81 protein-coding genes and 7 pseudogenes (2 of these 88 running past the window's edge) are annotated in these 115343 nt (G+C 64.3%); 35 read left to right on the top strand and 53 right to left on the bottom strand.

Going from position 1 to position 115343, the window contains the following annotated elements:
• The 6 genes from ATY02_RS13555 to ATY02_RS13580 all read right to left on the bottom strand — a co-directional run.
• On the bottom strand, positions 1-1059 hold the 5' portion of the coding sequence (locus ATY02_RS13555) for an MFS transporter (protein ID WP_068588178.1). Its footprint begins 249 nt before the window's first position; the window shows 1059 of its 1308 coding nt (coding positions 1-1059); its start codon is at positions 1057-1059; the stop codon falls past the left edge of the window.
• A 54-nt stretch (positions 1060-1113) separates the two neighbouring features.
• A complete protein-coding gene (locus ATY02_RS13560) occupies positions 1114-1500 on the bottom strand; it encodes a 5-carboxymethyl-2-hydroxymuconate Delta-isomerase (protein ID WP_068588180.1) in 387 nt (128 codons plus the stop codon).
• 134 nt (positions 1501-1634) lie between these two features.
• Positions 1635-2492, bottom strand: a complete 858-nt coding sequence (gene hpaD, locus ATY02_RS13565; protein ID WP_053130720.1) for a 3,4-dihydroxyphenylacetate 2,3-dioxygenase — start codon at positions 2490-2492, stop codon at positions 1635-1637.
• A gap of 54 nt (positions 2493-2546) precedes the next feature.
• Positions 2547-4007, bottom strand: coding sequence for a 5-carboxymethyl-2-hydroxymuconate semialdehyde dehydrogenase (hpaE, locus tag ATY02_RS13570; protein WP_053130717.1), 1461 nt, complete (start codon positions 4005-4007; stop codon positions 2547-2549).
• Positions 4004-4783 carry a fumarylacetoacetate hydrolase family protein gene (locus tag ATY02_RS13575; protein ID WP_068588183.1) on the bottom strand — a complete coding sequence of 260 codons (780 nt, stop codon included), beginning with the start codon at positions 4781-4783 and terminating at the stop codon, positions 4004-4006. The genes hpaE and ATY02_RS13575 overlap by 4 nt, the downstream gene beginning before the upstream one ends.
• Positions 4780-5451: a fumarylacetoacetate hydrolase family protein gene (locus ATY02_RS13580; RefSeq protein WP_068588186.1), complete on the bottom strand. Its 672-nt coding sequence runs from the start codon at positions 5449-5451 to the stop codon at positions 4780-4782. Before ATY02_RS13580 ends, ATY02_RS13575 begins: the two co-directional genes overlap by 4 nt.
• Before the next feature lie 205 nt (positions 5452-5656).
• On the opposite strand from ATY02_RS13580, the gene hpaA reads away from it, so the two are divergent.
• The gene (hpaA, locus tag ATY02_RS13585; RefSeq protein WP_068588190.1) at positions 5657-6577 is read left to right on the top strand and encodes a 4-hydroxyphenylacetate catabolism regulatory protein HpaA; all 921 of its coding nucleotides are present in this window, start codon (positions 5657-5659) and stop codon (positions 6575-6577) included.
• Positions 6578-6687: 110 nt separating this feature from the next.
• Positions 6688-7779, top strand: coding sequence for a DUF1176 domain-containing protein (locus ATY02_RS13590; protein WP_068588193.1), 1092 nt, complete (start codon positions 6688-6690; stop codon positions 7777-7779).
• Between the two features lie 8 nt (positions 7780-7787).
• Here the strand turns inward: ATY02_RS13590 and ATY02_RS13595 are convergent, their stop codons facing one another.
• From ATY02_RS13595 to ATY02_RS13615, 5 genes are read right to left on the bottom strand one after another with little or no spacing between them, the layout of a single operon-like run.
• Positions 7788-9449, bottom strand: a complete 1662-nt coding sequence (locus tag ATY02_RS13595) for a GMC family oxidoreductase (protein ID WP_068588196.1) — start codon at positions 9447-9449, stop codon at positions 7788-7790.
• A 35-nt stretch (positions 9450-9484) separates the two neighbouring features.
• Positions 9485-10786 carry a carbohydrate porin gene (locus ATY02_RS13600; RefSeq protein WP_068588199.1) on the bottom strand — a complete coding sequence of 434 codons (1302 nt, stop codon included), beginning with the start codon at positions 10784-10786 and terminating at the stop codon, positions 9485-9487.
• A 50-nt stretch (positions 10787-10836) separates the two neighbouring features.
• Positions 10837-11901, bottom strand: coding sequence for a 2,3-butanediol dehydrogenase (locus ATY02_RS13605; RefSeq protein WP_068588202.1), 1065 nt, complete (start codon positions 11899-11901; stop codon positions 10837-10839).
• On the bottom strand, positions 11898-13163 hold the full coding sequence (locus ATY02_RS13610) for an MFS transporter (RefSeq protein WP_068595965.1): 1266 nt from the start codon (positions 13161-13163) through the stop codon (positions 11898-11900). Before ATY02_RS13610 ends, ATY02_RS13605 begins: the two co-directional genes overlap by 4 nt.
• A gap of 32 nt (positions 13164-13195) precedes the next feature.
• Positions 13196-13729, bottom strand: coding sequence for a 2,4'-dihydroxyacetophenone dioxygenase family protein (locus tag ATY02_RS13615; RefSeq protein ID WP_068588209.1), 534 nt, complete (start codon positions 13727-13729; stop codon positions 13196-13198).
• Positions 13730-14010: 281 nt separating this feature from the next.
• On the opposite strand from ATY02_RS13615, the gene ATY02_RS13620 reads away from it, so the two are divergent.
• Positions 14011-14985, top strand: coding sequence for an AraC family transcriptional regulator (locus ATY02_RS13620; RefSeq protein ID WP_068588212.1), 975 nt, complete (start codon positions 14011-14013; stop codon positions 14983-14985).
• 179 nt (positions 14986-15164) lie between these two features.
• Here the strand turns inward: ATY02_RS13620 and ATY02_RS13625 are convergent, their stop codons facing one another.
• The 6 genes and pseudogenes from ATY02_RS13625 to hpaB all read right to left on the bottom strand — a co-directional run bounded on the left by ATY02_RS13625 (position 15165) and on the right by hpaB (position 21823).
• A complete protein-coding gene (locus ATY02_RS13625) occupies positions 15165-16286 on the bottom strand; it encodes a class II histone deacetylase (protein WP_164823659.1) in 1122 nt (373 codons plus the stop codon).
• 27 nt (positions 16287-16313) lie between these two features.
• The gene (locus ATY02_RS13630; protein WP_068588257.1) at positions 16314-17480 is read right to left on the bottom strand and encodes an MFS transporter; all 1167 of its coding nucleotides are present in this window, start codon (positions 17478-17480) and stop codon (positions 16314-16316) included.
• Positions 17481-17503: 23 nt separating this feature from the next.
• Positions 17504-18407, bottom strand: a pseudogene (locus tag ATY02_RS13635) (transporter).
• 137 nt (positions 18408-18544) lie between these two features.
• Positions 18545-19522, bottom strand: coding sequence for a helix-turn-helix transcriptional regulator (locus ATY02_RS13640; protein ID WP_068588218.1), 978 nt, complete (start codon positions 19520-19522; stop codon positions 18545-18547).
• A gap of 171 nt (positions 19523-19693) precedes the next feature.
• Positions 19694-20206 (bottom strand): 4-hydroxyphenylacetate 3-monooxygenase, reductase component, encoded by a 513-nt coding sequence (gene hpaC / locus ATY02_RS13645; RefSeq protein WP_053130693.1) that lies wholly within the window; start codon positions 20204-20206, stop codon positions 19694-19696.
• 54 nt (positions 20207-20260) lie between these two features.
• Positions 20261-21823, bottom strand: coding sequence for a 4-hydroxyphenylacetate 3-monooxygenase, oxygenase component (gene hpaB / locus ATY02_RS13650; protein ID WP_068588221.1), 1563 nt, complete (start codon positions 21821-21823; stop codon positions 20261-20263).
• Between the two features lie 402 nt (positions 21824-22225).
• On the opposite strand from hpaB, the pseudogene ATY02_RS36605 reads away from it, so the two are divergent.
• The 3 genes and pseudogenes from ATY02_RS36605 to ATY02_RS13660 all read left to right on the top strand — a co-directional run.
• Positions 22226-22945, top strand: a pseudogene (locus ATY02_RS36605) (MCP four helix bundle domain-containing protein); the annotation flags it as partial.
• Between the two features lie 306 nt (positions 22946-23251).
• Positions 23252-23851: pseudogene (locus ATY02_RS36610) on the top strand (methyl-accepting chemotaxis protein); the annotation flags it as partial.
• A 75-nt stretch (positions 23852-23926) separates the two neighbouring features.
• A complete protein-coding gene (locus tag ATY02_RS13660; RefSeq protein ID WP_068588227.1) occupies positions 23927-25099 on the top strand; it encodes a pyridoxal phosphate-dependent aminotransferase in 1173 nt (390 codons plus the stop codon).
• A gap of 129 nt (positions 25100-25228) precedes the next feature.
• On the opposite strand, the gene ATY02_RS13665 is transcribed toward ATY02_RS13660, so the two are convergent.
• The 21 genes from ATY02_RS13665 to ATY02_RS13765 form a co-directional block, all read right to left on the bottom strand.
• Entirely contained in the window at positions 25229-26209 is a 981-nt protein-coding gene (locus tag ATY02_RS13665) for a 2-hydroxyacid dehydrogenase (protein WP_068588229.1), read from the bottom strand.
• A gap of 18 nt (positions 26210-26227) precedes the next feature.
• The gene (locus tag ATY02_RS13670) at positions 26228-27523 is read right to left on the bottom strand and encodes an MFS transporter (protein WP_068588231.1); all 1296 of its coding nucleotides are present in this window, start codon (positions 27521-27523) and stop codon (positions 26228-26230) included.
• A 64-nt stretch (positions 27524-27587) separates the two neighbouring features.
• A complete protein-coding gene (locus ATY02_RS13675; RefSeq protein WP_068588235.1) occupies positions 27588-28544 on the bottom strand; it encodes a sugar kinase in 957 nt (318 codons plus the stop codon).
• On the bottom strand, positions 28537-29319 hold the full coding sequence (locus ATY02_RS13680) for a sugar phosphate isomerase/epimerase family protein (RefSeq protein WP_068588237.1): 783 nt from the start codon (positions 29317-29319) through the stop codon (positions 28537-28539). The genes ATY02_RS13675 and ATY02_RS13680 overlap by 8 nt, the downstream gene beginning before the upstream one ends.
• Positions 29320-29478: 159 nt before the next feature.
• Positions 29479-30504, bottom strand: coding sequence for a LacI family DNA-binding transcriptional regulator (locus ATY02_RS13685; RefSeq protein WP_068588240.1), 1026 nt, complete (start codon positions 30502-30504; stop codon positions 29479-29481).
• 206 nt (positions 30505-30710) lie between these two features.
• A complete protein-coding gene (locus tag ATY02_RS13690; protein ID WP_068588243.1) occupies positions 30711-31316 on the bottom strand; it encodes a LysE family translocator in 606 nt (201 codons plus the stop codon).
• Positions 31317-31366: 50 nt separating this feature from the next.
• Positions 31367-32206 (bottom strand): AraC family transcriptional regulator, encoded by an 840-nt coding sequence (locus ATY02_RS13695; RefSeq protein ID WP_068588246.1) that lies wholly within the window; start codon positions 32204-32206, stop codon positions 31367-31369.
• A 73-nt stretch (positions 32207-32279) separates the two neighbouring features.
• Complete coding sequence (locus ATY02_RS13700; RefSeq protein ID WP_053129007.1) at positions 32280-32921, bottom strand: DUF1345 domain-containing protein; 642 nt, start codon at positions 32919-32921, stop codon at positions 32280-32282.
• Between the two features lie 115 nt (positions 32922-33036).
• Positions 33037-33651, bottom strand: coding sequence for a glutathione S-transferase (locus ATY02_RS13705; protein ID WP_068588250.1), 615 nt, complete (start codon positions 33649-33651; stop codon positions 33037-33039).
• Entirely contained in the window at positions 33648-37292 is a 3645-nt protein-coding gene (locus ATY02_RS13710; RefSeq protein WP_068588254.1) for an AAA family ATPase, read from the bottom strand. Before ATY02_RS13710 ends, ATY02_RS13705 begins: the two co-directional genes overlap by 4 nt.
• A complete protein-coding gene (locus ATY02_RS13715) occupies positions 37289-38533 on the bottom strand; it encodes an exonuclease SbcCD subunit D C-terminal domain-containing protein (RefSeq protein ID WP_068595962.1) in 1245 nt (414 codons plus the stop codon). The genes ATY02_RS13710 and ATY02_RS13715 overlap by 4 nt, the downstream gene beginning before the upstream one ends.
• 135 nt (positions 38534-38668) lie before the next feature.
• On the bottom strand, positions 38669-39640 hold the full coding sequence (locus ATY02_RS13720; RefSeq protein ID WP_068588260.1) for a helix-turn-helix domain-containing protein: 972 nt from the start codon (positions 39638-39640) through the stop codon (positions 38669-38671).
• 90 nt (positions 39641-39730) lie between these two features.
• A complete protein-coding gene (locus ATY02_RS13725) occupies positions 39731-41821 on the bottom strand; it encodes a hydantoinase/oxoprolinase family protein (protein ID WP_068588263.1) in 2091 nt (696 codons plus the stop codon).
• An 18-nt stretch (positions 41822-41839) separates the two neighbouring features.
• On the bottom strand, positions 41840-43585 hold the full coding sequence (locus ATY02_RS13730) for a hydantoinase B/oxoprolinase family protein (protein ID WP_068588266.1): 1746 nt from the start codon (positions 43583-43585) through the stop codon (positions 41840-41842).
• A gap of 216 nt (positions 43586-43801) precedes the next feature.
• Positions 43802-45436, bottom strand: coding sequence for a BatD family protein (locus tag ATY02_RS13735; protein WP_068588269.1), 1635 nt, complete (start codon positions 45434-45436; stop codon positions 43802-43804).
• Complete coding sequence (locus tag ATY02_RS13740; RefSeq protein ID WP_068588272.1) at positions 45433-47169, bottom strand: VWA domain-containing protein; 1737 nt, start codon at positions 47167-47169, stop codon at positions 45433-45435. The genes ATY02_RS13735 and ATY02_RS13740 overlap by 4 nt, the downstream gene beginning before the upstream one ends.
• A complete protein-coding gene (locus ATY02_RS13745) occupies positions 47166-48242 on the bottom strand; it encodes a vWA domain-containing protein (protein WP_068588274.1) in 1077 nt (358 codons plus the stop codon). The genes ATY02_RS13740 and ATY02_RS13745 overlap by 4 nt, the downstream gene beginning before the upstream one ends.
• Positions 48235-48729 carry a DUF4381 domain-containing protein gene (locus tag ATY02_RS13750; protein ID WP_068588277.1) on the bottom strand — a complete coding sequence of 165 codons (495 nt, stop codon included), beginning with the start codon at positions 48727-48729 and terminating at the stop codon, positions 48235-48237. The genes ATY02_RS13745 and ATY02_RS13750 overlap by 8 nt, the downstream gene beginning before the upstream one ends.
• Positions 48726-49667, bottom strand: a complete 942-nt coding sequence (locus ATY02_RS13755; RefSeq protein ID WP_068588279.1) for a DUF58 domain-containing protein — start codon at positions 49665-49667, stop codon at positions 48726-48728. Before ATY02_RS13755 ends, ATY02_RS13750 begins: the two co-directional genes overlap by 4 nt.
• Before the next feature lie 5 nt (positions 49668-49672).
• A complete protein-coding gene (locus ATY02_RS13760; protein WP_068588282.1) occupies positions 49673-50632 on the bottom strand; it encodes an AAA family ATPase in 960 nt (319 codons plus the stop codon).
• Between the two features lie 246 nt (positions 50633-50878).
• Positions 50879-51235, bottom strand: coding sequence for a hypothetical protein (locus tag ATY02_RS13765; protein WP_068588284.1), 357 nt, complete (start codon positions 51233-51235; stop codon positions 50879-50881).
• Positions 51236-51754: 519 nt separating this feature from the next.
• Between ATY02_RS13765 and ATY02_RS13770 the strand changes: the two genes are divergently transcribed.
• Entirely contained in the window at positions 51755-56614 is a 4860-nt protein-coding gene (locus ATY02_RS13770) for an NAD-glutamate dehydrogenase (RefSeq protein WP_068588288.1), read from the top strand.
• A gap of 135 nt (positions 56615-56749) precedes the next feature.
• A pseudogene (locus tag ATY02_RS36615) lies at positions 56750-56928 on the top strand (DUF3363 domain-containing protein); the annotation flags it as partial.
• Here the strand turns inward: ATY02_RS36615 and ATY02_RS13780 are convergent.
• On the bottom strand, positions 56921-57820 hold the full coding sequence (locus tag ATY02_RS13780; protein WP_068588290.1) for a LysR family transcriptional regulator: 900 nt from the start codon (positions 57818-57820) through the stop codon (positions 56921-56923). The pseudogene ATY02_RS36615 and the gene ATY02_RS13780 overlap by 8 nt on opposite strands.
• A gap of 174 nt (positions 57821-57994) precedes the next feature.
• Between ATY02_RS13780 and ATY02_RS13785 the strand changes: the two genes are divergently transcribed.
• Positions 57995-59527, top strand: coding sequence for an MFS transporter (locus ATY02_RS13785; RefSeq protein ID WP_068588293.1), 1533 nt, complete (start codon positions 57995-57997; stop codon positions 59525-59527).
• 5 nt (positions 59528-59532) lie between these two features.
• A pseudogene (locus ATY02_RS36055) lies at positions 59533-59695 on the top strand (helix-turn-helix domain-containing protein); the annotation flags it as partial.
• Positions 59696-59962: 267 nt separating this feature from the next.
• Here ATY02_RS36055 and ATY02_RS13795 read toward each other — a convergent pair.
• The 4 genes from ATY02_RS13795 to ATY02_RS13810 all read right to left on the bottom strand — a co-directional run bounded on the left by ATY02_RS13795 (position 59963) and on the right by ATY02_RS13810 (position 64587).
• Positions 59963-60778, bottom strand: coding sequence for an META and DUF4377 domain-containing protein (locus tag ATY02_RS13795; RefSeq protein WP_068588297.1), 816 nt, complete (start codon positions 60776-60778; stop codon positions 59963-59965).
• A 388-nt stretch (positions 60779-61166) separates the two neighbouring features.
• Positions 61167-61577: a cupin domain-containing protein gene (locus ATY02_RS13800; protein WP_068588301.1), complete on the bottom strand. Its 411-nt coding sequence runs from the start codon at positions 61575-61577 to the stop codon at positions 61167-61169.
• A 106-nt stretch (positions 61578-61683) separates the two neighbouring features.
• A complete protein-coding gene (locus ATY02_RS13805; protein ID WP_068588304.1) occupies positions 61684-63117 on the bottom strand; it encodes a PLP-dependent aminotransferase family protein in 1434 nt (477 codons plus the stop codon).
• Between the two features lie 105 nt (positions 63118-63222).
• Entirely contained in the window at positions 63223-64587 is a 1365-nt protein-coding gene (locus tag ATY02_RS13810) for an ArnT family glycosyltransferase (RefSeq protein ID WP_083235902.1), read from the bottom strand.
• Positions 64588-64967: 380 nt separating this feature from the next.
• Between ATY02_RS13810 and ATY02_RS13815 the strand changes: the two genes are divergently transcribed.
• Positions 64968-65594, top strand: coding sequence for an FMN-dependent NADH-azoreductase (locus tag ATY02_RS13815; RefSeq protein WP_068588306.1), 627 nt, complete (start codon positions 64968-64970; stop codon positions 65592-65594).
• Between the two features lie 14 nt (positions 65595-65608).
• Here ATY02_RS13815 and ATY02_RS13820 read toward each other — a convergent pair whose 3' ends face one another.
• Positions 65609-65926 (bottom strand): hypothetical protein, encoded by a 318-nt coding sequence (locus ATY02_RS13820; RefSeq protein WP_068588309.1) that lies wholly within the window; start codon positions 65924-65926, stop codon positions 65609-65611.
• 289 nt (positions 65927-66215) lie between these two features.
• Here ATY02_RS13820 and ATY02_RS13825 point away from each other — a divergent pair, with 289 nt between their 5' ends.
• The 3 genes from ATY02_RS13825 to ATY02_RS13835 are packed head-to-tail and all read left to right on the top strand — an operon-like array spanning position 66216 to position 68358.
• Positions 66216-66827, top strand: a complete 612-nt coding sequence (locus ATY02_RS13825) for an STN domain-containing protein (RefSeq protein ID WP_068588313.1) — start codon at positions 66216-66218, stop codon at positions 66825-66827.
• The gene (locus tag ATY02_RS13830; RefSeq protein WP_068588316.1) at positions 66824-67369 is read left to right on the top strand and encodes a sigma-70 family RNA polymerase sigma factor; all 546 of its coding nucleotides are present in this window, start codon (positions 66824-66826) and stop codon (positions 67367-67369) included. The genes ATY02_RS13825 and ATY02_RS13830 overlap by 4 nt, the downstream gene beginning before the upstream one ends.
• A 38-nt stretch (positions 67370-67407) precedes the next feature.
• Positions 67408-68358 carry a FecR family protein gene (locus tag ATY02_RS13835; RefSeq protein ID WP_068595960.1) on the top strand — a complete coding sequence of 317 codons (951 nt, stop codon included), beginning with the start codon at positions 67408-67410 and terminating at the stop codon, positions 68356-68358.
• A 155-nt stretch (positions 68359-68513) separates the two neighbouring features.
• Here ATY02_RS13835 and ATY02_RS13840 read toward each other — a convergent pair whose 3' ends face one another.
• Together ATY02_RS13840 and gspH are read right to left on the bottom strand one after the other, a co-directional pair.
• Positions 68514-69125, bottom strand: coding sequence for a PulJ/GspJ family protein (locus ATY02_RS13840; RefSeq protein ID WP_068588945.1), 612 nt, complete (start codon positions 69123-69125; stop codon positions 68514-68516).
• Complete coding sequence (gene gspH, locus ATY02_RS13845) at positions 69122-69583, bottom strand: type II secretion system minor pseudopilin GspH (protein ID WP_068588942.1); 462 nt, start codon at positions 69581-69583, stop codon at positions 69122-69124. Before gspH ends, ATY02_RS13840 begins: the two co-directional genes overlap by 4 nt.
• 118 nt (positions 69584-69701) lie before the next feature.
• On the opposite strand from gspH, the gene ATY02_RS13850 reads away from it, so the two are divergent.
• The gene (locus ATY02_RS13850) at positions 69702-70130 is read left to right on the top strand and encodes a type II secretion system protein N (RefSeq protein ID WP_068588939.1); all 429 of its coding nucleotides are present in this window, start codon (positions 69702-69704) and stop codon (positions 70128-70130) included.
• A 3-nt stretch (positions 70131-70133) separates the two neighbouring features.
• Here the strand turns inward: ATY02_RS13850 and gspI are convergent, their stop codons facing one another.
• Entirely contained in the window at positions 70134-70520 is a 387-nt protein-coding gene (gene gspI, locus ATY02_RS13855; RefSeq protein ID WP_068588936.1) for a type II secretion system minor pseudopilin GspI, read from the bottom strand.
• A gap of 232 nt (positions 70521-70752) precedes the next feature.
• On the opposite strand from gspI, the gene gspG reads away from it, so the two are divergent.
• The 13 genes from gspG to radC all read left to right on the top strand — a co-directional run bounded on the left by gspG (position 70753) and on the right by radC (position 98072).
• Positions 70753-71214: a type II secretion system major pseudopilin GspG gene (gene gspG / locus ATY02_RS13860; RefSeq protein WP_068588952.1), complete on the top strand. Its 462-nt coding sequence runs from the start codon at positions 70753-70755 to the stop codon at positions 71212-71214.
• An 8-nt stretch (positions 71215-71222) separates the two neighbouring features.
• Positions 71223-72206 (top strand): type II secretion system minor pseudopilin GspK, encoded by a 984-nt coding sequence (gspK, locus tag ATY02_RS13865; RefSeq protein WP_068588933.1) that lies wholly within the window; start codon positions 71223-71225, stop codon positions 72204-72206.
• Positions 72203-73450: a type II secretion system protein GspL gene (gene gspL, locus ATY02_RS13870; RefSeq protein WP_068588931.1), complete on the top strand. Its 1248-nt coding sequence runs from the start codon at positions 72203-72205 to the stop codon at positions 73448-73450. Before gspK ends, gspL begins: the two co-directional genes overlap by 4 nt.
• Positions 73443-74009 carry a type II secretion system protein GspM gene (gene gspM, locus ATY02_RS13875; protein WP_068588928.1) on the top strand — a complete coding sequence of 189 codons (567 nt, stop codon included), beginning with the start codon at positions 73443-73445 and terminating at the stop codon, positions 74007-74009. The genes gspL and gspM overlap by 8 nt, the downstream gene beginning before the upstream one ends.
• The gene (gene gspD / locus ATY02_RS13880) at positions 74006-76396 is read left to right on the top strand and encodes a type II secretion system secretin GspD (RefSeq protein WP_068588925.1); all 2391 of its coding nucleotides are present in this window, start codon (positions 74006-74008) and stop codon (positions 76394-76396) included. The genes gspM and gspD overlap by 4 nt, the downstream gene beginning before the upstream one ends.
• A gap of 67 nt (positions 76397-76463) precedes the next feature.
• A complete protein-coding gene (gene gspE, locus ATY02_RS13885) occupies positions 76464-77885 on the top strand; it encodes a type II secretion system ATPase GspE (RefSeq protein WP_068588921.1) in 1422 nt (473 codons plus the stop codon).
• Positions 77885-79096 carry a type II secretion system inner membrane protein GspF gene (gene gspF / locus ATY02_RS13890; protein ID WP_068588917.1) on the top strand — a complete coding sequence of 404 codons (1212 nt, stop codon included), beginning with the start codon at positions 77885-77887 and terminating at the stop codon, positions 79094-79096. Before gspE ends, gspF begins: the two co-directional genes overlap by 1 nt.
• Before the next feature lie 380 nt (positions 79097-79476).
• Entirely contained in the window at positions 79477-80661 is a 1185-nt protein-coding gene (locus tag ATY02_RS13895) for a substrate-binding domain-containing protein (protein ID WP_068588914.1), read from the top strand.
• Between the two features lie 150 nt (positions 80662-80811).
• The gene (locus ATY02_RS13900) at positions 80812-81987 is read left to right on the top strand and encodes a substrate-binding domain-containing protein (RefSeq protein ID WP_068588909.1); all 1176 of its coding nucleotides are present in this window, start codon (positions 80812-80814) and stop codon (positions 81985-81987) included.
• Positions 81988-82188: 201 nt separating this feature from the next.
• A complete protein-coding gene (locus ATY02_RS13905) occupies positions 82189-94722 on the top strand; it encodes a filamentous haemagglutinin family protein (protein ID WP_068588906.1) in 12534 nt (4177 codons plus the stop codon).
• A 228-nt stretch (positions 94723-94950) separates the two neighbouring features.
• Positions 94951-96150, top strand: a complete 1200-nt coding sequence (locus ATY02_RS13910; protein ID WP_014603550.1) for a tyrosine-type recombinase/integrase — start codon at positions 94951-94953, stop codon at positions 96148-96150.
• Positions 96147-97211 carry a PDDEXK nuclease domain-containing protein gene (locus ATY02_RS13915; RefSeq protein ID WP_016487843.1) on the top strand — a complete coding sequence of 355 codons (1065 nt, stop codon included), beginning with the start codon at positions 96147-96149 and terminating at the stop codon, positions 97209-97211. The genes ATY02_RS13910 and ATY02_RS13915 overlap by 4 nt, the downstream gene beginning before the upstream one ends.
• 351 nt (positions 97212-97562) lie before the next feature.
• Positions 97563-98072, top strand: coding sequence for a RadC family protein (gene radC, locus ATY02_RS13920; protein WP_016487841.1), 510 nt, complete (start codon positions 97563-97565; stop codon positions 98070-98072).
• Between the two features lie 66 nt (positions 98073-98138).
• Here radC and ATY02_RS13925 read toward each other — a convergent pair whose 3' ends face one another.
• Positions 98139-100595, bottom strand: coding sequence for an ATP-binding protein (locus tag ATY02_RS13925; RefSeq protein ID WP_016487840.1), 2457 nt, complete (start codon positions 100593-100595; stop codon positions 98139-98141).
• A 392-nt stretch (positions 100596-100987) separates the two neighbouring features.
• On the opposite strand from ATY02_RS13925, the gene ATY02_RS13930 reads away from it, so the two are divergent.
• The 3 genes from ATY02_RS13930 to ATY02_RS13940 all read left to right on the top strand — a co-directional run bounded on the left by ATY02_RS13930 (position 100988) and on the right by ATY02_RS13940 (position 104236).
• Positions 100988-101815 (top strand): DUF932 domain-containing protein, encoded by an 828-nt coding sequence (locus ATY02_RS13930; RefSeq protein ID WP_003092327.1) that lies wholly within the window; start codon positions 100988-100990, stop codon positions 101813-101815.
• An 80-nt stretch (positions 101816-101895) separates the two neighbouring features.
• On the top strand, positions 101896-103965 hold the full coding sequence (locus ATY02_RS13935; RefSeq protein ID WP_006379606.1) for a ParB/RepB/Spo0J family partition protein: 2070 nt from the start codon (positions 101896-101898) through the stop codon (positions 103963-103965).
• A gap of 61 nt (positions 103966-104026) precedes the next feature.
• Positions 104027-104236, top strand: coding sequence for a hypothetical protein (locus tag ATY02_RS13940; RefSeq protein WP_016487839.1), 210 nt, complete (start codon positions 104027-104029; stop codon positions 104234-104236).
• A gap of 814 nt (positions 104237-105050) precedes the next feature.
• On the opposite strand, the gene ATY02_RS13945 is transcribed toward ATY02_RS13940, so the two are convergent.
• The 3 genes and pseudogenes from ATY02_RS13945 to ATY02_RS13955 all read right to left on the bottom strand — a co-directional run.
• Positions 105051-108017, bottom strand: a complete 2967-nt coding sequence (locus ATY02_RS13945; protein ID WP_065990646.1) for a Tn3 family transposase — start codon at positions 108015-108017, stop codon at positions 105051-105053.
• Positions 108018-108020: 3 nt separating this feature from the next.
• Positions 108021-108287, bottom strand: a pseudogene (locus ATY02_RS13950) (helix-turn-helix domain-containing protein); the annotation flags it as partial.
• 282 nt (positions 108288-108569) lie between these two features.
• A pseudogene (locus ATY02_RS13955) lies at positions 108570-108837 on the bottom strand (recombinase family protein); the annotation flags it as partial.
• Here ATY02_RS13955 and ATY02_RS13960 point away from each other — a divergent pair.
• Positions 108814-109038: a type II toxin-antitoxin system RelE/ParE family toxin gene (locus tag ATY02_RS13960; RefSeq protein WP_228022317.1), complete on the top strand. Its 225-nt coding sequence runs from the start codon at positions 108814-108816 to the stop codon at positions 109036-109038. The pseudogene ATY02_RS13955 and the gene ATY02_RS13960 sit on opposite strands and share 24 nt — an antisense overlap.
• Positions 109039-109156: 118 nt before the next feature.
• The gene (locus ATY02_RS13965) at positions 109157-109594 is read left to right on the top strand and encodes a hypothetical protein (protein WP_068589214.1); all 438 of its coding nucleotides are present in this window, start codon (positions 109157-109159) and stop codon (positions 109592-109594) included.
• Positions 109595-109985: 391 nt separating this feature from the next.
• Here ATY02_RS13965 and ATY02_RS13970 read toward each other — a convergent pair whose 3' ends face one another.
• Positions 109986-111014: an IS30-like element ISShes10 family transposase gene (locus tag ATY02_RS13970; protein ID WP_011711660.1), complete on the bottom strand. Its 1029-nt coding sequence runs from the start codon at positions 111012-111014 to the stop codon at positions 109986-109988.
• Positions 111015-111051: 37 nt separating this feature from the next.
• Complete coding sequence (locus ATY02_RS13975; RefSeq protein ID WP_141698161.1) at positions 111052-111738, bottom strand: site-specific integrase; 687 nt, start codon at positions 111736-111738, stop codon at positions 111052-111054.
• Between the two features lie 1476 nt (positions 111739-113214).
• On the opposite strand from ATY02_RS13975, the gene ATY02_RS13980 reads away from it, so the two are divergent.
• Complete coding sequence (locus ATY02_RS13980) at positions 113215-115101, top strand: hypothetical protein (RefSeq protein ID WP_141698162.1); 1887 nt, start codon at positions 113215-113217, stop codon at positions 115099-115101.
• A 92-nt stretch (positions 115102-115193) separates the two neighbouring features.
• Positions 115194-115343, top strand: the 5' end (the start) of a protein-coding gene (locus ATY02_RS13985) for a hypothetical protein (protein WP_068588503.1). 222 nt of this gene lie beyond the right edge of the window; the window shows 150 of its 372 coding nt (coding positions 1-150); the start codon lies at positions 115194-115196; its stop codon lies off the right edge, out of view.

The raw sequence follows: 115343 nt of genomic DNA on the forward strand, positions 1-115343 counted from the left end.
GCTGGCGCCCATGCCCGCCACCACCAGGCCGAACATCACCAGCCAGGGGTTCTGTGGCGCCAGGGCGGTCAGCGCCAAACCCAGGCAGGCCATCAGCAGTGGCACGGCCAGGTGCCAGCGGCGTTCGCGCAGGTGGTCCGAGGAGCGGCCGACCGCCAGCATGAACAGGCAGCCAGCCAGGTAGGGCAGGGCGCTGAGCAGGCCGACGTCGCTGTCCCCGGCCACACCGGAGTGGTGGATCAGGGTCGGCATCCAGAAGGCGATGGTGTTGACCGCCAGCATCACCGCGAAATAGATGCCCACCAGCAGCCAGGCGTGGCGGTCCTTGAGAATGTCGCTGAAGCGGTTGATGGATTTGCGCTGCTCCTCTTGCTGCTGGGCCGTGTGCAACCAGGCCTTTTGCGCGGCGCTGAGCCATGTGGCCTGGTCGATGCTGTCCGGCAATGCCTTGAGCACCAGCAGCCCGAGCAGCACCACCGGCAGGCCCTCGATCAAAAACATCCATTGCCAGCCGCGCAAGCCGCCCCGGTCATGGAAGTTCTCCAGGATCCAGCCCGACAGCGGGCCGCCCAGGACCCCGGCCATGGGCACGGCGATGGCGAATAGCGCGGTGGCCTGGCCACGGCGGTCGGCCGGGAACCAGCGGTTGAGCAGCACCAGGATGCCGGGAAAGAAGCCGGCCTCGGCCACCCCCAGCAAGAAGCGCAGTACATAGAAGCCCCAGGCGTCCTGAACCAGCATCAGCGCGCTGGACAACAGGCCCCAGACCAGCATCAGCAGGGCGATCCAGCGCCGTGGCCCGACCCGCTCCAGGGCCAGGTTGCTGGGCACGCCGAACAGCGCGTAGGCGATGAAGAACAACCCGGCGCCCAGGCCGTAGACGCTGTCGCTGAAGCCCAGGTCCTGGGTCATCTGCAACTTGGCAAAGCCGATGTTGATCCGGTCCAGGTGGGCGAAGATGTAGCAGACGAACAGCAATGGCATCAGGCGCCAGGTGATCTTGCGATAGCAATCGTTGGCCTCGGCCAGCGGGGCCTGGGCAATGGCAGGGCGGGACATGGGCGTGGCCTCGTTGTTGTTCTTGTAGGTTGCGCAAGCCGTGGGTTACGGCGGCTACAGCGACTTGAGGAAGGCGTGGACGTTGTTGTGCTTGAAGTTGAGCTCGGCCTCCAGCTCGCTCATCTCGAACGACAGGGCCAGCAAGCGCTGGGCCTGCAATTGGGCGAAGTGCGCCTTGATGATCTCGAACAGGCCCTCGGCCACCTGGCGCCGGGTTTCAAGGTCGCGCCCGGCCCCCACTTGCAGGCGCATATGGACGAAGGCGTAGTCATGCTTGCCGTCGGCCATGCGCCAGGTGTCCAGGCGCACCCCGCGGCTGCGGATGCCACCCAGGGGGAACACGCCACTGGCGCCCAGGTAGTCGTGGACCTTTTCGAACAGCCCCGGCAGATCGGCCTGGGCTTCGATGTTGTCGGTGTATTCAGCGATGAAATGCGGCACGGGAACCTCCTTTGTGGGCAGCGGCAAGTGGCAAGCCGCAAGCTGCAAGAGGGATCTCCTGTGGCTGGGGCTCGCGGCTCACCGCTGCTCTTGGCGTTTTCTTGCAGCTCGTAGCTAGAAGCTTGTCGCTGCCTTCACAACGGAAAAATGGCGTTGATCTGGCCGGTGCCGGAGCTGCCGAACAGCGGCGTGACGATCTCGGCCGGGCGGTTGTACTCGGGGCCGCCCAGCAGCCCGAGGAGCATCGCCGTGTCGTGCATCTTGCCTTCGCCATAGCAGTGCTCGGCGTAGTCGGGGAGCATCGCGCAGAACTCGCGGAAGCGGCCCTGCTGCCACAACTCCACCACGCGCTGGTCGACCTGTTTGTCGAATTCCCGGGTCCAGTTGTGGATGTTGGCCTCGGCCTCGCGGTCATCGGAAAACCGGTGGGACAGGGAGCCGGAGGCCAGCACCAGGACCTTGCGGTCGCTCTTCTCGATGGCCCGGCGCACGGCGGCGCCGAAGGTGAAGCTGTCGGCCAGCTTGTGCCAGGCGCACCAGGCGGCGATGGACACCACCTGGAAATGCTCGGCGGCGGGCACGTCCATGTGCATGTAGCGCATGGGCACCAGGGTCCCGTACTCCAGCTCCAGGCTGGGGATGTTATGGGCCAGGGTGCGCACGTCGGCGGCGTTGGCCTCGGCGGCGATCAACTCCCCCAGCGCCGGGCAGCCCGGGTAGTCGTAGGTCATGTTCTTGATGAAGTGCGGCAGTTCGTTGCTGGTGTAGGTGCCGTTGAACACCTCGCCGCAATTGATGTGGTAGCCGCTGTTGACCAGCCAGTGCACATCGAACACCACCGCGGTGTCGGCGCCCAGGGCCCGGGCCCGGCGAGCGATTTCCTTGTGCCCGGCGATGGCCGCCTCGCGGCAGCCGTGGTGCTTGCCCGGCAACTCGGACAGGTACATCGATGGAACGTGGCAGACCTTGGCGGCCATGACGACTTCGCCCATGGTGCTTCTCCTGAAACATCTTATTGTTGGGGGGATCCGGGACGGTCCTGAACCTTACACGCCCCAGCGCGGGATGTGGTGGCTGCCCATGGAGAGGCAGACGTTCTTGATCTCGGCGAACACCTCGAAGCTGTATTCACCCCCTTCGCGCCCGGTGCCCGAGCCTTTGACGCCGCCGAATGGCTGGCGCAGGTCGCGCACGTTCTGGCTGTTGATGAACACCATGCCGGCCTCGATGCCCCGGGCCAGGCGGTGGGCCTTGCCGATGTCCTGGGTCCAGATGTAGGACGCCAGGCCGTACTCGGTGTCGTTGGCCAGGGCCAGGGCCTCGGCTTCGTCCTTGAACGGGATCAGGCACACCACCGGGCCGAAGATCTCTTCCTGGGCGATGCGCATCTTGTTGTCCACGTCGGCAAACACCGTGGGCTGGATGAACTGCCCGCGCGACAGGTGCGCCGGCAGGCCGGCCGGCCGCTCCAGGCCACCGGCCAGCAGGGTCGCGCCTTCCTCGATGCCGATGCGGATGTAGCCGGTGACCTTGTCGTAGTGCTGCTGGGTGATCATCGAGCCGACCTGGGTCTTGGGGTCCGTCGGGTCACCGACGATCAGGCGCTTGGCCCGGGCCGCGAACTCCTTGACGAACTGCGGGTACACGCTTTGCTGGATGAAGATCCGGCTGCCGGCGGTGCAGCGCTCGCCATTGAGCGAGAAGATGGTGAACAGCGCGGCGTCCAGGGCCCGTTCCAGGTCGGCATCCTCGAAGATCAGCACCGGCGATTTGCCCCCCAGTTCCATGGAGTACTTCTTCAGGCCCGCGGTCTGCATGATCTTCTTGCCGGTGGCAGTGCCGCCAGTGAAGGAAATGGCGCGCACATCCGGGTGGCGCACCAGGGCATCGCCGGCGGTGGCGCCATAGCCCTGGATCACGTTGAGCACGCCATTGGGGATTCCGGCCTCGACTGCCAGGCGTCCCAGTTCATTGGCGGTCAGCGGCGACAGTTCGCTCATCTTCAGCACCGCAGTGTTGCCCAGGGCCAGGCAGGGCGCGGTCTTCCAGGTGGCGGTCATGAACGGCACGTTCCACGGCGACACCAGGGCGCAGACCCCCACCGGCTGGTACAGGGTGTAGTTGAGCATCTGGTCGTCCACCGGGTAGCTGTGGCCATCCATGCGGGTGCAGACCTCGGCGAAGAAGTCGAAGTTGTGCGAGGCCCGGGGAATCAGCACGTTGCGCGTCTGGTGGATCGGCAGGCCGGTGTCCAGGGTCTCCAGCTCCGCCAGTTGCGGCACGTTCTGGTCGATCAGCTCTCCCAGGCGGCGCATCAGGCGTGCGCGCTCCTTGGCCGGGGTGTTGGCCCATTTCGGGAACGCTTCCTTGGCCGCGGCCACTGCACGGGCCACTTCCTCGGCGCCACCGCTGGCGACTTCGCCGATGGCCTCGCCGGTGGCCGGGTTGTAGTTGACGAAGGTGTCGCGGCTTGCGACTTCGCGGCCGTCGATCCAATGCTTGATCATGCTGTTGCCCCTTGTGCTGGATGGGCGAAGAACTCGGCTTCGCTGACGATTCGGTTGACCAGGCGCCCCACGCCTTGCACTTCCACCACCACTTCATCGCCGGGCACCACGTCGGCCAGGCCCTCGGGGGTGCCGGTGGCGATCATGTCGCCCGGTTGCAGGGTCATGAAGCTGGAGAAGTATTCGATCAGGTAGGGAATGTCGAAGATCATGTCCGCAGTGGTGCCTTCCTGCTTCAGCTCGCCGTTGATCCAGGTGCGCAGCTTCAGGTTGCCGGGGTCGGGTACGTCGCTGACGTCGACGATCCAGGGGCCCACCGGGGTGGTGGCATCGCGGTTCTTCACCCGCAGGTTGGGGCGGTAGTAGTTTTCCAGGTAGTCGCGGATGGCGTAGTCGTTGCACACCGTGTAGCCGGCCAGGTAGTCGAGGGCATCCTCGCGCTTGACGTTCTTCGCCGGCTTGCCGATGACCGCCACCAGCTCGCACTCGTAGTGCATGTAGGCCACGCCATCCGGGCGCCAGGTCCGCTGGTTGTGGCCGGTGTAGGTGCCCGGCGACTTGATGAACGCCAGGGGCTCGGTGGGCGGGGTGAAGGCCAGTTCGCGGGCGTGGTCGGCATAGTTCAGGCCCAGGGCGAACATGTTGCCGGTGGCGGGCGGCAGCCAGGTGACCTGTTGCTCACCCAGCACGCGGCCATCGGCCAGGCGCACGTTGTGCTGGTCGTCGACCTGGACCTTGTGAGCCTTTCCTTCGAACAGGATGCGGGCGTGTTTCATGGGCGGGCCTCCTGTGGCGCGACGATGTGGTTGGTGAGGCGGCCCAGGCCGCTGATCTCGATATCGACCCGATCACCGGGCTGCACGTCGACCCGGCCTTCGGGGGTACCGGTGAGCAGCACATCGCCGACGTCCAGGGTCATGAATTCGCTGAGCTCGGCGATCAGCCGGGCTACGCTGCGGACCTGGTTGGCGGTGGTGTTTTCCTGCACCACCTGGCCATTGACCAGCAGCTTGATGGTCAGCGCCTGCGGGTCGGCGACCTCGGCGACCGGCACCAGGACCGGGCCCAGGGCGCAGAAGCCATCGCGGCACTTGGCCTTGACCGCCGGGCGGTAGTAGCTGTCCTCCGGCAGGCTGAATTCGTTGGCGATGGTGTAACCGGCCACGTGCTCCAGAGCCTGGGCCTCGCTGACCCGGCTGGCGCGCTTGCCGATTACCACGGCCAGGGCCGGGCCCGGTTGCAGGCGTTCGCCGGCCGGATGCTCGACAGCACCGTCGTGCTGGTTGCGGGTGTTAGGGGTCTTGATGAACAGCACCGGCTTCACCGGTGGCTTCTGGTAGGGCGGCTGGCTGAAGCGCTCTAGGTGCTCGTGCAGCAACCCCTGGTAGTTCAGCGCCACGCCGAACAGGGTGCCGCCAGCGTGGTCGTTCAAGGCTCGGCTCATCGAGCGTCTCCTGGTTGCGGGTCTCGGGGCCCGTGCGGCACTTGCCGGTCGCGGGGTGAATTCGTTAATGTGTTAACGTTATATTTAATATGTTAACGATCGTCAAGCAGCTGTCTTGCCTGTTGTGCCGCACCCTGGCGGGCAAGTGGCGAATCACCCAGGATGGCCCAGGCCCGCGTGCTGAAAACAACAAGAGAGGGGCACCATGCACCCACGCCAACCGATCCCCAACATCAACATCGGCCAGGTCCACGACCAGCGTTACGCCGATGCCCAGGTGCACTACGACAAGCTGAGCAACCTGGCCGGTTTTTTCGGCCGCAACATGCCGGTGCACCGCCATGACCGATTCTTCCAGGTGCACTACGTGCAAAGTGGCGCGGTGCGGGTCTACCTGGACGACCGGCAATACCTGGAGTCCGGGCCGATGTTCTTCCTCACGCCGCCGACCATCGCCCACGCCTTCGTTACCGAGGCCGATGCCGAGGGCCATGTACTCACGGTGCGCCAACAACTGGTATGGGAGTTGATCGGCGCGGACCCGGCTCTGGCCCCGGCTCCCCAGGTGCCGCCGGCGTGCGTGGCCCTGGGCCGGCTCGGTGCCGGGTTCGCTGGCGAGGTGCGGCGCCTGGAGTGCCTGTTCCATGAGTTGCAGCAGGAGATCGACGGGCAGGGGGCCGGGCGCGAGCCGGCGCTGCAAGCCTTGACCCGGTTGCTGCTGATCAGCCTGCTGCGGCTCTCGGCCAACTCCCTGGAAGCCCGCCCGGCGCGCCACGAAGACCTGCAGATCTTCCATCGCTTCAACGAACTGATCGAGGCGCACTACCTGGAACACTGGCCCCTGGGGCGCTATGCCGGGCAGATCGGGGTGACCGAGGCGCGGCTCAACGATGTCTGCCGGCGCATCGCCGACTTGCCGTCCAAGCACTTGGTGTACGAACGCCTGATGCAGGAAGCCAAGCGCCTGTTGTTGTTCACCGGCAATTCGGCCAACGAAATCTGCTACCAACTGGGGTTCAAGGATCCGGCCTATTTCAGCCGGTTCTTCCAGCGTTATGCCAAGGCCGCTCCGGGCGAGTATCGGGCGCGCCAGGGGCTGGTCACGTCGCCTGTGCCGGGTCACTGAGTACAGCCGCCGGGCTGGGTGGGCAGGCGCCGCCCGCAGGCCTTGCCAGTGGTATTCGAAACCTGGCGAGCGTGGCAGAATCCGCGCCTTTTCCGACAAGGAGCGTCGTCATGCTGCGTCCCGTTGCGTTGTCCCTGCTGATGCTTGGCGCCATGGCCTGCCAGGCCCGGGAGCTGCCCGAGCTGACGCCGTTGTGGCAGCAGCAGAAGGGCTGGATCAGCGCGTGCGACAACCGCCGCGATTGCCAACTGCTCTATGTGCCGAACATCGAGTTTGCCGAGCAGGTCAACCACCTGACGCTGATCATCCGCAGCCAGGCCGGCCCCGAGGGGCGGGTGCAACTGCAACTGGAACACCAGGGGGCGCCATTCGATCTGCAGACGCTGCGCCTGGATGGCCAGCCGCTGGAGCCCGGCTTGTTGGCAGCCCTGGTCCTGGAGCCGGAAGCCCCCGACAGCACCCGCGAGCAGCAGTACTACCGGGTTGACGATCAGGCCCTGGCCCGTCAGTGGCTGGCGCGGCTGCAGGCCGGCCACGTGCTGGAGCTGCCGGGCGAGGAACCGGCCCAGGTGCTCCTGACGGCTCTGCCGCACTTGCTGCACCGGGTGGACCAGGTCCAGCACCGCCAGGACACGGTCAGTGCCCTGGCGGTGCCCGGCGAGCAGCCAGCGAGCTCGGTGCCCAGGGTCCAGCCGCCCCGGGCATTGCGTCCCTATCCGGGGGTGACGCCCCTTGGCGCTCAGGAACGGGCCGGGCTGCTGGCGGCGGTGCAGGCGGCATTGCCGGCGCCGAAGGCCGCGCAAGACGATGACTACGTCATGCCGCCGAGGATCGAGGTCTATCCCCTGACCGAGCAGCAGGCGCTGGTGTTCGAGTTCTCCGACTGTGGCGCCTACATCTGCCAGTTCGATATCAGCAGTCGTTCGCGGACCGCGCCCCATGGGCTTCAAACCCTGCAGATGCAGGCGCTCCCAGCCGGCAGCGTCGATCATGTGGGCGGCATCAATTATTACCCCGAGACCGGCGAGCTCAGCAGCTTCCTGATGGGGCGCGGGATAGGTGATTGCGGTGAGATGGCCAGCTGGCACTTCGACGGCCAGGCTTTCCAGCTCACCGACTACCGCCGCATGCCCAACTGCAGCGGCCTGGGCTACGACAACTGGCCGGTGCTGTGGAGCGCCGAGGCGCCCAAGCGCCCTTGAACCCTGCATCAGGCACAGGCCTCGTGCTGGGTAGGAGCGCAAGGTAGCGCCTGCGCCGCTCCCAGCAAAAGGTCCGCGGCTTTTTCCCCGATCATGATTGCCGCGGCGTTGGTGTTGCCAGTGATCAGCAGCGGCATGATCGAGGCATCCGCCACCCGCAGCCCTTGCAGGCCATGGACCCGCAACTGGTCGTCCACCACCGCCCACTCGTCATGGCCCATCTTGCAGCTGCCCACCGGGTGGAACACCGTGCCCAGGTTGTGGCGGATCCATTGTTCGACCTGTTCCTGGCTCTGCACCTGCGGGCCGGGCACCAGCTCGTCCTGCAGGTGTTGGGCGAAGGCCCGGGTCGCCGCCAGCCGGCGCACCAGGCGCAGGCCCTCCACCAGCTTGTGCATGTCCTCCGGGTGGCTGAGGAAGTTGGCCTCGATCAGCGGCTTGGCCTGCGGGTCGGCCGAGTTGAGGCGCACCCGGCCACGGCTCTGTGGGTGCATTACCGCCACGTGCAGGCTGATGCCATGGCCGACCGGCACCAGGCGTTGGGGCTGGTTCTTCAATGCCGGGGCGACGATCAGGCCCAGCTCCGGCACCGGCGAGTCCGGGTCCAGGCGCAAGAAGGCCCCGGACTCCACGGTGTTGGACGTCAACGGCCCCCGGCGCCGGGTCAGGTACTGCCAGGGCGAGCGGGCCAGGGGCAGCAAGCCCCGGGGCGACAGGCCGTAGCTCAGCTCGGGACGGCAGCGGTACATCAACACGATGTCCTGGTGGTCCTGCAGGTTATGACCGACCCCGGGCAGGGCATGGCGCTGGGCGATGCCATGGCGCTGCAGTTCCTCGGCAGGCCCGATCCCCGAGAGCAACAACAGTTGCGGCGAGTTGATCGCGCCGGCGCAGAGAATCACCTCGCGCCGCGCCAATAGCTGGCGTGCCTGGCCATCCTGGCTGACTTCCACGCCGTTGGCGCGTTTACCCTCCAGTACTACACGGTGGGTCAGGGTGGAACTGAGCACGGTCAGGTTCGGCCGCTGCAGAATCGGGTGCAGGAATGCGCGGGCCGAGCTGCAGCGTTCGCCGTTGACCTGGGTAACGTGAAAAGGACCGAAACCCTCCTGTTCCGGTCCGTTGAAGTCCGGGTTATAGCTCCAGCCCAATTCCGTGGCGGCTTCGAAGAACACCCGGTTCACCGGACTGGGGCTGCGTTGCTCGGCGACGTTGAGTTCGCCGCCGCGGCCATGCCAGGGCGCATCCCCTGGCTCGAAGTGTTCCGAGCGCTTGAAGTAGGGCAGCAGCTCGTCATGACTCCAGCCCTGGTTGCCGGCGGCGGCCCACTGGTCGTAGTCGTGGCGATGGCCACGGATGTAGATCATGCCGTTGATGGCGCTGGACCCGCCCCAGACCCGGCCCCGGGGGCAGGGGATCGGGCGCCCGCCGCTGGTGGCCTGGGCGCTGAAGGCATGCATCCAGTTCCAGCGCGGGTTGGCGATCAGGCGGATGATGCCCGCCGGCGTGCGTATGTAGGCGCCCGGCAGCAGGCTGCGGTCGCTGGGGCCGGCTTCGATCAGGCACACCTTGAGGCTGGGGTCGGCGGACAGTCGGTTGGCCAGCACGCAACCGGCGGAGCCGGCGCCGACCACGATGTAGTCGTAGCTGTGGGGTGGAGTTTCAGGCATGGCGGTAACCTCGTGGGCAGTCGGGGAAATCCATTTCACAACCCCAGCAGCGAGCCGACGTCCAGGCTCACTTGCAGGCCGACGACAAAGCCGTTGCCGCTCAGCTCGCGGGCTTCGGGGTTGTAGAAATTGTCCGGGTTGATCAAGTACTGGACGCTCGGCTCCAGGGTCAGCTGCCGGGTCAGGGCGATGTTCGCGTTGGCTTCCAGGGCATAGACATTGCGCCGGCCCAGGCGCGGGTCGCCGTCGTTGGCGATCCGTGCCTGCTGTTGGAAGCGCAGCTGGTGATCGTTCAGGCGCAGGTAGCTGGCCTTGAAGTTGAGCTTGTCTTGCGGGCGGTCGAAGGGCGCGAGATAGGTCAGGCCGGCCTCGGCGAAGTGGCTGAAAGGTTGCTTGGCATCGGCCGCCGCCGACAGCGAGCCGAACAGCAGCAAGGCCTGTGGCGCACTGCCTGATCCGCCGTCGGCGCGCCACACAGTCTGCTGGAACTTGAAGAAGGCACCAGCGCTGCCGAAGGCGGTGGCGCCGGTCAGCGGATCTTCCTGCTTGGAGGTGTTGTAGTAGCCGTTGAGCTCGTAGTGAAAGCCATAGCCGTCCTGCCGCTGGCTGCCCACGCCCAGCAGCAGGCTGGTGCCGCTGGCATCGTCGGTACTGAAGTCCAGGCCCTGGCGATGCTTGAGGTAGTCCACCGGGTTGGATTCGAAGGCGCCGCCATGCAGGTACCACTGCGGCGTCACCTGGTACTTCAAGTAGCCGCCCCAGGCCCCGTAGGGTGGCGGCAGGATACCGGTGGAGGCCTCGATGATCGGGTCGTTGCAGGTCACCGTGCTCTCGCAGTTGTAGATGTAGAAGTAGCGCCGGGCGTTGGTCCGCCCCAGGCTCAGGTCGACCTGGCCGTCGAGCCAGGTCTGCTGGTAGGTCAACAGGCTCAACTGGTTGCTGGTCAGGTCGTTGTGGATCGGCGCGCCGCCGAAGTAGCTGCCGGCGGCCCCTTGCCAGTTGCGCGAGGTGGGCACGCCGGTCCCCTGGTCGAGGATGAACAGCGTCTGCTCGACATGCAGGGCCGCCCCGTCCAGGCCGGCGAAGGTTGCAAGGTCGATATCGGCCCCGACGAACAGGTCGCCGCTGTTGCCGAAACTGTGGGGCCGGGGGCCGGTGTCGAGGTTTTTCATCGACAGGCTGAGGAACTGGATATGCGGGGTGATGCCCTGTCCGGCCAGGTAGTCGCCCAGGCCGGCCAGCGGTCCGCTGCGCGGCTCGCTGGCGGTAGCGGCAAGGCCGGGCAGGGGCAACAGCAGGGCGGCCAGCAGCGGGCCGAGTGCATGGGTGGCATTCATGTCGGGTACTCGTTTGTTGTTTTTGTGGTGAGTGATGAACAGCGCCTCGATCAGGCTTCGGCCAGGGCCGGGCTGGGGTTGACCAGCACCTTGATCTGGCGCTTGTCCTGCAGCAGGACCTCGAAACCCTCCGTTACCGCCTGCTCCAGGGACAGGCAGCGGCTGAACAGTCGCGACAGGTCCAGGTCCTTGCTGGCCAGCAGCTCCAGCAACTGCGGATAGACGTCGCGGTAGCCGACGCTGCCCAGCAGGCGCAGCTCGTTGTTGACCAGGTGGAAGGCATCGAATTGCACCTGGCCCATCAGCCCCACCAGCACCGCTTCGCCGCCTTTGCGCAGGCTGTGCAGGGCATGGTCCAGGGTCTGCTGGCTACCGGCCGCCTCGAAGGCGCTGTCCAGCCCGCCATCGCTCAACTGCCGCAGGCGCTGGCGCAAGTCGGGCGCCGCGCCATCCAGGGCCTGGGTGGCGCCCAGTTCCAGGGCCAATTGCCGGCGCCCGGGGTCCAGGTCTACGGCATAGATGCGCTCCACCCCCCGGAGCCGGGCCAGCAGTACCAGTAGCAGGCCGATGGGCCCCAGGCCGAACACCGCGCAACTGGCGCCGGGTTGCAGGCTGCTCTGGTTCAAGGCATGGCAGGCCACGGCCGCCGGTTCCAGCAACGCCGCCTGGCGGAAACTGACGCTATCGGGCAGCCGGTGCAGCATGTAGGCCGGCACCAGCGCCTGTTCGGCAAAACCGCCGTCGCCCATCAGGCCGATGAAACCCATGGACTCACAGAGGTTGTACTGGCCCGCCTGGCAATACTGGCATTGGCCGCAACGGTATTCCGGCTCCACCGCCACCCGCTGGCCGAGCAGCCCGGGATCGACTCCGGGGCCCAGGGCCAGCACCTGGCCGCAGAACTCGTGGCCCAGGGTCAAGGGGGCCCGGCAACCGGACAGCGGATGCGCCTGCTGCTGGGGGATGGAATGCGGGCCATTGGCGTATTCGTGCAGGTCGCTGCCGCAGATGCCGCAATAGGCGACTTGCAGCAGCACCTGGCCAAGGCCGGGCTGGCGCAGTTGTACCTGGCTCAGGCGCAGGTCGCGGGCAGCATGCCAACGCAGTGCTTTCATGGGCGGTCTCCTTGCAGGGTCGGTGAGTGGAGGTTCGCGGCCTGGCGCCGGGCCAGCACCGCCGGCGCGGTCTCCTTGAGCAGCAGGGCCAGGGCCGCGGCCAGCAGCGCGCCGGCGCAGGACATCCACATGACGATCGACAAACCGAAGCGGTCGGCGGCGAAACCGGCGAGGGTCGGGGCGACGAAACCGCCCACCAGCTCACCGATGCCCATGATCAGCCCCAGGGCCGTGGCCATGACTTCCCGGGGCACGGTCTCCGCCGGAATGGTGGCCATGAACAGGGTGAAGCAGCCCAGCCCGGTGTAGGTCAGCAGCATCAGCACGCCCAGCAGCCACGGCGTGGGCGCAAAGAGCAGGGCCAAGGGACAGCAGGCCGCCACCAGCGAGAACAGCACCAGGGTCGGGCGCCGGCCGATGCGGTCGGAAATCGCCGGTACGCCAAACCCCCAGAGCACCCAGGCACCGCCCAGGCAGCTCATCACCGTGCCCATGCTGGCCGGGCTGTAGTCGCGGACCTTGACCAGAAAGGTCGGGGTGAAGGAGATCAACACGATGAACCAGGTCAGGAAGAAGCAGCTGATCAGGGTGCACAGCAGGATGTTGCGGCTCTTGAGCAGCGCCAGCCGGCTGACGCCGTTGCCGCTCGGGCCCTGCATGGGCGCTGCGCGGCTGGGCGCATCCGGCTGGACGTAGCGCCAGATCAGCAGGGCGATCAGCAAGCCGGGCACCAGCGAGATGATGAACGCATGGCGCCAGCCGTAGGCCTCGGCCAGGGCCACCAGGACCGGCGGGCCGATCACCGCCCCCAGCAAACCGGCGGCCGAGCCTTGCAGCAGGCCCATGTTCAGGCCCCGGCGGTGGGGTGAGGAAGCTTCCACCATCAGCGATTGCGACAGTGGCAGGATCGGCCCTTCGGCCAGGCCCATGATGGCGCGAAACAGCAGCAGGCTGAGGAAGCCGGTGACCAGCCCCGACAGCGCCGAACACAGCGAGAACAGCAACACCGCGACGATCAAGAGCGGCTTGCGCCGGCCCCGGCGGTCCGACCAGGCCCCTACCAGCGCCCCGGATACTGCCCAGGCCAGGGCCAGCACCGAGGACAGCAAGCCCAGGTGGCGGTTGCCCAGTTGCAACTCGTCGGCCATGAAGGGGAACAGGAAGGACAGCGCCAGGCGGTCGAAAAATACGAAGCCGAAGGTCAGGAACAGCACCCCCAGCAAGGTGTTCTCGTAGCTGGCCTTGTTGTTTTTATAAGCCATGGTGATTCTCCGCACGCAGGTTGAGGCCGTGATCAGCGAAACAGGGTGTCGATATGGGCCGCGCCCAGGCCGTTCTTTTCGTAGTGCGCACGGCACAGGGCGATGTAGGAGTGCACGTCGAAGTAGCCGTCGGGCTCGCCCTGTTCGTCGAGCCAGATCAGCGGGCCCTTGACGATGAAGAACACCCGCATCGGCTGCTCGTGTTCGTAGGCCACCAGGGTGTGGCCTTCGCCTGGGGTCTCGTAGACGAAGTCGCCGGCGGTGGCGGTCCAATCGTGCTCCAGGTAGCCCCACTTGCCGGACAGGGTGTAGGCGAAGACCTCGTGGGGGTGGTAGTGACGGTTGACCAGCCCGGCGCTGCGGGCCATCAGGATGTCGCACCAGCGGTTCTCGCTGGGGGAGATCCACAGCGGGCGCGAAGACACGGTCTCGGTGAAGGGCACGTACAGGCTCAGGTCGTCGCTGGCGGCGTCGGGCAGGTAGACCTCGGGCTTGGCGTCGGGCTTGAAGCAGTTGGCGATGGGCTGCAGGTCTTTCCAGAACTCTCGGGTGGCGGCTTCAGGCATGGTCGGTCTCTCTTGTTGTCGTGGAGTCGTCGGTGCAATGCCAGCGGGGCTGACGGCACGACTCTAGGCCGGCCGGGGGCGGGTGGTTTGTCCGGATCGGACCGCTTTGTTGTCGGTTTCGGACGGTTGCGCCCTGGCTGCTGCCAGTGGGCGGGGGAAGTTGACAGGGCAAATCATTCAGATATTAATGAATGGCCGCAGGCCACGGGTTCCGTGGCTTCAGGTACCTGGACGGAGCCTTGCCGTCCGGGAAACATCCCGCTGCCATGAGAAGAACAACAATGTCTCCATGCGCCTTGCTCGAAACCCGCCACGCCAGCACCCAGGCCATCGACCGGGACCTGCGCCTGGCATTCTGGGAGGACTACAACGCCAGCACCCTGGTGGGGCTCAAATGCAACTCCTACGCCGAGAGCGGTTTCGCCGCCCGCCAGGACAACCTGCACTTGAGCGCCATGCGCCTGGCGCGGATCGTCGGCAATGAACATGTCGTGGAGCGTGACCGTTCGATGATCCGTGGCGCGCCCAAGGAATCGATCTTCGTCTCCCTGGTCACCGACAGCGGTTCGTTCTTCTACCAGGGTGGCACCTGCCAGTTGCTGCAGCCGGGCGAGCTGGTGGTGTATCGCACCGACAAGCCCTACCTGTTCGGTTTTTCCGCCGCCATGCGCCAGTTCATCTTCGATATTCCCCAGGAGCAGTTCGCCCGCCGTTGCCTGCGGCGCTTCGACCAGCCGTTGAAGATCGGCGGGCAGGGCGGTGGCCAGCGCCTGTTGTTGCGTACCCTGGCCGAGCGCACCCGGGTTTTTTTCCAGCAGCCCTTGTGCGGTGCGGCCGAGGACTACCAGGAGCAGGCCTTCGAACTGCTGGCCAGCCTGATCGCCGGGCAAGTGGGGCAACGGCCGATCAACGCCCTGAGCGCCTCCTACCTGCTGGCGGCCAAGCAGTACATCCAGGAGCACCTGGCGGACCCGGAGTTGAGTTGCGAGCGGGTGGCGGCGCAGGTCGGCGTGTCGCCGCGCCACCTGGCCCGGTTGTTCGCCCTGGAGGAGTGGGTGCCCAGCCGCTTCATCCTGGAGAAGCGCCTGCAACAGGCTCACCAACTGCTGTGCAGCCCCCAGGGGGCTGCGCTGGATATCAGTGAGATCGCCTATCGCCATGGCTTTGCCAGCCAGGCGCACTTCGCCCGGGCCTTCAAGGCCCGCTACCAACGCACGCCCAGTGAGGCGCGGCGCCACGGCCCCACGCCAGCTTGAGGGCGCCTATAAAAACGTAGGCGAGGCAGCCAGCGCAAGGCAAAAACCGGTGAAAAAGCGCAGTTTACAAGGGGTCAATGAGCATTTTGACCGGGCTGGCGCACCAGTCGGTTTTAACGCAGCGATGACAACGCAGGTAGTTTTTAGAGGTGCCCTTGAGCGACCGGGCGCCGCAGGGCTCAGGGCGCGAAGGCCTCCAGCGCCTGGGCCTGGCGCTCCAGCAGCTGGCGTTGCAGGGCCAGCACCGGTTCCTTGGGCTGCTGCAGGCGCACGAACTCCAGCATCGGGTCGGTGACCGCAGTGCGGATGCCTGACAGTGCCTCCAGGGTCGCCAGGCCACAGAACGGCACATAGGCCTCGGAGTAGCCGCCTTCATGCACCAGCACCAGGCGCCCGCCACACAGGCGCGCGGCGGTGTCGCGCAGGCACTGGGTCATCTCGCGGAACGAGTCGCTGTGCAACAGCATCCGCGCCAGCGGGTCCACAGCGTTGGCGTCGTAGCCGCAGGCGACGATGATCAGTTGCGGCTCGAAGCGCTCCAGCGCCGGCACCACGATGCGCTGCATGGCTTGCAGGTAGGCGTCGTGCCCGCCGCCGGGCAGCAGCGGAACGTTGATGTTGTAGCCCAGGCCCGGGCCGCGCCCACGGTCTTGCTCGCCGCCGTAGCCGGCCGGGAAGCAGCCGTCCTGGTGCAGGGACAGGGTCAGTACGTCGGCGCGCTCCTCGAAGATCGCCTGGGTGCCGTTGCCGTGGTGCACGTCCCAGTCGATCACCGCTACTTTGCCCAGGCCGTGGCGGGCCTTGGCCGCCTCGATGGCGATGGCGATGTTGGCCAGGAAGCAGAACCCCATGGCCTGGTCGGCCAGGCAGTGGTGCCCCGGTGGCCGGGACAGGGCGTAGGCGTTGTCAGCCTCGCCGCTGAGCACCGCATCCACCGCGGCGATGGCCAGCCCGGCAGACAATTTGGCGATTTCATAGCTGCCGGGCCCTACTGGCGCCTGGTCGCCCAGGTCACCGCCGCCGGCATCGCTCAGGGCCTTGAAGCGCTGCAGGTAGGCGGCGCCATGGACCCGCAGCAGGTCCTGGTCGCTGGCCGGTTCGGCGCTGCGCAGTTGCAGTTGCCGAGTCAGCCCGCTGACATCCATCAGGCTCTTCAGCCGGCGCTTGGTTTCCGGCGACTCGGCATGTCCGGCGGCTGCCGGTGGCTGCACCCAACCGCCTACCGGCAGGGTCAGGCTGTGGGGGCTGGCGCTGTGCCACAGGCACAGCTCATCGAAGAAAAACGCGGTTTTGCAGGTCATGGTGACATCCATCGTTCAAGAAAACGGTTACGAGCGGGTGGGGCGGCAGCCCAGGACCAGGGCCAGGGACAGCAGGGTGAGGGCGGCGCCGGCCAGCAACAGGCTGTGGAAGCCGCCGCTGCTTTCGATCAGGCGTCCGGCCAGGGCCGGGCCGATGGCCAGGCCGACGCTGATCACCAGGTTGGAGGCGTTCATCAACCGTCCGCTGCGATCCATCTGCGCCATGCGCGCCAACACCAGGGGCAGGATGAAGGTCCAGGTGAACTTGAACACCAGGGCCGCCAGGGCGAAGCGCGCCAGTTGCGGTTGGCCGTACAGCACCAGCACCGAGCCGGCCATCAGGCCGTAGCCCAGCCACAGCAGGCCGCTGCCGGGCAGGCGGTCGCCGAACAAGGTGGCGCACAGGGCACCGACGATGCCCATCAGGGTGGCGATGGCCAGGATGTCGCCGCTGGCCTGGGCCGAGAGCCCCGCCTGGCTGCCAATGGCGCCGATGAAGGTCCAGACCCCGCTCAGGCTGATGTAGAAGGTGAGGATGCCGAGGATGCCCAGGCCGGCCTTGAACCAGGAGATCGGTGGGGCGGGCGTGGCGGCGTCCAGTGACTGTTCGGCGCCGACGGGAAAGCACCGGGCCAGGGGCAGGCAGAGCACCATCAGCAGCGCCAGGATCAGGTAGCAGGCGCCGAGGCCGAAGTGCTCGAACAGCAGCGGTAGCAGGCTCAGGCCAATGGCCCCCAGCACCAGCTGGCCCATCACCCAGAAGCCGTAGGCGCGACTGGGGTTGGGGCTGGCAGCGGCGCTGACCAGGCAGATGATCATCAGCGAGCCGCCGGCCAGGGCGCTGCAAAAACGCGCCACCAGCAACAGCCAATAGTCATGGACCAGCATCGACAGCAGGTTGGCGGCGATGAACAGCACGGCGCTGCACAAGGCTGCGCGGCGCCAGTCCAGGTGCTTGAGCCACCAGATGGCAGGCAGGGTGGCCAGGCTCATGGCTCCCAGCTCGGCGCTGAACAGGTCGCCGATCTGGGTTGGGCTCAGTTGCCACTGGCTGGCCAGTTGCGCGGCGATGGCCGGGGCCATCAGCAGCACCGCGGGGGTGATGGCGGCGAACAGCACGATCGCCGCCAGGAGCCCCAGGGGTTGGCGGGCCGATGGCGCGGTGTCGCTCAGGGCAGGGGTGTGACTATGCATGGACGGGCTTCCTCGGACGGGGGTCAGAACACGTGGACCAGGCGCAACAGGGCGTCGGTGCCGGCGAAACCGTTGTCGGTGGCGACATTGCGCGACAGGCTGAACATCAGTTGGTTGCGCGAATCCAGCCAGTGGCCCAGCTCGAATCCGACCTGGGTGTAGCGCCGGTGGGTGTCGTCGATGCGTCGGTCGTCGATGCGCAGTTCGCCGCCATCGGCCTGGATCAGCCGCAGGGCGCCGTAGGTGCTGGGGGTGAAGTCGTAGGACGCCGTAGGTGCTGGGGGTGAAGTCGTAGGACGCGAAGGCTTGCAGGCGGTACAGCGGGTCCTGCTTGAGGTCGCTGCCCAGGTAGTCATCGTTGGTGGCGTAGAACTGGGCTTCGAGGTTGGCCTCCAGGACCCACTTCTCGCCCAGGCCCTGGGTGTAGTTGTAGACGAAGGTCGCGCCCCAGCGGTTGGCCCCTGGCGAGACCCCGGGCTCGCGGCTGTGGTACTCGCCCACCGGCAGCGTGATCAGGGTCAGCAAGCCGCTGTAGGTGCGGCTTTGCGGCTGGTTGATGAAGAACAGTGTGCCGCCCACCTGGGGATCGCCAAAACCGCTCTGGCGACTACGGCCCGCGGCGCCCGGCAGGCGCGCATCGGTGTCGACGAAGGGCACGATGAACTGCGGCGTGCACAGGGTGCCGCACAGGTCGCTGAAGAATACCTGGCGATAGGCCATGGCATTGACCCGCAGGTCGGCCTTGCCGGTGGTGTCGGCCGGGCCATGGAAGCTGTCGGCGCGGGTGGCGGGCAGGTACAGCACGCCCAGGTTGGTGCCCACCGGGGCGGCGAAGAAGTCCCGGGCGTTGAGATCGGCGGCCTGGGGCGACAGGCTGGCCAGGGTGCTGGCCACGGCAAGCGCGGTACGGATAAGGTTCCTGGTCATGGGCGATGCGTCTCTTGTTGGCGTTGTTGTTCGGCGCAGGGCTTGCCGGCAGGCGGCAGGGACTGGAAACAGGGCAAAGGCTGCCCGTGGCCGTCACAGGCGACGGCGCGAATCAGCGTGGGAAGGCGCGACGAGGGTCAGTCGGGCGGGGCGTGCAGCAGTTGGGCGATGCGCGCCTTGTCCTTGACCCCGAGCTTGCTGTAGATGGCGCGGATGTGATGTCGCACGGTGTTGGGCGACATGCCCAGGTCGCGCGCCACTTCCTTGTAGGTCTTGCCGTCGCCGAAGCTCTGCGCGACCTCGTTTTCCCGGGGGCTGAGCTGGGGCAGCAAGGTGCGGCTGCGGGCCGCCAGCAGGAACAGGTCGCCCACCGCCTGGGACTCCACTTGCAGGCACTTGCCTTCGTAGTTGCCCAGCTCCAAGGGTTGCGGCAGCTGCGGGCCGCTCCAGTGCGGCCATTCGTTGAGCAGCAGTTCGACGAAACCACTCTCGGCGCAGTGCAACACGCCGCGCTGGTCGCAGACCGCCAGGGCCAGGTTGCGCGGCCGGGTGAGTTGCTCGCGGGTGGCCACCAGGGTGCGGATCTGGTTGGCCGAGACCGCCGCCACCAGGTGCAGCATCAGGTTGTCCAGCAGCTCGCAATCCTCCGTGGTGAAACGCGCTGCGCCGGGTTGGCGGTACAGGGCCAGGTGGCTGCTCAGCTGGGTATGGGGATCGATGTGCACCACGCACAGCAGCTCGCCGATGTTGTACAGGCGCCCCAGCCAGTTCAGGCCGGCGCCGTTGTCCGGGTCGGCCATGTCGACGATCACCGACCGGCCCGGTACCTGGTGAACCCGGCTCACGGTGACATCGACATGGCGGATCGATTGCCAGTCCGGCAGGTAGCTGGGGGGCAGGCGGTACAGGTAGCAGCTGTGTTCGTCCGGCACGCCGTCCACCAGGGCCGAGCGGCCCCACCAGGCGCTGTCGAAGGGCAGCAACCTGGCGATGCGGGCCAGGGCGTGCTGGTGCAGGTGTTCGATGTCCTTGTTATGGGCCAGTTGCTGCAAGGCCAGGACCAGTTCGCTGAAGGCCTGCAAGCGGCCGGGCGAAGGAGGCTGGGATCGACTCATGGCGCGGTACCTCGGGGCGACGTTGTTATTGTTTTCGTCACTGAAGGATCGACGGCCGGTACGCCAGGGCAGGCGTGGGCAGGGCCTGGGTCGAGTATCGGCGCCTGGACCGCTGGCCGCCATCCTACAAATGCAGGAGGTGGCACGGGGCCCGGGCCGAGAGGGCGGGGTTCAGGCGGCCTGGCAGGGCCGGGGTAGGCGGTGGAAGCTGCGGCTGAAGTACACCAGCGAATCACCGCGCTCCTGCACGCTGATCTCGTCCAGCTCCACCAGCATCAGCGAGTGGGTGCCGATTTCCTGGACCTCGGTGATCCGTCCCTGCAGGCTGGCCAGGGCATCCTCCAGCACCGGCAGGGCCTGCAGGCCGTCGCGCCAGGGGTGCAGGCCGAAGCGCTGGTCCATGGCTACGCCGGTCATGCCGGCGAAGTGCCGGGCCAGGTCTTCATGGGCGCCGCTGAGGATGTTCACGCACAGCCGGCCATTGCCCTTGAACACCGGGTTCAGGGCGCTGTTGCGGTTGACGCAGACCATCAGCGTCGGTGGGCTGTCGGTGATCGAGCACACCGCCGTGGCGGTGATGCCGCAACGGCCGGCCGGGCCATTGCTGGTGATGACGTTGACCGCTGCGGTCATGTGCGCCATGGCGTTGCGAAAGGCGAGTTGCTTGGGGTCGAGTACGGACATGAGGGTTCTCCGAAGGCCTGGGTGGCGAGGGCTCGTGGCCCTCGCTGCACACGACTACTGGCGGATGCGGTCGAGCATGTTGATGTCGTCGGGGTTGCTCAGGTGCGGCACGGTCCAGCCATCGAGGTCGTAGTCGCTCAGGCACTTGTCCACCAGGGCGGTCATGGCTTGCATCGAGCCGCTGGCCTGGGCGTGGCGCAGGCACTGCATGCGGATCTCGTCCTGGCTGCCGGCGTAGTTGATCTCGTACAGCTCGTGGCGGCCGCCGAACTCGGTGCCGATGGCATCCCACAACAGCTTGAGGATCTTGATCCGCTCCTCGTGACCCATGCCTCCCGAACCGCGGCAATAGGTGCCCAGGTACTGGTTGAGCACGGGGTCCTTGAGGTCCCGGGAACCGGAGGGCAGGTAGATCAGGCCGCTGGCCACCACCTGCTCGATGATCTTCTTGATCTCGGTATAGGCCTGGGGCGCCAGCACCCGGTAGGCCTGCAGGGCCTGGGCGCTGGGCAGGTAGACGCCGTTTTGCCACTCGCTGGCATTGCCGTGCATGGCGTCGGTCAGGGACCAGAACAGGTTGCGCCAGGCCACCACCTCGCCGACCTGGGCCTGGACCCCGCGAAACTCCAGGGCACCGGTGCATTGCAGGGCCTTGACCAGCAGGCCACTGATGAAGTCCAGCTTGACCGCCAGCCGGGTACAGCCCTGCATCGGGAACAACCGGCCGAAGCCGCCCTGGGGGAACCACTGTCGGCAACGCTCGAAGTCGCGGTAGATCAGCACGTTCTCCCAGGGGATGAACACCTTGTCCATGATCAGGATCGCGTCGTTCTCGTCGAAGCGGCTGGACAGCGGGTAGTCGAAGGGCGAACCGCTCATGCCGGCCTGGAGTTCGTAGGAGGGGCGGCAGATCAGCTTCATGCCCCGGGTGTTCATCGGCGCGATGAACATCAGGGCGAAATCGGTGTTGTCCCCCAGCAACTGGGCCGAGCCCTGGCCGACGAAGTTGTAGTGGGTCAGCGCCGAGTTGGTGGCCACCACCTTGGCGCCGCTGACGATGATCCCGCCTTCGACTTCCTCGTCCACCGAGATGAACACATCCTTGACCTGGTCCACCGGTTTGTCGCGGTCGATGGGCGGGTTGACGATGGCGTGGTTGAGGTAGAGGCAGGCCTCCTGGATGCGCTTGTACCAGGTCCGCGCGTTGTCGGCGAAGGGCCCGTAGAACTCGGCGTTGGCCCCCAGCACGCTGCCGAAGGCCGCCTTGTAGTCGGGGCTGCGGCCCATCCAGCCGTAGGTCAGGCGCGACCAGTCGGCGATGGCGTCGCGCTGCTGGCGCAACTCGTCGGAGCTCCTGGCCGAGCGGAAGAACTTGTGGGTGTAGCCAGCATTGCCGGTGTCGGTGGGCCAGCACAGTTGCTCGTGGGTGGCCGGGTCGTGCAGGGCATCGTACAGGCGGGCCATGGACGCGGCCGAGTTGCGAAAGGCCGGGTGGGTGGTGACGTCCTTGACCCGGTCGCCATAGATATAGATTTCACGGTCGTCACGCAGGCTGGCCAGGTATTCGGCACCGGTCAGCGGGCGATCGGGGGAGGCACGAAAGTCTTCGGGTTTCATATCCAGTCTCGGCGTTGTTTTTATTGACCGGGACCATGATGGGCAGCGGCGGGTAGGGGCGAAATGGCTTTTTCGGTGAACGGCTTGCACTTTCCATGGGGTTGCCGGGAACTGCCGCGAACCGGGGCAAAAACGCTTGAGCAGCGTTTTTTGGCCTGCACCTGGACGGGTCGTCGGTGCTTTATCGATTCACTTCACGTTATGTCGTTGTTGTCCTGAATCATGGGTCATTTTCAGGATTTTTTTTGCAAATCAGCCAGATGAAAGCGCAACTCCGGCCGATATCCACAATAGGCCCACGGACGTTGGCGCCGCAGTGTTCCTCGCCGGTACAGCCCCTGATGCACCGGTGGTCCAATGGCATGGATGCACATCACCCCGTTCTCCTTCGAGAGTCGCCCTATGACCCTGCGTAACCTGAATATCGCCCCTCGAGCTTTCCTCGGTTTTGCCTTTATCGCCCTGCTGGTCGTCGTGCTGGGGGTGTTTGCGGTCAATCGCATGTCGATCATCCGCGAAGCGTCGGTCGACATGGAGAGCAACCAGCTACCCAGCGTCGGTTTCCTCGGCAACCTGACGGAGAACGTCCTGCGCCTGCGGATCCTCTCGTTCCGGGTACTGGTCAACCGTGAGCCGGCAGGCCTGGCCGAGGCCCAGACGCGCATCGGCGTGCTGGTGGACAAGGTGCGCCAGGCCCAGGCCAGCTACGCTGCGCTGCCGGCAGGGCCCCAGGAGGCGGCGTTGTACAAGACCTTCTCCACCACCCTGGAGAACTACCTGCAGGCACAGAAGGAGATGCTCGAGCTGTCGCGCCAGGACAAGCTCGATGAGATGCGCCAGTTGATCAACACCCGGATCAAGGACGGCACCGACCAGATGGGCGAGCAACTGAACCAGCTGATCGCCATCAACGCTGCCGATGCCACTGCCGCCTCCAAGGCCGCCGGCGAGCATTACAGCAGTGCGATCGCCGGGATCGTCGTGGTGGCGCTGATCGCCGCGGCATTGACCATTGTCCTGGCGCTGCTGCTGACCCGCAGCATCGTCACCCCGTTGAACAAGGCCTTGAACGTCGCCGAAGTGATCGCCGGTGGCAACCTGCGCCAGAGCATCGAGATCGATGGCCGGGACGAACCGGCGCGGCTGCTGCGGGCATTGGCCGAAATGCAGGCCAGCCTGCGCCGCACCATCGAGCAGATCGCCGGTTCGGCGACCCAGCTGGCTTCGGCCTCGGAACAACTCAGTGCGGTCACCGAGGAAGCCTCCCGCGGAGTGCAGCAGCAAAACTCCGAGATCGAGCAGGCCGCCACGGCGGTCAATGAGATGACGGCCGCGGTGGAGGAGGTGGCGCGCAACGCGGTGTCCACTTCCGAGGCTTCGCAACAATCGACCCAGGCCGCCCGTGACGGTCGCGATCGGGTGGTGCAGACCGTCGATGCGATCCAGACCATGGCCCATGACGTACAGAGCACTTCGGTGATGATCGAGGGCCTGGCGACCCAGGGGCGGGACATCGGCAAGGTGCTGGATGTGATCCGCGCGATTGCCGAGCAGACCAACCTGCTGGCATTGAACGCTGCAATCGAAGCCGCCCGGGCCGGTGAGGCCGGGCGTGGTTTTGCCGTGGTGGCCGATGAGGTACGGGCCCTGGCCCATCGCACGGCCCAGTCGACCCAGGAAATCGAGAAAATGGTGGCCGGGATCCAGAACGGTACGGGCCAGGCCGTGGAGTCCATGCAGCAGAGCAACCAGCGCAGCCAGAGCACCCTGGAGCTGGCCCGCGCCGCCGGTGAGGCCTTGGAACAGATTGCCGAGTCCATCAATCAGATCAACGAACGCAACCTGGTGATCGCCAGCGCCTCGGAGGAGCAGGCCCAGGTATCACGGGAAGTCGATCGCAACCTGGTGAACATCCGTGACCTGGCCACCCAGTCGACGGCCGGGGCCCAGCAGACCAGCGCTGCCAGCCATGAGCTGTCGCGCCTGGCGGTGGACCTCAACGCCATGGTCGCGCGTTTCGTGGTTTGACCTGCACCGGGCCGCTCGACGAGTCCGGTTACAGCACCTAGGGTTTGGGCTGAGGCGTCTTTCAAGGAGAAAGCCATGCGCTACTCAGCCCTGACCCAACGGATCGCCGGCGAAGGCTCTGCGGCCTGGAATATCCACTACCGGGCCCTGGTCCTGCGCGATCAAGGGCGTGACGTACTGCTGCTGACCATTGGCGACCCGGATTTCGATACCCCGGGACCGGTGGTCCAGGCGGCCATCGACAGCCTGTTGGCCGGTGATACGCACTACTCGGAGGTACGCGGCAACCTGGCGCTGCGCAGCTGCATCGCCCGCTGCCATCACCAACGCAGCGGCCAGGTGGTCGATGCCGAACATGTGGTGGTGCTGCCAGGAGCGCAATGCGCGGTGTTCTCGGTCGCCCAGTGCCTGCTGGGGCCGGGGGACGAAGTGCTGGTGGCCGAACCCATGTACGTCACCTACGAAGGGGTGATTGGTGCATGCGGGGCCACGGTGGTGCCGGTACCGGTGCGGGCCGAGCGGGGCTTTTGCGTCGACCCACAGGACGTTGCGGCGCGGATCGGCCCGAACACCCGCGCGATGCTGCTCAACAGCCCGAACAATCCCTCGGGTGCCAGCCTGTCCCTGGATGATTGGCAGGCCCTGGCGCGCTTGTGCCTTAAGCACGACCTGTGGCTGATTTCCGATGAGGTCTACAGCGACCTGTTGTACGAGGGGCAGCACCTGAGCCCGGCCAGCCTGCCACGGATGGGCGAGCGCACGGCGACCATCAACAGCCTGTCCAAGTCCCATGCCATGAGCGGCTGGCGGATCGGCTGGGTCATAGCCCCCACGGTGCTGGCCGGGCACCTGGGTAACCTGGCCCTGTGCATGCTCTATGGCTTGCCGGATTTCATCCAGAATGCCGCGGTGGTGGCGTTGTCCAGCGACTTGCCGGAACTGGTGAGCATGCGTGAGGAGTATCGCCGACGCCGGGACCTGGTGTGCGCCATGCTGGAGCAGTGCCCCGGGTTGCATCCGGTGCGGCCCGACGGCGGCATGTTCGTCATGGTCGATATCCGCAAGACGGGCCTGGGGGCCCAGGCCTATGCCGAAGGCCTGCTGGAGGGCCAGGGTGTTTCAGTGCTGGCCGGCGATGCCTTTGGCCCCAGTGTGGTCGGGCATATCCGTATCGCGCTGGTGGTGGATTGTGAACGCCTGGCCGAGGCCTGTCGGCGCATTACCCGTTTCACCGCCTCGCTGCTGTGACGTGGCCAATGTGCCCTGAGGGCCTTGTCACAGCCTCGCCTTAAAGATGGCGCACTGGTGTAGCCGCTGCCGCACGGGCGCATAGCGGCCGCCACTTGGCAGGTTCGACTGCGGCTACCAGGCACCGGGTCATGGGCGGTTCCAGGCCGCCGGGTTGACCAGGTTCGGCGGACGCTGGCCTGCGAGCGCCGCGAGGATGTTGTCCACCGCGCAGCGGGCCATGGCCTCGCGGGTTTCGAAGGTGGCCGAGCCGATGTGCGGGGTGGCGACCACGTTGGACAGTTGCAGCAGCGGCGAATGGTGGTCCAGCGGCTCGCGCTCGAACACGTCCAGGCCTGCGCCACGGATGCGCCGCTCCTGCAGCGCGTGGATCAGCGCCGCCTCGTCCACTACCTTGCCCCGGGAAATATTGATGAAGATGCTTTCGGGGCGCATCAGGGCGAACTCCCGGGCGCCGATCAGGCCTTGGGTTTGCGGGGTCAGGGGCAGGGTCAGGCAGATGAAGTCGGCTTCTTGCAGCAGTTGCTCGAGGCTGCGATAGCGGGCCCCGAAGCGTTGCTCCACCGCAGGCTTGGGGTGGTTGCTGTGGTAGATCACCGGCATGCCGAAGCCGAAGTGCCCACGCTGGGCCAGGGCCTCGCCGATACGGCCCATGCCGATGATGCCCAGGGTCTTGCCGTGTACGTCGCTGCCAAAATGCGCCGGGCCGATATTACGGTTCCACTGCCCGGCGCGAACCATGCCGGCCAGCTCCACCACGCGCCGGGCACTGGCCAGGATCAACGCAAAGCCGGTGTCGGCGGTGGTCTCGGTGAGCACGTCGGGGGTGTTGCTCAGGAGGATGCCGCGCCGGGTCAGGTAGTCGATATCGTAGTTGTCGACCCCCACCGAGACGCTGGCCACCGCCTCCAGCCGTGGCGCCCGATCCAGCAATGCCGCATCCAGGCGCAGGCTTGCACCCAGTAGGCCATGGGCCTCGGGCAGGGCCTGGCGCAAGCGCTCCAGGCCGGTATCGTCGAGGTTTTCGATCAGGGTGACCGCCACCTGTTCCTGCAGGCGTGCCATCAGCGACGGCGAGAGTTTTTTGTACAGCAGCAGATGTTTTTTCATGAAAGTCTCTGTGGCGATTCAGGAATGGGCCAGGCGCCGGCGCAGCGCCAGGGGTTTGGCCTGCGGCGTGCTGGCGCCGGGCTTGAGCAACAGGGTGAGCAGCACCGAGAGCAGCAGCGCGCCGCTCATCAGCAGGTAGGAGGCGGCCGGCGAACCGGTGGCGCTGTTCAGGTAGCCCACCAGGTAGGAGCCGCCGAAGGAGCCCAGGGCGCCCATGCTGTTGATCAGCGCCATGGCGCCACCGGCGACGTTGGCCGGCAGGATTTCCGGGACGATGGCGAAGAACGGCCCGTAGGGCGCGTACATGCAGGCCCCGGCGAGCACCAGCAGGGCGTAGGACCACCAGAAGTGCTCCGCCCCCAGCAGGTACGAGCCGTAGAAGGCGAAGGCGGCCACCAGCAGCGGTGGCCAGACGAAGCGCTTGCGCTTCTGGGTCCGGTCCGAGCCCCAGGACACCGCGAGCATGGCGATCACCGCCGCCAGGTAGGGCAGGGCCGAGAGCCAACCGGCCTCGACCATGTCCATCTGCGCGCCTTGCTTGAGGATCGATGGCAACCAGAGGACGAATCCGTAGACGCCGATGCTCCAGCAGAAGAACTGCAGGGCCAGGAGGATCACCTTGGGCGAGCGGAACGCCTCGGCGTAGTTTTTCACCGCCTTGATGCCTTGCTGCTCGGCGGCCAGGGCGTTTTCCAGGTCTTGTTTTTCCTGCTCGCCCAGCCATTTGGCCTGGCTCGGCCGGTCATCGGCCAGGCGCCACCAGATAAAGGCCCAGAGCACTGCCGGCAGGCCTTCGATGATGAACATCCAGCGCCAGCTGAAGTGCTCCACCAGATAACCCGAGACCACCGACATCCACAGCATGGTCACCGGGTTGCCGAGGATCAGGAAGGTATTGGCCCGCGAGCGTTCGGCCCGGGTGAACCAATGGCACAAATACACCAGCATCGCTGGCATCACCGCGGCTTCCACCACGCCGAGCATGAAGCGGATGGCGATCAGCGTATAGGCGTTGGCGACAATGCCGGTGAGCGTGGCCAGGCCGCCCCAGAGGATCAGGCTGACGAAGATCAGCTTCTTCACGCTGCGCTTTTGCGCATAGATCGCTCCGGGCACCTGGAAGAAGAAGTAACCGAGGAAAAACAGGGCGCCCAACAGCGACGACAGGCCCGGGGTGATGTTCAGGTCGGCGGCCATGCCCGAGGCAGCGGCGAAACCGTAGTTGGCGCGGTCCAGGTAGGCCAGGCTGTAGGTGATGAAGACGATGGGCATGATGTACCACCAGCGGCGGGCGGCGAGTTTGAGCGTATCCATGGGCGTTCTCCTGAGCTTGTTGTTTTTGTCGCAACAGGTGGTTCTTGGGGCGTTTGGCCAGCCGCTACAGCGCCGCCTTGAGGCACGGCGGCTCCGTGGGCAACTCATGGCGATAAGGCAGGCCCTCCATGTCGCCCCGGCTCTGTACCGCGCGGCTGCCGGTCCAGTTGGCCCGCTGCACGGCCTCGGCCATGCCGCAGCTTTCCAGCAGGGCGCTGACCAGGCCGACGGCGAAGGCGTCGCCGGCACCCACGGTGTCCACCACCTGGGGCACCGGTACGCCCTCGACGAAGCCGGCATCCTGGTGGGTGCGGTAGTAGGCGCCATGGGCACCGAGCTTGATCACCACCGCCTCGGCACCCTGGTCCAGGTAGAAGGCGGCGATGTCCGCCGGGTCCTCGTGGCCGGTCAGCAGCCGGCCTTCGCCGAGCCCCGGCAGCACCCAATGGGCCAGGGCCGCCAGGCGGTTGATCTCACGGATCATCACGCTCTCGCTGGGCCATAGTGCGGGGCGCAGGTTGGGATCGAAGGACACGCTGCGCCCGGTGGTGCGCTGGGTCCGCATCAGGTATGTGGTGAGTTCCCGGGCCGACTCCGACAACGCTGCGGGAATGCCCGTGGCATGCAGGTGCCGGGCCTGCAGCAGCGGCGGCGCGACGTCACTGATGCCCAAGTGGCTGGCCGCTGAGCCACGGCGGAAATACTCCACCTTGGGGTCATCGCCGTTGTCTTCCCGGGACTTGAGCTGGAAGCCGGTGGGGTGCAGCGGGTCGCAACGCACGAAGCGGCAGTCCAGGCCCTCGGCCTTGAGGGTGTCGAGCACGAAGCGCCCCAGGGAGTCGTTGCCGACCCGGCTCAGCCAGGCGACCTTGAAGCCCAGGCGCGACAGGCCGATGGCCACGTTGCTGTCGGCTCCGGCGATACGTTTGTGGAAGTGCTCGACCTGGGCCAGGTCGCCGCTGTGTTCGGCGACGAACATGGCCATGGTCTCGCCGAAAGACAGGATATCGATCTCAGGCATTGGCGTTCTCCAGTCGCGACTGGCCCAGGCGGGCCAACAACTCGACCTGCCCGGCAGTCACCTGCACCAGGTCGTTGCCTTGCAGCGGGTATTCCACGGCCCGGGTAATACCTTGGGTCATGTGCCGCAGCAGTTGTTCCCACTGATGCAGTTCCGGGCTGCCGGGCGGTATCGCCACCAACTTGCCGTCCACCCGCTGGCGTACCGCCTTGCAGTGCACGTAGCCGACATGCCGGCCCAGCACTCGCGCGGCGTTGACCGCCGATTGCTCCTGCCACTGCCAGTTACCGATGTCGAAGGTCATGCGCAGCGGCAGGTTGAGGGCTTCCACGGCGCTGAAGAAACGCTGGAACGGCTCGATGCGCCCGCCATGGGTGGTCTGGTCGTTCTCTACCAATAGCTGCAGCGGCTGGCGGAACAGCAGGCTGGCCAGGCAGCGCAGGTCGTGGTGTTCGTTGAAGTGACCAAGGGACACCTTGAGCTGCCGGGCGCCGAACTCCCGGGCCCGCTGCAAAGTGGCGGACAGTTCCGGGGCCGGTTCGCAGCGCCCGGGTTGCCACAGTTCCAGGGGCGAGGAATACACGCTGTCCAGCCCGTGTTCACGGGCGCTCCGGGCCAGCTCGGCGGGGTGCTCGCCGGTCAGCAGTTCTTCGCGCCATTCGATGCACGACGCCCCGGCGGCGGCCACCAAGGGGATGAAATACCCCTGGCCATGCTGGCGCACCAGGTCCGCGCCGTAGCTGGACAGGCTGATGGAAACGGGTGATCTGTTCATGTTACCTACCTCTGAAACCGGTTTCATTTTTGTTCGAATAAATGCCGTATTGCTGTCTATCCCTGTGCTCGCCGCACCTTGTGGCTGCTGCGCGTCCATGCGCAGCCTGCGGCAGCGGCTACCCGCGATGCGCCCAGGCTCGCACGGCCTTCCATAGCCTTACTCTCGGGCCTGGCGGGTCGAGCCGCGGACGATCAGTTGTGCGGGAAAGTCCAGCACCCGGGCCGGGCCGCTATCGCCGCGCAGGCGCTTGAGCAGGCATTCGAAGGCGCTGGCGCCGATGGCCGCCGTGGGTTGGGCCAGGGCGGTGATACCGTTGCCCACCAGCGGGTACCAGTCCAGGTCGTCCAGGGCGATCAGGCCCAGCTCGCCGAACAGCGGCCGGTCGAGCTGGCGCAGGGCATTGGTGGCTGCCAGGGCAGCCACGCCGTTGGCGCAGAACAGCGCCTTGGGGCCTGGGCCCGGGCTGTCGAGGAAGGTTTGCAGGCCGGCGTTGAGCCCGCTGCCGGTTACCAGCACCTGGCCACGCAGGGCCGGGTGCCGGACGATCTCGGCGTGGAAGCTGGTGCTGCGCTCCAGGCGCGAGCTGGTGCCGTCATGGGGTTCGCTGACCAGCAGCAGGTCGCGGTAGCCCTGTTGTTCCAGGTGCTCGATGGCCAGGTGCACTGCCGCCGGGTTGTCCAGGCCCACCAGGTCAGCCTGCAACTGCGCCAGCTTGCGATCCACCAGCACCATGGGCATTTCCTCCTGCAATTGCTGCAATTGGTCCAGGTGGTGGCCCAGGGTATTCACGATCAGGCCTTCGATGTTGTAGGCCCGCAGGTTGGCCAGGTGCCGGGCTTCCTGCTGGTCGTCGCGGTCGGTGTTGCACACCACCAGGCTGTAGCCGTGCAGGCGGCAGGCGGTTTCCACGCCGTGCATCACGGCAATCGAATACGGGTTGCGGATATCGGCCACCAGCATGCCGATCAGGCGCGTGCGCCCGCGCTTCAGGCCGCGGGCCATCTGGTTCGGGCGATAGCCCAGTTCGCTGATGGCTTGCTCGATGCGCAGGGCGATGGCGTCGGAAAGCAGGGCGCGGTCTTCGCCGATGAAGCGCGACACACTGGCCTTGGAGACTCCGGCACGGTGGGCGACATCGAGCATGGTGACGCGGCTGCGCTGGGCGGCGGAAAACTGATTCACGGGCGATGACCTTGTTCTTGGAATTATCGGTTCGCAGGATCTGTGAGGTTGGCCTGAAACCGGTTTCAGGAAACCGCAGAATCGGTTGCGCCGTCAAGAGCGGTTTGGGGGTAAATCAACGCACATCCAGCTACTGGCTGACCAATGGTGCATTCCGGCCCAGGCCCCGGGTGATTGGCCTGGGGCCTGTGGCGACCGGTGGTCTCTCAGGCCCACAGGCTCAGCCAGGTGGCGGCCAGCAACAGCAGCGCCATGCCCCGGTTGAACCGCTGCATCGCCCGGGGCGAGCCCAGCCAGCGGGCCGAGCCAGCCCCCAGCAGGGCCCAGGCGCCCAGGCAGGGCAGGGCGACGAGCAGGAACACCAGCGACAGGCACAGCACCCGACCCTGGCGATCATCCGCAGGCCCGGCGAACACGCTGACCACCGCCAACGCCATCAGCCAGGTCTTGGGGTTCACCAGTTGCAGGGCCGCCGCGCCGAGGAACCCCAAGCGTCGTTGCGCGGCGGTGTGTGCGGTGTGGGTCGGGGCGCGCCAGATCTGCCAGGCCAGGCCGCTGAGCCACAGCAGGCCGACCACTTGCATGGCCAGTTGCACCTCGGGCAGGTGGGCCAGCTTGTCCCCCAGCCCGCCGCCCACCAGCCAGACCATGCCAGCCGCGGCGCCGCCAGCGCCGAAAATGATCGGCAGTGCGGCCCGCAGGCCATAACGGGCACTGTTGCTCAGCACCAGGAGATTGGTCGGCCCCGGGGTGATGGAGGCGACGATGGCGAACATGACGAAGGGCAGCAGGCTGGGCAGGGCGGGCAACATGATGGGGCGCTCCAGTGAAGATCGAAGAGCTGATCTTCGCGGCCCGCGCCTCAGGCGTCTGGAAGCTTTGTGCAGCGCTTGCGGTACAGCGCCGGGCTCAGGCCGTAAGCCCGCATGAACCAGCGCCCGAGATGGCTCTGGTCGGCAAAGCCCAGGGCGCTGGCCACCTCGGCCGGTGCCGCACCGCCGGCCAGCAAGCGTCGGGCGTGGCTCAGGCGCAATTGCACCGGATAGGCGTGGGGCGGCAGGCCGAAGGCGGCCTTGAAGGCCCGGCTCAGGCGGAAACGGTCGACGCCGCAGGCGCTGCTCAGGGCTTCCAGGCTCAGGTCCTGGTAGAGGTGGGCGTGCAGGTAGTCGCGAGCCCGTTGCGCCACCCGGGGCAGGCGCGGGTCGTGGCCATAGCGCTGGCGCCACTGCAGGTGCCCGGTCAATTGCTCGAGCAGGCGATCCATGGCGCTCTGGCGCACGATGCGCAATTCGCCGTGGTGCAGGCTGTGAAATGCCGCGCTGGTGGCCTGGGCCAGCCGTGGATCGCAGGCCAGGGTGCTGTCGAACCCCAGTTGGCTATCGATCGGCGCTTCGGCGAACAGCGCCCCCAGTTCGCGCGTCAGCCATTGCGGGTCCAGGTACAGCATGCGGTAGGTGAAGCCACCGGCGGTGGGCGCCTCGCCGTCGTGGATTTCCCCGGGTTCGAGCAGAAACACCTTGCCGGGTGTGCTCTGGTGCCGGGTGCGACGGCAGTTGAACTGCTGTACACCTTGCTCGGTGACCCCCACCAGGTAGCTGTCGTGCCAGTGCGGGTCGTAGGCGTGGCCAGTGAAATGGGCGCGCAGGGTCTCGATGCCGGTGTCGGCGTCCTGGGCCAGGTCGATCCAGTTGTGCGTACTCATGCTGGGCTGCCGGTGGATTTCACCTGGGCATTCAACGACCGGGCTGGACGGGCGTCTAGAAGTTTCGTGCAGTTCAGCTGAACAGTCCGGCGGCGATATTGATGGAAAAGCCCAGGATCGCGGTGTTGAACAAAAAGCCGATCAGCGACTGGGCGAGGACGATCCTGCGCAGTTCGCGGGTGGCCACGCCGACGTCCGAGGTCTGCACGGCCACGCCAATGGTGAAGGAGAAGTACAGGAAGTCCCAGTAGTCGGGGTCCTTCAGGTTCTCGGCGAAGCGCAGGGCCGGCTCCGGGCCGTCCCAGGTGTAGTAGAGGCGGGCGTAGTGGACGCTGAAGATCACCCCCACCAGCAGCCAGGAGCCGATCACCGTCAGGCCGGTGAAACCGTAGTGCAGCAGGCGTCGGGTGGTGTCCAGGTCCTTGCTGCCCACCAGTTCCAGGGTGATGGCCACCAGGCTGGCGATGGCGGCGACGCAGACGATCAGCAGAACCAGCCCGGCGTTTTCGTCCTCGGCCTCGGCGATGCGCTTGACCTGGTCGGCCCGGGCCCGGACCGTGAGCCAGAACATCAACGCCAGGTAGGTCCAGACCGCCACGTTCCAGCCGATGAGGATCTTGCCGGTGAGGGTCTGGGCCGGCACCAGCAAGCCGGCGATGCAGCCGGCCAGGACACCGAAGGTCAGGCGGGGATGGGTACGGATCACGATGGACATGGCGGCTCGCCGTTGCAGGACAGGTGCTGAACCTTAGCACGGCAGTTTTGCCGATTTCGCCTGGCGGCAGCCGCGCAGGACCCTCGGCGTTCGGCCAGGCAAGCGCAATTTGGTGTCAGGCGGGCTTGGCCATGATCGCGCTGAACAGCTCGGACTCCAGCCAGCCCTGCAACCAGGCTTGCAGCGCCGGGTAGGACGCCTGGGCGAACCAGTCGCGATCCACGTGGGCGAACTGGCGGACGAAGGGCAGCAGGGCCGCGTCCGCCAGGCTTGGATGGCCGCCCAGCAGATAGCGCTGCTGGCTCAGTAGCCGCTCCAGGCGCGCCAGGAACAGCTCGCCCTGGGCCCGGTAATGCTCCATCGGTGCCTCGGGGTAACGCTCGGCGTACTTGTAGCGATTGAGGTGGACCTTGAACACCTGGTCGTTCTCCTCGATCAGCCCCGCCATCTGCACCCGGGCCTGGGGCTCGCCCAGCAGGCGCCAGTCCCCGGGGTCATTCTGCTCCAGGGCCCAGAGCATGATCTGCAGGCTTTCATCGATCACCCGCTCGCCGACGCTGAGCACCGGCACCGTGCCCTTGGGCGACAGCGCCAGCATTTCGGGTGGCTTGGCCTTGAGGCTGACCTCGACCATTCGTGGTCTCACCCCGGCATAGAGCAGGGCCAGCCGGGCACGCATGGCATAGGGGCAGCGGCGGAACGAGTAGAGGGTGGCCTGGGCGTCGTTCATTTCACCTCCAGGGTGCTCAGGCCGTTGCCCTGGCGGCTGACCTGGATCTGTACCGGGATCCGCTCGTGCATTTCCTGTACATGGGAAATCACCGCCACCTTGCGGCCCTGGGCCTGGAGACCGTCGAGGGCGTCCATGGCCAGCTGCAGCGACTCGGGGTCGAGGCTGCCGAAGCCTTCGTCGATGAACAGCGACTCGATCTTCAAGGTACTCGAGGCCATGGACGCCAACCCCAGGGCTAGCGCCAGGGACACCAGGAAGGTCTCGCCACCGGACAGCGAATGCACCGAACGCAGTTCGTCGCCCATCTCGGTGTCCAGCACCAGCAGGCCGAGCATGCTGCCGCCGCGCTTGAGGCGATAACGCCGCACCAACTGGCGCAGTTGCGCGTTGGCGTGGTGCACCAGCAGGTCGAGGTTGTAGGCCTGGGCGATCTTGCGGAACTTGTCGCCTTCGGCCGAGCCGATCAGGGCGCTGAGCCGGGCCCAGCGCTGCCATTGCTCGTATGCCTGGGCGATGCCCTGGGCCAGGGCCTGGTTGGCCTCCTGGCGACGTTGGTCTTCGCTCTGCCGGGCACGCAGTTCGGCCACTTGCTGTTCGTCGGCCAATGCCTGTTGCTGGGTGGTTTCCAGGGCCTGGGCCAGTTCCTCGGCTTCCAGGTTGCCGTTGTGCTGGGCCTGGTGCTGTTCCAGGCGCTGCTGGCGTTCCTCGAGCAGTACCCGGGCCTGTTCGATGGCCTTGTCGTTGGCCTGCAGGCGCTCGCGCAGTTGGCGGACCTGGCTGTCGTCCAGTTCCAGCAGCGCTTGCAAACCGGCATCGTCGAGTTGCGGGTGCTGGGCGCGCCACTGCTCGATGCTGGCGGCCAGTTGCTGTTGCTCGGCTTCCAGGGCCTGGCAGCGCTCTTGGCCGGCCTTGAGCTCGGCGGCCAGCTGGATCAGTTGCTGCTGCAGTTCCTGCGCCTGCTGCTGGGCCGTGGCCTGGGCCGAGCGGGCCTGCTCGACACTTTGTTCCAGTTGTTGTTGCCAGTGCTCGGCACTGTCGTGGGCTCCCAGCAATTCGGCCAACCGCTGCTGGCGCGCCTGTTGCTGCTGGTGCAGGGCCTCGGCCTGCTGCCGGGCGTCGTGCAGTTGCTGCTGGCGGGTCTGCTGGCGGTCCTGCTCCTTGTCCAGGGCCAGCTGGCGCTGCTGTTGTTCTTGGGTTTCATCCTGCTGTTCGCGCAGTTGCTCGATGCGTTGCAGCACTTGCTGGTCCAGTTGCATGAAGCTCGCCGCCGGGTCGCGGCGCAGGCCGTCGAGCTGCTCGCTGGGCAGCCATTGGCTGAAGCCGCCAAGCTCTTCGTCCAGGCGCTGGCGATCGGCGTCCAGCTGCTCGCGCTGCTTCTCCAGTTGCTGGGCGGCCTGCTGGCTGGCATCGACGGCGGCCTGCAACTGGCCTTGCAGGCGCGCGGCATCCTTTTGCAGGGTCAGCAGGGCGTCCTGGCGCTGCTCGTCCTGGGTGATGCTCTGTTGCAACTGCTCCAACTGCCGTTGCAACCAGGCATCGCGCTGGGGCGGGTCCTGGTCCAGCAACTGGGCGCCCAAGGGGTGGGCTTGCAGGCTCGGAGCCAGGGCCTCTTGTTGGGTGGCCAGTTGTTCCTGTTGCTGTAGCAAGTCTTTCTGCTGGGCGATCAGGCCCTGGACCTGGGCGCGCAGTTCGGCCAGTTGCTCCTTGAGCCCATCCACGACTTTCCGGGCGGCGGCTTCTTCGTTTTCGTCATGGCGCCCAAGGCTTTGCAACAGGGCCTCGGGTTGGTGATACGGATGCTCGACGCTGCCGCACACCGGGCACGGCTGATCGTCCTGCAATTGCGCGCGCAACTCTTCCACGCTGGCGCTGCGGGCCAGGCGCTGGCGCTCCAGCAGGGCCTGGGTCACGCTCAGGGTCTGCTCGGCTACCGCCAGGTCGGCCTTGGCCTGGATACCGGCCTTGGTCAACGCATCGCGCTCGATGGCCGCCGTTTGTTGCTTGTCCTGCAGGGCCTGGGTGCGCTGCTCCAGCTCTTGCTGCTGGGCCCAGAGCCGGGCCAGGTCCTCGAACGAACGTTGCTGCTTGCGGTTGTCCTGGAGCAGGGTGCCCAGCAATTGGATCTGCTCCGCCACGGCCTGGGGCTCGGCGCCGGCCTCGCGGTACAGCAGCTCCAGCTGTGAGCGTTGCTCGCTCAACTGGCGAGCGGCGGTTTCGGCACGCTGCTCAAGGCCCGGCAGTTCCGCCTGGCCCTGGTTCAGGCGATTGCCGATCTGCACCAGTTGCTGCAGGCGCCCGCGATGGGCATCCCAGGCCTCGCTCAGAGGCGCAAGGGCGGCGCTGTGCTGCAGTTGCCCGGCGATCCGTTCCAGGCGCTCGGCCACCAGGCGTTGCTGCTCCTGCAAGTGCTGGATGTCCTGCTGGCCCTGGGTGTTGGCCTGCTCGGCGCGCTCCTGGGCCTGGGTGGCCTGGGCCAGCTCTTGCTCCAGGCGTTGCAGGTTGCCTTGTTCGGCAAAGGCTTCGCGCAGCAATGGGGCCTTGTCGTTGGACTGTTCCTGGGCCTGGGCCAGGCTGGCGGTACTGTCCTGGACCTGTTGCTGGTGCGTTGCCTGCTGTTGTTGCAACTGCGTGTGTCGTGCCTGCTGTTGCTCGATCTGTTGCCGCAGGGGCTCGAGGGTTGCGCTCAGTTCGACCTGGCGCAGGAACTGATGGCGTTGGGGCGCCAGTTGTTCCAGGCGCTCCAGGCGCAGGCGCTCGGGGGCCAGGACCTTTGCCTCTGCCTCGGCTTCCTGCAACTGTTCGGCGGCGCTGTGCCGGGCCTCCTGCCACTGGCGCAATTCCTTGAGCCAGCCGTGCTGGGCCTCCAGCTGCTTGAGTTGCAGTTGCCGGCCCTTGAGCTGGTCACGGGCGGCGCCCAGCTGCTGGTCCAGTTCGGCACGTTCTTCGTCTGGCAGCGGGGCAACGCCGCTGGCCTGGGTGGTGAGGGCCTTGTGCGCTTCGTCGGCTTCCTTGGCCTTGCTGAAGGCGCGCTTGCCCAACTGGCTGTAGATCGCCGTATTGGTGAGCTTTTCCAACAGCTCGCTGCGCTCTTTGTCGTCGGCCTTGAGGAAGGCGCTGAACTCGCTCTGGGCCAGCATCACCGCGCGGGTGAACTGTTCGAAGTTGAGCCCCAGGCGTGCTTCGATCAACTGCTTGTATTCGGCCTTGCTCTGGTTGCTCAGCAGTTGCGCATCGTCCAGGTCGGTGAGGCTCTGGCGGCTGCCCTGCAGCTTGCCGTTGGCCTTGTCTCGGGCGCGGTTGGTTTCCCAGCGGGCGCGGTAGCGGCGGCCGTCGATGCCGACGAAGTCCACCTCGGCAAAACCGCTGCCGGTGCCCCGGCGCAACAAGGTGCGGGGATCGCTGGTGAGAATTTCGCTGTCGACTTCCGGGACCTTGGTTTCCCGGCCGATATTGTTCAGCCGTGGCACGGCGCCGAACAACGCCAGGCACAGGGCATCGAGTAGGGTGCTCTTGCCGGCACCGGTGGGGCCGGTGATGGCGAACAAGCCGGCGCTGGCCAGGGGTTCGGCGGTGAAGTCGATCTCGAACGGGCCGGCCAGGGAGGCCAGGTTCTTCAGGCGGATGGCCAGGATCTTCATGGCTGCTCACCTTCGTGCTGGACGTCCTGCAACAGCAGGGCGAAATCCTTGAGGGTCTGTTCATCCGCTTCATTGGCGTAGGCGTCGCGCCAGGCCCGGCGGAACAGTTCTTCGGGGCTCAGTTGATCCAGTTCGATCAGCTGGCCGCCACTGTCTTGGGTGTCGTGCGCACCCTGGCCGGCGTATTCGGCCGCGATCCTCACCAGGCGCACGGCCTTGCCTTGCAGGGCGCTTTCCAGTTGCTGGCGCAAGTCCGGTTGCGGTTCGTCCAGGCGTACCCGCACTTCCAGCCAGGGCTGGCGTTGTTCTTCGGCCAGCAGGTCGATGTCCGGCAGCGTGCCGAGTTGGCTCAGGACTTCGCCCAGGGGAGCGGGACCGACACGTTGCAGGTTGACCGCCCGCGGGATCAGCCGCGGCTCGACGCTGAGCAACCGCTCGCCGTCCAGGCGGATGTCCAGGACCTGGTGCTTGTAGTCGATCTCGGAGAACGACAGCGGGATCGGCGAGCCGCTGTAGCGGATGCGTTCCTCGCCGTTGACCTTCTGTGGCTTGTGCAGGTGCCCCAGGGCCACGTAGCTGATCTGCGGGCCGAACAGGCTGGCGGGCAGGGCCTCGGCGTTGCCGATCACCAGGCTGCGTTCGGAGTCCTCGGAGACTGAGCCGCCGGCCATGTGCGCGTGGCTTACGGCAATCAGGGCCTGGCCCGGTTGGCGGCGTTCCTCGGCGGCGGCAATCAACCACTCATGGACCTGGGCGATGCCCTGGAGGTAGTCCTCGCCCAGGTGTCGGCCGGTGACTTCCGCCGGTCGCAGGAAGGGCAAGGCCAGGCACCAGGCCGCGACCTTGCCGCTGGCATCGGGCAGGGGCAGCAGCAGGCGCTCGGTATCCAGTTGGCCGTCATCGAGCCACAGCACCCGACCCAGGGCATGGGCGTGCAGGCGCCGCATCAATGGCGCAGGCAGTTCGATACGCGAACCGGAATCGTGGTTGCCGGCGATCATCACGATGCTCAGGCCCGGTTGCTGCTCGTGGGCGCTGACGATGAAGTCGTAGAGCCGTTCCTGGGCTTTGACCGGTGGGTTGACGGTGTCGAAGATATCGCCGGCGATCAGCAGCGCGTCGGGCTGCTCGTGCTTGAGCTGGCGCAGCAGCCACTCGAGGAAGCAGGCGTGTTCGAAGTCGCGCTCCTGGCCATGGAGGTTCTGGCCCAGGTGCCAGTCGGAGGTGTGAAACAGACGCAAGGCAGGCTCCGCATGCAAAAGGCTTGGCCGCACGGCAAATGATCGCGGCGAAAGGGCAGGGAGTTTACTGGCAAATGCGTGTTCATGCCCGGCGCCGTGGCAAATTCCCCGGCGCCTCTGTGTGTGGGGCGGCGTTCAGTGGCGGGGTGCGGCGGTGCTCTGGGCGGCGCGCGCTTCGCTGGCGGTGCACCCGAACTGCTGGCGAAAGTGCCGGGCGAACTGGGCCTGGTCGGCAAACCCCCAGCGCGCGGCCAGCTCGCCGATCGACAGGCGGCAATGGGCGTCGCGCAGTTGGCGGTGCACCGCGTAAAGGCGCTGCTGGCGGATCCATTCGCCCAGGCTGAAGGGGCTGTCGGCAAACAGCTTGTGCAGGTAGCGCAGGGAAATGCCGCAGGCGCTGGCGATCTGCCTGGGGTTGAGCTCTGCCGAGCCCAGGTGCTGGTCCACGTAGCTTTCGATGCGTTGCAGGTGCAGGGCAGCCAGGCTGGAGCTTTCGCTGCTGAGCACCCGTTCGTCCTGGCGCAGGGTCAGCAACAGGGTCGCCAGGGCCTGTTCCAGCAGCATATGCCGCGCCGCCGGGGCGCATTCGTCGAAGCGCGCGGCGCACATGGCCAACTGGTCGGCGAAGATCCGCCCCAGGCCGCGCCGGGCATCGAAACAGAAACGGGTGTAGCGCTCGGCGCCGCGCAACTGGCCGTGCAGGGCCTGTTCCGGCAGCTTGAACACCCACAGGTCGTTGTCGCTGGCGTAGCCGAAGCGGTAGGGCGCATCGCCCCGTTCGAAGATGAAGCTGCCGGGGCGGCAGTGCAGTTCGCGGCCGTCCTGTTCGAACAGCACTTCGTGGCGCCGGGGAATGGTCACCAGGTAGCAGGCCTGGGTGTCGTTGCTGACCTGCGCCTTGCTTCGGGAATAGCCCAGGCGGCTGGAGCGCAGGCGCGACAGGGCGACGGCGCTGCTGGGGGTTTCCCAGATCTGCAGGTTGCCCTGGAAGGGGCCGTCGCTGCTGAATTCAAGGGACAGGGGAAAGTAGGCGTTGCCAATGGCTTCGGCCCAGCGGGGCTGGCATTGGTGTTCGGGCCAGTAACGGGTGGAAAGTTGCTGAACCATCATCACTCCTGCTTTTTTGTGTTTTTAGTCAGGACAGCACCGGGTGGTCAGCCACGGTGCCGGTGATATTTGGGTAAAAGCGCGGGTCGGTCAATCGGCAGGCGTCAGTCGGTAGCAGGCCGAGGGCGCGAGCGTCGCCTGCCAGCCCGGCGGCACCACGATGTTGGTGGTGGCTTCCTCGATCACGCAGGGACCCTTGAGGGTCTGTCCGGCCTGCAACTGCTCGCCCTGGTAGACCGGTGTCGGTTGCCAGCCGCCAGCCTCGTCGAACAGCATCGAGCGCTGTTCTCGGGGCGTTGCCGGCACCTGTCGCTCGGGGATCGGCAGTTCTGGCATCGGTGGGTGTTGCAGCCGGGCGATCACCGAGCATTCAAGGTTGACCAGTTCGATCGGGCTCTGCGGCTCGCTGTAGGAGAACAGCGCCTCGTGCCGCCTGTGGAAGGCCTCGCGCAGGGCCGCGAGGCCGGCCGGGTCCAGCTCGCTGCTGGCCAGCTCAACGCTGCATTCGTGGATCTGCCCCAGGTAGCGGATTTCCAGGTGGTACTGGGTGTCGATCCGGTTGCCGGTGCTGAAGCCGTCCTGGCGCAGGTTCTCCAGGCCCTGTTCGCGCAGCCGGGCCAGGGTCCGGTTGAGTAGCGCCAGGTCCACGTGCTGGTCGTCCAGGCGCATGGGCAGGGTGGTCAACTGGTCGTAGCGGATGTCCGAGAGGATCTGTCCGAAGGCACATAGCCCTGAGGCCACCTTGGGAATCAGCACCACCTGGCTGCCGATTTCCTCGGCCAGGCGGATCACGTGCATGCCCGCCGCGCCGCCGGCGCCGATCAGGGCAAACTGGCGTGGGTCGTAGCCGCGTTCCACCGAGACCCGGCGGATGCCGCTGACCATGTTCAGGTTGACCAGGGTGATGATTCCCAGTGCCGCGCGCTCGAGGCTGATGCCCAGGGGCTCGGCGATCCGGCTGCCGATGGCCTCCAGCGCCGCCTGGCGTGACAGGCGGATGCTGCCGCCGAGCAAGGCGCCGTCTGCCAGGTAGCCCAGCGCCAGGTTGGCATCGGTCACCGTCGGCTCGCTGCCGCCCTTGCCGTAGCACACCGGCCCGGGGTTGGCCCCGGCGCTGCGCGGGCCGACCTGGAGCATGCCGAAGGGGTCCAGGTGGGCGATGGAGCCGCCGCCGGCACCCAGGGTCTCCACCTGGATCATCGGCACGCCGATGCGATAGCGCAAAAAGTCGCTGTCCTTGCTGAAGTTGGTGCGCCCGCCCTGGCTCAGGGTGATGTCGAAGGAGGTGCCGCCCATGTCCACGGTGATCACGTTGTCGATGCCGAACGGCCGGGCCACGCACAGCCCGGCCTGGGGTGCCGAGGCCGGGCCGGAATTGATCGCATTGACCGCCCGGGTGCTCATGATCGCGCCGGGGGCCAGGCCGCCGTTGGACTGGAAGTAGCGGGTCGGTTGCTGGGCCCCCAGTTCTTCGAACAGGTTGTCGATGCGTTCCACGTAGCGTTGCATCACCGGGCTCAGGTAGGCGTTGACCACGGTGCTGGAGGTGCGGGTGTATTCGCGGATCTGCGGGAACACTTCATTGCCGGTACAGACGAAGACCCCGGGCAGGGCTGCGCGTACCAGTTGTGCGGCGCGCTGCTCGTGGGCCGGGTTGCGGACCGACCAGACAAAGGAGATGGCCACCGCCTGGACCTCCTGCTCGCGAAAGTACTCGATGGCCCGCAGGATCGCCGCCTCGTCCAGGGGGGCGTGCTCCTGGCCGTCGCTGCGCATGCGCCCGCCGATGGGCCGGCGCAGATGGCGTGGCACCAGCATGTGCGCCTGGGGGTAGCTGGCGTCGTAGCGGTGGCCGTCTTCCTTGTGCCCCAGGCGGATCTCCAGGCTGTCTTCGTGGCCGTCGGTGCACAGTAGGCCGACCTTGACCCCGGTCTTTTCGATCAGGGCGTTGAGGGCCACGGTGGTGCCGTTGATGCACAGGTCGCAGTCGCCGATGATCTGTGCCGGGCTGCGCCCGAGGGCGTCGGCCATTTGCGCCAGGCCGTTGCGGATGGCCAGGGTGCCGTCCTGCGGGGTCGAGGGGGCCTTGAACAGCTGCACATTGCCGAGTTGGTCGGCGAGGATGAAGTCGGTAAAGGTGCCGCCGGCGTCGATGCCCAGGCGATAGTGTTGCTTGCTCATGGGAGATGCTCCGTGGGGTCAGGGGCGGGCGCGCAGGGCGCGGGTGGCGTCGTGGTCCAGGCGCTGCTCGGTGTCGAACACCACGCCGTAGTCCAGGCGCGCACCTTCGAGGGAGATCAGGCCGTTGCGCAGGTCTTCGGCCACTCGCTCCAGGGGTCGCAGGAAGGGGTCGCCATAGCCGCCACCGCCGGGATTGAGGTTGATCACCCGCTCCCCCGGTTGCGCGATCAACTGGGCGTTGTGCTGGTAGGCCTGTTCCTGGCCGTCGGCGCGGCGATGGGTCAGGCGTCCGAGCTTGGGCGCCAGCAAGCCGTTGCGCGCCCCGGCGGCCCCGGCGGTGGGCAGTTGCCGGCCTTCGCCGAAACCCACCACGGTCATGGGGTGCTGCAAGGGTTCGATCTCGATGCAGGTGCCCGAGCCGCCGCGAAACTGCCCGGCGCCGCCGCTGTCGGTGATCAGGCTGTAGCGGTGGATGAGGATCGGGTAGGCGTATTCCAGCAGTTCGATGTCGCCGGACATCAGCGCGCCGAAGCAGCACAGCGGGCCGCAGGCCGGCCAGCCGTCCATGGCCTGGTTGGCCCCGGCCCCGGAGATGATCGAGGCCAGGACCATGGTCACGTATTCGGCGTTGTCGTTGCGCGGGTCGTGGCCGGCGATGTTGATTCCGCTGGCATGGCCCCAGGACGCGGTGACCCGTTCCGGCGCGGCCTGTTCCAGGGCTTGGCGCACCGCGTCGGCGAGGGTTTCCATGGGGGTGGTGGTGCTGTTGACGTGGGGCGCGGGTTCGCTGGCGTTGCACAGGGTTCCTGGCTCCCCCAGGTCGACGCTGATGCAGCGATACAGACCCTCGTTATAGGGCGGCGGCACCTGGGCGAACATCATCAGCCCAAGGTACACCCCGGACACCGAGTTGCCGGCGTAGGAGTTGATGAAGTAGGGCACCTGGGGCGGGCTGTCGATGCGCACCCGGGCCTGATCGCCGCTGATCTGCACCTGGGCGGTGATGGTCAGCTGGCCCAGGCCGTGGCCCGAGTCCTCCAGCACCGCGCTGCCATGGTAGAGGCCATCCGGCACCTCGCGCAGCAGCGCGCGCATGTGCCGGTCGGCCATGTCCTTGAGCTCGCCAATGCAGGCGCGCACCTGCTCCACGCCGTAGCGCTCCAGGAGTTGCAGCAGGTGCCGCTCGCCGACGCTGCAGGCGCCGTACTGGGCATTCAGGTCGCCTTCCTGGTAGACCCGGGCGCGCATGTTGGTCAGCAGCAGGTTGATCACATCCTCGCGGCGCTGGCCCCGGGACCAGAGCTTGACCGGAGGAATCCGCAGGCCCTCGGCGTAGATTTCCCTGGCATCCGGGTTGTAGCCGGCGGGCACCGGGCCGCCGATGTCGGTGAGGTGGCCCTTGCACACGGTCCAGAACACCAGTTCGCCCTGGTAGAACACCGGTTTGTACATGCAGCAGTCGAGGATATGGCTGCCCTGGTAGGCCGGGTCGTTGTGGTAGATCACGTCCCCTTCGTGGATGTCGTCGCCGAAGAACCCGGCCACGCATTTCATGGCCGGGATCAGCGAGCCGAGGTGGATCGGGATGTCCTGGCCCTGGAGGACCATTTCCGGGAGGTGGTCGAACAACGCATTGGAGTAGTCGTGGGCCAGGTTGAAGACGCTGGAACGGCCGGTTTTCTCCAGGGTCAGGGTCATTTCACGCTGGGCGGTCTCCAGCGCCCCTCGCACCACGGCGAGGGTGATCGGATCTACTGTGCTCATGGCTCACCTGAGTTCTTGTTGTTCTCGAGGTGGTGCGCGACGGCTGTTGCGCCCACGGCCTTAAGTTACGCGCAGGCATGCGCCCCTGGCTTGTCGCCGGGTGCAGGGCTTTTTGCGTTCTGGTGCACGGCCGCCATCGCTGAATGCAGGAGGGGCGCTGCCCGCGAAGAGGCCCGCGAGATCACCTTCGCGGGCAGGCCGGCTCCTGGGGGCGGGTTACTTGGGGTAGAGCGGTGGCAGGCTCGTGGTGTCGGCTTGCGGGGCCTGGGTCCGCTCGGCTACGGGGAGGGTGCCGACTGCTCGCCATAGCTCCTCGCCTTGCCAGTACTGGCCGCTTTCGCTGTAGAGGGCGCCGTTGAGTCCGTCCAGGGCGTCGGAGAGCAGGACAAAACGCGCAGCCATTTCGGCCAGGGTCTCGGGTTGCTGGCGGGCCCAGGCATCCAGGGCCTGGCGCGTGGCTTGGGGATCGTTGGCCTGGCAGGCACGCTTGAGGTCGTCCAGCAGCGAGCGCGGGCTAGGGCCGCTCTGGGCCACCCGTGCTACCGCCGGTTGCGAGCGGGCGCGCCACCACAGGCCGAAGCCCAGCAGGGTGGTACAGGCCAGCAGCAGCGTACTGAGTTGCCAGAGCCACAGGCCTTCGGCGGTGTTGCTGGCCTGTGGGGTGCTGGCCGGAGTGTCCACCATCAGGTTCGGGTTGCTTGCCACCTGCAGGGTTCGTGCCGGCAGGCTGGCGTGTTCCAGGCGGTCTTGCTGGGTGTTCCACCAGGTGACTTCCATGGCCGGCAGCTCGATGTTGCCGGTCCGGCTCGGCACCAGGGCCTGGCGCTCTTCGCGGATGCCCAGCACACCTTGCTCGACCGGCTGGTTGCTCAGTTGCGGCTGATCCGGGTAGCTGCGCAGGCCACTGACCTCGGTGGTCGGTAGCGGCGGCAACTGGGCGCTGGATAAGCCCTCGGCGCGCAGGGTCAGGCTGCGGGTCAGGGAGTCGCCGACCTGGGGCTGCTCAGGCTCGGGGCTCCAGCTCTCGCTCAGGCTCAGGCTGCGGGCCGGCAGCCAGGGCTCGTCGGCAGGGTAGGTGGCCGGCTTGGCCATGACCGCAAGCTCCATTGGCGCCGAGCTGACATGGATCAGCTTGCCGGACCTGGAGGCTTGGGGCGAGTTGTCCTGGGGGTTGCCGGGAGTCGCCAGGGTGGCGCTGAACGTCAGCGATGGGATCTTGAGCACGCCGCTGCGCTGGGGGTAGATGGCATAGCGCATCTCGATCACCCCGTGGCGCACGCCATTGATGAGCTTCTCGTAGGTGCGCGGTTCTCCCAGCTGTTCGACCCGGGCATCGCTCAGTTGCAAGGGGCTCAGGTTACTGTCATCGAACAACGGCACCGAATGGTAGATGTGCAGGGTCAGCAGGGCCTGGGCCTGGACATAGACCTTGGGCTGGTCCAGCTCGGCATCGATGAACACCGGCTCCAGGTGCGTTTGCTGCTCCTGCGCAGGGGTGGCGTTGACCTGCAGGGTCAGGGCCTGGCTGCGCATCTCGCCCAGTTGCAGTGGCTCGATGGCCAGGGTGCCGGTGTGCAGCGGCAGCAGGGTGATGATCCAGCGGGTACTGGCGTGGCTGTCCCCGAGGCTGTTGAGCTGGTTGACCTGGCGCGTGCCGCGTACTTCGAACTGCGCCTGCAGAGGGGTCAGGTCCGGCTTGCCGAACTGGGTGACATCACTGGACTCCAGGGTCAGCTCGACGGTTTCCCCGGCGTTCACCTGGCTGCGGTCCAGGCTGGCGAGCAGCCCGGCGGCTTGGGACTGTGAGCACCAGAGCACAAGGGCAAGCAGAAGGGCGGTGCAGCGGCTCATCGAGTTTTTCCCTGATCCTGATGGGTTTGCTGTTCGTACCAGAACTTGCGCCTGAGCAGTTCCCCCGGATCGTCCGGGATCTTGCGCAGCCACTGCTCCAGTGCCTGTTGGTGTTCAGCATCCAGGCTGTCTACCGCCGGGCGCAGCGGGGTGGTTGTGTGTTCGTCGTCCAGTTCGCTGCCGGGGACCTCGCTGTGCCCTGGGGCCTGCGGGTCCGGTTGCGTGGTTTCACCTGTACCTGGCGTTGCCGGAGGAGGCTCGACTGGAGTCTCGCTGCCGGGCACCGGGGTGGTGGCCGCGCCATTGGCCTCGGAGCGGGCGCTGTCCTCGGCCTCGGGGTCGGCCGTCTGTGGCGCTGGCGGCTCGGCAGCCTGTTGCTGCAGCAGGCTTTGCACCAGGGCCAGGTTCTGCTGTGCCGGTTGCAGGTCGGGCTCCAGGTCCAGCGCCTGTTCGTAGGCGTCGACAGCCGCCTCCAGCTCGCCGCTGCGGGCCAGGGCATTGGCGCGATTGTAATGGGCGCGGGCATCGTTGCCTTCGGCAAAGCGCTCGGCGGCGGCAGTGTAGTTGCCGGCTTCGTACAACGCCATGCCTTGCCACTGCCGGTCCTGGAAGTGCCGCGCGGCTTCGGCTGGGCGCTGTTGCTGCAACAGGCGCTGGCCCTGTTGGTCGGGGCGCAGCCAGAGATCGTTGAAGTCGAAGGCGTAGCTGGGTTGTGGTGCGCCGAGCAACAGCAGCGGCAGGCAGAACAGCCAGCCTCGGCGACCGGCGCAGGCGGCCAGGAGCAGCAACGGTAGCAGCAGCCAATAACCCTGGTCGGCCCAGGTATCCAGGCGCAGGGTCTGGCCGTCGTTGCGCACGCCTTGGGGGTTGCCTAGCAGGCCCAGGCCTCGCAGGTCGCTGTCATCCAGGCGTGCCTGGCGATAACGGCCGTCGACCTCGCCGATGAATTGCTTGAGGCTCGGGCTGTCCAGGCGCGATACCAGGATCGCCCCCAGGTCATCCTTGAGGTAACTGCCATCATCCAGAGGCACCGGGGCCCCGTCGCGACTGCCGATACCCAGCATCAGCAACTGTGGGCCATCGCCGTCCAGGGCCTGGCGGATGCCCTGGCGCTCCTGTTCGCTGAGGGAGGAGGCCATCAGCAGTACCCGGCCCTGGCCCAGGGCACCCTGGTCCAGCAGCTTGAGCGCCTTGAGCAAGGCCAGGTCGGCGCGCTGGCCGGCCTCGGGCATGATCGACGGCTTGAGGGCGTCCAGCAGGTTGCGACTGGTCGCCAGGTCGTCGGACAGCGGCACCAGGGTGTGGGCGCTGCCGGCATAGACCACGATGGCGGTCTGGGCATCGCTGCGCAGGGCCAAGAGGTCCAGCAGTTTGTGCCGGGCCTGGTCCAGGCGATTGGGCGGCACATCGCCGGCCAGCATCTGCGGGGTCAGTTCCAGCAGCACCACCAGCGGATCGGCGGGCTTCTGGCTGGTCTGTTCCACGCGCTGCCAGCTGGGGCCCATCAGGGCCAGCACCGCCAGCAACCAGGCCAGGCCCAGGGCGATCCATGGCAGCTTGCTTTCGCGACCACTGCCGCCGCTGAGCAGGGCGGCATGAAAGGCCGGTGGCAGGATCAGTTGCCAGCGTCCGGCACGTTTCTGCCGGTGCCAGAGCTTCCATAGCAGCAATGCCAGCAGCGGTAGCACCAGCAGCCACCAGGGTCGGAACCAGTGAGGCCAGAGGCTGATCATCGACGCCTCCGCAGGCGCAGGCGCTTGAGGCGTTGTCGCCAGTCGGGCAAGGGTTGCAGAAAGTGCTCCTGGGTGAGGAATCGTTGCAGGGGGTTGTGCGGCCAGCGCTCGCGCACCACCAGCAGTACGCTGAGCAGCAGCGCCGCCGCCAGTGGCCAGCTATACAGGGCCTGGGCCGGACGGGCCTGGGTCGGTTGCTGGGCCACCGGCTCCAACTGGTCGAGGGTGTCCTTGATCGTCGCCAGCTCCTGGCCGTCGCGGGCACGGAAGTAGCGCCCGCCGGTGACCTCGGCCAGCTCCTTGAGCGCCGGTTCGTCCAGGTCCAGGCTGGGGTTGATCCCCAGTACGCCCAGGGTGGCGCTCTGTTCGGGATCGGCACCGATGCCGATCGGATAGATCTTCACGCCTTCCTCGGCGGCCAAACGCGCGGCGGTGATGGGGGCGATCTCGCCGCCATTGTTGGCGCCATCGGTCACCAGGATCAGCACCCGGCTCTGGGCCGGGCGCAGGCGCAGGCGTTTCAGGGCCAGGCCAATGGCGTCGCCGATGGCGGTGTTCTTGCCGGCGATGCCGATCTTCGCCTCATCCAGCCAGACCCGCACTGTATGCCGGTCGAAGGTCAGGGGCGCTTGCAGGTAGGCCTTGCTGCCGAACAGGATCAAGCCCACCCGGTCGCCTTCGCGATGTTCGAGAAAGTCTCCCAAGAGGTGCTTGACCAGGCTCAGGCGGCTGACGTCCTCGTCTTGCCACTGCATGTCGGGGAAGTCCATGGAGCCGGAAACATCCACCGCCACCAGCAGGTCGCGGCCGCTGGCGGCCACCGGCAGCGGTTCCCCCAGCCATTGTGGGCGTGCCGCCGCCAGCAGGAGCAGGACCCACAGCAGGATGAAGCGGGCCTGCTGGCGCCAGGTGGGCAGGTGCGCCCGGGCGCGCCTGCGCGACAGGCTTTCCAGGTCGCTGAGGAAGCTGACCTTGAGCGCCGGTTCGCCGCTATCGGCCACTGGCAATACCAGGCGCAACAACCAGGGCAGGGGCAGCAGGGCGAAGACCCATGGCCAGGCGAACTCAAACATGCTTGCGAATCCAGGTATCCACCGCCTGGGTCAGGCCGGCGATGGCTTTGTCGTCGAGCTTGCACTCGGGCTTGTAGGCGCCTTCGACCAAGACCATCCAGCGGGTCAGCCCGGCGGCCGGGCAGCGGTTGTCGAGGAACGCCAGCCACTTGCGACCGTTGAGGGTATGGCTCTGGCTATTGGGGTAGTGGTTGCGGCACAGGCGCTTGAGCAGCGCGTTGAGCGCCTGCAGCCAGGCGCCGGCCGGGGCGCCGTCATAGGGCTTGGGCAGCAGCGCCAGTTCCGCCAGGGCGGCCAGGCGCACCGGGTCCAGGGGTTGCTCGGCCCGGGTCGGTGCTTTCTTGCGTGGCCACAGGTGCCGCCAATGCCAGGCCGCGAAAGCCAATGCCGGTAGCAATACGGCCAGCAACCACCAGCCTGGCGCTGGTGGCCACAGGCCGACTGGCGGCGGTGGCAGCAGGGGTTGCAGTTGCTCCAGGCTGCTCATCGGCCGGCTCCCGGACGCTGCGGGTTGAGGTACTCGCGCAGTTGCTCGACCATCTCGCTCTGGGTACTCAAGGGCATCAGCAATACCCGCAGTTTTTGCGCCAGGCGCTCCCAACGGGCGATGCGTGCTTCGCTCTGGGCACGGTAGGCCTGGCGCAGCTCATAGCTCAGGGTATCGAGTTCCAGCTGTGCGCCGCGCTCGGCGAAGCGCATCAGGCCGGCGGCGGGCAGGGCGTGGTCCAGGGGATCGGAGAGCGGCATCAGTAGCAGGTCGCAATGACGCGACAGCAGGCTCAGTTGTTGCTCGGCGGCATCGCTCAGGGCGCGCTCGTCGCAGATCACGATCACCAGGCTGCCAGGGCGCAGCACTTCGCGGCCGCGCAGCAGGGCGGTGCCGAGGGCGTCGCGCTGGGGCTGGGCTTCGGCGTGCAGCGACTGGTTGACCCGCACCAGGCGGTTGAGCAATTGCAGCAGGCTCTGCTTGCTGCGCCGGGGCTTGATCTCGTAGTGCTCGTCGTCGCCAAAGACCAGGCCACCGACCCGGTCGTTGTGGCCCAGGGCGGCCCAGCCGATCAGGCTCGCGGCCTGGGCGGCGAGCACCGACTTGAACATCAGCCCGGAGCCGAAGAACAGCTGGCGGCTCTGCTCGACCATGATGAAGATTGGCCGCTCGCGCTCTTCGTGGAACAACTTGGTATGGGGTTCCTGGGTCCGCGCGGTGACGCGCCAATCGATGGTGCGCACGTCGTCGCCGGCCTGGTAGACCCGTACCTGGTCGAAGTCCACCCCACGCCCGCGCAGCTTGGAATGGTGCAGCCCCACCAGCGGGCTGCGCTGGCTGGGCGTGGAGAACAGCTGCACCTCGCGCACGCGGTGGCGCATCTCGATCAGTTCACCGAGGGTGATGCGGATGCCGGGTTCGGCGCTGGCGTGGGTCATGGAGGTCAGGCGACGGCAACGACGTCGAGGATGCGCTGTACCACACGGTCCTGGTCGATGCCTGCCGCTTCTGCTTCGAAGGACAGGATGATGCGATGGCGCAACACGTCGAACAGCACCGCCTGGATGTCCTCGGGGCTGACGAAGTCGCGTCCGGCCAGCCAGGCATGGGCGCGCGCGCAGCGATCCAGGGCGATGGAGCCGCGGGGGCTGGCGCCGTAGGCGATCCACTCGGCCAGTTCCGGGTCGAACTTGCCCGGGGTGCGGGTGGCCATGACCAGTTGCACCAGGTATTCCTCCACCGCATCGGCCATGTACAGGCCGAGGATTTCCTTGCGGGCGGCGAAGATCGCCTGCTGGCTGACCCGTCGCTCCGGCATGGTCTCGCCGTTCAGCGCTTCGCCCCGGGCCTGCTGGAGGATGCGCCGCTCAACGGCGGCATCCGGGAAACCGATCTTGACGTGCATCAGGAAGCGGTCGAGCTGGGCTTCGGGCAGCGGGTAGGTGCCCTCCTGCTCGATGGGGTTCTGGGTCGCCATCACCAGGAACAGCGGCGACAGTTCATAGGTGCTGCGACCGACGCTGACCTGGCGCTCGGCCATGGCCTCCAGCAGCGCCGACTGGACCTTGGCCGGGGCCCGGTTGATCTCGTCCGCCAGCACCAGGTTGTGGAAGATCGGGCCTTGCTGGAACACGAAGCTGCCGGTTTCCGGGCGATAGATCTCGGTGCCGGTGATGTCGGCGGGCAGCAGGTCGGGGGTGAACTGGATTCGATGGAACTGTGCTTCGACGCCGTCGGCCAACTCCTTGATGGCCTTGGTCTTGGCCAGGCCCGGAGCGCCCTCGACCAGCATGTGGCCGTCGGCGAGCAGGGCGATGAGCAAGCGCTCGATGAGTTTTTCCTGGCCGAGAATCTGCGTTGAAAGAAAGGTTCGCAGCGCTAAGAGCGCTTCACGATGTTCCATCGATGAGTGTTCCTGGAGAGGGTGCGCCCGGACGTTGTGATAACGCCCGGGCCGGGGGCGATACTTTAATCCATAGCAGGCCCCGCCGACTAACGGGGAAAGAGTGATTTCGAAAAAATCCCGACTTTTTCGCAAGGCGCCTGGCACGACCGGAGCCTGGTGCCCGCTATGGGGGCATGTGCAGCTTGCGGTAGTGGCTACACGATGCCCACGGCACCCTAGGAACTGGCGCCTGCTGCCACAGGCTCAGGACAGTTGGCTGATGTAGGTGCCGGTGCCCTTGAGGATGTTCTTGAGGGTCAGCTCCACTTCGGCCAGGTCGGCGGCGCTGGTGGCGTGGTGGATTTGCAGGTGGTCCGAGCCGTTGAGGGCATCGGCGTCGGTCGCGGCGATCTCGATCAGCAGGGTGGTGGGGCTGAGGGTCACCTTGACCCCGTCCAGGGTCGAGGGCTCGCCGTCGAGGGTGATTTCCAGCTCATCCTCGTCCGGATAGCGGCTCATCAGGAACATCTCGCCCTGGGTGCTGTGGCAGCAGAGCATGGCCATGTTGTCTTCTTCGTCATCGCAGGGGTTGGCGATCAGGTGGGCGGTGGTCATCTGCATGGAGGTATTCCTGGGGCAGGGCAAAAGAGGCAATTCTGCCAGCGCCGGGGAATTTCTGCTGATCTGTCTGCCAGTGGACAGGTTGTGAACGCAATCGGTGCCTCGGTCATTTTTGGTACGCAAGTCCCGTGAAAGCGGGGAAAACCCAAGGTTTTTCTCCAGTGGCTGCTAGTGTTGTTCTGGGCGTGAGCAGCCGGTTGCGTGCCGTTGACCGAATATGTCGCAGCATCGCAAGCAGCTGTCGCATCGCACTCGTTAAGCTGCGCAGCGGACAATTTGTTCTCAAGTGCAATGGGTTGCGTCTGTTTTGTGATGATCACCGGCCAAGGCATGGCCCCGTTCGCCTTGGCAGATGCCCATCCCGGGAAGAAGTGAATGTGACCTGCACGCCTCGTCCAGCTTCATTCACCTGGCACCCTGCAACCTCTGCCCGAGATTCAGGAGCAGGATGCCCCGGCGCCCCTCAAGGGGCCACACGCGACGCTACCATCAATAACAAGCTCAAGCGGAGTACCACAGATGGCGTTCTTCACCGCAGCCAGCAAGGCCGACTTCCAGCACCAACTGCAAGCGGCACTGGCGCAGCACATCAGTGAACAGGCACTGCCACAAGTGGCGCTGTTCGCTGAACAATTCTTCGGCATCATTTCCCTGGACGAACTCACCCAGCGTCGCATGTCCGACCTGGCGGGCTGCACCCTCTCTGCCTGGCGCCTGCTTGAGCGCTTCGATCACGCGCAACCGCAAGTGCGCGTCTACAACCCCGATTACGAACGTCATGGCTGGCAGTCGACCCACACCGCGGTGGAAGTCCTGCACCATGACCTGCCTTTCCTGGTGGACTCGGTCCGCACCGAGCTCAACCGTCGCGGCTACAGCATCCACACCCTGCAGACCGCCGTGCTCAGCGTGCGCCGCGGCAGCAAGGGCGAGCTCCTGGAGATCCTGCCCAAGGGCACCCAGGGCGAAGGCGTGCAGAAAGAGTCGCTGATGTACCTGGAGATCGACCGCTGCGCCAACGCCGCCGAACTGAGCGTGCTGGGCAAGGAGCTGGAGCAGGTGCTGGGCGAGGTGCGTGTCGCCGTGGCCGACTTCGAGCCGATGAAGGCCAAGGTCCAGGAACTGATCCAGAGCATCGACAACAGCCAGTTCGCCATCGCCGCCGACGAGAAGTCCGAGATCAAGAGCTTCCTGGAGTGGCTGGTGGACAACCACTTTACCTTCCTGGGCTACGAGGAGTTCGTGGTCGGCACCGACCAGGACGGCGGGCATATCGAATATGACCCGAACTCCTTCCTGGGCCTGGCCAAGCTGCTGCGCGCCGGCCTCACCGGCGACGACCTGCACATCGAAGACTACGCCGTGAACTACCTGCGCGAGCCGACGCCGCTGTCGTTCGCCAAGGCTTCGCTGCCCAGCCGCGTGCATCGCCCGGCCTACCCGGACTTCGTGTCGATCCGCCAGATCGATGCCGACGGCAAGGTGATCAAGGAATGCCGCTTCATGGGCCTCTACACCTCCTCGGTGTATGGCGAGAGCGTGCGGGTGATCCCGTACATCCGCCGCAAGGTCGAGGTCATCGAGCAGCGTTCCGGCTTCCAGCCCAAGGCCCACCTGGGCAAGGAACTGGCCCAGGTCCTGGAAGTGCTGCCCCGTGACGATCTGTTCCAGACGCCGGTGGACGAGCTGTTCAGCACCGTGATGTCCATCGTGCAGATCCAGGAACGCAACAAGATCCGGGTATTCCTGCGCAAGGACCCGTACGGCCGTTTCTGCTACTGCCTGGCCTACGTGCCGCGCGACATCTATTCCACCGAAGTGCGGCAGAAGATTCAGCAGGTCCTGATGGAACGCCTGCAGGCCACCGACTGCGAGTTCTGGACCTTCTTCTCCGAGTCGGTCCTTGCCCGCGTGCAACTGATCCTGCGGGTCGACCCGAAACAGCGCATCGACATCGATCCGCTGCTGCTGGAGCGCGAAGTGGTGCAGGCCTGCCGCAGCTGGCAGGACGACTACGCCAGCCTGGTGGTCGAGAGCTTCGGCGAGGCCCATGGCACCAATGTCCTGGCTGACTTCCCGAAAGGTTTCCCGGCCGGCTACCGCGAGCGTTTCGCCGCCCACTCGGCGGTGGTGGACATGCAGCACCTGCTGAGCCTGAGCGAAAGCAACCCGCTGGTGATGAGCTTCTACCAGCCCCTGGGCCAGGTGACCGGCCAGCGCGAGCTGCACTGCAAGCTGTACCACGCCGATACCCCGCTGGCGCTGTCCGACGTGCTGCCGATCCTGGAAAACCTCGGCCTGCGGGTCCTGGGTGAGTTCCCGTATCGCCTGCGCCACAACAATGGCCGCGAGTTCTGGATCCACGATTTCGCCTTCACCGCCGCCGAGGGCCTGGACCTGGATATCCAGCAGCTCAACGACACGCTGCAGGACGCCTTCGTCCACATCGTCAGCGGCGACGCCGAGAACGATGCCTTCAACCGCCTGGTGCTGACCGCAGGCCTGCCATGGCGCGACGTGGCGCTGCTGCGTGCCTACGCCCGCTACCTGAAGCAGATCCGCTTGGGCTTCGACCTGGGCTATATCGCCAGCACCCTGAACAACCACACCGACATCGCCCGCGAACTGACCCGGTTGTTCAAGACCCGCTTCTACCTGGCCCGCAAGCTGACCCAGGAAGACTTGGACGACAAGCAGCAGCGCCTGGAGCAAGCGATCCTCACCGCCCTGGACGACGTCCAGGTGCTCAACGAGGACCGCATCCTGCGGCGCTACCTGGACCTGATCAAGGCCACCCTGCGCACCAACTTCTACCAGCCCGATGCCAACGGCCAGAACAAGTCGTACTTCAGCTTCAAGTTCAATCCGAAGCTGATCCCCGAGCTGCCCAAGCCAGTGCCGAAGTTCGAGATCTTCGTCTACTCGCCACGGGTCGAGGGCGTGCACCTGCGCTTCGGCAACGTCGCCCGCGGCGGCCTGCGCTGGTCGGACCGCGAGGAAGACTTCCGTACCGAAGTCCTGGGCCTGGTAAAAGCCCAGCAAGTGAAGAACTCGGTGATCGTGCCGGTGGGCGCCAAGGGCGGCTTCCTGCCGCGTCGCCTGCCACTGGGCGGCAGCCGTGACGAGATCGCCGCTGAAGGCGTAGCGTGCTACCGCATCTTCATCTCCGGCCTGCTGGACATCACCGACAACCTCAAGGACGGTGGCGTGGTGCCGCCGGCCAACGTGGTTCGCCACGACGACGATGATCCGTACCTGGTGGTGGCGGCCGACAAGGGCACCGCGACCTTCTCCGACATCGCCAACAGCATCGCCATCGACTACGGCTTCTGGCTCGGCGACGCCTTCGCCTCCGGTGGTTCGGCCGGCTACGACCACAAGAAGATGGGCATCACCGCCCGTGGCGCCTGGGTCGGCGTGCAGCGTCACTTCCGCGAGCGCGGCATCAACGTCCAGGAAGACCCGATCAGCGTGGTGGGCGTGGGCGACATGGCCGGCGACGTGTTCGGCAACGGCCTGCTGATGTCCGACAAGCTGCAACTGGTGGCGGCGTTCAACCACCTGCATATCTTCGTCGACCCGAATCCGGATCCGGCCACCAGCTTCGTCGAGCGCAAGCGCCTGTTCGACCTGCCGCGCTCGGCCTGGAGCGACTACGACGCCAGCATCATGTCCGAGGGTGGCGGCATCTTCTCCCGTAGCGCGAAGAGCATCGCCATTTCGCCGCAGATGAAGGAACGCTTCGACATCCAGGCCGACAAGCTGACCCCGACCGAGCTGCTCAACGCCTTGCTCAAGGCGCCGGTGGACCTGTTGTGGAACGGTGGCATCGGTACCTATGTCAAGGCCAGCAGCGAAAGCCACGCCGATGTCGGCGACAAGGCCAACGACGCCCTGCGGGTCAACGGCAACGAACTGCGCTGCAAGGTGGTGGGTGAGGGCGGCAACCTGGGCATGACCCAACTGGGTCGCGTCGAGTTCGGCCTCAACGGCGGCGGCTCCAACACCGACTTCATCGACAACGCCGGTGGCGTGGACTGCTCCGACCACGAAGTGAACATCAAGATCCTGCTCAACGAAGTGGTGCAGGCCGGCGACATGACCGACAAGCAGCGCAACCAGCTGCTGGCGAGCATGACCGACGAAGTGGCGGGCCTGGTCCTGGGCAACAACTACAAGCAGACCCAGGCCCTGTCCCTGGCTGCGCGTCGTGCCTACGAGCGGATCGCCGAGTACAAGCGCCTGATGGGCGACCTGGAAGGCCGTGGCAAGCTGGACCGGGCCATCGAGTTCCTGCCCAGCGAAGAGCAGCTCAACGAGCGCGTCGCCGCCGGCAAGGGCCTGACCCGTCCGGAGCTGTCGGTGCTGATCTCCTACAGCAAAATCGACCTCAAGGAGCAGCTGCTGGGCTCCCAGGTGCCGGACGACGACTACCTGACCCGCGACATGGAAACCGCGTTCCCGCCGACCCTGGTCAGCAAGTTCGCCGAAGCCATGCGTCGTCACCGCCTGAAGCGCGAGATCGTCAGCACCCAGATCGCCAACGACCTGGTCAACCACATGGGCATCACCTTCGTGCAGCGCTTGAAGGAGTCCACCGGCATGAGCCCGGCCAACGTGGCCGGCGCCTATGTAATCGTGCGTGACATCTTCCACCTGCCGCACTGGTTCCGCCAGATCGAGGCCCTGGATCACCAGGTCTCGGCACAGGTGCAGCTGGAGCTGATGGACGAGCTGATGCGCCTGGGTCGCCGGGCTACCCGCTGGTTCCTGCGCAGCCGTCGCAACGAGCAGGATGCCGCCCGTGACGTGGCGCACTTCGGTCCGCACCTGGCAGCCCTGGGCCTGAAGCTCGACGAGCTGCTGGAAGGTCCGACCCGCGAAGGCTGGCAGTCGCGCTACACCGCCTACGTCGAGGCTGGTGTACCGGAGCTGCTGGCACGCATGGTGGCCGGTACGACCCACCTGTACACCCTGCTGCCGATCATCGAGGCTGCCGACGTCACCGGGCACAACGCCGCCGATGTGGCCAAGGCCTACTTCGCCGTAGGTAGCGCCCTGGACCTGCCGTGGTACCTGCAGCAGATCAGCGATCTGCCGGTGGCCAACAACTGGCAGGCCCAGGCACGCGAAGCCTTCCGCGACGACGTGGACTGGCAGCAGCGGGCGATCACCATCTCGGTCCTGCAAATGGCCGATGCGCCACAAGACATGGAAGCCCGCGTGGCCCTGTGGCTTGAGCAGAACCTGAGCATGGTCGAGCGCTGGCGCGCGATGATGGTGGAAATCCGTGCCGCCAGCGGCACCGACTACGCCATGTACGCAGTGGCCAACCGGGAACTGCTGGACCTGGCCATGAGCGGCCAGTCGGGCCTGTAACCGACCGCCCCCGCTGCAACGCAAAAGCCCCGTATCGCAAGATACGGGGCTTTTTTCATTCAGGCGCCTACGGTCAGGAGCTGTGCGAAAAGTTCATGGAGGATCGCTCCAGGCAGCGCAACAAGCCCAGCACTCCGGCGCTGCATCATGCTCGCCAGCGGGCGCTGGGCCATGCTTGATGACGGCATGGGATTTTCGCTGCTGCCAAGGAAGCCTGTGATCGAGCAGCGCCTAGGCCAACAGCTTGCCGCCGGGGTACACGGCACAGGCGTGTCCTGGAAATTGGGTGGCAACGCGGACCTCCAATCATCTGAGTGATCCCGCCGGGAACAGATGTTCAGCCATGAAATCAACGAACGCCCGCACTCTGGGCAACAGCTGCCGATTGGAGGGCCACAATACCCAGAAGGTACTGGACGAACCGGCCCAGTCGTCCAACACCGTCACCAGTTCTCCACGATCGAGGGCTGCCTTGACCGCGAAGTCCGGCAGATAGGCGATACCGTGGCCCTGGATAGCCATGTGCCGCAGCGTCTCCAGGTGGTTGCTCGTCATGCTTGGTGCTGGGCGTAGGTCGACGTCTTCGTCGCCGCGTCGCAAACGCCATTTCTCCAGCAGGCCGGTACTTGGGACGCGATGCAGCAAGCAAGCGTGCCGGGCGATGTCCTCGGGCTGTTGGGGCCTGTCGTGCTGCTCGAAATAGCCTGGTGCGCCCACGCAGACAAAGCGGCTGATACCCAGGCGCTTGCTCATCAGTCGGGAGTCGCTCAACTCTCCAGTGCGCACCACCGCATCGAACCCTTCGTCCACGACATCCACCAAGCGGTCGCTGAAATCCAGGTCGAGTTCGATCTGCCGATAGTGGCTGGCAAAAGCCGACAACACCGGCCACATCAACCCGCTGACCAGAGGCAGGCTTACCCGCAGCCGGCCTTGCGGGGTCGCCGTCGTGCTGGCCAACTCATGCTCGGCCGCAGCGATCTCGGCAAGAATGCGCCGACAGCGTTCGAGGAACAGCGCGCCTTCCGCTGTGAGGCTCACGCTGCGGGTACTGCGTTGAAACAGGCGCACGCCCAGCTTCTGCTCCAGCCGGGCCACGCCCTTGCTGACCGCCGATGCGGAGATACCCAACTGCCGTCCCGCTGTCGCGAAGCTGCGCGATTCGGCTACCTGCACAAAGATCGTCATGCCGCCGTGGCTATCCATTTCATCCCTCCAATTGCTGACTGATCTGTCATGTTTGTCGTGATGTTTGCACTATTTTTCCATCACTGGTTCCTTTCTATCATCAATTATTCAACGAGGTGGCCGCGGCATTGCCGCGACCACCGTGAATCCGCGGGCGCCATGCATGGCCTCGCTATTTTCAAGGGATACCCGATGAGTACCAGCACTGCGTTCGAGTCGGACGCGAAATTTGGCAAAGCTGCGTTGATCGTCACCGGTTGCCTGACCGCCGCCGTCATTCCATTGAGCATCGCCGGCCCCGCGGTGGTCGTTCCCTCGATCAACCAGGCACTGGGCGGCAGCGCGGTCGAGCTAACCTGGATCATCAATGCCTACATCCTGACCTACGGCAGTGCGACACTGGCCGCCGGCAGCCTGGCCGACACCTATGGGCGCAAGCGGGTCTGGCTGTCCGGCATGCTGTTGTTCGCGGTGATAACAGCGGCCATTCCCTTCATGCCGTCGGTGTTCTGGATCGACATCCTGCGGCTCATTCAGGGCCTGGGCGCGGCGGCAGCCTTTGCGGGGGCGATGGCTGCACTGACACAAGAGTTCGATGGACATGCCCGCACGCGCGCATTCAGCCTGATCGGTACGACTTTCGGCGCTGGAGCGGCATTCGGCCCGTTCATGGCTGGACTGCTGATCGACACCCTGGGGTGGCAATGGGTGTTCTTTCTACCGGCGCTGGTCGCCTTGCTGGCATCGGCACTCATTGCCCCATTTGCCCGCGAGACACGCGACCCCGGTGCCACAGGACTGGATTGGCCCGGCGCCATCAGCTTCACCGCCGGGCTGGCCGTGCTGACCTACGGCATCATTCTTGCGCCCGAGCGAGGTTGGCACCATGCCTGGGTGCTGGCGTGCCTGGCGGGCGCCCTCATGTTGCTGGCCGCCTTTGTCGTTATCGAACGTCGGCAGGCCAAGCCCATGCTGGACTTGTCGTTGTTCGCCAATGCCCGGTTCGTCGGGGTACAGGTGCTGGCGATTGCGCCGGCCTATGCGTACATCGTGCTGCTGGTCATGCTGCCAGCCCGATTCATTGGGGTCGAAGGGTACAGCGCACTGGCAGCCGGGCAGATGATGATCGCGCTGTCCGCGCCGCTACTGGTGGTGCCCTTCGTTGCCGGCGTGCTGGCGCGCTGGATCAACGTCGGCGTGCTGTCCGGCATTGGCCTGGTCATTGCGGCAGCCGGGCTGGCCTGGTTGGGCTTGACGCTATCTGGCGGTGCGCAAAGCGCGCGCTTGCTGGCGATGCTGGTGATCGGCATTGGCATCGGCCTGCCCTGGGGGTTGATGGATGGCTTGGCCGTGAGCGTTGTTCCCAAGGAGCGGGCGGGCATGGCTGCGGGAATCTTCAATGCGGTGCGCCTGGCCGGCGACGGGATGGCCATTGCCGCCGTGGGGGCCATGATGTCCGCCAACATTCTCTCTGGGCTGGTGGTTTGCGTGCCGAATGGCGCATCAGGGCCAATGACGAATGCAGACTTGGTCGAAGCATCCAACCGGTTGGCAATGAGTGACCTACACAATGCCCTGGCGCATTGGCCAGCGGCTGGACGGTCGCTGCTGTTGCAGGCATATGAAGGCGCATTCCGTTTTCAGCTTCTTGTCCTGGCGGGGGCTGCGGCAGCGACGGCGATCCTGGTGCTCGTGCTGTTGGGAAGAGTAAGACGGCATGACTGATCGCGATGGCGTTCAGACATTTGCGTTGCTTGCTGGCCGTCGCTGAAGAACAACACTTCGCCCGTCCCGCCGGACGGCTGCACATCGAACAATCGCACGTTGTCACGCGCGATTAGGGAGCGGGAAGAAGCACTGGGCGTGGTGCTGCTCACACGCATCACGCGCAGACCTAATGGCGAGGCCGTGGATCCGGCGACACTGATCCTGTCTATGCGGGAGGCGTTTATGGCTGGGATCGGGGATTCAGGAAGGGCAGCTCCATCGCCAAGACTCGCCAGCAGAAGCTGACCTGGCGACATGCAGTTGCCTGGAGGCCAAAGCGCAGCCCTTTGGCTGCGCTTTGGTTTGTTGTTGGGCGAGGGTCCTCTACGATGGCAAGCCGATCCTGCTTGCTGCGATAAGGATCGCCAGGCACTGGCAGGGCGAGGGCAGTGCTTATTTGCTCTTGCCCGAAGCGTCCTGCTCGACCACCAGGTCCAGCACATAGACCTGCGACGAGGCGTCGGCCGGCGGGTTCTTCCACTCGTACTGCTTGACCCGCAGTACGGTACGTACGCCGTTGTGGTGCTCGTAGCCCTGGATCGAGTCGTACATCGGGTGCCAGGTGTCCTGGGTCGGCAGTTGCAGGCCGGCGTCGTCATAGCGGCGCTCGCGCACTTGCAGGCATTGGTAGTTGGGGATCAATGGGTGGCTGCACTTGACGGTCTTGGCGGCCACTTCCAGGAACTTGATCTCACCCTTGCTGCCGTAGCGGGTCTCCGGGGTTTCTTCGCCCTGGAACTTGAGCACCGAACCGTCCTGGGTGGTCAGCTGCAGCATCGGCTCGGGGGTATCACCGGTGACGCTGGTGCGCAGGTCACCCTTGAGCAGGCGGCCGACCTCGCTGTCCAGGTCCATCAGGCTCTTGTCGCAGGCCATCAGGGTCGAAGCCAGCTGTTGCACCTTCAGTACGCCGTTCTGGTAGGTGTAGCCACCGAACTGGCCGTTGCAGCCGCCGCTGATGTTCAGGCTCTGGTCGCCGAAGGTCAGGCGCAGCTTGCGCTCGATGCCTTTGGCCAGGGCCGGGATGGGCTTGCCCGAGGCGTCGGTGGCCGATACCAGGTTCCAGTAATAGGCCGGGAGCGCCGGCTGGGCAGCGGTGGACGAGGTGGCGGCGGGCATGGAAGGCGATCCTTCATGGGAAGTGTTAGCCGAGGTGCAGGCCTGGAGCAGGGCGGCGCAGACGGCAACGAGGAGAATGTTCTGTTTCATGGTTCGCTCTTTCAGCCTTGATTGAGTAGGTGCGGCATGCTGCGCAGGCAGGATGCACGTGCCGGTAAACAGGGGGGACGAGGTCGCTTGAAGAGGGTAGCGCACTGCGCAACCCGATGGGCCCGAAGGCCGGTTCGGGCGACCCCGACCGTTACCGATAGCGATGAGACAGCATCATGGCGATTCGGTTTCACCTGGGTGTTTGCCCGGTAGTGTTACCAAATCTTGCAACATGCTGGGTGTGGCCGCTGCTGCAGGCTTCGCAGAGGTGTGTCGCGTCTGTACGGCGGGGGCGATGGGTTGCCAGGTCGAGTGCTGCAGGCCCTGGGGGCCTTGTCGCAGCTTCGCCGGCTCAGCAGCGGCTACAGGTGCGTGTGCGGCTAGAGGATTAGTGTTCCAGGGGCGTCAGCACTTCGTCCTTGGCGTCCATCAGCATGAACACCAGTAGCTTGGCCGGCTGGGTCTGGCTGGCGTTGGCCGAGACCGGATGCTGCGAGCCGGCAGGCTCAAACCAGGATTGTCCAGCCTGGTAGGTGACGCTCGGACCATCGTTGACCCGGGAGGTGATGGCGCCCTCCAGGACATAGGCCATGGCCGCCCCGGCATGGCGGTGAGGCACGGTGGCTTGGCCCGGGGCGTAGTCGACGGTGAGCATCAGGGCTTTCTTGCCCGGCAGGTGGGCCAGTGGCTGCTCCTGCAGGATCGCCAGTTTCTCCTGGCCGTACACCGGCTCGTGGGCCGCGGCCCCCAGGGAGGTCATCAACGCAAGTGTGGCCAGGGCGGTACTCAGGGCTTTCATTTTCGGCTTCTCCAAAGGATTGAAATACGCCTTCAGGCTAAGCCCGGGGGCCTGGCCGCCCTATAGCCAATCCTGGCTAAGAGCGCCAGACCAATGCCGTCACGCCTCAGGTGATCTGCCTCAGGATATCGCGCACCTTGTCCAGGGCCGGGTCGATGTCCAGGGTCTCGATGGCTCCGAAGCCGATGAACAGGCCAGCACGTACCGGGTGGTCGTGGAAGAACTCGTGCAGGGAGTACAGGCCGACTTCCACCTTCTTCGCCAGGTCCAGCAGCAACGGGATGTCCACCGGCACCTTGCACAAGGCCGCCAGGTGGAACCCGGCCGTGCAGGGCACCGCCTCCAGCCAGGGCGCCAGGTCGCCTTGCAGGCGCTGGAGGATGCGCTCGCGGCGCCCTGCGTACACCGTGTGGCAACGACGGATGTGCTTTTGCAGGTAGCCCTCGTCGATGAACTTGGCCAGCGCCCATTGCGACAGGGTCGCGGTGTGGCAATCGCTCAATTGCTTGGCCTTGGTCACCGCTGCCAGGATCGCTGGTGGCAGTACCGCGTAGCCCAGTCGCAGCTGCGGCAGGATGGTCTTGGAGAAGGTCCCGACATAGGCCACCACCCCGAGGCTGTCCAGGCTTTGCAGGGAGTCGGCAGGACGCCCCTCGTAGCGGAACTCGCTGTCGTAGTCATCCTCGATGACGATTGCCCCCAGTTCCCGTGCCCGTTCCAAAAGAGCCTTGCGGCGAGCCTCGCTCATGGGCATGCCCAGGGGAAACTGGTGCGAAGGCGTGACATAGATCAACCGTACGCCATCGGGGATCCTGGCCACCTCTATGCCCTCGTCATCTACCGGGATTCCCAGCACCTGGGCACCCTGGGCCTGGAACAGCAGGCGCGCCGGGGTGTAGCCCGGGTCCTCCATGGCCACCAGGCTGCCGGGTTCCAGGATCACCCGGGCAATCAGGTCCAGGGCTTGTTGGGCGCCATTGCATACGACAATGTCCTGGTCCGTGCACACCACGCCGCGGGAAAACGCCACATGCCCGGCGATGGCGTGACGCAGCACCGGCAAGCCCTCGGGTTGGCTGTAGAAGCTGCCTGCCTGGCTCAGGCGGCGCAGTGCATCCTGGGTGCAGCGTCGCCACTGTTCTGCGGGAAACTGCGCGCGGGTGGTAGCGCCACCAATGAACTCATAGCGCAGCGTGCCTTCCAGGCTTGGGTGGCGCAGTGGCGAGGGTATGGCTTGCCAGCGGGCCAGGCTCTGGGCGCAGGCCAGGTCCTGGGCCTCTTGCTTATGTGCGGCCTTGATCGGGCGAGGGCTGACGAAGGTGCCGCGGCCGATCTTTCCAACCAGGTAGCCTTCGTAGGTCAGCAGGGTGTAGGTGTCGGACACCGTCTTGCGCGAGATACCCAACTGTTCAGCCAGCAACCGGCTGGGAGGAAGCTGGCTACCGGCGGCCAGTCGTCCGGACTCCATGGCGCTGCGCAGCTGCTGGTAGAGCTGCTCGGCCAGGTCCTTGCGGCCGTTGATCACTACATGAAGTTCCATTGGCTTGCCCAAATCTGATAGATAGGCGCAAGGTTACCCGTCCCACAGGGCTTCGTGTAGTTACCGACCGGGGCCATGAGCGCTGGCGGAACGGCCCCGATGGCATTACCAGAACCAATAAGGCAGGAACTTGGGCGTCGGTTCTATGGCCAACTCCTGGTAGTAAGTGATGGGGTTGAAGAAGAACGCATCCAAGGCAAGAAATGCCGCGACCCCGAAGGCCAGGACGAGCAGCTCGCGATGGGGGTGGACATAATAGTTTCGGTCCATGAAGTAGCGGACGATAGTCAAGATGGCAAAACTTGTGAACACACCAATATAGTTTGGCTTTAACGGCTCGCTCGCGTAGCAGTTATAGATCATTACCGCCAGTGCCAATCCCACGCCAATGGCCGGAAGTTTCAGGCAGAAACCCAATACCCAGTTCCTGGCACGGCTGAACATGTCGCTCTTGTCGATAAAAATATAGGCCGCCAGTAGTGAAATGGCCGGAGTTATTGCAATGATGTAGCGAGCCTTCTTCGAATTGGGGATTGTAAAGAACAGGATCAGTGCGAGGAACCAGACGGTAAGATAGAGCAGCATGCTGCTATCGAGTGAACGGGCTTGTGTAAAAAACTGTTTGTACTTCCTGGCGATGACATTCAGGGCGAAGAACACTGTGATGCCATAGGTAATCAATCCGCCAGTAAAGTAGAAGTAGTAGCGTGGCCTGTGATTGCTGGCGATACGGTCCAGCCCCTGCATCATCAATACTTCACGCATGAAGTTCTCGCCACCCTGTATATAGGCAGCCCATGCCAGCAGTGCTACACCGACAATGAACAGCAGGCCGGTGACCAGCGAAAACAGGACCAGCGTACGCCACTGGCGGCTGAACAGGTAATAGGACCCCACCACGATCGCCGGGCCGATCAAGCCGATAGGCCCGCGAAACATGAAACCAAGCACCAGGCAAAGGAATACCAGGGCCAGGCGCCAAGGTTGTCGCTTCAACTCTGCACAATAGGCCAGATAGAAACACACAACGGTAAATAGTGCCGGATAGACATCGAGCGCCAGCGAGTTGACGGCATCGAGAAAACCCCAGGTAAAAAGGGCAAAGAGAACACCATACAGTCCCCACTTCTTGTCATGCAGGGCTCCCAGTTTATAAGTGAATACCAGGATCAAGGCTGCGCAAATGCAATAGGGCAGACCCATTGAAAGAATGGATAGGCGACCGAAAGGCAACGATGCCAGATAAGCCAGGAATGTATTGGCAATCGTATAGTCGGGGTAGGGCTTCAAATCGTCGGAAATTGGGAAGAGTGTCATGCCGTGATAGAGCATGTAGTCTGCAAAGTCGACGAAGCGAGTAGTGTAATTAAGTATCGCCAGCTTATATTGCAAACCCATGAACAGAGCGAGGGCTATCACAAAAATACTCAGGCAGGGTCGTTGCATGACCTGTCTTGTCAGTCTGTTCATCTACTCAATGATTCCCCAGGAAAGCGCGAATATACAGTGGCTATCAAACGGACACCATAGAGCAATATAACTGTCTGTTTGCTGAACTTGTGTCGGACTTGCAGGTGCAGCAACCTAGCCAATAGACGGTTACAGGCGGGTATACGGGCGGTAGGTCCGGCAAGTGGTCTCCCGGGAATATGTTGAATTGGTTATAGGGTCCTGGGACTCGGGGCCTTAGTCTCTCTCTCGCCAGGAATTGCATAGGCCCAAAGTGGCCGATCATGCCTGGCCCTGGATGTTGGCACGCCTGCCATCGTCCATCTAAGGCGCAAGATCGCCCGCAGTTTCCCAGCAGGTAGGCGCGAACTTTTTCTTTTTTTGCAAGACAGGTACCCACCATGAAGTTGCTGCACGTCGACGCCAGCGCCAAGGGCGAGCGTTCCAATTCCCGCGCCCTGGGGCGTTATTTCATCGAGCAATTGCAGGCGCAGGGGCTGGAGCTGGAAATCGACTATCTGGATTTGGCCCGGGAGGCGCCAGCGGCCGTTACCGAAGCCTTCGCTATCGCGACCTACACCGCGCCCCAGGCGCGTACTGAGCAGATGCGCCAGACCCTGGCGGCATCCGACGTGCTCTGCGAGCGCCTGCTACAGGCCGATGCGTGCCTGTTCGCCATGCCCATGTACAACTGGTCGATGCCTTCGAGTTTCAAGGCCTACATCGACAACATCACCCGTACCGAATTGACCTACTTGAACACCGCCGATGGCATCGTCGGTCAGCTGAGCCGGCAGAAGGTGTTGTTCCTGACCAGCCGCGGCGCTGACCTGCGCCCGGGTAATCCCATGGCCTGGATGGACGCCCTGACCCCGGCGCTGAGGGCCGCCTTCGCTTTCATTGGGGTGCAGCATCCGCAATTCGTCGATGCCCAGCCCCTGCAGTTCGCCGATCCACAAGCCCGTGGCGAGGCCCTGGAGCGGGCGCGTGGCGAACTGCTACAAGTGGCCCGCCAGTGGGCTGCCTGAGGTCCCGGGCGCGTTCAAGGACGCTGCTGGGGCGTGACTGAGGTGCCGAAGGTATTACCCATGCGTACGCCGGTGGCGGCGGGAGTCGCCAGGCCGTTCTGGTTCGGTGGCCGTTTCTCCACCGGGTTCTGCATCGCCTGCTGATTGGCTTTGGCGGCCTTGACGGCCTCCGGGTCATTGCCCATCTGTTTGCTCAGGCAGTTGTAGTCGGGGGCCTTGTAGCCGCCGACGCTGACCTCGACACAACCTTCTTTGGCTTCTTCTGCCTGCACCGTCCAGGGCAAGGCTGAGAACAACACAAGAGCTACGGCAAATCGGCTAAATCGTTTCATCCTGGCCTCCTGGCTGGCCCGGGAAAACGAGCCTCGATAGGGGCCGAGTGTAGTGCAAAGCCCGAGCCGCAAAAGTGATGATTTTTTTGCCGTGGCCGTAACACCAGATTCATAAACTGGCCTCAGGATGACGCTTTTCAAGGATTGGACAGCAGTGCAGCGACACAGAGCGCAGGTCGGGCGATGGACTTCATTGCACGGGGGCTTGGCGACCTGTGTGCTGGGGTTCGCTCTGTGGCTACCGGGATTTGCCGTCTGGGCCGGCGATAGGCCGCCAGGGCCGCCGCATGTGGATTCCCAGGCCTTGTTGGGGCTGGATATCCCGGCGCAGGACCTGGCCCAGGCCCTGGAACTGTTCAGTCGCTCCACCGGAATGGCCGTGCTGGTGGACCGAGAGCTGACCTGGGGGCGGCGTTCGGCGGGGGTCAAGGGGCGCTACAGCGCTCGCGAGGGCCTGGCGCGTTTGCTGGCCGGTAGTGGATTGATGGCCCGTTATGCCCGTACCGATGCGTTTACCTTGCAAGTGCCGGCGGCTTCCCAGCCGCGGGTGGAGCAGGGGGCCAGGGGGCGCCAGGCCGCACGGCTCAACAGCAGCTATGCCACGGCGTTGCAGCGCGCGGTGGAGCGTGGTTTGTGTGGCTCGGAGTTGACCCGGCCGGGCGGCTTTCGTGCCTTGCTGCAACTGTGGGTTGGCAGTGATGGCCGGGTGGAACACAGCCGCCTGGTGGGCTCCACCGGCGACTGGCAGCGAGATGAGGCACTGGTGCAGCGCCTGGCGCAAATCCGCATCGAGCGCCAGGCGCCCAGCTCGTTGCGCCAGCCGTTGACCTTACTCTTGATACCGGACACGACAGGGAAACGCATGGATTGCAAGGAATGGGAAGGAGCTTCCGGGGTATGAAGAACACCGGGCACAGTGCGATGGTCAGGCTGTTCCTGACGTCCTACGAGGACTTTCGGGTGCGCTTGCGCAGGCGCCTGGGCTCGGAGGACCTGGCCAACGATGTCCTGCATGAAACCTACCTGCGGGTCGACCGTATGGAGGAGCCACCGAACCTGGTCCAGCCCAATGCCTACCTGTACCGCATGGCGTTGAACATTGCCGCCGACCGGCGCCAGTCCGATGCCCGCTTGCTCACCGGAGAGGAAGTGGAGGAGCTGCTGCAGGTCGCCGACGAGGCCCTGGACCCGTCGCGGGTCGTGGGTGGCCAGAAAGAAATCCAGACCCTGCTCAAGGCCCTCTACGAATTGCCGGCGCGCCGCCGGCGAATCTTCATTGCCGCGCGCCTGGAAGAGGCGCCGCACCTGGAAATATCCCAGCGTTTCGGCATTTCCACACGGATGGTGGAGAAGGAACTCAAGGCCGCCCTGGGCCATTGCGCCCTGCGTCTTGAAAGAAAAGTCATTCAGCGGTTCGGTCCCGGGGCTGGAAAACCGTCCTAGACAAAGAGTCCCTGACTATTCCGTGAGTATCTGCGCGCTTGAACATTTTTAGCATTTCCACTCCCCGGTCCTCGGCGGACCAGCAACTGCTGAGTGATGCCCGGGACTGGCTGCTCCTGCTGACCTCCGGGCGGGCCACCGCGGCTGACGCCAAGGCGTTGCGCCAATGGTGTGGGCAAAGCCCGCAGCACGCCGCTGCCTTCGAGCAAGCCAAGGCCTTGTGGCATGGCCTGCTCCCGGCTGCCGAGCGCCTGGAGCAACAGGCGCGTCCTCGAACCCTGGCCCGCCGGGCATTCCTGGGCGGGGCGCTGGCGGCATCGGCGGCGTTGTTCATGGTCCGGTTCACGGTACCGGGCGGTTTTGCCGGGCTCACCGCGGATTTTTCCACTGAGGTTGGCGAGCAGCGGCGGGTGGACCTGGCCGAGGGCGTGAGCCTGGAACTCAATACCCAGACCCGCATCAGCCGTCGCGATCTCGGGGCAGGGGAGCAGGGCATCGAGTTGCTCGAAGGCGAAGTGGAGGTCTTCAGCCAGGGTGTCCAGCCGCTCAAGGTACAGGCCGGCGAGGGCTGGTTGAGTGCCCGCCAGGCACGCTTCAATTTGCGTAATACCGAGCAGCAGGTGTGTGTGACCTGCATCGAGGGCAGCCTGCAGGTGGAGGTCGCGGGGCGTAGCATTCGCCTGGACAGCGGCCGCCAGCTGACCTATGACGTGCGCAGCGTGGGCGAGCCTGTGGTGGTGGACCCCCGTGCAGTGATCGCCTGGCGCGAGCAGGTGCTGGTGTTCGACAACGCGACCCTCAATACCGTGATCAGCGAGATCAATCGCTATCGTCCGGGCATGTTGGTGTTGCTCAACGCCGAGCTGGGCAAGCGCAAGGTCCAGGCGCGCTTCAACCTCAATCAACTGGCCGGCGTTGCCTTGCTGATTCGCGATGCCTACGGCGCCAAGTGCACCGAACTGCCCGGTGGCGTCGTCCTGCTCAGTTGACGCTCCTCCGGCGTCCGGTTGCGCAGGCGCCGTAATGTCCAAACTGCCTGATCCATCCCGTAGATGCCCGGTGTCCGCTGCGCGGCCATGCGCAACCTGCGGCAGCGACTACAGGCGGCTCGAGTCGCAGCCGCTGCAATCCCTGGCAGCTGGCCTCATTCCAGCGGGCCCAGCACCTGGCGGTAGCGCTCCTCGCCCTGGGGCGTCTGGCGCACCAGGCGGATCTCCAGGCCCACAGGGTTGTCCTGGCGATTGCCGCTCAGTTGGCGCCAGCCCTTGTCGGGGTTCCAGACGCGAACCTGCAGGTCGCTGACCCGGCCCAGCACCGCGACGCCATTGCGGGGGGCCGGCAACGGGTAGCGATCCCGGGGTTCGGCCACCGCACGATACAAGGTGTCGCCCTTGAGCCACCAACGCACCCGTTGCAGGCCAATGTCCGGTGCGGCGGCGCTGCGGATGATCTCCAGGGCAAACCCCTTGCTGTCGGAGCTGCGCACGCTCAAGGGCGGCGGGCCTTCGGGCTCGGCGGTGTCGCCCTCGCTGAGGTTGGGCTCGCGCAGTTCGGTGCTGGCTCGCAAGGCTACATCGCGTTCCAGTTGGTTGAGGGTGCGCAGCAGTTCCTCGGTCTGCTCGGTACCGGCCTTGAGGTGGCCGTCGGCGCGAGTCACGCTGTCCAGGCCACGCCAGGCAATCAGGCTGACCACCGCCATGAGCATGATCGCCACCATCACCTCGATCAGGGTGAAACCTTCCTGGCGACTGTTCATGGCCGCTCCACCACCCTTAATTGGCCCGCTGCCGTGCGCTCGACCTGCAGGCTGTGCTGGCCATCGGAAAGCACCACCTGCAGCGGCGGGTTGATCCATTCGGCATTGAGCACCAGGCGTGGCCTGGGCTCGATGCGTACCTGCATGGAGGGCGTGTCCCAGTTCCGCGGTCGCAACTGGCTGTCCTGGCGAAAGTCATCGATGCCCTGGCCGGTCTCGTCGTAGCGGTTGAAGGCAAAGCCCTTGGCATTGGCGCGCCAGGTGATGCTACGGCCATCGGCACGGGCCTCGGCCTGGGCCACTTGCAGCAGTTGCGCCAGGCGCTCGGCGTCCTTGCGCAGGGATTGCAGCGGATCAGGCTTGATGCTCAAGCCCACGGCCGCACTGGCGATGCCGATGATCACCAGCACGACCATCAGCTCGATCAGGGTAAAGCCCTGTTGTTGATAAACCCGCATCGCATTGCACTCCTTGGCGAGGGTTCCAGGCTGCCTGAGGCAGATGATGATCTAGTGAAATAAAACCGTGAAATTTGACCTGTAGGCTGCTGGCATGGACAAACAGGAGGTTCTGCCCATGCCATTCGCCCTGCGTTTCTCTGTTCCCCAGGTATTGCAGTACGCTGCCCTGCTGGTGGCCCTGGCCGGAGTCGGCACCTGGTCGTCGCTGTTGCTGACCCCGGCCGAATCCCGCACGCCCACCGCCGCGCCCCAGGCCCTGGCTGCGCGCTCCGACAGTCCTGCCTTGCAGTGGTTTGCCAACCAGCCGGTGCAAGTGGACATCAAGGTGTCCGGGGTCATGGCCGGAGCCCGTGGCGCGGTGGCCATCCTCAGCCTGAACGATGGGCCGCCGCGCAGCTTCCTGGCTGGCGAGCGGCTGACCCAGGGTGTGCAATTGGTGGCAGTGGAGGCCGACGGGGTGCTGATCGAACGCGGTGGGCAGCGTTCGCAAGTCAAGGTCAGCAAGCTGCCGGACTCGCCGAGCCTGCCAAGGTTGACCCGCTAGGGCTCACTGGCGCGGCACCGTTGGCCGGCTGATCAGGGTCTCCAGGCGAGCCAGGGGCGGCGCCTCGCGGCTGCGATCGCGCACCTGCACACTGACCCGCAACAACCCAGGCGTGGTGCTGGCGACAATGGCCTGCTCGCAACGCAGCTTGAGCCGGCCCTGGTCGCATTCGAGGTTTTTCATCCCGGTCGCCAAGCCACCCTCCAGGCGCAACTCCGCCAGGCGACTCTGGGCCGCCAGCAAGGCCACGGATTTGTCCCGCAACAGGCCGTTGCCCTGGGTCATCAGCCCCGCCACACGTACGGCGGCCGACATGGCCACGGCAATGATGGCCAATGCCACCAGCACCTCGATCAGGGTGAATCCCGCTTGTTTGGGCACAGCTCGCATGGGCCGCTCGATACCGGAGGACAGCCTCGCAGACTAGTCCTCGGGCTTGACCGAATGGCGACCGAAACTCCCGAGGTTTTTCAATATCACTGACATATCTTCTTGCAACACTGCGCCACGAATCGAACTCAAGCCAAGGAATGTCGAGATGGATATCGCGCATGTAACGTCCCCCCCCGAGGCCTGTGGTGGCTCGCTGCGGCCGGAGCAGGACGCTCCGGGCGCCGCCGCCATGGCGACGCGACAGGGGGCAGTGACCCAGCCGGCCCACCGGCGACGCCCGCGTGCCCAGCGTGGTTTTACCCTGATCGAGATCATGGTGGTGGTGGTGATCCTCGGGATCCTGGCCGCCATGGTGGTGCCCAAGGTCCTGGATCGTCCCGACCAGGCCCGGGCCACGGCGGCCAAGCAGGACATCGCCGGACTGATGCAGGCGCTGAAGCTGTATCGCCTCGACCATGGCACCTATCCCAGCATGAACCAGGGCCTGAAGGTGCTGGTGGAACGCCCGGCCAATGCCAAGGACAGCAACTGGCGCTCATACCTGGAGCGCCTGCCCAACGACCCCTGGGGCCGTCCTTACCACTACCTCAATCCGGGGGCCAACGGTGAGGTCGATGTGTTCTCCCTCGGGGCCGATGGCCAGCCCGATGGCGAAGGCGTGAATGCCGACATCGGCTCCTGGCAGCTGTAAGGCCGGTCATGAACAGCCGTTCGCCCAGTGTGGCGAAGCAGCGTGGCATGGCCATCATCAGTGCCTTGCTGATCGCCGCCGTGGTGGCGGTGATCGCGGGCGCCATGCTCACCCGCCAGACCTCCTTCATGCGCACCGTGGAAGCCGAGCAAGGGCGGGTCCTCGGCACCGGGGTGTTGCAGGGTGGCCTGGAGTACAGCCGCCTGTTGCTCTGGGATGCGCGCCAGCGTGACGTCCTGACCCGTCTCGACCAGGCCTGGGCGCAGCCCATCGGCGACCAGGCGCTAGGGGGCTTCAACGGGGCGTTCCAAGGCCGCCTGCAGGACCAGCAAGGCAAGTTCAACTTGCGCAACCTGGTGTTCCAGGGCGAGGTGGATGCCGTGCAACTGCAAAGCTTCGAGCTCTTGTGCCAGTCCCTGGGGATCGATACGGCCCTGAGCCGTCGCATCAGCCAGCGAGTGATCGCGTCCTACCCGCAACGCCTGGGCAATCCACAGGCCACCAGCGGTACTCGTGGTGCTTTCAACAGCGGCCGCCTGACGTCGCCAGGCGCAGCCGAACAGATCCTGCCGCCCCGACAGCCGATGCTGCGCAGCGTGGAGGAATTGCAGGGCCTGCAGGGCATGAGCGATGCCATGCTGGCGCGTCTTTCCCGCTATGTCAGCGTGCTGCCGGGCAATACCTGGGTCAATGGCAATACCGCCCCGGCCGAAGTATTGGCCGCGGTGGTCCCGGGGCTGGCGTTGTCGCGGGCCAAGGCCTTGGTGGCGGAGCGCGATGCCGGGCACTGGTTCATCAACCGTGGCGATTTCGTCAACCGTTTGCGCATGCCGGAAGTGGCGGTGGAGCAGATCCGGGTCGGTATCACCAGTGAATGGTTCCTGCTCCAGGGCCAGGCGCGCCGCGATCAACGCCGGGTGAGCCTGCAAGCTTTGTTGCACCGGCCCGAGGACCGCATGCCCCAGGTGATCTGGTCGCGGGTGGGGGCATGAATCGCCTGCGCATCGCCTTGCCGCCCCTGGCGGAACTGGGCCCGAGCGAACAGCCCTGGCAACCCCAGGTGGACTTCGCTCGCCTGGATCGTGCATCGCGGGTGGTGGAAACCGGTCGCTGCCCGCTCGGGCAACTGGGGGCCTTGGGCAAGGGCGCCAGGCCGCTGCCAGTGGAGTGCTTCCTGCATCCGCAAGACAGCCTGCTGACCAGCATCGAACTGCCGCAACTGCCGGCGGCCAGGATCAAGGCCGCGGTGACCTGTGCCGCCCAGGCATTGATCCTGGGGCCCCTCGAACAGATGCATGTGGCCCACGGCCCGCGGGACTCGGCCGGGCAAGTGGTGCTGGGCTGGCTGCCACGGGAGCGCCTGCAGGCCTTGGGCTGTGAACTGGAGCGGGCCGGGCTCAAGCTCCAGGGGCTGTATCCGGCCCCTTATGCCTTGGCCGTACCGGCTCCGGCGCAGGTGAACCTGTGCCTGGTGGATGGCCAGTTGGTCCTGCGGTACAGCGCCGGGCAGGGCAGTGTGCAGCCCTTGCTGCCCCAGTCCCGGCCGGAGGGTGGCCAGGAGCCGCCAGCGCAGCCGCAGTGGCAGGAAGCCCTGGAGCAGCTGCGCAGTACGGCCGGCGAACCTTGCTGGATCGGCCATGAAGCCCCACCGGGTATCGCCCAGCATCTGGCGAGCGAACAACGCTGGAGCGGCCCGGCCCCGGCCTGGAGCCTGCACGCAGGAGCGGCCACTGGCCGGGTCGCCGCCAAGGGCTGGGGGCGGGCCCTGGGCTGCTGCGCCCTGGCGGTGGTGGTCTGGGTGGCGGGGCTCAACCTGTATGCCGCCCGTGAAGCCGAGCAGGGGCAGCGGCTCAAGACCCAGATGAACCTGCGAGTACGGCAGGTGTTCCCCGAATTGCCGGTGGTCCTCAATCCCCTGCAGCAGGCGCGCCAGCAGCTGGCTGCACGCCAGAGTGGCAACTCGGCCGAGCCGAACCAGGGGTTTGCCAACCTGCTGCTACAGGCCGCAAGCGCCATGCCATTCATGGTCGGCAGTGTGCAGCGCCTGACGTTCGCCCAGGAGCGTCTGCAACTTGAACTGCTGCCCGATACCCCCATGACCGCCGATGACACCTGGCAAGGCGCCTTGGCCCAGGCGGGCTATAGCGTGCAGCGTGAGGCCAACGGTTGGAGCCTGGTCCCAGGCGGGCAGCCGACCGGGGAGCAGGAGAGCGCCGGGAGAGACGATGATGAGTAAGGCCATGCTGGCACCGTACCGGGCGCGCTGGTCGCGCCTGCAGGCCCAGGCCCTGGGCCATTGGAATGGCCTGGCCCTGCGGGAGAAACGCTTGCTGGCCGGCACTGCTGCGGGGCTGCTGGCCTTGTTGTTGTGGTTGCTGTTGATCCAGCCGCCGCTGCGCAAGATCGAATACTGGCAGGCCGAGACGCCCAAGCTGCGCTCCCAGGCCGAGGCCCTGGAGGTACTGCTGCATGAGGTCGCGCCAGGCGCTGGCGATAGCGCCGGGGGGAGCCTTGAGCAGTCCTTGCGCCAGACCCTGGACCAGGCCGGCCTGAAGGATCGCTACCAGTTGCAACAACCTGATGAAGCCGGCCCCGAGAGCTGGCGGCTGACCTTTGAGCAGGCCCCGGCAGATGCTGTGGTCGGCTGGCTGCTAGGGGCTCCCCGGCAGCTTTCACTGCAGGTGGTGGAGGCTCGTCTGCAACGCGCAGCCGAGGCCGCCGCCGATGACTCGGCAGGCACACTGTCCGGGACCGTTCGCATGGATCAGGCGCAGGGCGCTAAGGAAGCTTCATGAAGTGGTCAGGTTCCATCTACGTGCGCCAGTGTCGCAAGGCTGCACCTTTCCTGCTGCTGGCGCTGGGGGCTTGCAGCAATACCCAATCCACCACGCCACCGCCCTTGTTGGTGGACAGTGAACTGGGCCAACCCCTGGCCGATACCCGGCGTGGTGGCGATGTCCTGGCTGACCGCCAGCGCTTGCAAGCGCAACAGGCCCAGCGTCCCAAGGTCGTGCATCCGGTCACCAGCAACCGGGCCTCGGGGGCTTCGCGTAGCACCAGCGTGCCGCGCAATCCCCTGGGCGACCAGCCGGTGCAGTTGAACTTCGTCGAGGCCGATATCCAGGCCGTGGTGCGGGCCCTGTCCCGTTCCACCGGCCAACAATTCCTGGTGGACCCCAGGGTCAAGGGCAACCTGACCCTGGTCAGCGAAGGCCAGGTGCCCGCGCACCAGGCCTATGACATGTTGCTGGCGGCCCTGCGCATGCAAGGCTTCAGCGTGGTCGATGTCGGCGGCGTGGCCCAGGTGGTGCCCGAGGCCGATGCCAAGCTGCTGGGCGGACCGATCTACAGCGCCGACAAGCCGGCGGGCAACGGCATGCTGACCCGCACCTTCCGCCTGCAGTACGAAAACGCGGTGAACCTGATCCCGGTGCTGCGGCCGATCGTTTCGCCCAACAACCCGATCAATGCCTATCCGGGCAACAACACCATCGTGGTCACCGATTACGCCGAGAACCTGCAGCGGGTGGCGCAGATCATCAGTGGCATCGACACCCCGAGCGCCATCGACACCGATGTGGTGGCGGTGCAGAACGGCATCGCCGTGGACATCGCCACCATGGTCTCCGAGTTGCTGGAGACCCAGGGCAGCGACCAGACCCAGAAGATCAGCGTGATCGGCGATCCGCGTTCCAACTCCATCATCATCCGCGCCGGCAGCCCCGAGCGCACCGAGCTTGCGCGCAACCTGATCTACAAGCTGGACAACGCCCAGAGCAACCCCAGCAACCTGCACGTGGTGTACCTGCGCAATGCCCAGGCCGGCAAGCTGGCCCAGGCCCTGCGCGGCCTGCTCACCGGGGAAAGCGACAGCTCCAGCAACGATGGCGCCCGGGCCATGCTCAGCGGCATGGGCGGCGGCACCGGCGCCAGCCAAGGCAGTAGCCAGGCGGGCAGCACCAGCGGCGCCAGCACCAGCTCCAGCCTGGGTAACAGCAGTAGCAGTAGCAAGGGTTATGGCCAGGGCGGCAGCACTAGCAGCGGCCTGGGTAGCAATGGCCAGCAGAACGACCAGAACACCGCCTTCAGCGCCGGTGGCGTGACCATCCAGGCCGACGCCACCACCAACACCCTGTTGATTTCCGCGCCGGACCCGCTGTATCGCAACCTGCGGGAAGTGATCGACCAACTGGACCAGCGCCGGGCCCAGGTGGTGATCGAGAGCCTGATCGTCGAGGTCAATGAAGACGATGCCAACGAATTCGGCGTGCAGTGGCAGGCCGGCAACCTGGGGGGCAAGGGTGGTTTTGGCGGGGTCAACCTCGGCGGCAGCGGCGTGGTGGGCAACCCGGGCAGCAAGACCAGCATCGACGTGTTGCCCAAGGGCCTGAACATCGGCGTGGTCAATGGCACCGTGGACATCCCGGGGATCGGCAAGGTCCTGGACCTCAAGGTCCTGGCCCGGGCGCTCAAGAGCAAGGGCGGCTCCAACGTGCTGTCGACGCCGAACCTTCTGACCCTGGACAACGAGGCCGCGAGCATTTTTGTCGGCCAGACCATCCCCTTCGTCACCGGCAGCTATGTCACCGGCGGCGGTGGCAACAGCAACAACCCGTTCCAGACGGTGCAGCGCGAGGAGGTGGGGCTCAAGCTCAATGTGCGGCCGCAGATTTCCGAGGGCGGCACGGTCAAGCTGGACATCTACCAGGAGGTCAGCAGCATCGATGCCCGGGCTTCGGTGGCGGCCGGCACGGTCACCCAGAAGCGCGCGATCGACACCAGCATCCTGCTCGACGACGGGCAGATCATGGTGCTCGGCGGACTGCTGCAGGATGGCTATAGCCAGAGCAACGATGCCGTGCCGTGGCTGTCGAGCATCCCGGGGTTGGGAGCGCTGTTTCGCAACGAGAAGCGCAGCATCAACAAGACCAACCTGATGGTGTTCCTGCGACCCTACATCATTCGCGACAGCGGGGCGGGGCGCAGCATCACCCTCAATCGCTACGACTTCATGCGCCGGGCCCAGGGCCAGCTGCAGCCCGAGCACAGCTGGGCCATGCCGGACATGCAGATGCCGCAATTGCCTCCGGCGGCCAAGGCCATTCCCGGCGCGCAACCGGTGTCGTTGCAGGACGCGCCCCAGGGCATCCGGGCGACCATCCGCGCGGTGCCAGTGCAATGAGCCGGGCGCCAGATCCGAGTCATGGCCTGCTTCGTGCGGGGATTCCTGGACGGATGGAGGTTTGGCGATGACCTCCCAGCTCCCCTATGCCTGGGCCAAATCCCATCGCATCCTGCTGCGCCACGATGAGGAGGGCGCGGTGCTGCTGGTGTGCGCCTCGACCCCTGGCTGGTCCATCAGCGAGGCCCGGCGCCAATTCGGTCCGGCGCGCCTGGAGCGGGTCCGCGACGATGAGCTCGACGGCTTGCTGGCCACGGCCTATGCCGACACCGGCAGCGCCGCGGCGGTGGTCGGCGCGGCGGAGAACGAGGTCGACCTGGACCGGCTGATGCAGGATATGCCGGAGGTGACCGACCTGCTGGACACCCAGGATGGCGCGCCGGTGATCCGCATGATCAACGCCTTGCTCACCCAGGCGGCGCGGGACGAGGCCAGCGATATTCATATCGAGCCCTACGAGACCCATTCGGTGGTGCGCTACCGGGTCGACGGCACCCTGCGCGACGTGGTCTCGCCACGCAAGGCGCTGCACGGGGCCCTGGTGTCGCGGATCAAGATCATGGCCCAGCTGGACATCGCCGAGAAACGCTTGCCCCAGGACGGTCGGATCGCCTTGCGGGTCGCCGGGCGGCCCATCGATATCCGCGTGTCCACGGTGCCCACCGGCCATGGCGAGCGGGTGGTGATGCGCTTGCTGGACAAGCAGGCCGGGCGCCTGCAACTGGAGACCCTGGGCATGGACCCGGCGCTGCTGGCCCGGCTCGACGGCCTGATCCGCCAGCCCCACGGCATCGTCCTGGTCACCGGGCCCACCGGCAGCGGCAAGACCACCAGCCTCTATGCGGCCCTGGCCCGGCTGGACGCCAGCACCAGCAACATCCTCACCGTGGAGGACCCGGTGGAGTACGACCTGCCGGGTATCAGCCAGATCCAGGTCAACGCCAAGATCGACATGACCTTCGCCCTGGCCCTGCGCGCCATCCTGCGCCAGGACCCGGACATCATCATGATCGGCGAGATCCGTGACCTGGAAACCGCACAGATCGCGGTCCAGGCGTCCCTCACCGGGCACCTGGTACTGGCCACCCTGCACACCAACGACGCGGTGTCGGCGGTCAACCGCCTGATCGACATGGGGGTCGAACCCTTCCTCCTGGCGTCGTCGATGCTCGGGGTCTTGGCCCAGCGCCTGGTGCGCCGGCTGTGCAACCAATGCAAGGCGCCCGATCCCGCCAATCCTGGTACCTGGCACCCGGTGGGTTGCCCGGCCTGCAACCATATCGGCTACAGCGGGCGTACCGGCATCCACGAACTGTTCTGCATCGACGATGACATCCGCAGCCTGATCCACCAGGGCGCGGGTGAGCAGGCCCTGAGGGCCTCGGCGCGGCGGGCGGGGATGTTCAGCATGCGCGAGGACGGTGAGCGCTGGGTACGCAGCGGCACCACCGCGCCGGAAGAAATCCTTCGTGTGACACGGGACGCCTGATGAATCGTTATCGCTACGAAGCCGCCGACAGCCACGGCAAGATCGAATCCGGGCACCTGGAGGCCGATAGCCAGGGTGCGGCCTTCGCCACGTTGCGCAGCCGGGGCCTGACGGCCCTGGACGTGCGGCTGGATGGCAACCAGGGCGCAGGCGGGGCAGGGGGGCTGTTCAGCCCCAGGCTCTCGGACAACGACCTGGCCTGGGCGACCCGCCAATTGGCCAGCCTGCTGGGCGCCAGCCTGCCGCTGGAGGCGGCGCTCAGCGCCACGGTGGAACAGGCCGAGCGCAAGCATATCGCCCAGACCCTGAGCGCGGTGCGCGCCGATGTGCGCAGCGGCATGCGCCTGGCCGAGGCGCTGGCGGCCAGGCCGCGGGATTTTCCGGAGATCTACCGGGCGCTGATCGCCGCTGGCGAGGAATCCGGCGACCTGGCCCAGGTCATGGAGCGGCTGGCGGACTACATCGAGGAGCGTAACGGCCTGCGGGGCAAGATCCTCACGGCCTTCATCTATCCCGGGGTGGTGGGCCTGGTGTCCATCGGCATCGTGATCTTCCTCCTGAGCTATGTCGTGCCCCAGGTAGTCAGCGCCTTTTCCCAGGCGCGCCAGGACCTGCCAGGGCTGACCCTGGCGATGCTCAACGCCAGTGACTTCATCCGCGCCTGGGGCGGCTTGTGTTTCGCGGCCCTGGTGGCCGGGTTCTGGGGCTGGCGGATCTACCTGCGCAACCCCCAGGCGCGCTTGAATTGGCATAGCCGGATCCTGCGCCTGCCACTGGTCGGGCGCTTTGTCCTGGGCCTGAACACCGCGCGCTTCGCCTCGACCCTGGCCATCCTCGGCGGGGCCGGGGTGCCGCTGTTGCGGGCCCTGGAGGCCGCGCGCCAGACCCTGTCCAACGACCGCCTGAGCCACAGCGTCAACGAGGCCACGGCCAAGGTCCGCGAAGGCGCCAACCTGGCGGCCGCGCTGCGGGTGGAGAAAGTCTTTCCGCCGCTGTTGATCCACCTGATCGCCAGCGGTGAGAAGACCGGCGCCTTGCCACCGATGCTCGAGCGGGCGGCGCAGTCCCTGTCCAGCGATCTGGAGCGCCGGGCCATGGGCATGACCGCGCTGCTGGAGCCGCTGATGATCGTGGTCATGGGCGGCGTGGTGCTGGTGATCGTCATGGCGGTGCTGCTGCCGATCATCGAGATCAACCAGCTGGTGAGCTGACGGCGCCAGCTTTTTTCAGCCGGGTGCTAACGCTCCCGACTCCCAGGATAAGGATCCTCGGGTTCCTCGTTCTGTCATGTTCCAGGCTTGCCTGCCCGGCCGGCAACGGCTTGGCGCTGGTGCCGGAGAAACCGTCTGCAACCTGGCTGTCACCTTGGGTAAAAGGGCCTTAAAAAAGGCCCTGAACACCCGAGAATCTTTTGCAAAAACAGCCGGCTTCTCCCGAGCATTTTTCCTTTAACTGTCACCGGAAACTGCGAACTTCTCTCCCCATGGCCTCACCCATCAAGCCCTCTGGATCAAGGCTTCTGGCCCGAGTGCCATGGCGTCATGCAAGAGCTATTCACCCAACGTACGAACACGACGAAAGGAGATTCTTCATGTTTAAGCGCAATGTTCTCGCGGCATCCCTGACCCTGGCCGCCCTGTGCTCGGCACAGGCTGCACTGGCTGACATCAACGGCGGTGGCGCTACCCTGCCACAACCGCTGTACCAGACCGCTGGCGTTCTGACCGCCGGTTTCGCTCCCTACATCGGCGTAGGCAGCGGCAACGGCAAGGCTGCCTTCCTGAACAACGACTACACCAAGTTCGTGGCCGGCACCACCGGCAAGAACGTGCACTGGGCCGGTAGCGATTCCAAACTCAGCACCACTGAGCTGGGCAACTACGTCACTGCCCACCAGGCTGCCTGGGGCAAGCTGATCCAAGTGCCTTCGGTGGCCACTTCGGTTGCCGTTCCATTCAACAAGGCCGGCACTGCTGCCGTTGACCTGAGCGTCAACGACCTGTGCGGCGTGTTCTCGGGCCGTGTCAACAACTGGAGCCAGATCGCTGGTGCCGGCCGTACTGGTCCGATCACCGTGGTCTACCGCAACGAAAGCAGCGGCACCACCGAGCTGTTCACCCGCTTCCTGAACGCCAAGTGCGCTGAAACCGGCACCTTCACCGTGACCACCAACTTCGCTTCCAGCTACTCGGGTGGCTTGCCAGCCGGTGCCGTGGCCGCTGTGACCAGCCAGGGCGTGATGGACGCGCTGAACGCTGGTGATGGTCGCATCACCTACATGAGCCCTGACTACGCCGCGCCAAGCCTGGCTGGCCTGGACGATGCTACCAAGGTGGCCAAGGTTGCCGGCGTTTCGCCAGCTCCTGCCAACGTTTCGTCCGCTATCGGCGCTGTTCCAGTACCTGCCGTGGCCAGCCGTGGCGACCAGAACCTGTGGGTTCCGGTCTTCACTTCCCAGGCCAACATCGACGCCAACCCTGGCGACAAGAGCCTGCGCCTGTACCCAACCAGCGGCTACCCGATCCTGGGCTTCACTAACCTGATCTTCAGCCAGTGCTATGCCGACGCTACCCAGACCTCCCAGGTCCGGACTTTCTTCGCTCGCCACTACGGTGCCGGCGCTCTGTCCAACAACGACACCGCGATCAAGAACAACCGCTTCGTGCCGCTGCCAGATGCCTGGAAAACCGCTGTACGTGAGGCTTTCCTCACCACCACCAGCGACCTGAACATTGGCCAGGCCAGTGTTTGCAACGCCATCGGTCGTCCGCTGTAAGGCTGGTTCCCAGCTGACTGCAACACCCGGATCAGCAACGGTTTCGACCGTTGCTGATTTTTTCATTCAGGCCCCGACGAACTGGCGCACGGACAGACAGCGTGCGCGCTGGCCGGCCTGCTTCACGCTCGTCATACAAGAGGGTTTGTCATGCCAAAACATCAAGGGTGGATAGCATCGATGTTGTTCGCAGCCTTGTGCATGCAGCAGGCACAGGCGGATATCAATGGGGGTGGTTCGACATTGCCTGCGAAGCTGTACCAGACGCCGGGTGTCCTGACGGCAGGTTTTGCGCCTTATCTGGGCATGGACCGCGGGCGGGACAAAGCGGCTTTCCTGCGTAACGATTACAGCCTGCTCAGCTCTCTGCCCAGTGATCGGAATGTGCATTGGGCAGCGAGTGAGTCCAAGCTCAAGTATTCCGAGGTAGGCGACTATTTCTCGGCTCACCATGCTGACTGGGGGCCTCTTATCCAGGTGCCGTCGGCGGCCACTACGATTGCCATTCGATTCAACAAGGCCGGCAGTGCCGAGGTGGATCTGAGCACCAATGATCTATGCGGGATATTTTCAGGTCGGGTGAATGATTGGAGACAAATCAAGGAGTCGGGGCGCACAGGTCCGATCACTGTGATTTATCCCAATATCGCAAGCGGTAGCACCGAATTGTTCACCCGTTTCCTGAATGCCAAGTGCGTTGAAACCGGCACCTTCGCCGTGACCACGGATTTCGCGTCCAGTTATTCGGGTGGCCTGCCGGCAGGAGCCCGCTCAGCCAATAGCAGCGAAGCGATAATGGAGGAACTGTATGTATTAGACGGCAGAATCACCTTTATCGGGCCAACCTACGCCGCCGCGACACTGGAAGGCTTGAGCGACGCGACCAAGGTCGCCCGTGTCAATGGTGTGTCGCCAACTCCGGCCAATATTTCCGATGCCATTGCTACTGTTCCGGTACCTGCGGTGGCTGAGCGCAGAGATCAGAACCTGTGGGTTCCGGTCTTCACTTCCCAGGCCAATATCGACGCCAACCCTGGCGACAAGAGCCTGCGCCCGTACCCAGCCAGCGGCTACCCGATCCTGGGCTTCACTAACATGCTCTTCAGCCAGTGCTATGCCGACGCCACCCAGACCTCACAGATACGCAGTTTCTTTTATCGTCATTACGGCGCCTTGGTAAGCAACGATGCAGCTATTCGTGATAACCGATTGGCGCGTCTACCCGCCGCCTGGAAAACCGCAGTGCGTGACGCCTTCCTCACGCCTACCAGCCCTTTGAGCATCGGCAACGCCAACGTCTGCAATGGCATCGGTCGCCCACTCTAGGGGCTGCCACAGAGCATCTGGATGATCGGCGACGGGCGTTTTCGTCGCTGGTCATCGAGCCCTACACCGCACAGATGAATTTTCCATGACATCAGTTCGGTCGCTTCCCCCGACAACGGCCTATCCCCTAGAGCAGTGACGCGCGCCCTGGGCCGTACAGCGTCGCGCACCCCTGGGCGTCATAACAAAGGATGAGTAGTAATGGTTCGCTGCAAACCACCGGTTAATACCCCTGGCCTGGACTCCCAGGCGCCGATCCTGCGGCTCAAGCCCCTGGCCCAGGCCATCGCCCTGTTGCTCATGGCCGGCAGTGCCCACGCAGCCCCGGCGTTCAGTTCCGGCTGGTTCGCCGACAAGGGCGCCTCCCAGGCGGCCACTGCGGCGCGGCCCGGTGCCCAGGTGCCGGGCATGCCGCCACCGTTGTCCCAGCAGGCCCAGGTCAACCAGCAGTTGCAGCGTTCCCTGGGCAACCTCAACTCCACGGTGGCGGCCATCGCCGCCCAACAAGCGGCCCAGGCCGCCGCTCGCCAGGCCGCGCTCGGCACGGTCAGCCGCATTCCCGACGGCCTTGGCCAGGGCGGGCTCAAGGTCGACAACAGCCTGACCCAGGGCTGGATCAACGCCAAGGGCCCGGTGCAGAGCCAGTCCGGCGGCAAGACCACGGTGACCATCGAACAAACCGCCGACAAGGCCATCCTCAACTGGGAGACCTTCAACGTCGGGCGCAATACCACGGTGGATTTCCAGCAGCAGTCCAATTGGGCGCTGCTGAACAAGATCAATGACCCCAATGGTCGGCCCAGCGAGATCCAGGGGCAGATCAAGGGTGCCGGCACGGTGATGATCATGAACCGCAACGGGGTGATCTTCAGCGGTACCAGCCAGGTCAACGTGCGTAACCTGGTGGCGGCCGCGGCGACCATCAGCGACGAGCAGTTCAGCAAGCGTGGGCTCTATGTGGATGCCAGCGGTACCCAGCCGACCTTCAGCGATGCGGCAGGCAAGGTCCAGGTCCAGGGTGGGGCGCTGATCCAGACCCATGCCCCGGCGACCTCCACCGATGCCGGTGGCTATGTCCTGATGCTGGGCTCGGAGGTGGAGAACGCCGGGACCATCGTCACCGCCAAGGGCCAGACCGCCCTGGCCGCGGGCGACAGTTTCTACATCCGCCGCGGGGTGGGGACCGAGGGCAACCAGCGCTCCACCACCCGTGGCAATGAAGTGGCTACCTCGCTCAAGCCCGGCAGTAGCGCAGGCAAGGTCAGCAACAGTGGGTTGATCATGGCCTCCACCGGCGACATCACCCTGACCGGGCACCAGGTGCAGCAGAACGGCGTGGCCCTGGCCAGCACCTCGGTAGATACCCGGGGCACCATCCACTTGCTCAATGCCGCCAGCGACAGCACGGGTAGCGTGACCCTGGGGCAGGGCAGCACCACGGCGATTCTCCTGGACAGCAGCGGCAATACCGCCCTGGACAGCCAGCGCAACAGTGGCCTGGGCAACCTCGACGGCAGCCCGACCAACCTGATCACCGGCCAGTTCAACAACCTCAGCGGCGTTGCCGACCGTACCGACCAGTCCCGGGTGGAGATCGTCAGCGGCGGCACCGTGGATTTCCAGAAGGGCTCCATCACCCTGGCCACCGGCGGCCAGGTAGCGGTCAGCGCCGGCCAGCGCAGCCTGGTGCGCGACGGTGCGGTGATCGATGTCGCCGGCGCCCTCGGGGTCAAGGTGGCGATGGAGTCCAACAACGTCAAAATCAATGTCCAGGGCAATGAGCAGCGTGATTCGGCGGGCAACCGCGATAGCGGCAAGCTGATCAACAGCGATGTCTGGGTCGACCTGCGAGAGCTGGTGTTCGTGCCGGCCGGCACCAATGGCTACGCCACCGATCGCTGGTACACCGCCGGTGGCCTGCTGGAAGTGGGCGGCTACCTGGGCACCCAGCGGCATAACGTCGGTGAGTGGATGGCCCAGGGCGGCACCCTGACGTTCACCGGCAAGGAGGTGGTGACTCAGTCCGGTGCTCAGCTGAACCTGTCCGGTGGCACGGTGGACGTGCAGGACGGCTACATCCAGCAGACCTGGCTTAAGGGCGTGGACGGGCGCCTGTATGAATTGTCCCGGGCCCCGGGAGACCTGCTCTACACCGGGATCTACAAGGGCTATGTGGACAGCAGCCCGCGCTGGGGCCGCACCGACTATTACTACAATCCGCTGATCGCCCAGCAGCAGCGCTACGAGGCGGGCTACACGGTGGGCCGTGATGCCGGCAAGCTGGTGATCGGCACCGGCAACGCGGTGCTCGAGGGGCAGCTGCTCAGCGATGTGTACAAGGGCGACCGCCAGACCCAGGCGCCCAACGTCAATCTCGATGGCTACCAACAGTCCCACAAGGCCGCGGCCCAGCGGGCGCAACTGATCATCGGCAACTACACGCCGATCTACAACAAGGCCAATGGCACCCTGCGCTATGCCCTGAACCCCACCGTGGACCAGGTGCTGATCGCGGCTAACCAGCAGAAGATCGCCGACGGCCTGGACCTGGGCAGCGCCTTGCCCGCCGATCGCCAGGGGCGCTTGGTGCTCGACAGCGACCAGCTCAATGCCCAGCAGCTGGGGGCGATCAAGGTCGGCGCCCGGCAACAGATCCAGGTCAACGGCGCGTTGACCGTGGCCGACGGCGGCGACATCACCCTGTTCGGTCCCCAGGTCAAGATCAACGCCAACCTCACGGCCCATGGCGGCAGCATCAACGCTGGTAACGTACTGAACCAGGTGGATGTCAACCGCAACTTCGTGGTCGGTGACGTGATCTTGGCGCCTACCGGCAATGCCCAGGCTCGGGTCGATGTGGCCAGCGGGATCAAGCTGGATGCCTCCGGGCGCTGGAACAACCTGGTCCTGGACCCCTCGAACAACCTTGGCGTGCCCTTTATCAACGGCGGCAAGGTATCGCTGCGCAGCAGCGGCGACCTCAACCTGGCCAGCACCTCCCTGGTGGATGCCGGCTCCGGCGCGACCATCGGCTTCGATGGCAAGACCACAGGTGGCAAGGGCGGCGACGTGACCCTGGCGGCGGACGGCAAGCTGGACTTGTCCGGGGAGCTGCGCGGCTATGGTGTCAACGGCGGCGGCACCCTGGCGCTGCAGGCACACAAGGTACTGATCGGTGCCGGCAGCACCGTGCCCGAGGCGGGCACCGTGCAACTGGCGCAAGACTTCTTCAACAAAGGCTTCTCGGCCTATGACATCACGGGTAACGAAGGGCTGAAGGTGGCCGACGGCGCCAAGGTCGAGGTCAATGTCCCGATCTATCGCTTTGGCTCCCAGGCCACCAATGCCGTCACCGGGAGCGACCCGGGCAGTGTGCTGGAGCGTTGGCTGCCGGACCTGTACCAGGAAGATCCGGCCAAGAGCGTGCTGACCCAGCGCCGTGGCGCCGGATTGACCCTGACCGCCGGCAACCAGTATTCCACCGGGGCGCAACTGGCGAGCACCGCGCTCGAGGTCGGCAAGGGCGCGGTGATCAGCGTCGATCCCGGCCAGGCCATCAACCTGCGCAGCGTCGGTCAGTTGACCCTGAGCGGTATCCTCAATGCCTGGGGCGGTAGCGTTAGCCTGGGTGGCCTCACGGTGGCCAGTTCCGAGGCGGCCAATGCCGCAGGCCATGGGCGCTCGATCTGGGTCGCCGAGCAGGCGCTCATCGATGTCGCAGCCCGGGCGGTAAGCGCGGTGGACAGCCAGGGGCGCAGTTACGGCCAGGTGCGCAATGGCGGCAAGATTTCCATCGGCGGCGAGATCAACCTGGCCACAGGTATCGCCAAGGCCAGTGACCTGTTCGTGGTGGTGCGCGATGGCGCACGGCTGGATGCATCGGGCACCCAGGCGGCCCTGGACATTCCCGGTCAAGGCCGGGTGCAGGTGGCCAGCCAGGGCGGCAGCATCAGTTTTGCTTCCAACAATGGCCTTTACCTGGACGGCAGCTTCGTCGCCCGAGCGGGTGGTACTGGCGCAGCAGGCGGTAGTTTGTCCGTGGCCCTGGAGAGTCCGTACTACACCAAGAACGCGGTGACCGACCGGGTGCTCAAGGCCCGCGAATTGGTACTCAGCCAGACTCACCAGGCCAACGTCCTGCCCGGATCGCCAGAGTCTGCGGCCAGCGCTCTGGAGTATGGCCATGGCCGCCTCGGTGCGGATCAGGTGGCGGCCGGCGGCTTCGACAACCTGGCCTTGCTGAGCAACGGCCTGTTGAGCTTCGATGGCGATGTGTCGCTGAACCTGGCCCAGAGCCTGCGCCTGTACAGCGGCGCCCTGAGCCTGGCGGAAGATGCCGCGGCCAAGACTCGGGTCAAGCTGTCGGCGCCTTACCTGTTGCTGGCGGGCATTCTCGCGCCCCTGGAGGCCAAGGACCTGTATGTCCGCCCGGTGGTGGCCGTCGGCAAACCATCGCAACGCTCTAGCCAGGCACTGTTTAACGCCAGCGGCAACCAGATCGATGTGCGTGGCAACGTGATGTTTGGCAGCAAGGGCGACTTGCGCCTAGCCGACAGCAGCCTGGTGAACATCGAGCGCCGTGGCTTCGATCACGTCCAACTCGACAGCCAGGGCGATCTGCGCTTCCTCGCCGGTGTCGGCGCCGATGTGATCGCCAAGGGCATCAGCACCCAGCTGTTGACCCAGGGCGATATGACCCTGCGCGCCGCGCAGTTGTACCCGGGCACCGAGGTCGGGGCTCGGGTGATCGCCGGTTATCGAGGCGAGCCTTCGGGTGCCAGTATCGATTTCGACCCGGTACGGACCTTGACCATTGCGCGTAATGGCAACGCTGACCTGGCCGTGCCGTACTCGGCCTTCGGCCGCCTGCAACTGGGCGCCGCGACCATCAAGCAGGGCGGCGTGCTGCGCGCGCCCCTGGGCCTGATCGAGATCGGCAACCTGGGCAGCAGCAAAGTCCAATTGCTACCGGGCAGCCTGACCTCGGTCAGCGGCAAGGGCCTGGTGCTGCCTTATGGCGGTACCGTCGATGGCCAGCTCTACAAGTACAACGGCAAGACCGTGAACTTCGTGGGCCAGGGCGGGATGGTCAATGAAAACAGCGAGCTGAGTGTCGGCGTGATCCTGGGCGGCAAGTCGGTGAAGGTGCAGCAAGGGGCGACCCTGGACCTGTCCGGCGGTGGCGAGTTGCTGGGCGCTGGCTTCATCTCCGGCCGTGGCGGCTCCACCGATGCTCGCTACAACCCACTGGTGCAGATCGGCACCAACGGCGGCCTGGTCCTGCCGGGCCTGGCCAGCAACCCGATCTACGCCATTGTCCCCGGCACCCAACCCGGCTACGCGCCGGTGGCACCGGAAGGCGGCGCGGTGGACCCGATGATCGGCCAGCAGGTGACCATTGGTGCCGGGGTTCCGGGGCTGGCGGCGGGTACCTATACCCTGATGCCGTCCACCTACGCCCTGATGCCGGGGGCCTTCCGTGTGGAGATCAACGGCCTGGCGGGACTTGGCAGCGAGGGCTCAGCCCAGCAGATGCGCAATGGTTCCTGGGCCACCGCCGGGCGCTTGTCCATCGCCAACACCGGGATCGGCAACAGTATCGCCAGCCAGTTGATCCTGACCTCGGCCGATACCTTGCGTCGTTATTCGCAGTACAACGAGACCAGCTACGCGCAGTTCGCCATGGCCGACGCGGCCAGGCTCGGCGTGCCACGGCCGCTATTGCCGGTAGATGCCAAGACCCTGAAGCTGGCGCTGGAAACCGGTGCCGGAACCGAGGCGTTTTCCTTCCAGGGTACTGGCCGTTTCGAGGCCGCAGCGGGAGGCTTTGGCGGTACTGTTTCGGTATTGAGCAGGAGCGATGGTGACGGCATCGAAGTGGTGAAGGCCGGGCAGTCGGCCACTGACGGGTTTACCGGGATCACCCTGGATGCCGACAGCCTCAATGCCCTGGGTGCTGCCCGCCTGATGCTCGGCGGCCTGACCCTGGTCAAGTACGGCCAGAGCGGTAACCTTATCACCCTGGCCGAGGGCACCAGCACCAGCAATGGCTCGATCATCCTGCGCCAGGGCGCGGCCCTGGCGGCGCCGGAGGTGTTCCTGGTGGCCAACACCGGCAAGATCCTGGTGGAGCAGGGCGCCTCGATCAACACCATCGGCCGTGGCAAGGCCAGCTATGACGCGCGGGATGGCTTCGTTTACCAGGTGGGCAACATGCTGGCGGTGTCCAATGGCTTGCTCAATGTGGTGAGTGCGCCTGCGACCCAGCAGTCCAGTGGCGGTATCCGGGTGGGTAGCTGCAGCACCAGCCTTTGCGCCGGACAAACCGCGCTGTACTCCGAGGGCAGCATCGTTGCCTTGACCGACAAGACCTTCGAGCTGGGCGACCAGGTACGCTATGGCACCCGGCACCTGAATCTGGGCTTGAGCAGCATCAATGTGGGCAGCCCCGAAGCCCTGGCTGCGGCAGCCGCGGGTAATCGCCTGCCGGCCGGCATGACCCTGACCCAGCAAGTGCTGGATCGCCTGTTGCGCGGCGATACCCAGTTCGGCGCCCCGGCCCTGGAGACCCTGCAACTCTCGGCCCGGGACAGCTTCAACTTCTACGGCAGTGCGGGCCTGGATACCTACGATCCGGTGACCGGCAAATCGTTGCTGAGCAACCTCATGCTCTCGACTCCGGCCATCTACGGCGCCGGTGGTGCCAATGACGTGGCCACTATCCACACCGCCAACCTGATCTGGCAGGGGGCTGTGAATCCGGCCGGGGCGGTGGTGGCCGGCGGCGCCGGGACGGGCAGTGGGCGCCTGGATATCAACGCCGAGCGCATCGAGTTCGGCTACGGTGCCTTCGCCCAGCCGAGCACCACCAAGACTTTCGATCGCCTGGCCCTGGGGTTCGCCAACGTCAACCTCAACGCCAGCCAGCGCATCACTGCCAACCACAAGGGCAGCCTCGCGGTGTACCAGAGCCAGGGTGCCTACGATCCGCTCAAGGGTTTTGCCTACAGCGGTGGCAACCTGACTATCCGCACGCCGTTGATGACCGGCGAAGCCGGTTCGGTGAATCGCATCACGGCCGGTGGCGCCATCGATATCGGGGCCATGGCCGGCCCTCGTGGCCAGGCCAATGGCCAGGGCGCCGAGTTGTCCTTGAGCGGTGACAGTATCCGCCTGGCCAGCGCCGTGGTCCTGCCCAGCGGCAAGGTGACCCTGGATGCCCGTGGCGATGTGCAGCTCACCGACACTGGGCTGATCGATGTGGCCGGGCGTGCCATCGCCTTCAACGATCTGACCAAGTACGGAGCCGGCGGTGAGGTGCTGCTGCAGAGCCGTACTGGCAATGTATTGCAGGCGGCGGGTTCGAGCATCGACCTGTCGGCGCAGAACAACCAGGCCGGCAAATTGCGCGCGGTGGCCCTGGACAGTGGTGCCGGCCTGGTGGACCTGGCGGGCAAGATCCTTGGCGCCAGCAGCGGCTCTTACGATGCCGGCGGTACCCGGGTGCCGTACCTGGGCGGCGCGGTGGAAATCCAGGCCCAGCGCCTGGGTGGCAGCGGTACCCTGGACGAGCAGTTCGCTGCTCTCAACCAGCGCCTGAACCAGGGCCAGGTGTATGGCGCGCGCAGCTTCCAGCTCAAGCAGGGCGACCTGACCATCGGCAATGGCCTGAAGGCCAACAGCATCAACGTCTCCCTGGATAACGGCAGCCTGCGGGTCAACGGCCTGGTGGACGCCAGTGGCGAGCGGGTCGGCAGCATCAACCTGGCGGCTGGCAAGGGCCTGGCCCTGGACTCCGGCGCGGTGCTCGATGCCCATGGCAGCAAGCTGCGGGTGGACAGCTACGGCAAGATCATCGATGCGCCCAACCGCGCCACGGTGGTGCTGGGGTCTGGCAAGGGCCAGTTGACCCTGGCCGAGGGCGCGCGCATCGACCTGCGCCATGGCACGGAGGTGGCGGTCGGTGGCGCTGCGGGACAAAACGACGGCCGCAGCCGTGGCACCCTGGAGCTCAATGCCCCACGGATATTCAAGCCCGACGGCAGCAGCGACGATATTGCCATCGATGCCCGAGGCCGCCTGGATATCCAGGGCGCGCGCTCGATCGCGGTCAACGGCATGGTCAGCTATGACGATGCGCCGCAGAAGAACGATGCCGCCAGCGGCCGTCCCTATCAGGAAATCACCCAGGATTACCTGGACCAGAAGCACCAGCTGAGCAGCGCCTTCATCAACGCGGCCCTGCAGAACAGCGACCTGATGCAGAACAAGCTGGCCGGGCTGAACAACGCAGGTTATGCCGACGCCTTCCACCTACGCCCCGGGGTCCAGATCATCAGCAAGACCCCTGACGGCGACCTGGTGGTGCAGGGCGACCTGGACCTGTCCGGCTACCGCTATGCCAGCGTCAACCCCCACAGCCAGAAGACTTCGGTGTATGGCTCGGGCGAGGTCGGAGCCCTGGTGTTGCGCGCCGGTGGCGAGCTGAGTATCTACGGCAGCATCAACGACGGCTTCGCCCCGCCACCGCAGACCGTGGACGACAAGGGCTGGGTGCTGTTGCCAGGCGTGGACTTCACCGGTGGCAACATCATCGTGCCGGGCACCGGGGTGACCCTGGCCGATGGCACCAGCTTCCCCACCGGCGCGACCCTCAACTATGACCTGCCGATCAAGGGCCTGACCCTGGCGGCGGGTACCCGCTTGCCGGTGACCGCGATCCTCGACCAGAGCCTGGTCCTGCCGGCCGGCACCGTACTGGCAGCGGCCATCCGTGATGCCGCCGGCAACTTGCTGTTCGCCGCCGGGACCCTGCTCGGCGAAGCCCAGACCCTGGACGCCGGGACCCAACTCGAGGCCGGCAGCCTGCTGGCCCAGAACACCCGGGTCAAGGCCATGACCTGGCCCAAGGGCGTGGGCCTGCCAACGGCCGTTGGCGGCCAGGTGTTGCTCGATGGCAGCCAGCCGTTGGCCAAAGGCGCGCTGATTCCTTCCGGCACCAACGTCAAGCTGCCGGACGGCGTCAGCTCCATCGCCTTGCGTACGGAGGAGGTGGGGCGCCAGGGCAAGCTCTGGGCCATTGCGCCGATGCTCGCCGAGGGCTCGCAGTCCTGGTCCCTGCGCCTGGTGGCCGGGGGGGATACCGAGGCGGCCGACAGCCGCATCCTGCAAGCCAATCCGAGCCAGGGCGACCTGCATCTGGCCGACAGTCACTACGGCATGTTCGCCAAGGAGGTGCCGGCCAAGGGCGTACAGACCTGGACCCAGGACGCGGTCAACGACCTCGCGGCCATGGGGATCGATGTCAAGCTTGGCGATCCAGTGGACCAGAAGCTCCTCGACGATCTGGGCATGGGTTCGATCGACGACTTCTGCGGTGCCAGCCCTGTCTACTGCGCAATCAGGGTCAACTACGGCTGGAGCGCCCTGGTCGTACACGACCTGGCGGACCTGGGCGTTGTGGTCAAGGAGGGCGACCCGATCGACCAGAAGGTCCTCGACGACCTGGGCCTGGGCAGCATCAGTGACTTTTGTGCTGCGTCCCCGGCCTATTGCATCTCCTTGAGCAACAAGGAGTATGCCCCGATGCCGGGCAGTACCCGCTTCAGCGTGATCCGCACCGGGACTGGCGATCTGGAACTGCTCAGTGCCGGCAACCTGAGCATGGACTCGCTGTATGGGGTTTACACCGCGGGTACTTCGTCACTGGCCACTGCGCCAGGTTCTCCTTACAACCAGGCCAAGGCTCCAGGGCGGGGCACCACGGTGCTCAACGACGTGAACAGCTACTTCGAGAAGTTCGTCGATGGCGGTAGCGAAAGCCTGTACCGCGCCTGGTATCCCGATGGGGGTGGCAACCTGAGCCTGCGGGTCGGCGGCAACCTGACCGGCAATATCGTGGATACCGCCGCGGAGTCCCAGGCCCGGCCCAATCCCCAGGACAGCGGTCATGACTCGACCCAGGTCGGCAACTGGTTGTGGCGCCAGGGGGGAGGGCAGTCCTTGCCGACGGCCTGGTGGATCAACTTCGGCAGCTACACCGCCACCGCCACCGCCGACCAGTTGGTGGGCTTTACCGGTTTCGGCACCCTGGGCGGCGGCAACCTCGATGTGCGGGTGGCCGGCGATGCCGGCGTGCTGAAACCGCTGGCCGGCAGCGTGCTGGAACGATCGGCCAACCCACGTACCCAGGGGCTGGTGCTGGCGGTCGGCAGCACCGGCAGGGTCACCGCCGATGGCGGACTGCAATTGACCGGTGGCGGAGACCTGCGCTTTGAGGTGGGTGGCGGCCTGAACCCAGGCAGCAGCCTCACCAAGCAAAGCCAGACTGACGGCGTACTGCTGAATCTGCGCGGCAATGCCCAGGTGCTCGGGGCTTCGGTGGGCAGCCTGGACCTGCACTATGGCAGCCGTCCGGAAGACCGCAGCGCGGGAGAAACCCGGGCCTTCGATCCTGTACGAGCCACTACGGCCCTGGCGGCAGGGGGGATCACCCTGGTGCCGGGCGATGCCACTTTCAATCTGTCGACCCGCGGTGACCTGGTACTGCAAAGCGTGATCGATCCGGGACGCACCTCGTTGATGAACGGTTATGCCCTGGAGGGTATCCAGGGTTCCGGGAAAACCTGGTTCTCCCTATGGACCGACCGCACCGCCATCGACCTGTATTCCGCAGGCGGCAATGCCACGCCGATGATGACGGCGGTGGAATCCGACCTCGCCGTCGTTTATCCGTCGATCCTGCGGGTAACGGCCGCCAGCGGCAGCCTGTACTACGGCAGCGCGAAAGGGGTCGGTACGGTGAACAACAACCGCTCGACCCTGGTGCTAGCGCCTTCGAACAACAGCCAGCTGCAGTTGTTGGCGGGAGATTCGATCTATGGCGGGAACCTGTCCATCAACCAGTCTTTCGCCGCGCCCACCACCCTGGCGACACCTTTCAACCCGGCCTATGAGGCGAGGAATGGGAACGGAGTGCTGATCCCCGGGATGGGCAACCTGTCCGCGGATGCGAACCTTGCCGGCGACAGCTATCCACTGTTCACTTTCGGTTCTCCTTCGGCCACGGGGGGCTGGCAACGCAATAGCGGCCCGGCGCGTTTTTATGCGCTCAAGGGCGACCTGCTGGCGGTCGGCAGTGGTCGTAGCCTGGTGTTCACCGATAGCGATCGGCGTTTTGGCCAGACTCGTTATGAGGGTGGCGGTCCGGTATGGATGATGGCCGGGCGCGATATCGTCAGCAGTGGAACCTCCCAGGACGGTGCTCGAGTAGGAGGTAATGAGCTTGGCTATTACACCTTCACTGGCAACCTGTTCATCCACGACAACCCCAACGATATCTCCATCGTCAGTGCCGGACGCGACGTCCTCTACAGCAACTTCAACGTCGCCGGCCCCGGTACCCTGGAGCTGACGGCGGGGCGCAACATCCTGATGGAGGACAAGGTCAGCGTCACCAGCCTCGGCGCCGTGGTGCCGGGTGACAGCCGCCCGGGGGCGAGCATCGTGATGCAGGCCGGGGTTGGGGCCAGCGGGCCGGATTATCGACGCTTCGTCGAGGCCTACCTCGACCCGGCCAACCTGGCCGGTAGCGGCGAATCCCTGGTTGGCAAACGAGTGGCCAAGACCTACGAGAGCGAGTTGCTGGCCTGGCTGGCCGAACGCTTCGGTTTCGTTGGCAGTGCTGCCGAGGCCCGGGCCTACTACGCGGCCTTGCCGGCGGAACAGCAGCGGGTGTTCGCCCGGGATGTGTATTTTGCCGAGCTCAAGGCCGCTGGCCGCGAGTACAACCAAGAGGGTGGGGTACGCCAGGGCAGCTACGCCCGGGGCCGGGCGGCCATTGCCGCGTTGTTCCCGCAGACCGACGTGGCCGGCAACCCGATCACCTACAAGGGCGATATCACCCTGTTCGGTGGTTCCGGGGTACATACCAACTTTGGTGGCAAGATCCAGATGCTGACGCCGGGCGGCAGCCAGACCTTTGGTATCGAAGGCGACGCGCCACCGGCTTCGGCGGGGATCATCACCCAAGGCGCCGGGGACATCCAGCTGTACTCCCTGGGCAGCATCCTGCTGGGGCAGAGCCGGATCATGACCACCTTCGGTGGGGCCATCATGGGCTGGTCGGCCGAGGGCGACATCAACGCCGGCCGGGGTTCCAAGACCACCGTGGTCTACACCCCGCCCAAGCGGGTCTACGACAACTGGGGCAACGTCAGCCTGGCGCCATCGGTGCCCAGTACGGGCGCGGGGATCGCGACCCTGGCACCGATTCCCGAAGTGCCGTCGGGGGATATCGACCTGATCGCTCCTTTGGGTACGGTCGATGCCGGCGAAGCGGGGATCCGGGTTTCGGGTAGCGTCAACGTCGCAGCCTTGCAAGTGGTCAACGCCGCGAATATCCAGACCCAGGGCAAATCCTCGGGGATCCCGGTGACCGCGACGGTCAACACCAGTGCCATGACCTCGGCCAGTGCAGCAGGCTCGGCGGCTTCCCAGGCTGCGCAAGATGCGGTGCGCAACCAGCAGACAGCCGCGAGGCAGGGCCGGGCGTCCATCGTGACCGTGGAGGTGCTGGGTTTTGGCTCCGAGCAGGTGGAGCGTGCGCGGGAGGAAGCCAGCCATGCCCCGGCCTACAACCCGGACAGCCCGGTGCAGGTGCTGGGCGCCGGGCCGCTCAACGACCAGGCGCGAGCCCGCCTGACCGAAGAGGAGCGCAAGCAACTGACGCTATAGGTTTTCTTGTGGTAGTCACGCTTGGGGCGATCGTCGATCGCCCCTTTTTTTGTTTCACGATGACTCCAGCCCGGTAGTTCGCTGGACTGCGACGTAGCCCGATACAACAGGTTTATCAATAGCTTACGCGCGTCCATCATATGCCGGTGCTTTCTGAAACTTGACCCGGTTCTCCCTCGCGCCGCTCCTATCTGGCTCCTGGAATCCGGGTCGTTCCAAGGAGTCATCATGGCAAAGATCAAGCTCACCAAGACCGCCGTAGAGTCGGCGCAACCCCAGGCGAAGGACATCGAACTACGGGATACCGTCGTGCCCGGCTTCCTTTGCAAGATTACCCCGACGGGACGCCGGGTGTTCATGCTCCAGTACCGCACGAACTCTGGCCAGCCCCGCAAGCCCTCGCTGGGACTCTACGGGGAGCTAACCGTCGAACAGGCGCGGGTCAAAGCGCAGGACTGGCTGGCCGAGGTTCGCCGGGGTGGTGATCCCGGCGGTGCCAAGGCCGAGGCGCGCAAGGCGCCCACGATGGCCGAGTTGTGCAAAAAGTTCATGGAGGACTACTCCAAGAAGCGCAACAAGGTCAGCACGCAGGACGGCTACCAGGGCGTCATCGACCGCAACATCATCCCGCTGCTGGGCCGCAAGAAGGTGCATGACGTGAAGCGGCCCGACATTGCGGGGCTCATGGAAAAGCTGGCCTACAAGCCGACCGAGGCCAACAAGACCTTCGGCGTGCTGCGCAAGATGTTCAACTTGGCCGAAGTCTGGGGCTTCCGCCCGGACGGTACGAATCCGTGCCGCCACGTCCCGATGTACCCGCCGGGCAAGGAAACCCGGCTCATCGTGGACGAGGAAATGGTGCGGATCTTCCGCCAGTTGGAGAAACTGGAGGCGGAGGGGCTGGAGAACTACGTCATCCCGTTGGCGATCCGGCTGCAATTCGAGTTTGCGGCGCGGCGCTCCGAAATCTGCCCGCTCGAATGGAGCTGGCTGGACTTCGAGAACCGGCGCGTGGTGTGGCCCGACAGCAAGGTTGGCGGCATTTCCAAGCCCATGAGCGAGGAAGCCTATCGGCTGCTTTCGACGGCGCCGCGTCTGGAAGGCTGCCCTTACGTCCTGCCGTCGCCGAACGACCCGGCCAAGCACCTGACCTTTGGCGAGCACTATGGCGGCTGGTGCCGGACGCTCAAGGCCGCCAGCGTGCCGCACGTAGGCACGCACGGCATCCGTCATCGCTCGACCACCGACATTGCCAATTCCGGTGTGCCGACCAAAGTGGGAATGAAGCTGACGGGCCACAAGACCGTGGCGATGTTCATGCACTACGTCCACACCGAGGACAAGCCGGTGCGCGAGGCGGCCGAGCTGGTGGCCAGCCGCCGCCAAGCCATCACGGGCGCGCGGCAGCTTGCGGAGGCGGTGGCATGAACGGGCGCCGGCCATCAGCAGCATCGCTCGCAGCGCCCGCGGCGCTGCTGGGCGACATTCGGGCACTGATCGAGGCGGCGCGCAAGCGCGCCGCCTCGACGGTGAATAGCGAGCTTACGATGCTCTACTGGCGCATCGGCCAACGCATCCACACGCAGGTCTTGGACAGGCGCCGGGGCGCCTACGGCAAGGAAGTTCTGCCCACCTTGGCTGCGCAGTTGGTGGAGGAGTACGGCAGCAGCTTTGCAGAGCAGAACTTGCGCCGCATGGTGCAGTTCGCCGCCACCTTCCCCGACGAGCGAATTCTCGTATCACTGATACGAGAATTGAGCTGGACGCACTTCATCGCCCTGATGCCGCTGAAAGACCCGCTCCAGCGGGACTACTACGCACAGATGGCCAGCACCCAACGCTGGAGCGTGCGGACGCTGCGCGAGCGTATCGACTCGATGCTGTACGAGCGCACGGCGCTTTCCCAAAAGCCGGAAGAAACCATAGCGCAGGAGTTGGCGACCCTGCGCGATGCGCAGCGCATGTCGCCGGCCCTGGTCATGCGCGACCCGTACATCCTCGACTTCCTGGGCCTGCGGGACACTTGGCAGGAAGGCGACTTGGAAGCGGCGATCATCCGTGAAATGGAGTCCTTCCTGCTGGAGCTGGGCGCGGGCTTCTCATTCGTCGCCCGGCAGAAGCGCATTCCGATCGACGACGAGGATTTCCACCTTGACCTTCTGTTCTACAACCGCAAGCTGCGGCGGCTGGTTGCGGTGGAGTTGAAGGTAGGTGACTTCAAGGCGGCCTACAAAGGGCAGATGGAGCTTTACCTTCGGTGGCTAGACAAGCACGAACGGGAGCCGGAGGAAGCCTCGCCGCTCGGGATCATCCTTTGCACCGGCAAGAAGCGCGAGCAGATCGAATTGCTGGAGCTGGACAAGTCCGGCATCCACGTTGCCGAGTATCTGACCGCCTTGCCGCCGAGGGGCGTGCTGGTGGAGCGGCTGCAACAGGCAACGCAACGGGCGCAGTTGCAAATCGAGCAGCGCAAGACGGACAACGAGTAGTCCTGTCCCAAGCAGTCGGGCGTCCCGGCGTGCCGCCGTCGCGCTGTCGTGCTGCGCATCGAGCTTCGCTGCGCGAGTCTCGCCCCTGTCGGGCTTCCATCACTGACGCCTCCGTCCCGGCTCGTTGATCCGGGCCTGCGCGCTCCGCTTGCCAAAAATCGACTCTGTGCAGTGGGCGGGTGTGGGCGGTCTTGCTGTTCCCTTCACCGTATCACGGCGTTCTCGCCGTCAAGGGCGGCGCGCGCCATGCGCGCTTGCGTCCTGGCGGCCGTCTGCGACCCCTGACTGCTTGCGCTGCGCCGTGCTGCCGCCGGTTCCGGGCAATTCCGCCCGAGCAACCGGAGCACGATCATGTCGCAACTGTCCTTTCCCTCGTTCGATTCCTGTCTGCTGGTGCGCGACGCGCACGGGCGCTATCTACCGGCATCGGCCGACGACATTCTGGAAGCTGCGCGCCAGGTCATTGACCGGAAAATGCAGCGCGGAGCAGAGTTCACTTCGCCGGCGGCGGTCAAGGAATACTTGCGTACAAAGTTGGCCAGCTTCGAGCATGAGGTGTTCGTAGTGCTGTTCATGGATACGCGCCATCGTCTGATCGAATACAGGGAGATGTTCCACGGCACTATTGACGGTGCGTCGGTGTATCCGCGCGAAGTGGTCAAGGAGGCGCTGCGGCTCAATGCGGCGGCGGTCGTCGTTTCGCACAACCATCCGAGCGGAAACCCCGAGCCGAGCGCGGCTGACCGGGCGCTGACCCAGCGGCTCAAGGAAGCGTTGGGTCTGGTGGACGTGCGCGTGCTCGATCACATCATCGTTGCGGGCAACGAAACGGCATCGTTCGCCGAGCATGGGCTGATCTAGCCCAAGGGGCTTCGGCCCCTTTTTGCTGCGCCTGGTGGCATAGCTATGGCCCTCGCGGCCTGATGCTCAGGCCGTCGCAACCTGAATCATCTCGTCGTAATGTTTCTTGTCCACCTCTTCCAGCCACTGGAAGATGTTCCCGATGACGCTGTGGCTTTCGCCTGCCAAGTTTTCTGCGGATTCCTCTGTTATCTCAATAACGTCGCTATGTGAATACTTATTGATAAAGCGGTAGATTTTTTCTTTAAGCTCTGGTGTCGTGATGGTGCAATCTTTTAGGCCAGCCTCCATCAATTGACTAATGTCGCTTCGCCGCCTTGGATATTTGAAGGTAAAAAACGATTCAACAAGCTTTCGGGCGAGGTTGGCGGTCAAGAACGCCTCATCTCGATTGAGTGTCGTGTGCGCCCTATATTCGTAAAGCTTCTTGAAGATATAGTGGTACTCGGAACCGTAGTTCTTGAGTGAGTCGTCGGCATCCACAAGTAGGGAGTGACGAGGGGAGCCAGGTGGCGCATCCAGGCGATAAAAGAAGCAATTCTCGGCGTTGCCTTTTTTGACTCGATTCCTATTGGTGCCAGTGAACCAGTCTCTCACTAGCTTAAAGTAAGTGAAGTTGTGAGTCAGCACAAAAAGTTGCTTGGCTTCAGTGCATTGCGTTCTCAAAAACGAGTAGGCGTGAAACAAGTGATTAGAATCAAAGCTTGAGACCGGATCGTCAACGACGACGATCGTATCCTTGATGTTATTTCCATTTTCTTTGAGCTTCGTGATGAAATAGACAAATGCAATCGCAGTCTTCTCACCTTCGCTCAAATTCCCATCGTGCTCACCAACCCCGTTTCTGATGATCTCATAGCCTTTCTTCTTCTGATTGAAGTTCAGGCAAAGCTCAGAGCGGCCAATGAAGCGATGCAGGATGTCATTGAACTCCTTTGCCCCGACCGTTTCATTCGAGAGCGCCGCTTCTATGGCTCCGACCTCTAGACTAATTTTTTCAATTTCCTTATGGTCGTTCTTTGCTTCTGACTCAAGGTCATTGCACTTCTTCTCACTTCCAGCATAGTCAAACTCTTGCACCTCAGCCGCAGCAAAGTGAAGCTCCAGTGCCACCTTGCTTTTTGAGGTCTCAGATTTGAAATTTGAAGTCTTATTGTTGTGCTTTCCAACGAGAGCAACAATCGACTTCAGGATGTCATTGAAATTGGTGACATCGTCTTCAACCACATCCGAGATCTGAATGTCTGTCTTCCCAGGGTCTGTGATCTTGGCCTTCAGGGCTTCCCGCCAGGCGTCCATTTGCTGGTCGATCTTTTCAGCAGCAGTTGCGTAGTCCTTTTGAAGCTTTTCTGCCTCGGCCGATAGTTCTTTATAAAACTCGGTCGATGCGGGAAACTGATTAGCTGGAGCGCCTTGAGATTCAATCCATGTCGCCGCATTCTGAAGTCGGCTCTGAAACTCCGTGAACTCCTTGCTGAAGTGGGCAGCAAGCGCCTCGGCACGAAGCTGGGCGAACGGAGAGCCGCAGAACTCGCAGGATTGCGAGTCGTGGTTTTTATGGATTTCCAAGCCTGCTTGAACCCATTCGCGGATGTCCGGGTTATCGGTAAGCCGCTGGATTGCTTGATTGACCGCCGTAGTCCCAATCAAATCTCTGATGCGGCCCGCCGCTTTCTTAAAGTAGTCCGGCTCAATGGCCGTTGAGGCGAAAGCAATGCTTGGAAGCTGATCTGGCTTGGCGGCATTCGTAAGGTCGATAACCCTCTCATCTGGAAGAACCGACTCCGCCTTGATAATTGTCTCGCCGTTATTCTGTATGAAGTTGGAGAGCTTGCGGCGGTCGTAATTCAAGTAATAACTGTCGCTCGTATCAATCGCCTGAAGTCCAAGCTTCATTTTCTTGGCAGCATTGGTCAGGAACTTCTCTAATGCCTCACGCTGCTTCTTGATATCGCTTTGCTTGTCGTCGTGAGCCTTCTTTTTCGACTGAAGCTCGCTCTTCAGCTTCTCCAGCTTCTGCAAGTCATCAATCTTCTCTTTCGCAATAAGAAGGATGCTCTTTACGGATTTGTCCCAATCAATGTTCTCATGCACGAAGCGTTGATTGAAAACATGAATATTCAATTGGGATGAGTGGAGTGTGGATTCCGTGATCGTTGAGCCATCCTCCAGAACTACTGAAAATTGGCCCGTGCTGAAGCGGGGAACCATCGAGCGAAGCTCAAAGCAAGAGAATAGATTCGATAACGTTGACTTGCCTGTTCCATTCCAACCATAGACCAGGTTGTACCGGCCGAACTTTTGGATCTTCGTTCCATTGAAGTCGCTGAAGATTCCGAACTGTTTGAGGCGGTTGATGCAGACAATCATCTCTAGATCTCCGTGTTCTTGCTTTCCCATCATTAGCTTGCGAAACAAATGGTAAACGAAGAGTCCTCTTGCGTCTCCGCTTCGCGGATCGCGCTGCTCCAGGTTCGCTAGTCGCTCATCCCTGGCGGGACTGGCTTCGCCAGCCTTCCGCATCGCTGACGCCTACGGCCCGGCTTCCAGCTTCGGGCCTGCGCGCTTCGCTTGCGTGCGGTCAGCACAAAGGGATGGCCGTTGCCTTGTCCAGCCGTCTCCCCTGACTTCATCACCTTACCCGCGACCGTAGCCCGCGCCCGTGTGCCGTCAAGGCGCGCAGGGCCGTGTCCTCGGCTGCGCCTGCGGGCCGCACCCACCCTGCGCTTGGCTCCTTGACGGCCCCCGTCCGCGCGCTCCTTTGGCCGCGGGCGATGAACTCAGGAAAGACGGTGGCAACAGGGCCAACCGGGTTCCTCGTGCCGACCGCACCAAACAGCCGAAAGGCTGGGCTCCGAATCTAGAAATCCGGTGTGCGGTGTGAACAGCAAACCTCTTTTGTCAGGAGAAAGACCATGCAACTCGCATCCCGTTTCGCTTTCCGCTCCCCCTCGCTGCGCAGCGATTACCCGCTGTCCGACGACCAGATTCACCGCGTGGCCCCGTCCATCTTCGCGGATGCCCCGCACGAGAGCCGTTCGCAGCGGTACGCCTATATCCCCACCGCCGCCGTGCTGACCGAGCTTCGCAAAGAAGGCTTCCAGCCTTTCATGGTGACGCAAACCCGCGTGCGCGACGAAGGCAAGCGCGAGCACACCAAACACATGATTCGCTTGCGCCATGCCAGCCAGATCAACGGCGCGGAGGCCAACGAAATCGTGCTGCTGAACTCGCACGACGGCACCAGCAGCTATCAGATGCTGGCCGGAATGTTCCGGTTCGTGTGCAGCAATGGCCTTGTTTGCGGCAACACCGTGGCCGATGTGCGAGTGCCCCATAAAGGCGACGTGGCCGGTCTGGTCATTGAGGGCGCTTACGAAGTCTTGAGCGGTTTCGATCGGGTGAAGGAATCGCGCGATGCCATGCGCGGCATCACCTTGGACGATGGCGAATCCGAAGTGTTCGCCCGCGCCGCGCTCGCCCTCAAGTACGACGACCCCGACAAGCCCGCGCCCATCACGGAATCGCAAATCCTGATGCCGCGCCGCTTCGACGACCGCCGCCCCGACCTGTGGAGCGTGTTCAACCGCACCCAAGAAAACCTGACCCAAGGCGGGCTGCGTGGCCGCAGCGCCAACGGGCGCCGACAGCAAACCCGCCCGGTGCAGGGCATCGACCAAAACATCCGACTGAATCGCGCCCTCTGGCTGCTGGCCGATGGCATGCGCCAGTTGAAAGCCTGAATCCCCACGCGGCAGGGGCAGGCAGCAGCCCTTGTCGCTTTCTTCGCTGCTGCATTCCTGAACCGATAGGAGTTATCACCATGAACGCCGTTACCCAAACCGAAGCCCGCGCCATCAACACCGCCGCCGCTATCCCGCTGGAAGCCGCTGACCCGACCAAGAACCTGATTCTGGTTCCGCTGTCGCGGCTGGTGTCGCGCCCCACTGGCCGCAACGTGCGCAAGACCCCGCGCATGTCCATTCCCGAACTCGCCGCCAGCATCCAGCGTGTCGGCCTGCTGCAAAACCTCATCGTGATTGCCGCCGCCGACGGCGAGCATTACGAAGTCGTGGCCGGTGGCCGTCGCCTCGCAGCGTTGAAGCTGCTGGCGAAGAAGCACCGCATCAGCAAGGAATGGGAGGTGCCTTGCCTGCAGGTGGCCGATGGCACCGCACGCACGGCCAGCCTGACCGAGAACGTGCAGCGCGAAGCCATGCACCCCGCCGACCAGTTCGAGGCGTTCGCCGCGCTGGTGGCCGAAGGCCGCAGCATCGAGGATATCGCAGCGGATTTTTCCGTCACGCCGCTGGTGGTGCAGCGCCGCTTGAAACTCGCCAACGTCTCGCCGCGCCTGCTGGCCGACTATCGCGCCGAGGCCGTGAGCCTTGACCAGTTGATGGCCCTTGCCATCACCGACGACCACGCCGCGCAGGAAGCCGCGTTCTACGATGCGCCGACATGGCAGCGCAGCCCGCACAACCTGCGCGACCGTCTGACCGAACGCGAAATCGACGCCTACCGGCATCCGCTGGTGCGCTTTGTCGGGCTGGACGGCTACGAGCAGGAAGGCGGTGGCATCCGCCGCGACCTGTTCGCGGAGGGCGACAAAGGCGTGTATCTGACCGATGCCGCACTGCTGGAACGGCTGGCGCAGGACAAGCTGGCAGGTATCGCCGCCAAGGTGCAGGCCGAGGGCTGGGCGTGGGTGGATGCCACGCCGGGCATGACCCATGCCGATCTGCAAGCCTTCCAGCGTGCGCCAAGGGAACGCCGCAGTCCGAACAAGCGCGACGCGCAGCGCATCGAGAAGCTGCAAACCAAGCTGCACGAACTGGCCGAAGCCGTGGATGCCGCGCTGGACGACGAAGACGAAGAAAAGGCCGATGCCTTGCAGGAAGAAGGCGAACGCCTGGGCGAGCAGTTGCAGGCGCTGGAAGAAGGCTTGCTGGACTATGCGGCCAATGTGAAGGCCGCAGCCGGTGCCATCGTCACCATCGACCGCGACGGGCAGGCCGCGATTCATCGCGGGCTGCTGCGCGAAGCCGAAGCCAAGGCGCTGCGCACGCTGGAACGACTGCGGCAGGGTTTCGGCAGCGAAGGCGAAGCCGCAAACGAGGACGAAGGCGAGGACGACGAGCAGCCCAAGACCGCCACCATGTCCGACCGACTGGCGCAGCGGTTGAGCGCGCACCGTACCGCCGCGCTGCAAATCGAAGTGGCCCGGCATCCGCAAGCCGCGCTGGCCGCCGTGGTGCATGGCATGGTGCAGACCGTCTTGCAGGAAAGCCACTACGGCCACGACCTGCCGCTGGGCGTGCGCCTCACGGTGCAAGACCGGCTGGAAGGCATGGCCCCGGACTGGCCGGAATCACCCGCCGCCGTGGCGCTGCGCGAACTGCAACAGGTGGCAGGCGAAACCTTGCCGGAGGACAGCGCCGAACTGTTCGCCGCGCTGCTGGCGAAATCACAGGATGAACTGGTGCGGCTGCTGGCCGTGTGCTTAGCTTCCACGGTGGACGTGGTGACGCCTCGCGCCACGCCGCACCAGCCCGGCGCGGAACTGGCGCAGGCCGTGGGGCTGGATATGGCCGCGTGGTGGCAGCCCACCAATGAGGGTTACTTCCGGCATGTGCCGAAGGCCGCGATTCTGGAAGCCGTTGGCGGGTTCGCGCCCTCGCACGTCACCCGACTGGCGAAGTTGAAGAAGGGCGACATTGCCAGCGAAGCCGAACGGCTCGCCGCTGGCACCGGCTGGATGCCCGCCATCTTCCGCACCGAAGGCCCGCAGCAGGCCGGGCAGGACGCGCCGGCGGATGGCGAAGCCGAAGCACAGGAAGAAGCGGCCGCCGTGGCGGATGTCCAGCCGCAGGCCGAGGCTTTGGCCGCGTGACTTCGCACCGTAGATAGCGCCCCGGTTCCGGCCGGGGCGCTTCATATTGAGGATGCCTGCCATGACCCACCAACCCGCAAACCGCCCCCGTATGGCTGCGACCTATGCCTCCGGCACGGTGCGCGCCCGCCGCTGGCACGGCGACGGCGACGTGCGCGGCTACCGTCCGCCGCGTGGCTGGACGGCCCGCGCCGACCTGACCGATCTGCATCCCCTCACGGGCCGCGCCTTGCCGCGCGCCGTGTGGTGGATCATCGAAACCAAGAAATAACGAGCCGCACCGGCCCCAAGCCGTGCCGCCTTGGGGCCGGTGGTCGAAAACTCCGGGCGCGGCGGTGGCCGCGCCCGGTTTCACTGCTAAAAAAAAGCCCCATCGCCGCCTTCGGTCGGCGGCGATGGGGCCACGCACAAGGGCGCTCGTGCGCGAAATCCACGAAGCCAGCAAGTGTGGCGGCGCATCGCGCCGCCAACGATTCGACCGAGCCCCGCCGCAATGGGCGGGGCTGGTGTGGCTACGCCCCGGCTTGCTGCGGCAGGTTGCACGAAAGCGTGCCGTCCCCGACGCTGGCGGTTCGTTGTCTGTACGTCACGAAAGACGGTTCACCGACACGCCGCCCAGCCTCGCTTCTATGGAGCTTCCACACCACGCCTCAGTATGTGGCCGTGAGCTGCGGCAGGGGCGCTCTGGCCTTGTCGTCGGGGCATTGACCTGGCCCGCGTCAGGGCGCAAGCCGGTGCAGCCGTCACGCGGGGATGCCGAGTTGGCCACGTCTCCATTCGGGAGCGGGCGGCCTGTGCGTCCTTGTCTTGTTGTGAATCCTGGCGGTGGCGCGGCTGCGCCTTGGGCTTCATGGCCGCAACCTTGCAGCGAAAACAATTTCCCCTGCGCTGCGCGCATTCCTCGCGGGACAAATTCTTTTCGCTTCCAGGTTCTCCACGTTGTTGCGACCGCTGCGCGGTGCGACCAGCCCATCCCCCGCCGGCCGGATCACAACAAGGACGCACTGGCGCGACCTTGTTCAACCCGAAAGGAGAAACATCATGGCTAACATGGGGAGCCGAGAGAATTCGGAAAAAATCGTACGCTAAGGCTTTCCGAGCTGTCGTAACGGCCTGAATTTCCCTTCCTCCAGCTTGCGGCTCTGCCGCCAGACGTAATCGCCGGTCAGGTTAATGTGCTCCCAGCCCAGCGGCGACAGATATTGATACATATCGGTATTCACCGGCTTTCCGGCGTCAGTCAGCCCTTGGGTTGCCCGCTCCAGGTAGACGGTGTTCCACAGCACGATAGCGGCGGTCACCAAGTTCAGTCCGCTGGCCCTATAGCGCTGCTGTTCGAAGCTGCGATCCCTGATTTCACCAAGGCGGTTGAAGAACACCGCCCTGGCCAGGGCATTGCGCGCCTCGCCCTTGTTCAATCCAGCGTGCACGCGACGACGCAACTCGACACTTTGCAGCCAGTCGAGGATAAACAGCGTGCGCTCGATCCGGCCCAGCTCCCGCAGGGCCACGGCCAGGCCGTTCTGACGTGGATAGCTGCCCAGCTTGCGCAGCATCAACGAGGCAGTGACGGTGCCCTGTTTGATCGACGCGGCCAGACGCAGAATCTCGTCCCAGTGAGCGCGGACGTGCTTAATGTTCAGCGTGCCGCCGATCATTGGGCGCAGCGTCGGGTAGTCCTGTACGCTCTGCGGGACATACAGTTTGGTTTCGCCCAGGTCGCGGATGCGCGGGGCAAAACGAAAGCCCAGCAGATGCATCAGGGCGAAGACATGATCGGTGAAGCCAGCCGTGTCGGTGTAGTGCTCCTCGATCCGCAGATCCGACTCGTGATACAGCAGACCATCGAGCACATAGGTCGAATCCCGCACTCCGACATTCACCACTCGGGTACTGAACGGCGCGTACTGATCGGAGATATGGGTATAGAACAGCCGCCCTGGTTCGTTGCCGTATTTCGGGTTGACGTGCCCGGTGCTTTCGCCTCGACCGCCTGCACGGAAGCGCTGGCCATCGGAGGATGAGGTGGTGCCGTCTCCCCAGTTGGCCGCAAAGGTGTGGTTGAACTGATTGTTGACCAATTCAGCCAGAGCCGCCGAGTAGGTTTCGTCACGGATGTGCCAGGCTTGCAGCCAAGACAGCTTGGCGTAGGTCATACCCGGACTCGACTCGGCCATTTTCGTCAGCCCAATGTTGATGGCGTCACCAAGGATTGCTGACAGTAACAGCGTTCGATCCTTGGCCTGAGCACCATCCTTCAGGTGGGTAAAGTGACGGGTGAATCCTGTCCACTCATCCACGTCCATCAGCAGCTCGGTAATCTTGATGCGCGGTAGTAGCTGACTGGTCTTGTCGATCAGCGCCTGGGCGGTGACCGGTACTGCCGCATCCAGCGGCGTGATCTTCAGTCCGGACTCTGTGAGGATCGCGTCGGGGAGTTCATTGTCCTTGGCCAGCTTGGCGACGGTCGCCAGTTGCTGCTCTAGCAGCTGCAAGCGCTCCTCTAGGTACTGGTCGCTGTTGGGATTGGTCGCCAATGGCAGCGCCTGTTCCTTCTTGAGCGCGGCAAACTTCGCGGGCGGCAGCAGGTAATCTTCAAAGTCACGAAACTGCCGTGAGCCCTTGACCCAAATGTCGCCGGAACGCAGCGCGTTTTTCAGTTCAGACAAGGCGCAGATTTCGTAAAAACGCCGGTCAATGCCTTCCGGCGTGATCACCAGCGGTTTCCAGCGCGGCTTGATGAACGCAGTTGGTGCGTCCGATGGCACCTTGCGCAGGTTGTCTGCGTTCATCTCGCGCAGCTGCTGGATGGCATCCAGCACACGTTGAGCTGCCGGTGCGGCCCGGAGTTGAAGCACCTCCAGAAAGGCTGGAGTGTAGCGGCGCAGAGTATTGAAGTTTTCGCTGACCAGGTGCAAATGGTCGAAGGTTTCGGGACGGGCCAGTAGCTCGGCGTCGGTCACACTCTGGGCGAATTCGTCCCAGGGGATGACCGCCTCGATGGCGGCGAACGGATCGCCACCGGTAGTTTTGGCCTCCAGCAAGGCCTGACCTATCTTCGAGTACAAGCGAACCTTGTCGTTGATCGCCTTGCCCTGTTTCTGAAATTGCTGCTGATGCTTGTTCTTGGCGCTGCTGAACAGCTTGACTAGGATGCGGTCGTGTAGATCCACCAGTTCATCGGTCACTGTCGCGGTGCTTTCCAGCACCACGGCAACCAAGGTGGCGTAGCGCCGTTCGTTCTCGAACTTGCCAAGATCCTGCGGCGTCATCTGCCCACCTTCGCGGGCAAGCTTGAGCAAGCGGTTCTGGTGGATATGCCGGTCGAGCCCTTCGGGCAGGGCCACCAGTTGAAAAATCTTCAGCCGCTCGATGTGCTCCATCATGTGCCGCGAATTCGGTTTCAACGGTGACTGCCGTAGCCAGGTCAACCAGGTACTATTGCTGCCTGTCTTGATGGTCAGCAGTTCGTCGAGTTTGTTGCGATGCTGCTGGCTTAGCGGCTCGATCAAAGCACGGTAGATCCTCCGGTTCGCTCGCGCCACTGCTTCGGAGCAGGCCCGGTCGATCACCGTCAGGGTCGGCAAAATCCGCCGTTGCTGACGCAGACTCTCCAGAGCCTGCCCAGCCAGTAACAAACCTTTGTCGGTCTGCTGGGCAAGGTTGGTCAGCTCACGTACCAGGGCGCGAAAGTCTGACAGCCCGAACGGCAACAAGCCCAGGTAGGTTCGCAACTCCTGGGCATGTTCACGGCGGGTGACATCGCGCTCACCGTACTTCGCCCAGCTTTCGGGCGCAGCCTGAACCTGTCGTGCCACCCACTCAATGACCGGATCTGGCAGCACGCTGTCGCTGGACAGCGCGTAACCGGGGTAGCGCAGCAGGCAGAGTTGCACGGCAAAGCCGAGACGATTGGCATCACCCCGTCGCTGACGGATCAGCGACAGGTCGGACTCGTTGAAGGTGTAATAGCGGATCAGATCGTCCTGGCTTTCCGGCAGCGCAAGCAAAGTCTCGCGCTCAGAAGCCGAGAGTATCGAGCGACGGGGCATGTATCAGTCATCCGTGCGTAGGTACTGGTAAAGGGTTTCCCTACTTATACCGAACTCACGGGCTAGCTGGGCCTTTGGTTCACCGACAGCGGCCCGTTGCCGGACTGCGACAGTCTGTTCGTCGGACAGGGCTTTTTTACGAGCCCGGTAACCGCCGCGTTGCTTGGCCTGGGCGATTCGCTCGCGAATGAGCGCTCGCTCGAACTCGGCGAAGGCTCCCATGACCGACAGCATCAGGTTGGCCATCGGCGAATCACCTCCCGTGAATACGGGGTTGGGGGAGCAACGGAACAGAAAGTGCACTTAAGCTCAGTCGCTGCCCCGCAAACCCTTGCAACGTCTGGATAGTTTCGAAAAACGACCGTTTTATGAAACCGTTTCCGCTATCGCGAGGAAAGGTCACCAACACCCGAAAATCAGTGCAATAAACCTTTCTCACGAATCAAAGTTCGTTAATTCGCAGTCGCTGACGAGTAAAACGAACTCTAATTCGGCTTACGTTGGTTTTCAGTTCCATTGCTCCCCAACCCCCAATACCAGCCCTTCCTTCTAAAACTCGATACGCACGCCGCGCTTGGTCATTTTTTTGCACCAGGCGGCGCAGGTCATCCAGGTTGCGGGCCAAGTGATCCATGCTGTGTACCACGACCGTATCACCTTCACGGACGAAGCCAAGCATGGCCTCCGGTTACGGACGCTGGGTATCCTTGGCAGAGGCCTTGTCGGTGAACAGTTTGTTCACCTCGTTTTGTTTCAGCTGACATTTCGGGTTCTGTTCGTAGCTGTTGACCCGGACATAGCCGATACGTTGCCCCTGCAAGGGGCCTCCCTAGGCTATGTAGATGAACTTACAGCAGCACCTACCACGCTGCTGACCAATCCGCGCATTGGCGAACGACTAGAAGAGTTCGAACCAAGGGATGTACGCCGAATTCAGATCGGCCAATACGAGATGCGTTACGAGATAGTGGATTCCACTATCTACCTGCTGCGCCTGTGGCACACCCGCGAAGACCGATAGGTTTTGGCTGGGCCAGGAACGGAACACATCAAACTGGCGAGCCTATGACTGATCGGAAAACCTTAGCGTACGATTTTTTCCGAATTCTGTAGGCTCCCCTAAATGTTGCCGAGGAGCTATGGCGCTGGACAAGTCGTTGCCGTTGGCCGAGAGGCAGAGCCTGGCTGCGAAGCGCACCCATGGTCTACGACACAAGGCTACCGAATCCAAAATCCGTGCGGCATGTAGAGGCCTCCAGGAGCGCGGAGAGAAGCTAACTCAAGCCTCGATAGCCAGCCTTGCGGGCGTCTCTAGGCAGACGGTGGCCACCTATGGTCACGTCTTGAATGAGGTATCACGGCCGCAGACTATCGCCGTCCTGAGCACGACAAAAGTCACTGAAATGCGACCCAACTCCAACTCCGTCGCCGGCGATCAAGGACTCGAAGTCAATCATGCCACGTCTCAGGCACGTTTGGTTCCTGATGTTAAAAATGGTGTACATCAGATAACAGCCCGCTTTGCGGCTGCCCTTGATCTTGCCGTTGAAGGTTCTGAAAGTGATGATTCTTCATAGTCCAGGGGAGTGGTGCAATGTGCTTGTTTTGTTGAGGGTATAAGCGGTTGTGTGTTTGAGGTTCTTATGGGGACGATAGAAATACCGTCATACCCTCAGCAATTTATTATGTTTCATCTCAGGTACGTTTCCGTTATCTCAGGCCGAAAATGACCTACTTCTTGAGACACAATTTGCTTCGCTCGATCGTTATCACCCAGTAAAATCTGAAGCTCTCTATGCCTTTCTTGAGCGTATGTATGACGTAGCCCGTGGCCACCATTGCTGAAATCTAGTGCTACTTTGCTAGCCTGAGCGAACGATTGGGACCACGCCTGCCCCCCGCCTATGTCGTAGTACGATTTGTAATGAATTTTACGATCGGCGGTTGCAGGATCTGAGTGCAACACGGTTATTGAATTGAAGCGGGAGCATCATGCCGCATCACCACGGCTTCTTGCATCACTTCGCCCATCACCTCGATCGGGCATTTGAAGTCGAAGCGTTTGCGCGGTCGCATATTCAGTTGCAAAGCGATGGCGTCCAGGGCTTCCTGACTATGCACCGACAAGTCCGTGCCCTTGGGCAGGTACTGGCGGATCAGTCCATTGATGTTCTCATTGCTGCCGCGTTGCCAGGGGCTGTGCGGGTCGCAGAAGTAGATCGCCACCCCGGTCCGCTGGGTGATCTCGGCGTGCCGCGCCATCTCCCGGCCCTGGTCGTAGGTCATGCTCTTGCGCACCGCCAGCGGCATGCCATTGAGCGCCGCACTGAAGCCCTCCAGCGCCGAGGTCGCCGTCGCGTCGGCCATCTTGATCAGCATCAGGTAGCCGCTGGTACGCTCCACCAAGGTGCCCACCGCCGAGGCATTGGCCTTGCCCTTGATCAGGTCGCCCTCCCAATGGCCTGGCATCAGCCGGTCTTCGACCTCCGGCGGGCGCACGTGGATGCTGAGCATTTCAGGGATCTGGCCGCGCCGATCGACGCCGCCAGAGCGCGGCCTGCGACTCGTCTTGCCCTGGCGCAGGCAGATGATCAGCTCCTTGCGCAGGCCACCGACCGGCAGGGCGTAGATCGCGTTATAGATCGTCTCGCGGCAGACGTAGGCCTCTCTGAGGCTGGGTATGTTCATGCTGCGCAGCTTGCCGGCAATCTGCTCGGGAGACAAACCCTCACGCAGCATATGGACGACCAGCTCGAAGCGCTCACTGCCCGGCAGCAGCTTGCACTGAGGCCTGCAGACCTGGCGGCGGACCTGCATCTGCTGCTGGGCAGCACAGGCCTGGTAGCGGGTGCCAGGGGCCCGGTTGCGGCGCAGCTCCCGGCTGATGGTCGAGGGGGAGCGGCCGAGCATCCGGGCAATTCGCCGCTGGCTGAAACCTTGGGCAAGGCCGAGTTGAAGGGTCGCACGTTCGGGGATACTGAGTTCGTGATAGGACATAGTGGCAGCACCGTACCGGAAAGGTCAGGTGTTGCACTCAGTTTTTGCGGCCGCCATCAATTCGGGTAACAGCTTCATCCCGTCGATATGTCTCAAGACGTTTAGCAAGTTCATGTGGCATGGTTATTTCTCGAATAAGTCCTCCCTTGCCGACCACCGTATAGCGAACTCCAGACCTAAACTTGGCTGGATCTGCCGGACGCTGACTCATAGGCTGTTCGACTGCTGGCCGTAGCGTCAGCAGTTCGTGAGCTCTTAATCCTGATACAGCTACTATCTCGGTGCTCAATGCATTACGCGGCGTTTGGTGCTCTGCTATAAGTCGCCATTGCTGGTCGGTATAGTTTCGACTCTTGAGTACCTGCTGTTTTTTGGCTTGTATCACAGAAATCCGTCCTTTCGGATTGAATCTTCCTGTGGCTCTAAGTACAGCCTGCAGTGCCTGGCGATCACGATCTAAAGTTTTTTGTCCAACTTCTTTAGCACGTTCATTAAGGTACTGCTTTGCAGCTTTAGGCGACATTTCATAAAGTGAGCCTCGGCCATTGCTTTTTAACCATTGAGCAGCAAGTTTTAGACTAGCTTCATAGCTGTGGGACGTGCCCAACCCTGATATTTGATTTGCGTTGTACATGGCTTTGCTCAACGCTTTTGCTTGAGATGTCGGTTTCGCAAACGTCCTCTGTACTTTCTTTTTCGCTAATGGCGGATTTTTTTCTTTCATTAATTAACCTAATTGCCCTATGAATTGAGCTAAGTGATGTGGTAACTCCTGCGTTTGTTAGGAGTTTATGTATCTCACGGGCGGTGTAATTATATTCATATCGATAATGCTCTATAAGCCCTAGTGATCGACTTAAATGGCGCTTGTAATTTCTAGCTTGTCGTCGTGCAGATGCCATTGACCTGTAATAACTGTATTCACAGTCAGGCTCAACTCGATCAAAGCAAGAAACATTTGTCATACTTTTATTTATACAGCGAGCGATCGCGCTTATGCAGACCGATAGCTTGTGGACTTCACGTAGCCACAGCTTGATCATTTCTAGTGTATAGCGTTGGCGATAACGGTAGAAAATAGCATCGCGGAAAGGAGACAGTTTTTCGTTCATAGCTGGTGCTTATGTTGTAAGTTACAGCAACCACTAAAGCATGTTGGACGTTGAGCTGCACCTCAAAAAGGGCGCTCGAAACTTCCTGCTTGGTGGTTCCGACATTCAATGAATGCCTAGCCCCGTTTTTCAGTCGGACTTATCAGTTGACAAACGATAATTTATCGTTGCAACGATGCGCTCGAAAGCACTCTCACTGTTTGCTTCTCACTGCCAAACTCGACTGAGTTTCGAAGTCAGTAGACCTCGCCTGGGTTACGCGCCCTGGTTACAACTCAGTTTTATGTCAGGAGTTAGACAGTGGTTTGTTTCTAATTGAAAGGCGAAGCGGTCTCTCAATCAGGCCTTTGCAGTAACCGCAACAGATGGCCCGCCTGTATTGGTTTCGACCAAACAAGTGTTTGGTCGTTTACGCGGTTATGGGCAGCATTAGCTGCTCATTCCCGGCGCCTCCCATGGTCCAGGACTACAGAAATAGCTGTAGCCTAAGACCTCTTGCCTACATGAAATGCACGTCAGCAAGCGGGTTGAGTTCATGGTGAACTCGGGGTGCGATTTCATTTTGAAAGGCCGGGGGTAGAGGTGTCAACGCAGAAGCTTGAGTGTCACATCGATTTCGCTTTTGAACGCGTGACGCGGCTCTGTACATGGTGTTGAGCGTAGCGAATCACCCTGACAGAGCCGCGTGCTTCGCACGCAGCAGCGCGTAAAGCGCTGCACGTTCAGCCTAAGCTGAACGAACTGAGATTTTGATGACACCGCATTCCATGAACGATTGTTGACTGATCGCTGGCTAGCAGTGGGACTGAATTTTGATGGCCTGTTTTGACTTTGAGGTTTTCGAATTTTACTTCAGAGTGAAACTCCTTAAGGACAGGTGAGGAGTTATCGTGAAGGTGCTTAATACTGAGATGAGTCCATCCAGGCTAGTGACGTTAGTAATTTTGGTTGTGGTATTCACGGTGCTGGAAAATTATGTATATACAGCCGCTGGCCCCATATGGGCAGCACTTGTTTTCGTGATTGGAACCGTAGCGATTTTTATTACCATACCTAAAAAGATATTCTCAAGTATCGAGGCCTGACGCATGGGCGAGTTTGGTAATTTTGGGTGGTTATTTCAAAGCGGTCTTGACGCAATGATTTCATCGTTAATATCGATGGGAGCAAAGAATGCTGAGCTTGCTGAAATAGTTCGCCAGCTCGCCAGAGCTGTGCCTTACATTTCATTATCTTGGATTATCTGGAATCTGGTGCGAGGCAGGCCCACCAGTATGCCTTTCGGGGTTTTTATCACATCGCTGTTCGTATTTATCGCTTTGCAGCCTGAAACCGTGACCTTCCCTGGTCGTGCCAGCATGGAAATGACAAAAGGACAATCATTTACCCTTAAAGTAATTCTCCCTACATATGAAAAGCTCGTGCAGGTGTATCGAACTAAAGATAACGAACAATCAGCGCTAATGATTGCCGATCTCACCGAGCGGGAAACTAGCCCTTTCATGGGAAGTGATTTGGCTAAGCTCATGAAGGATTACAAAGTATATTGCGAGCCAAGTCCTAACGATGACAGTAGCGTTCCAGAAACTACTTGGCAAGCTATAGGGCTTCGTGGTGGTGGTGCGCTCGGAGTACCGGATTCTCAAGTTTCTATACTTAGTAGTGCCACTGCCGATAAAGTGTCAGGTTTGACTTTTTCGTGGTTTCCACAAATTAGACAAGCTCTAACTTTAATTGATACTTATAAGGCAGGCGAACGGAGGTCCGCAGGAAAAGCTGCGCTGGAAAAGTTAAGTAGTGATAAGTGGCCCGCTGGAAAAAGATACTTGCTACCTAATGAGCCAGGATGGAAGTCTAGATTATCAGGCGGCGTTGACGAGCCGGCAGGCTACCTGAACCCTTGGGAAGTTGCCGATGGTTCGCTTTCTGATCCGGCGTTGTTAGCAGAGCCATCAGGTGTAAATAACAGATATTTCGTTCCGGAAAACTGCTATGAGGCTTATCAGGCTGCGCAAGCAGGTGCTGAAGAGGGATATAGGGCAGTGGGAGACCGAATTCGACCTTCTAATTTAGCACCTGATACAGAGCCATCTGTTGTCGCAGGGGTTAGAGCTTGGTCAGATGTTGTCAATAAAAGCCTAGGATCTATTTATTCCGGTTCTGATGGCTCGTCTTTTGGTTCAAAAGTTCGCGAAAATGCATCTGAGGCGATTGGGGCACTCAATGAAGCAAACGGTGCACTTGCAACTTTAGATCTAGCGGCAAAGCTTCCATGGTTTGTCTATTTAACAGCAATGGGCCAAGCCGCTCTTATTCACATATTCCCGCTGGTAGCGCTTTTGGCATGTGTCTTTGGTATTGAGATATTGCTCTATTGGATACGGCTGCTTGTATTTACATATCTATCATTGTTTTTTGCTGAAGGTATTCTTTATTTAGTTGCTAGCCAATTAGCCAGCATTAGTTTTATACAAGCTGCAACTGCTATTAATAGCTCCGGTACGCCAATGGAGATTAATGGCATGCGCGGAGTTTTAGCCGGTGGTGCCGGATTCGTTATTCTGGTCGCGACATGGGCTGCTGCAGCGCTTTTGAGAGTTCAATCGCTACCAAAAACAGACAGTGCTGCCAGCTTCACCCAATTAGGAAGTATCGCTGCATCTGTCGCGGGCTCAGTAGTCGGCGGACTCTCTAAGATGTCGGCAATCAAGAGCGCCGGTCTAAAGCAAGAGCTACTCCGCGCAAAGATCCAACAAGCACAAAAAACCTTGGGCTCGCCTGGGTCGTCACCAGGTGGCTCCCCTAGCACGGCTGATACGCCGCCGCCTTCACGACAAAGCCGCGAGTCTGCCGGTCAACGTCTTTCTCGGCCAAGCTCTGCCGATCGATCAGAAGGTCAGCAGAAAAACCGGACCACTCGTGGCGAGCGTGCCGAAAAGCGTCGGTCGCCGCTCAACCCTCCGGACAATCAGTAGTGCGAAGCACACGCAGCGTCGTTGTGGACGTGGTTCTGGCACGCGAGTTCTCATGCTTCGATGCAGACTCGCCCCTGCTTGAGTCCACCCAAATGAGCCTTACGTTCGATTATTACCTAACGGCTACGTACTGCGAAAACTGGGACAACCCGGTCGACCTCAGGTACCTGTTTGATGGCCTCGCCCCTTGGCCGGGATTGGTATGGGTCATGCGTGGGGATCAGTATTTTCTGTCGCCCCAA

This window comes from Pseudomonas sp. BIOMIG1BAC (assembly GCF_001705995.2).
Classification (GTDB): Bacteria; Pseudomonadota; Gammaproteobacteria; order Pseudomonadales; family Pseudomonadaceae; genus Aquipseudomonas; species Aquipseudomonas sessilinigenes.

What these genes read in the sequence shown, in the direction of transcription:
- hpaD (WP_053130720.1), bottom strand. Translation starts at nt 2,492, where the DNA reads ATGGGCGAAGTCGTCATGGCCGCCAAGGTCTGCCACGTTCCATCGATG.
- hpaE (WP_053130717.1), bottom strand. Translation starts at nt 4,007, where the DNA reads ATGATCAAGCATTGGATCGACGGCCGCGAAGTCGCAAGCCGCGACACC.
- ATY02_RS13575 (WP_068588183.1), bottom strand. Translation starts at nt 4,783, where the DNA reads ATGAAACACGCCCGCATCCTGTTCGAAGGAAAGGCTCACAAGGTCCAG.
- ATY02_RS13580 (WP_068588186.1), bottom strand. Translation starts at nt 5,451, where the DNA reads ATGAGCCGAGCCTTGAACGACCACGCTGGCGGCACCCTGTTCGGCGTG.
- hpaA (WP_068588190.1), top strand. Translation starts at nt 5,657, where the DNA reads ATGCACCCACGCCAACCGATCCCCAACATCAACATCGGCCAGGTCCAC.
- ATY02_RS13590 (WP_068588193.1), top strand. Translation starts at nt 6,688, where the DNA reads ATGCTGCGTCCCGTTGCGTTGTCCCTGCTGATGCTTGGCGCCATGGCC.
- ATY02_RS13595 (WP_068588196.1), bottom strand. Translation starts at nt 9,449, where the DNA reads ATGCCTGAAACTCCACCCCACAGCTACGACTACATCGTGGTCGGCGCC.
- ATY02_RS13600 (WP_068588199.1), bottom strand. Translation starts at nt 10,786, where the DNA reads ATGAATGCCACCCATGCACTCGGCCCGCTGCTGGCCGCCCTGCTGTTG.
- ATY02_RS13605 (WP_068588202.1), bottom strand. Translation starts at nt 11,901, where the DNA reads ATGAAAGCACTGCGTTGGCATGCTGCCCGCGACCTGCGCCTGAGCCAG.
- ATY02_RS13610 (WP_068595965.1), bottom strand. Translation starts at nt 13,163, where the DNA reads ATGGCTTATAAAAACAACAAGGCCAGCTACGAGAACACCTTGCTGGGG.
- ATY02_RS13615 (WP_068588209.1), bottom strand. Translation starts at nt 13,729, where the DNA reads ATGCCTGAAGCCGCCACCCGAGAGTTCTGGAAAGACCTGCAGCCCATC.
- ATY02_RS13620 (WP_068588212.1), top strand. Translation starts at nt 14,011, where the DNA reads ATGTCTCCATGCGCCTTGCTCGAAACCCGCCACGCCAGCACCCAGGCC.
- ATY02_RS13625 (WP_164823659.1), bottom strand. Translation starts at nt 16,286, where the DNA reads ATGACCTGCAAAACCGCGTTTTTCTTCGATGAGCTGTGCCTGTGGCAC.
- ATY02_RS13630 (WP_068588257.1), bottom strand. Translation starts at nt 17,480, where the DNA reads ATGCATAGTCACACCCCTGCCCTGAGCGACACCGCGCCATCGGCCCGC.
- ATY02_RS13640 (WP_068588218.1), bottom strand. Translation starts at nt 19,522, where the DNA reads ATGAGTCGATCCCAGCCTCCTTCGCCCGGCCGCTTGCAGGCCTTCAGC.
- hpaC (WP_053130693.1), bottom strand. Translation starts at nt 20,206, where the DNA reads ATGTCCGTACTCGACCCCAAGCAACTCGCCTTTCGCAACGCCATGGCG.
- hpaB (WP_068588221.1), bottom strand. Translation starts at nt 21,823, where the DNA reads ATGAAACCCGAAGACTTTCGTGCCTCCCCCGATCGCCCGCTGACCGGT.
- ATY02_RS13660 (WP_068588227.1), top strand. Translation starts at nt 23,927, where the DNA reads ATGCGCTACTCAGCCCTGACCCAACGGATCGCCGGCGAAGGCTCTGCG.
- ATY02_RS13665 (WP_068588229.1), bottom strand. Translation starts at nt 26,209, where the DNA reads ATGAAAAAACATCTGCTGCTGTACAAAAAACTCTCGCCGTCGCTGATG.
- ATY02_RS13670 (WP_068588231.1), bottom strand. Translation starts at nt 27,523, where the DNA reads ATGGATACGCTCAAACTCGCCGCCCGCCGCTGGTGGTACATCATGCCC.
- ATY02_RS13675 (WP_068588235.1), bottom strand. Translation starts at nt 28,544, where the DNA reads ATGCCTGAGATCGATATCCTGTCTTTCGGCGAGACCATGGCCATGTTC.
- ATY02_RS13680 (WP_068588237.1), bottom strand. Translation starts at nt 29,319, where the DNA reads ATGAACAGATCACCCGTTTCCATCAGCCTGTCCAGCTACGGCGCGGAC.
- ATY02_RS13690 (WP_068588243.1), bottom strand. Translation starts at nt 31,316, where the DNA reads ATGTTGCCCGCCCTGCCCAGCCTGCTGCCCTTCGTCATGTTCGCCATC.
- ATY02_RS13695 (WP_068588246.1), bottom strand. Translation starts at nt 32,206, where the DNA reads ATGAGTACGCACAACTGGATCGACCTGGCCCAGGACGCCGACACCGGC.
- ATY02_RS13700 (WP_053129007.1), bottom strand. Translation starts at nt 32,921, where the DNA reads ATGTCCATCGTGATCCGTACCCATCCCCGCCTGACCTTCGGTGTCCTG.
- ATY02_RS13705 (WP_068588250.1), bottom strand. Translation starts at nt 33,651, where the DNA reads ATGAACGACGCCCAGGCCACCCTCTACTCGTTCCGCCGCTGCCCCTAT.
- ATY02_RS13710 (WP_068588254.1), bottom strand. Translation starts at nt 37,292, where the DNA reads ATGAAGATCCTGGCCATCCGCCTGAAGAACCTGGCCTCCCTGGCCGGC.
- ATY02_RS13720 (WP_068588260.1), bottom strand. Translation starts at nt 39,640, where the DNA reads ATGGTTCAGCAACTTTCCACCCGTTACTGGCCCGAACACCAATGCCAG.
- ATY02_RS13725 (WP_068588263.1), bottom strand. Translation starts at nt 41,821, where the DNA reads ATGAGCAAGCAACACTATCGCCTGGGCATCGACGCCGGCGGCACCTTT.
- ATY02_RS13730 (WP_068588266.1), bottom strand. Translation starts at nt 43,585, where the DNA reads ATGAGCACAGTAGATCCGATCACCCTCGCCGTGGTGCGAGGGGCGCTG.
- ATY02_RS13735 (WP_068588269.1), bottom strand. Translation starts at nt 45,436, where the DNA reads ATGAGCCGCTGCACCGCCCTTCTGCTTGCCCTTGTGCTCTGGTGCTCA.
- ATY02_RS13740 (WP_068588272.1), bottom strand. Translation starts at nt 47,169, where the DNA reads ATGATCAGCCTCTGGCCTCACTGGTTCCGACCCTGGTGGCTGCTGGTG.
- ATY02_RS13745 (WP_068588274.1), bottom strand. Translation starts at nt 48,242, where the DNA reads ATGTTTGAGTTCGCCTGGCCATGGGTCTTCGCCCTGCTGCCCCTGCCC.
- ATY02_RS13750 (WP_068588277.1), bottom strand. Translation starts at nt 48,729, where the DNA reads ATGAGCAGCCTGGAGCAACTGCAACCCCTGCTGCCACCGCCGCCAGTC.
- ATY02_RS13755 (WP_068588279.1), bottom strand. Translation starts at nt 49,667, where the DNA reads ATGACCCACGCCAGCGCCGAACCCGGCATCCGCATCACCCTCGGTGAA.
- ATY02_RS13760 (WP_068588282.1), bottom strand. Translation starts at nt 50,632, where the DNA reads ATGGAACATCGTGAAGCGCTCTTAGCGCTGCGAACCTTTCTTTCAACG.
- ATY02_RS13765 (WP_068588284.1), bottom strand. Translation starts at nt 51,235, where the DNA reads ATGCAGATGACCACCGCCCACCTGATCGCCAACCCCTGCGATGACGAA.
- ATY02_RS13770 (WP_068588288.1), top strand. Translation starts at nt 51,755, where the DNA reads ATGGCGTTCTTCACCGCAGCCAGCAAGGCCGACTTCCAGCACCAACTG.
- ATY02_RS13780 (WP_068588290.1), bottom strand. Translation starts at nt 57,820, where the DNA reads ATGGATAGCCACGGCGGCATGACGATCTTTGTGCAGGTAGCCGAATCG.
- ATY02_RS13785 (WP_068588293.1), top strand. Translation starts at nt 57,995, where the DNA reads ATGAGTACCAGCACTGCGTTCGAGTCGGACGCGAAATTTGGCAAAGCT.
- ATY02_RS13795 (WP_068588297.1), bottom strand. Translation starts at nt 60,778, where the DNA reads ATGAAACAGAACATTCTCCTCGTTGCCGTCTGCGCCGCCCTGCTCCAG.
- ATY02_RS13800 (WP_068588301.1), bottom strand. Translation starts at nt 61,577, where the DNA reads ATGAAAGCCCTGAGTACCGCCCTGGCCACACTTGCGTTGATGACCTCC.
- ATY02_RS13805 (WP_068588304.1), bottom strand. Translation starts at nt 63,117, where the DNA reads ATGGAACTTCATGTAGTGATCAACGGCCGCAAGGACCTGGCCGAGCAG.
- ATY02_RS13810 (WP_083235902.1), bottom strand. Translation starts at nt 64,587, where the DNA reads ATGAACAGACTGACAAGACAGGTCATGCAACGACCCTGCCTGAGTATT.
- ATY02_RS13815 (WP_068588306.1), top strand. Translation starts at nt 64,968, where the DNA reads ATGAAGTTGCTGCACGTCGACGCCAGCGCCAAGGGCGAGCGTTCCAAT.
- ATY02_RS13820 (WP_068588309.1), bottom strand. Translation starts at nt 65,926, where the DNA reads ATGAAACGATTTAGCCGATTTGCCGTAGCTCTTGTGTTGTTCTCAGCC.
- ATY02_RS13830 (WP_068588316.1), top strand. Translation starts at nt 66,824, where the DNA reads ATGAAGAACACCGGGCACAGTGCGATGGTCAGGCTGTTCCTGACGTCC.
- ATY02_RS13840 (WP_068588945.1), bottom strand. Translation starts at nt 69,125, where the DNA reads ATGAACAGTCGCCAGGAAGGTTTCACCCTGATCGAGGTGATGGTGGCG.
- gspH (WP_068588942.1), bottom strand. Translation starts at nt 69,583, where the DNA reads ATGCGGGTTTATCAACAACAGGGCTTTACCCTGATCGAGCTGATGGTC.
- ATY02_RS13850 (WP_068588939.1), top strand. Translation starts at nt 69,702, where the DNA reads ATGCCATTCGCCCTGCGTTTCTCTGTTCCCCAGGTATTGCAGTACGCT.
- gspI (WP_068588936.1), bottom strand. Translation starts at nt 70,520, where the DNA reads ATGCGAGCTGTGCCCAAACAAGCGGGATTCACCCTGATCGAGGTGCTG.
- gspG (WP_068588952.1), top strand. Translation starts at nt 70,753, where the DNA reads ATGGCGACGCGACAGGGGGCAGTGACCCAGCCGGCCCACCGGCGACGC.
- gspK (WP_068588933.1), top strand. Translation starts at nt 71,223, where the DNA reads ATGAACAGCCGTTCGCCCAGTGTGGCGAAGCAGCGTGGCATGGCCATC.
- gspL (WP_068588931.1), top strand. Translation starts at nt 72,203, where the DNA reads ATGAATCGCCTGCGCATCGCCTTGCCGCCCCTGGCGGAACTGGGCCCG.
- gspM (WP_068588928.1), top strand. Translation starts at nt 73,443, where the DNA reads ATGAGTAAGGCCATGCTGGCACCGTACCGGGCGCGCTGGTCGCGCCTG.
- gspD (WP_068588925.1), top strand. Translation starts at nt 74,006, where the DNA reads ATGAAGTGGTCAGGTTCCATCTACGTGCGCCAGTGTCGCAAGGCTGCA.
- gspE (WP_068588921.1), top strand. Translation starts at nt 76,464, where the DNA reads ATGACCTCCCAGCTCCCCTATGCCTGGGCCAAATCCCATCGCATCCTG.
- gspF (WP_068588917.1), top strand. Translation starts at nt 77,885, where the DNA reads ATGAATCGTTATCGCTACGAAGCCGCCGACAGCCACGGCAAGATCGAA.
- ATY02_RS13895 (WP_068588914.1), top strand. Translation starts at nt 79,477, where the DNA reads ATGTTTAAGCGCAATGTTCTCGCGGCATCCCTGACCCTGGCCGCCCTG.
- ATY02_RS13900 (WP_068588909.1), top strand. Translation starts at nt 80,812, where the DNA reads ATGCCAAAACATCAAGGGTGGATAGCATCGATGTTGTTCGCAGCCTTG.
- ATY02_RS13905 (WP_068588906.1), top strand. Translation starts at nt 82,189, where the DNA reads ATGGTTCGCTGCAAACCACCGGTTAATACCCCTGGCCTGGACTCCCAG.
- ATY02_RS13910 (WP_014603550.1), top strand. Translation starts at nt 94,951, where the DNA reads ATGGCAAAGATCAAGCTCACCAAGACCGCCGTAGAGTCGGCGCAACCC.
- ATY02_RS13915 (WP_016487843.1), top strand. Translation starts at nt 96,147, where the DNA reads ATGAACGGGCGCCGGCCATCAGCAGCATCGCTCGCAGCGCCCGCGGCG.
- radC (WP_016487841.1), top strand. Translation starts at nt 97,563, where the DNA reads ATGTCGCAACTGTCCTTTCCCTCGTTCGATTCCTGTCTGCTGGTGCGC.
- ATY02_RS13925 (WP_016487840.1), bottom strand. Translation starts at nt 100,595, where the DNA reads ATGCGGAAGGCTGGCGAAGCCAGTCCCGCCAGGGATGAGCGACTAGCG.
- ATY02_RS13930 (WP_003092327.1), top strand. Translation starts at nt 100,988, where the DNA reads ATGCAACTCGCATCCCGTTTCGCTTTCCGCTCCCCCTCGCTGCGCAGC.
- ATY02_RS13935 (WP_006379606.1), top strand. Translation starts at nt 101,896, where the DNA reads ATGAACGCCGTTACCCAAACCGAAGCCCGCGCCATCAACACCGCCGCC.
- ATY02_RS13940 (WP_016487839.1), top strand. Translation starts at nt 104,027, where the DNA reads ATGACCCACCAACCCGCAAACCGCCCCCGTATGGCTGCGACCTATGCC.
- ATY02_RS13945 (WP_065990646.1), bottom strand. Translation starts at nt 108,017, where the DNA reads ATGCCCCGTCGCTCGATACTCTCGGCTTCTGAGCGCGAGACTTTGCTT.
- ATY02_RS13965 (WP_068589214.1), top strand. Translation starts at nt 109,157, where the DNA reads ATGGCGCTGGACAAGTCGTTGCCGTTGGCCGAGAGGCAGAGCCTGGCT.
- ATY02_RS13970 (WP_011711660.1), bottom strand. Translation starts at nt 111,014, where the DNA reads ATGTCCTATCACGAACTCAGTATCCCCGAACGTGCGACCCTTCAACTC.
- ATY02_RS13975 (WP_141698161.1), bottom strand. Translation starts at nt 111,738, where the DNA reads ATGAAAGAAAAAAATCCGCCATTAGCGAAAAAGAAAGTACAGAGGACG.
- ATY02_RS13980 (WP_141698162.1), top strand. Translation starts at nt 113,215, where the DNA reads ATGGGCGAGTTTGGTAATTTTGGGTGGTTATTTCAAAGCGGTCTTGAC.